The sequence below is a fragment of the Streptomyces sp. KL116D genome, assembly GCF_030766975.1.
Classification (GTDB): Bacteria; Actinomycetota; Actinomycetes; order Streptomycetales; family Streptomycetaceae; genus Streptomyces; species Streptomyces longispororuber_A.
This window is the reverse complement of sequence record NZ_JASERH010000149.1, coordinates 1-115343: the sequence shown is the minus strand read 5'-3', so window position 1 is coordinate 115343 and position 115343 is coordinate 1. Positions and strand designations below refer to the sequence as shown.

The following is a 115343-nucleotide window of genomic DNA, read 5'->3' as shown; positions in this document are numbered from 1 at the left end:
CCTGGTGAACATGGACAGCCGTACGGTCCTGTCGACGCTGCCGCGGCAGCTGCTCGCGGGCCCCGGCGAGGCGTCGCACCCGGCGGACGAGGACGACGCCGTGCACTCGTTCGCCGAGGTCCTCTCCGTGCTGGCCGACGCCCGGTTCCGGTACGAACTGACCCAGGAGCAGCTGCCGTTGCGGGAGATCCTCGCGGGTGGCGCGAGTCCGTGGCGGCGCACCGCTGACGGCATCGGGCGGCGCGACGGCCGGCACTTCACGGTGCTCGGGGTGAGCGTGGAGGCGCAGGCGCGCGAGGTGGCCCGCTGGTCCCAGCCGCTGCTCGCGCCGGTGCCGGGGATCGCCGGGCTGCTCGTGCGACGGCTGGGCGGGGTGCCGCACGTCCTGCTGCGGGCCCGGGTGGAGGCGGGCAGCCTGAACGTGGCCGAGTTCGGGCCGACGGTGCAGTGCTCGACGCGTCATCTGCGCGAACGGGGCGCGGGCCGCCCCGAGTTCCTGGACACGCTGCTCGCGCCGGGCGCCGGCCGGGTGCTGTTCGACACGGAGCAGTCGGAGGAGGGCGGCCGCTTCCACCACGCGGTGACCCGGAACCTGATCGTCGAACTGGACGAGCCTGACCCGGCCGGCGAGGCGGTCCTGCGGGAGCCGCCGCCGGACTACTGCTGGGTGTCGGTGCCGCAGGTGCAGGCGCTGCTGCGGCACGGCGACTGCCTCAACGTGCAGGCGCGTTGTCTGATGACGGCGCTGACGCTCACCGCACGGTAGGGCATGTCCGGCGGGTCAGGTCGCGTCGGGGAGGTCGTCGGCGAGGTGCAGCAGCGCCTGGGCCGCCAGGCGGTAGCCGAAGGAGCCGAGGCCGACGACGACGCCGCTGGCCAGTGGGGCGATCACCGACTCGTGCCGGAACTGTTCGCGGGCCCACACGTTGCTGAGGTGCACCTCGATCCACGGCGGCGCGTAGCTGGCGAGCGCGTCGCGCAGGCTCCAGCCGGCGATCATCAGGGCGCCGGGATTGACGATGGCGCCGACGGTGGTGTCGCTGTGCCGGTGGATCGCGCCGACCAGGTCGCCCTCCGAGTCGTGCTGGACGGACACCACGTCCCAGCCCTTGGCCTTCACTTCCTCGGCGACCGCCGCCTCGATGTCGGCGAGGGTGTCGGTGCCGTAGATCTCGGGCTCGCGGCGCCCCAGGATTCCCAGATTGGGACCGTTCAGGAGAAGCACGACACTCAACGTGGCCACCTCGGTATTCGGCTGCGTCCGCCCGTCTCCGGCCGCGGACCCCGGACGGATCCCATGCTGTCGCCGCCGTCGGCGGTCCGCCACTCTCAGAGCTGATAGTTCGCGCACCGTGCGGACCTGCGCCGATGCGCGGGCCGTGGGGTGCTCCTGGAGGGACGCTCGGGCGCCGGTCGAGTCCGCCCACACGCCTCGTCGGCCCCCGGCAGCGCCGTCCTACTCTGGGCTGCGCACCGACTCTCGCCCGGCCGGCCCGGACCCCACGACAGGAGATGTGATGCTCGATTCTCCGTTCCGCTTGCGGCTGCCCCCGGTTCTCTCCGCCGTCCGCGTCTGCCGGAACAGTGCCTGCGCGACCGCCGGGCTCTGCGAGTCGTCCTTCGCCGCCTGGGCCGACGGCGATCTCGAGGAGGGCATCCGCCTGGCGGCCGCCGCGGGTCACGCGGAAGCCGAATGCGGCGGGAACTGCCGGGAGTTGGCGAAGATCTGGCACGCCACCCTGCTGACCGGTGTCCGTGATCTCGCCACCGCGGCGCGGGTCCTCGCCGACGTCGACGAGCCGACCGCGGCACGGGCCGAGGAGGGCGGCCTCGTGGCGGCGTCACTGCTGTGCGCGGCCGACCTCGCGTTCGCCGAGGGGAACGTGACCCGCGCCGTCGCGCTCGCGGGCCGGGGCGTGGAGCGGGCCCGGCGTGCCGGTCTGCACCGCATCGTGCCCGACGCGCACACGGTGATGGCGCTGGGCGCCCTGCGGCAGGGCAGCATGAGTGTGAGCACGGGGTTCGCCAACCAGCTGCGGGACTGCGCCCTGCTCGGGCAGACCGCGCACCGGCCGAGCCAGTGCGCCTGGGCCGCGGCCCAGCTCCTGGAGGTGCAGGGCGGCGCGGCGAGCGCCGCGCACCTCGTCGTGGGCATCGTCACGGACGACCGGCTGCTCCTGGAACTGCTGGCGTCACAACCCGCCGCTGCCGCCTGGCTGGTGCGGGCCACCCGGCAGCTGGGCGACGAGGGGCTCGCCCGGCGGGTGGCCGCGGCGGCCGCCGAACTCGCCGTGCGCAACCCCGCGCTCCGGTCCGTGACGGCGGCGGCGACGCATGCCGCCGGGCTCGTGGACCGCGATCCGGAGCGGGTCCTCGCGGCGGCCGCCGCGCAACTGGACCCGTGGGCCGCCGCGTCCGCGTTCGAGGACGCCGGGAAGCTGTGCGCGGCACGGCCCGCGGAGCGCCGACGGGCCGTCGAGGCACTGGAGTCGGCGGCGGACGGCTACGGGAACGCCGGGGCGCCGCGCGACGCCCGCCGGGTGGTGAGCCGGCTGCGCTCGCTCGGCGTGCGCCGCGGCTGCTATCCGCAGTACGCGGGACAGGGCGGGGTGACCACGAGCGCGCTCACGCACACCGAGGCGGCGGTGGCCGAGCTGGTGAGCCAGGGGTTCACCAACTCCCAGGTGGGCGACCGGATGTTCATCTCCGGGCACACCGTGGCCTTCCACCTCAAGAAGATCTTCCGCAAGATGAACGTGGCCTCGCGGGTGGAGCTGACGCGGGCGTGGAGCCAGCTGTCGGGCGCGGCCGCCGGGGGTGCGGCGGTCCGCTGACCGTCACAGGATCCGGCGCGGGGTCCCCGGCGGGTCCTGGCCCTGCCGCTTGCGCCACTCGCGGGGGTAGCCCACGGACACCTCTTCGAAGCGGACGCCCTCGTGGTAGGTGGTGCGCGGGATGTGGAGGTGGCCGTACACCATGGCGGCCACCGGGAACCTGCGGTGCCAGTCGGCGGTCAGCCGGGTGCCGCACCACATCGCGAACTCCGGGTACCAGAGCACCTCCGTCGGGTGCCGGTCGAGCGGGTAGTGATTGACGAGGACGACCGGCAGGTCGCCGGGGAGTTCCGCGAGCCTGCGCGCGGTCTGCGTCACCCGGGCCCGGCACCACGCCTCGCGGCTCGGATACGGGTCCGGGTGCAGCAGGTTCTCGTCGTTGCACACGACGCCGGTCTCGTGGGCGTGGGCCAGCCCTTCCTCCTTGGTGGCGCATCCGTCGGGCAGGAACGAGTAGTCGTAGAGCAGGAACAGCGGCGCCACGGCCACCGGCCCGTCCGGCCCCTGCCAGATGGGGTAGGGGTCCTCGGGGGTGGTGACGTCCAGTTCGCGGCAGACCTCGACCAGGTGCTCGTAGCGGTCGACGCCGCGCAGGGTGACCGTGTCGCGCGGATGGGTCCACAGCTCGTGGTTGCCCGGGGCCCAGACGACCTTGCGGAAGCGGCTGGTGAGGGTCTTCAGGCACCAGCGGATGTCGGCGACGGTCTCCGCCACGTCGCCGGCCACCAGCAGCCAGTCCTCGTCCGACTCCGGTGCCATCCGGTCGATCAGCGCCCGGTTGTCGGCGTAGCCGACGTGCAGGTCGCTGATGGCCAGCAGCCGTCCGCCGTCGTGGGCCGTCGCGGTCATCTCCGGCTCCGTCACACCGAGGCGGGCGGCGGCGACGCCAGGTCGGGCGTCCGCTTCTCGGCGAGGGCGATCTCCGCCTCCGCGTGCTCGTCGATGCGGGCCATGGCGATGCGGAGGACGGGCGGTGCCATCAGCGAGGTCACGATCGCGACGAGGATGATGATGGTGTACGTCTCGGCGCTGAGCACCCCGAGTTGCAGACCGACCATGGCGACGACGACCTCGATGACGCCGCGGGAGTTCATCCCGGCGCCCAGGGCGAGGCCCTCCCAGCGGCCGAGGCCGCTCAGCTTCGCGCCGATGTAGGCGCCGACGAACTTGCCGAGGATCGCGATGGCGAGCACCACGCAGGCCGTGGCCAGGACGGTCGGCCGGGTCAGCGCGGTCAGGTCCATCCGGATGCCGGCGGTGGCGAAGAAGACCGGGGCGAGGAAGGAGAGGGTCGTGATCCGCAGCGGGGCCAGCTTCTCCCGGTCCAGCTCGCCGCTGGTGCCGATGAGGACACCGCACACGAACGCGCCGAAGACGGCCTCCAGGTGCATCGCCTGCGTCGCCGCAGCGCCGAACAGCACGATCAGCGCGGCAACCGCGACGGTGGGGGCCGCCGACGCGGAACGGCCCGCGGCCCGCAGCGCCGCCTTCACCAGGGGGCGGCCCACCAGCCAGGCGACCAGCACGACGCCCACCGGGTAGAGCACCGACGTGGCGAACGTGCCCGTGCTCAGCCCGGCCGTCGCCATCGCCGACACGATGGAGAGCAGGAACCAGCCGACGACGTCGTCGATCACCCCTGCGGCCAGGGTCAGTTGGCCGACGTCGCGGTGGAGCAGGTTCATGTCGATGAGGGTCTTGGCGATCACCGGGATCGCTGTGACGCACATGGCCACGCCGAGGAAGAGCGAGAAGACCTTCGGGTCGGTGCCGGCCGGCATGAGGGACGACGGCAGCAGGAAGCCGACGCCGACGCCGAGCCCGAGGGGCAGCAGCAGACCGGCGAGGCTGACCCGGACCGCGGTGGTGCGGCGCCGCTTGACGAGGTCGAACTTCAGCTCCATGCCGGTGATGCCGACGAGCAGCACCACGCCCACCTGGCCGACGGCGTCGAGCAGGTGCATCTGGCCGGGGTCCTTCGGCAGCAGCCAGTCGGCGAAGCCGGGCCACACGTGGCTGAGGATCGAGGGGCCGACGATCACGCCGGCGAGCAGCTCACCGACGATCGCGGGCATCTTGAACCGGGCGGCCAACTGGCCGAGGGCCATGGCCAGCAGGAGCAGTACGGCCAGCTGGAGGAGGAAGACCAGCAGGGAGTGGGAGGGAATCGTGGGGACGGGCGCGGAGCTCAACTCGGTCACCTCAGATCTTGGCTTCGTGGAGCGTGGCGACGTCCGGGCGGGCCAGCCGGTCCGCGAGGAGTCCGGTCACGCGGGTGTTCTGGTCGGAGAGGAAGAAGTGGCCTCCGGGGAACACCTGGAGCTCCGTCGGACCGGTGGTGTGCTCCTCCCACGCCGCCGCCTCGTCGATGGAGACCCGGGGGTCGCTGTCGCCGGTGAGGACGGTCACCGGGCAGGTCAGCTGCCGGCCTGGCGTGCAGCGGTAGCGCTCCACGGCGCGGTAGTCGCTGCGGATCGACGGCATGATCATTTCCCGTACGTCCGGGTCGTCGAGGAGGACGGCGTGCGAGCCGCCCAGCCGGCGCACCTCGGCCAGGAGTTCCTCGTCCGTGCTGACGTGGAGCCGCTCGTCGCGGTCGCGGGACGGGGCCCGCCGGCCGGAGACGAAGAGCCGTACGGGGTCGGGGAGTCCGGCGTCCTGGAGGCGCAGCGCGACCTCGTAGGCGAGGACGGCGCCCATGCTGTGGCCGAACAGGGCCAGCGGCCGGTCGTCGAGGTCGCCGATGACCTCGAAGACCCGGTCGGCCAGCTCGTCGAGGCTGCTGATGTTCGGTTCCTGACGGCGGTCCTGCCGTCCCGGGTACTGGACCGCCAGCACCTCCGCCGTGGGCGCGAGCGCCTTGGACAGCGGGAAGTAGAAACTCGCGGACCCGCCGGCGTGCGGCAGGCACACGAGGCGGACACGGGTGTCCGGCGCCGGGTGGAATTGACGGACCCATGTTCCGAATTGCACCGATGCTTGAGGCACGGCCAGAAATTCCTTCCAGGAATGGTCCATTGGCACGCTGCTGCCCCACCGCGGGTCACCGTCACCGCAGTTCTGCCGCGAGCCTTACGTATGTGACGTTTCTCGACCCATCTTTGAGTCGGGCACTTGAGTTCCGCTGGAGTAACTCCATAGACGACGCGCGGCTCGGGCATCATGGCCGACGTTCCGGAATTCACCCGTGGGAGGCGAGAACCGTGAAAATAGTCGCGGACACCGGCAAGTGCGTCGGCGCGGGCCAGTGCGTGCGCGTCGCGCCGGAACTCTTCGACCAGGGCGAGGAAGACGGCGTGGTCGTGGTGCTCGACGCGGAGCCCGGGGACGAGCTCCTGGCGGTGGCCGGTGAGGCCGTCGACCTGTGTCCGGCCCAGGCCCTGTCCGCCGGCTGATCCGGTTCCTCCGACACCTCGCGAGTAGGGATCACGATGGCCATCACCCGCCCGCACGACACGTACGCGACCCCGACGGACCTGACGGACCTGACGGACCTGACGGACCCGGCCGACCCGACCGACACGGACGTGGCCGTCGTCGGCAACGGGCCGATCGGCGCGGCCCTTTCGGTGCTCCTCGCCCAGCGCGGCCTGCGCGTGACCGTCCTGGAGCGCCGCCCCCGGCCGTACCTGCTGCCGCGGGCGACCAGCTTCGACGGGGAGACGGCCCGGCTGCTGGCGGCCACCGGGATCCGCGCGGGACTGGGCCGGATCACCGAGCCGGCCACCGGCTACCAGTGGCGCACCGCGGCCGGCCGGACGCTCCTCGACATCGCCTTCTCCGCGCAGGGGCGCTACGGCTGGCCGGACGCCAACACCATGCACCAGCCCGCGCTGGAGGAACTCCTCGCGGCGCGGGCGGCGCAGCTGCCCGGCATCACGGTGCTGCGCGGGCACCGCGTCGTCGGCCTGCACGACGACGGCCGGCGGGTGACGCTCACCTCGGAGGCCGCCGACGGCACGGCCGGCACGCTGTCGGCCCGCTGGGTCGTGGGCTGCGACGGCGCGAACAGCTTCGTGCGCGAGCACCTCGACGTCCCGCTGACCGATCTCGGGTTCTCCTACGAGTGGCTGCTGTGCGACGTCGAGTTGCGCGAGCCCCGCGAGTTCACCCCCACCAACGTCCAGATCTGCGACCCGGCGCGGCCCACGACGCTGGTCGGCAGCGGTCCCGGGCACCGGCGCTGGGAGTTCATGCGGCTGCCGGGCGAGAGCAGCGCCGAGCTGAACAAGGAGGAGACCGCCTGGCGGCTCCTCGCCCCGTTCGGCGTCACCCCGGACACCGCCACGCTGCTGCGCAGCACCACCTACATCTTCCGGGCCACCTGGGCGGACGCGTGGCGGTCGGGGCGGGTGCTGCTGGCCGGTGACGCGGCGCACCTGATGCCGCCGTTCGCCGGGCAGGGCATGTGCTCCGGGATCCGGGACGCGGCCAATCTGGCGTGGAAGCTGGACCTGACGCTGCGCGGTCTGGCCGACGACGCCGTCCTCGACAGCTACGCCGAGGAGCGCAGGCAGCACGTGAAGGAGTCGATCCTCTCGTCGGTGCAGCTGGGCCGGATGATCTGCGTGACGGATCCGACGGCCGCCGAGGAGCGCGACGCCACGGTCCTCGCGGGCCGCCGCGGCCGTACGGGGCCGGGGTCGCCGGAGCCGGCGAAGCCGCTGTCGGCCGGGCTGCTGAGCGGGGTGTCCAAGGCGGCCGGTGCGGTGGTGCCGCAGGGCCGGGTCGGCGCGGCCGGCGGTACGGGCCTGTTCGACGAGGCCGTGGGCCGCGGGTTCGTGCTGCTCACCACGGACGAGCCGCGGGCGGCGCTCGGCGAGGACCGGTGGTCGTTCCTGGCGGCACTCGGCACCCATGTGGTGCGCCTGCTGCCGTCCGACGCGGCGGCCGACTCGGGGCCGTGCCGCACCGGTGCGACCGAGGTGACCGAGGTGACCGACGTCGACGGCTGCTACGGGGCGTACCTGGCCGAGCAGGGCGCGACCGCGCTGCTCGTCCGTCCCGACTACCACGTCTTCGGCGCGGCGAACGGCCCGCGGGAGACGGCCGCGCTGGTCGACGAGTTGCGCGACCTGCTGGGCGCGAGCACGCCGGCCGCGGCCGAACTGCGCCCGGCGGGCTGACCGTTCAGGGACCTGCTGTCAGGGCCGGGTCAGCCGGGCGAGCGCGACCGCGCCCCGCAGCGAGGAGAGCGGGCCCAGGGCGGCGGGCCCGACCTCCAGCGGCGGCTGTCCGGGGCGGGCCAGCTCCGCGAGCCGCGCGGACACCAGGCCGTCCAGGCCCGGCATGCCGTTCGCGAAACCGCCGCCGATCAACAGGAGCCGGGGGTGGACGAGTTCCTGGACGCTCACCGCGGCGGCGGCCAGGGCGCGGGCGGTGCGCCGCAGCGCGTCGACCGCCCAGGGCCGTCCGTCGCACCAGCCCTGCCGCAGCGCGTCGAAGGTGACGTCGCTCCCCCGCAGCCGGGCCGCGTGGCGCAGGGTGGCCGGGCCCGAGGCGATCGCCTGGAGGCAGCCGTGGCGCCCGCAGACGCACCGGGGGCCGTCCAGCTCGACGACCGTGTGCCCGATCTCGAAGGATCCGCGGCCGGTGCCAGGGCAGAGTTCGCCGCCCAGGACGAGCCCGCCGCCGACGCCCGTGCCGACCCCGACGTAGAGGAGGTCCGCGCAGTCGGCGGCCTCCGCCTCGGCGAGGGCGCCGAGGTCTCCGTCGTCCGCCCAGGCGACGGCGGCCTCGGGGAACAGGGTGCGCAGGGCAGCGCCCAGGTCCGTGCCGGTCCACTCGGGCCGGCTCGGCCAGGCGGTGATCCGCCCGTCCGGTCCTACCGTCGCCGGCACCGCCAGGCCCACGGCGCGGAAGGGCACGCCGAGACGGTCCCGCAACTCGCCGACGTGCTCGGCCAGTTGGGCGAGGTCGCGGTCGGAGCCGGGGCGCGGCTGCCAGGCGAACACGGTCTCGGCCACGCGCCGCGTCCCGGCCTCGACCCGCAGGGCGACCTTGGTGCCCCCGATGTCGACGCCCAGGTGGTGGGCCGCCCCCGGGCCGCCGGGCCGGTCCTCAGTCACCGGGCACGGACGGGCACAGGGCGAGCAGGTCGGCGGGGCGGGCCAGCACCACGGCGGGCTCGGCGGCGAGCAGTTCGGCGGGGTCGGACAGTGCCCACAGCGCGCCGGCCGAGGTGACCCCGGCGCCGTGGGCGCTGGCGATGTCGGTCGGCGCGTCGCCGACCATGATGGCCTGCTCGGGCGCGAAGCCCATCAGGTCGAGGGCGCGGTTCACGATGTCCGGCGCGGGCTTCGGGCGGTCGACCTCGTCCGAGCCGATCACGTGGTCGAAGAAGGGCAGCAGCCCCAGCGTGTCGAGCAGGGAGCGCGCCCGCGGCCCGCTCTTGCCGGTGGCCACGGCGAGCCGCAGTCCGCGGACCCGCAGGGTGAGGAGCAGTTCCACGATGCCGTCGAAGACCGGCACCTGGGACGCGAGCCGGTAGCTCTCGCGGACGAAGGGCTCCTCCATCTCCAGGGGCAGGCCCATGATCCGCATGATGTCCGGGAAGTAGCGCCCCAGGTGGCGGGTGTACTCGTCGAACGGCGCGGGGCCGTCACCGACGACCTCCTTGTAGGCGACGGCGAACGCCTCGTACATCACCGCGAAGCTGTCGACGATGACCCCGTCGAGGTCGAAGACCACGGCGTGCCTGACCCGCGGGGGCGCTTCGGCGACGGTGGCCGTGCCGCCCGCGCCCGGGGCGTGGATGTCGTCTCGCTGCGTCGAAACCCGTGTGGTCACCGGCTTCTTCACCTCCTGCTGGTGGGCCCGGTGGTGGGCCTAGTGGTGGCCTAGTGGTGGGCGGGTACGGCGGGCCGCTGGTGAGCGGAGCGGGCCGACGCGTAGCAGTCGTGGATGGCGCCGATCGTCGTACGGGCCTCGGCGGCCGCCCTGCCGCGGCGGTCCGGGTCGGCCAGCAGGGCGGCGAGGCCGTCGAGTTGGCGCCCGTACTCGCTGCCGACGGGCTCCTCGGGGACCGGCACGGACGTGGTGGTGCCCGCGCGGGTCAGGGTCAGTTCCGGGCGGGGCAGCCGGTTGGGGCTGAAGCCGAAGGTGCAGCGCAGTTCGGCGGTCCCGGTGGTGCCGACGATCTGGAAGCGGGTCACGTCGACGGCCTCGTGCGAGGCCCAGCAGGCGTGCAGGGAGACCGAGACGCCGTCGGCACGCACGAGGAAGCCGCGGGCGGTGTCCTCGACGTCGCCGGGTCCGCCGGCCGCCTCGTCGTCGTCGCGCCAGGCGGCGGCGCCGGTGCCGGTGGCCACGAAGTCGTTGGACGTCGTGCCGACGGCCTGCGTGAAGGGGGCCGGGCCGAGCAGTGCGGACAGTGTGTCGAAGAGGTGCCAGCCGAGGTCGACGAGCACCCCGCCGCCGGCCGTGCTGCGCCGGGTGAACCAGCCGCCGGCCTGCGGGATGCCGCGGGACCGCACCCAGCCGGCGTCGACGTGGCGGATCCGGCCGAGCTCCGGAAGGAGGCGGGCCAGGGCGGTCACGTCGGCGCGGTGCGGGGCGGCGCTGCCGGACAGCAGCGTGGCGCCGCCGACGCGTTCGGCGGCGGCCAGCAGATCGGCCTCGGCCGTGGTCAGGCAGACCGGCTTCTCCAGGAAGACGTCGACGCCCCGGCCGAGCAGGTCGGCGGCGACCTCGGCGTGCAGGTGGTTGGGGACGGCGACGACGGCGAGGTCGACGGCGTCGGGGGTGAGCGCGTCGACCGTGGGGTGCACGGGGATGCCGGGCGCCACGGCCCCGGCGCCGGGCGCGGGGTCGACGACGGCCACCACGTCGAAGCCGGCGTGCCCGGCCAGCCGGGGCAGCCACAGCTCCCGCCCCGCCCAGCCGAGCCCGACGACGGCCGTCCGCACGCTCATGCGGCGGCCACGGCGTCCGCGACGATCTCCGCCGTCAGGTGGATGGCCTGCTCGTCGGCGAGCAGCGTGCGGTGGTGCAGCCAGACGCTGTCCTGGCTGATGGCCTCGCTGTGGGGGCAGCGCTCGGCGATGGCGTCCGGGGTCTCGTCGGGGGCGCCCATCTCCCAGAAGGCGTCGGTGCGGTAGATCGCGCGGAAGCCCGCGAAGGCCGGCACACCGGCTGCCACGAGCCGGTCGACCAGGGCGTTGCGGCCGTCCTCGCCGATGCCGGGGACGCGGAACATCGCCATGTAGTGCGAGGGGAAGTCGGTGCGCTCGTCGGGGCGCTGCGGGTCGATGCCGTCGATCTTCTCCAGGAGCGGCGCGAGCACGGCCCAGCGCTCCTGGCGGGTCCTGATCTGGCCTTCCAGACGGCCGAGTTGGGCGCGCAGGACGGCGGCGGAGAACTCGTTGAGCCGCAGGTTGGAGCCGGCTATCTCGTGCTTGTAGTGGCGGTCGGTGCGGGGCCGTCCGCAGCTGTGGCGCAGGAACGCCTTCTCGTACAGCTCGGTGTCGGGGAAGAGGACGGCGCCGCCCTCGCCCGCGGTCATCAGCTTGCCGTTCTGGAAGCTGAACGCGGCGACGCTGCCGTGCTCACCGACGCGCTTGCCGCGCCAGCGGGCGGCGTGGGCGTGCGCGGCGTCCTGGAGCAGCGGCACGCCGGTGTCGGCGGACAGCTCGGCCAGGGCGTCCATGTCGGCGAGGAAACCGGCCATGTGCACGGGCATGATCACCCGGGTGCGCTCGGTCACGGCGGCCCTGGCCGCCGCCACGTCGATGTTGTACGTGTGCGGGTCGACGTCGACCGGGACCGCGACGGCCCCGAGGCGCTGGGCCGCCTGCGAGGAGGAGATGAAGGTGAAGGCCGGGACGATGACCTCCGAGCCCGGGCCGACTCCCATGACCTGGAGGGCGAGTTCGAGGGCGTGGGTGCCGTTGGTGACGGCGAGCGCGTGCCGGGCGCCGTGGAACTCGGCGAACTCCCGCTCGAAGGAGTCGACTTCGCTGCCGCCCATTCGCCACCACTGGCCCTGTTCCAGTGCCCGGACGAGTCCGTCCCGCTCCGTCGCGTCGTACTGCGGCCACTGGGGGTATTCCGGCGCCTGTCGCACGTTCATGATTCTCCAAGAAATCGGATGTGATTCGATTCGGCGTTGTTCAGCGCACGTTTTCGGCGCACGTTTTCAGCGCAGGTCTTTCAGCGCAGCTCGAAGAAGGACCGGTAGGAATTCAGCTGGGCTTCGAGCATGTGGATGCCGTGGTGGATCCGGTGGCCGCGCGCGGCTGCCTCGCGCAGCAGGCGGGTCTCGTGGGGCTTCATGACGATGTCGGCCACGACGCAGTCCGGTGGCAGCCGGTGCAGCGGGAACGGCAGCGGGTCGTCGGCCCGCAGTCCGAGCGGTGTGGCGTTGACCGCGAGGTCCACGTCGGCCGGTTCGGGTCCGCTCAGGGCCTGCACCCGGCCCGGCCAGTGCGCCGCCAGGCGGCCGGCCAGCGCGGTGAGCCGGTCCTGGTCCGTGTCGTAGAGGGAGAGGTGGTCGACGCCCGCCGCCAGGAGTGCGGCGGCGACGGCGCTGCCCGCGCCGCCGGTGCCGACCAGCAGCGCACGGGCGCCTTTCGGTTCGTGTCCCGCGCCGGTGAGACCGGCCACGAAGCCGAAGCCGTCGAAGTTCTCGGCGAGCCAGCCGCCGTCGGCCTCGCGGCGCAGCACGTTCGCGGTGCCGACGATGTCGACGGCGGTGCCGCGCCGGTCGGCGAGGCGGGCCACGGCCGCCTTGTGCGGCACGGTGACGAACATGCCGTCGAGGTTCTGGATGCCCTGCAGGCCACGGACGACCTGTTCCAGGTCCTGCGGCCGGGCGTGCACGGGGACGACCACCGCGTCGATGCCGAGCTCCGCGAGGACCGGGTTCATCAGCGTGGGCGCCTTGACCTGGGCGACGGGGTCGCCGAGCACCGCGTACAGGCGGGTCGTGCCCGTGATGGGCGGGGCGGGTGGGTGCGCGGTCATCGCAGCACCGCCTTTCGGGGCACGGCGGCGGCCGCCGACGCGGCGACCGTGCGGGCGAGTTCGCGGGCCTGGTCCCCGTTGAGGCGGGGGTCGCAGGCCGTGCGGTAGCGGGCGGACAGACCGGCTTCGGTGGCTCCGGCGGCGCCGCCGACGCACTCCGTGACGTGGTCGCCGGTGAATTCGAGGTGGAGTCCGCCGGGGTGGGTGCCGAGGCTGCGGTGTACGGCGAGGAATCCGGCGATCTCGTCGGCGATCGTGTCGACGTCGCGGGTCTTGAAGCCGTTGGCCGCCGTGTACGTGTTCCCGTGCATGGGGTCGCACTGCCAGACCACTTCGTGGCCGGACGCGGTGACCTTCTCGACGATCGGCGGCAGCACGTCCCTGATCCGGGTGTGCCCCATGCGGCTGATCAGGGTGAGCCGTCCCGGTTCGCGGTGCGGGTCGAGCCGGTGCGCGTACGCGACGGCTTCCTCCGGGGTGGTGCGCGGGCCCAGTTTGAGGCCGACGGGGTTGGCCAGGAGCTGGGCGAACGCGATGTGCGCGCCGTCGAGCCCGCGGGTGCGCTCGCCGATCCACAGGAAGTGCCCGAGGCCGCTGGACAGGCGGGGTTCGGGCCCGCTGTCGTCGACGTGCAGCGAGGACCGCTCGTAGTCGAGCAGCAGTGCCTCGTGGCTGACGTAGACGTCCTCGGCGCCGGGCAGGGCGCCGTCGCCGAGCCGGTGGAGCAGCGCCGCCGTTGCCGACGCGTCGGCGTGGGCGCGCAGCATGCGGCCGGGGTCGGGGGTGCGGGCGGCCCGGGTGGGTTCGGCGGAGTTGACGATGTCGCCGCGGTAGGAGGGCAGGCCCCGGTCGTCCACGTCGCGGGAGCGGGGCTTGGCGTACTGCCCGGCCATCCGGGCGACCTTGACCACCGGCAGGCCGGTGCCGGCGGCGAGCACGTCGGCCATGTCCAGCAGGGTCCGCAGGTTGGCGGTGCGGTGGGCGTCGGTGTTCTCGGCGAACGATTCGGCGCAGTCGCCGCCCTGGAGGAGGAACGCCTCGCCGCGGGCGACCGCGGCGAGCTCCTCGCGCAGCCGTGCGGTCCGCGCCGCGGAGACGATCGGTGCGGCGCGGCGCAGCGACCGCACGACGTCCGCGGCCCGGCCCGGGTCGGGCCAGTGCGGCTGCTGGGCGGCGGGCCGGGCCAGCGCGTCCGCCAGCCGGGCCGCGAGGAGCGCGGCGGCGGGCGGCGGGGAGCCGTCGGCCGTCGTCGTGGGCGGCTGCCTCATGACGGCACCGCTCCGGCCAGGACGGTACCGGTCGCGTCGGCGGTGGCGATGAGGTCGGCGAGCGGGGCCCGCGGCATCCCCTCCAGGACGGCCGCGACGGCGTCGCGCGGCACGTCGGTGACCAGTTCCGCGCCGTCGGGCCCGTCGAGGGCGAACGCGAGGGAGCCGAACGCCTTCTTGTCGTGCCGCATCAGCTCGATCAGGGTCTCGGTCGCGGTCTCGGCGGGCACCGCGGTGGGCAGCCCGTAGGACCGGACGACGTCCAGGTGCTCCGCCACCCGGGCCTCGCCGATCCGCCCGAGGGCGCCGGCCAGCCGGCCGGCGAAGACGGTGCCGACGGCCACCGCCTCGCCGTGCCGCAGCGCGTAGTCGGTCGCCCGCTCCAGGGCGTGGCCCAGCGTGTGCCCGTAGTTGAGGATGTGCCGCAGCCCGGAGTCCCGCTCGTCGGCCTCCACGACGCGGGCCTTGAGCCGCACACTGGCGGCGATCTGGTCGGCGAGCGGCAGCCCGCGCAGGTCGGGGGCGCCGATGAAGTGGCAGCGGGCGATCTCCCCGTAGCCGTTGAGCAGTTCGCGCGGGGGCAGCGTGGTCAGGTAGTCGGTGTCGCACAGCACCGCGCTGGGCTGCCAGTACGCGCCGACCAGGTTCTTGCCCTGCGGCAGGTTCACCGCCGTCTTGCCGCCCACGGCGGCGTCCACCTGGGCGAGCAGCGTGGTGGGCAGGTGCACGACGCGCACGCCCCGGTGGTAGAGGGCGGCGGCGAGACCGACCACGTCGGTGGTCGTTCCGCCGCCGCAGGACACGACGACGTCGGACCGGCTGAGCCCGAAGCGGACGAAGGCGGCGCACAGTTCCCCGACCGTGCCGAGGGTCTTGTCGCGCTCACCGTCCCGTGCCGGGACCAGCAGCGTCTCCACGCCGGTGTCGGGCACCCATTCCTCCGGGCGGGCCGACACGACGACGGCCCGCTCGGCGCCCAGCCTCCGGACGACCCCGGCGAGCGACGTCCGCACTCCGGGGCCGATCAGCACGTCGTACGCATGGTCTGCGAGCCGTAGCGAAACGGATGCCATGACGGGTTACCGGCCCGCCGTCACCCGGAGGACGCGCGCCTGCGACCGCTCCTTGCGGTCCTGCTCGTCCAGGTGGGGGTAGGAGGGGCAGCCGTAGACCCGCTGGAACGGCTCGAAGGTGTCCCACTCCTTGCGGCGGCGCATCTCGGCGGCCACCGAGTTGTGCTCGCTCCAGAAGTCGCCGCCGATGAGGCGGATGAGGTACCGCTCCAGGGTGTCGCGGTCCGTGGAACGGGCGGCGTCGGCGGCCATGGCGACGAGCTCGCCGTCGTAATAGGCGTGGATGAGCCGGATGTAGGTGTCGTAGCCGGTCTTGAAGTAGTTGGCGTACCGGTCGAGGAGGCGCTCCTCGGCCGACGGGTCGGCCAGCGCCTCGCCCAGGGCCTCCGCCGCGCGGACGGCGGTGGCGGTGGCGACCAGGACGCCGCCGGAGAACATCGGGTCGCCGAAGCAGCCGGCGTCGCCGACCATGAGCCAGCCCGGTCCGGTGACCGTGTCGGAGTGGTAGCAGTAGTCGGTCTCGATCTTGAGGTCCATGGCGGGCTCGGTGCCCGTCAGGCGCGTGGTGATCCGCGGGATGCGGGCCACGTGCTCCTCGAAGAGCTTCTCCGGCGTCGAGCCGCGCAGCACGTCGCGCGGCATGACGGTGCCGACGCTGATGGAGTCCTTGGACAGCGGGATCGCCCAGACCCAGCCGTCGTCGTGGGCGCCGACCTGGATGTCGCCCTCGACGCCCGGGTTGTGGCTCTCGTCGAGGCCGGTGTAGTGGCGGTAGACGGCGACCATGCGGAGCTTCTCGAGGGTCTTGCGCAGGCCGAAGCGGTGCGCGATGCGGCCGCTGCGGCCGCTGGCGTCGATCACGTAGCTCGCGTGCACCTCGTGCTGCTCGCCGTCGTGCTCGTAGCGGACGCCGACCATGCGGTCGCCGTCCATGAGGAGTTCGCCGACGTTCGCGCCGAGCAGCAGCCGCGCGCCGGCGGCCTGGGTCTGCTCGGCCAGCATCCGGTCGAAGCGCTGGCGCTGCACCTGGAACGCGTTGTCGTGGCGGCCCTCGCCCTGCTTGGTGAAGTCCGCGCGGAAGACGCCCTCGAAGAACTTCTTCTCGGTCGGGTCGATGAACTCGCCGCCGAACTTGGGCACGTAGCCCTGGGCGGCCACCACGTCGCGCAGGCCGATCCGCTCGAACAGGCCCATCATGTACGGCAGCAGGGACTCGCCGATGTGGAACCGGGGGTTCGGCTCCTTCTCCAGGAGGAGTACGGAGTGCCCCTGCTTCGCCAGCATGTAGGCGCTGACCGCACCGGCCGGCCCTGCGCCGATCACGACCACATCGGCTGTTTCCTTCGCCATCATGTTCCCTTTCTGGTGCCAATTCGGGTGGAGTCGGGAGAATTCGGGGGAATTCAGGGGGAGTTCAGGGCGTGCGAACTGCTCGGTGTGCCGGTCAGCCGAAGGAGCCGGACAGCAGGTGGGAGACCAGCCGCTCGTGCTCGGTGTCGTCCGTGATGGTGCGGATCTCGTCGCGGCCGTCCCGCACGGTCAGGTGCCTGCGGCCCTTCAGGACGACCTGGCCGTCGTCGAGGGTCCGGCCGCAGAGGATCTTCGTGCCGTCCTGCGGTCCGGTGTCCGCGGCGATCTCCCGGACGAGGAAGTCCTCCATGTCCTTCCAGTCGCTCCACTGCCGGGGCGTGTTCGTGAAGCTGTAGACCACGCTCCACCGGGTGATCCTGCCGCGCCGTTGTAGAGCGATCCTGGATCCGCGCTCGACCAGCCTGAACTGGCTGCCGTACTGGCTCTGCACGGTGTCGCAGAGCCGCAGCGGCTCGACGTAGGAGGGGCCGGGGTAGCCGACGTCGACGAGCCAGTCCTCGCCGGCCAGCCGGACACGGTTGAACATGTGCTCCACGTCGATGCCGGAGGCCTCCCAGCCCTCGGCGGTGCTGGCGGCCAGCAGGGTGACGTCGTAGCCCAGTTCGGTGAGCAGCCGGGCGAACAGCCGGTTCAGCTGGAAGCAGGTGCCGCCCCTGCCCTGGACGACGCTCGTCTCGAACGTGGCGTCCTCGTCGAGGTCGACGAGGCTCAGTCCGCCGCTGAAGTCCTGCGTGGCTCCGTTGTACGGCAGCGCCATCAGGTGCTTCTTGTGCAGGGTGCGCAGCGTCGCGATGTCCACGCCGGTCTCGCCGGCGCAGTCGATCCGACGGAGGTACCCGTCGACGTCGAACACGTCTCTTCACCTTCTTCCCAAAGGAGTTCGGACAGTCGGGCAGGGGGTCACACCGAGACGGCCACGGGGCGCGCCGCCTCCTCGCCGCACAGCAGCTCGTGGAGGTGGGCGGCGAGCATGCCCGCCGTCGGGTGGTCGAAGACGAGGTTGGGCGAGAGCTTGCGCTCGGTGAGGTCGCGCAGCCGGTTGCGGAGTTCGATCGAGGTCAGCGAGTCGAAGCCGACCTCGAACAGCCCCTGGTCCGGGTCGATCCGGTACGAGGTGCCGTGGCCGAGGACCGCGGCGACCTGGGTCCGCACCAGGTCGAGCAGCAGCTCGGCCTGCTCGGCGCGGGAGAGCCCGGCCAGTCGCTCCGCCACGGCGCGGCCCTGCTCGGCGGCGCTCGCCGCGTGGGCCTGCTGGCGGCCGGCGCGGACGAGGCCGCGCAGCAGGTGCGGCACTCCCCCGTCGGCCCCGGCCTGCTGCCGCAGCGACCGCAGGTCCAGTTTGGCGGGCACCAGCTGGGCCCGGCCGGACGCGACGGCGGCGTCGAACAGGGCCATGCCCTCGGCCGGCGTGATCGCCTGGAGGCCACCGCGCCGGTTCATCCGCTCCTTGACGATGGCGTCGGTACCGGCCGCCATGCCGCCGCCGGTCTGCTCCCACAGGCCCCAGTCCAGGGCGAGGCCGGGCAGTCCGGCGGCACGCCGCTGGGCCATCAAGCCGTCGAGGTAGGCGTTGGCCGCCGCGTAACTGCCGCTGCCCGCACCCATGAAGACCGCCGACACGGACGAGTAGACGACGAACGCGTCGAGGTCCAGGCCCCGCGTCAGCTCGTCGAGATGCCGTACGGCGTCGACCTTCGGCGCGAACACCTTCGCCAGGCGCTCCGGGGTCAGCATCCCGATGACCCCGTCGTCGGTGACGCCCGCGGTGTGCACGACGCCGCGCAGCCCGGGTATCGCGGCCAGCAGCTCCTTGACCTGCTCGCGGTCCGCCATGTCGCAGGCCACGACGCTGACCTCGGCGCCCTGCCCGGTCAGCTCGGCGACCAGTTCCGCGGTGCCGTCGGCCGTGGCGCCCCGGCGACTGGCCAGGACGAGGTCGCGTACGCCGTGCTGGGCGACCAGGTGCCGGGCCACGAGACCGCCGAGCGAACCGGCACCGGAGACCAGGACGGTCCCCTGCGGCCCGAACGCCCCTGTAGCTGACGGCTGTTGACCGCCGACGCGGGCCAGACGCGGTACGGAGAGGACCGTGCCGCGCACCGCGACCTGCGGCTCGCCGCCGGAGAGGACGGCGCCCAGCAGCTCCGCGAGCTGCTCGGTACCGGTGGCGTGGTCGGTGGCGTGGTCGGTGCCGGTGTCGGTGACGCTGTCAGGACCGGCGCCGGCGTCCGCGTCGGTGTCGGTGTCGATGAGGACGATCCGGTCCGGGTTCTCGGCCTGTGCCGCGCGGACCAGGCCCCACACCGCCGTGCCGGCCGGGTCGGTCACCGTGCCGTCGCCCGCGGGGACGGCGCCCCGGGTGACCACGGCGAGCCGGCTGTCCTCCAGGCCGGGTCCGTCCAGCCAGCACTGCACGACTTCGAGGACGCGGGTGGCCAGTTCGAGCACGGCGCCCTCGCCGTCCCCGCCGACGGCCCGCAGGACCGCCACGGCCGGGGCCTCGGCGCCGCCGGACTCGACGTCGTCGGCGAGCGTCGCCACGTCCTCCGCGGTGGCCACGAGGACCCACGACGGCACGGGCTCCGGACGGCGGGCCGGGGCCGGCGGGAGTTCGGTCCAGTCGACGCCGAACAGCGAGTCGTTGCGCGGGGCGCCCGCCGCCGTGTCCAGCTGCTCGGCGGAGACCACGCGGGACGTCAGCGAGTCCATCGACACGACCAGGGCGCCGGTCTCGTCGGCCGCGGCCAGCGACAGTGCCGCGGGCTCGGGCTGGGCGAGGCGCACCCGCAGCACGGAGGCGCCCGCGGCGTGCAGCACGAGGCCGTTCCAGGCGAACGGGAGCCTCAACTCCTGTGCCCGCTCCTCGGGTTGACCGTCACCACCACGGTCCGCACCCGCGATCTGGAGCAGCGGCGCGTGCAGAGCGGCGTCGAGCAGCGCGGGATGGATGCCGAACCCGGACGCCTGCTGCCGGTGCTCGTCGGGCAGGGCCACCTCGGCGAACATCTCGTCGCCGCGCCGCCACAGTGCGCGTACGCCCTGGAAGGCGGGGCCGTAGCCGTAGCCCACGCCGGTGAGCAGGTCGTAGCCACCGGCGGTGTCCACCGGTTCCGCACCGGGCGGCGGCCAGGCGGCGAAGTCGAACTCCGGCGCTCCGGAGTCCAGTTGGGGACTGGCGGCGAGCATGCCGCTGGCGTGGCGGGTCCAGGCGTCCGCGCCGCTGTCGGCGTCCTCGCGTCGCGAGAACACCTCCACGGTGCGCGAACCGTTCCCGTTAGGTCCGCCGACGGCGACCTGAACGCGTACGCCGCCCTGCTCCGGCACCACGAGGGGCGCCTCGATCACAAGCTCCTCCAGCACGCTGCACCCGGCCTCGTCACCGGCACGCACGGCCAGTTCGACGAGTCCGGTGCCGGGGACGAGGACGACGCCGCCGACGCGGTGGTCGGCCAGCCACGGGTGCGTCCTCAGGGACAGCCGCGAGGTGGCCACGAGCCCGTCGGACTGCGGCAGTTCCACCACGGCGCCGAGCAGCGGGTGATCGGTCCCGGCGAGCCCGAGGGAGGTGGCGTCGCCGGCCGGTGCGGTGTTCTGGAGCCAGTAGTGCTGGTGGTCGAAGGCGTAGGTGGGGAGGTCGACGACGTGCGGTGCTGTGGTTGCGGTGGGCAGGCCCCCGGTCCAGTCGACGGGGACACCGCGGACGAAGAGTTCGGCGGCGGAGGCGAGCAGTCGGCGCAGGCCGCCGTCGTCGCGGCGCAGCGACCCGGTCACCACCAGGTCGGTGTTGGTGTCGTAGGCGGTCTCGGTGATCGGCTGGACCAGAACCGGGTGGGCGCTGATCTCTACGAAGGCGTCGTGGCCCTGCGCGATGAGGTCGGAGACGGCCGGGCCGAACTTCACCTGACCGCGCAGATTCCCGTACCAGTAGCCGCCGTTGAGAATGCCCGCGTCCTCGACCCAGCCGCCGGTCACGGTCGAGTAGAAGGGGATGGCGGGGGCCTGGGCCTCGATGCCGGACAAGGTCTCGGCGAGAGTGGCCTCGATGTCCTCGACGTGGCGAGTATGCGAGGCGTAGTCCACCGCCACGCGACGCACCCGGACACCATCCTCGGACAGCGCGGCGAGCGCCTCGTCCAGCGCCTCTGCGTCCCCCGCGACGACCACGGACGTCGGACCATTGACCGCCGCGACCTCCACGCGGTCCGCCCAGCGTGCGAGACGGTCGACCGCCTCGCTCTCGCTCAGCGCGACTGACGCCATGCCGCCGCGACCGGCCAGGTCGGCGGCGATCGCCTGACTCCGCAACGCCACCACCCGCGCCGCATCCTCCAGCGACAACGCCCCGGACACACACGCCGCAGCAATCTCACCCTGCGAGTGACCCAGCACCGCATCGGGACGCACCCCGAGCGAAGCCCACACAGCAGCCAGCGCCACATTCACGGCGAAGCTCGCGGGCTGGACCACATCCACGCGCTCCAGCAGCCCGGGGGCAACCTCGCCGCGCAGCACGTCCACCAGCGACCACTCGACATACGGCTCAAGCGCAACCGCACACTCGGCGATCCGCTCCGCGAACACCGGCGACGAATCGAGCAACTCCCGCCCCATACCGGCCCATTGGGACCCCTGCCCCGGGAACACCCACACGACCTTCCCCGGACCACCGGAGACGCCGACCCGCCCGGTGACCACCCCGGAAGGGGCCTCGCCACGCGTCAGGGCCCGCAGTCCCGTGGCCGCCTCCGCCGCGGAGTCGGCGACCAGCACCGCGCGCTCCGCCAGCAGCGCCCGGTTCGCGACCAGGGCTCCGGCGACCGCCGCGAGCGACGTGTCCGCGTCGGCGTTCTCCAGCAGGGCCGCGAGCCGCTCGGCCTGCCCCGTCAGGGACGCCTCGCTGTGCGCCGACACCACCAACGGCACCGGGCCGTCGGCCTCGTGCGACTCGGGCCGGGCCGTCGCCGGCCCGTCGTCGGGGGCCTCTTCCAGGATCAGGTGGGCGTTCGTGCCGCTGATGCCGAACGAGGAGACGCCCGCCCGGCGCGGACGGTACTCGCGCGGCCAGTCGCGTGCCTCGGTCAGCAGTTCCACCGCGCCCGCCGACCAGTCCACCTGGGACGAGGGTGCGTCCACGTGGAGAGTGGGCGGCAGCACTCCGTGGCGCAGTGCCTGCACCATCTTGATGACGCTGGCGACGCCCGCTGCGGCCTGGGTGTGGCCGATGTTCGACTTCAACGAGCCTAGCCACAGCGGCTGTTGGGGGTCGCGGTTCTTGCCGTACGTGGCGAGCAGGGCCTGCGCCTCGATCGGGTCGCCGAGCGCCGTACCGGTGCCGTGTCCTTCGACCACGTCGACGTCGGTCGTGGTGAGCCCGGCGCCGGCCAGGGCCTTGCGGATGACGCGCTGCTGGGACGGGCCGTTGGGGGCCGTCAGGCCGTTGGAGGCGCCGTCCTGGTTCACCGCGCTGCCGCGCAGCACCGCGAGCACCTTGTGGCCGCGTTCGCGGGCCACGGACAGGCGTTCCAGGACGACCAGGCCCACGCCCTCGGCCCAGCCGGTGCCGTCCGCGCCGTCCGCGTACGCCTTGCAGCGGCCGTCGCCCGCCAGGCCGCGCTGGCGCGAGAACTCCACGAAGCTGACGGGGGTCGCCATGACGGTGACTCCACCGGCCAGTGCCATCGAGCACTCGCCCTGCCGCAGCGACTGCGCGGCCAGGTGCATCGCGACCAGCGACGACGAGCACGCCGTGTCGACGGTGACGGCCGGGCCCTCGAAGCCGAAGACGTACGAGATGCGGCCGGACGCCACGCTCGACGCGGTGCCCGTGCTGGCGAAGCCTTCCAGTTCCGGGGCGGTGACCCCGGCCCCGTACCCCTGGTTGGAGACGCCGGAGAACACGCCGACGTCGGTGCCCTTCAGGGAGCCGGGGTCGACTCCCGCGCCCTCCAGGGCCTCCCACGAGGTCTCCAGGAGGAGCCGCTGCTGCGGGTCCATGGCGAGCGCCTCGCGCGGCGAGATCCCGAAGAAGCCGGGGTCGAAGGAGCCCGCGCCGCTGACGAAGCCGCCCTGACGGGCGTACGACGTGCCGACGCTGTCCGGGTCGGCGTCGAACAGGCCGTCCAGGTCCCAGCCGCGGTCGTCGGGGAAGTCCGACATGCCCTCGCGGCCCTCGTGCACCAGGCGCCACAGCGACTCGGGGCCGGTCACGCCGCCGGGCAGCCGGCACGCCATGCCGACGATCGCGATCGGCTCGTCCGGGTCCGCGACCGCCGTCGCCTGCGTCGTCTTCGCCGTCGTGGCGGCGGCGCCGGACGTCGCCGTGTCCGCGAACTCGTCGCGCAGGTAACCGGCGAGGGCCTGGGGGGTCGGGTAGTCGAAGATCAGGGTCGCCGGGAGCTTGAGGCCGGTCGCCTCGCGCAGCCGGTTGCGCAGTTCGACCGAGGTCAGCGAGTCGAACCCGGCCTCGTTGAACGCCGTGTCCGCCCGTACGCTCGCGGCGCCGCTGTGGCCGAGCACGAGCGCGGCCTGGGTGCGCACGAGGTCGAGGAGCAGCGCCTCGCGCTCGGCCTCGGAGAGGCCCGCGAGGCGGCGCGGCAGGTCGGTGTCCTGGCCGGCCGCGGCCCGCGCCTGTTGGCGGCCCACCGGCACGAGGGTGCGCAGCAGGTGCGGGACCGGGGTGCCGGAGGCCGCGCCCGCCCGCGCGCCGCGCAGGTCCATCTTGATCGGGACGAGCAGGGGCGGGCCGGACGCGAGGGAGGTGTCGAGCAGTTCCATGCCCTCGGCCGCCGAGATCGCCAGGACGCCGCCGCGGTCGGCGCGCGCCTGGTCGGCGTCGCCGAGGTGGGCGGTCATGCCGGCGTCCTGCTCCCACAGGCCCCAGGCCAGGGAGACGCCGGGCAGTCCGGCCGCGCGGCGGGTACTCATCAGGCCGTCGAGGAAGGCGTTGGCGGCGGCGTAGTTGCCCTGGCCCGCCGAGCCGAACACGCCCGAGGCGGACGAGAACACGGCGAACGCGTCGAGGTCCAGGCCGCGGGTCAGCGCGTCGAGGTGGCGTACGGCGTCGACCTTCGGCGCGAACACCGTGGCGAGGCGCTCGGGAGTGAGCGCTCCGATCACTCCGTCGTCGAGCACGCCCGCCGTGTGGATGACGCCGCGCAGCGGGTGGGCGGCGGGTATCGAGGCCAGCAGGGCGCTCGCCTGGTCGCGGTCGGAGATGTCGCAGGCCGCGACGGACACGGTCGCGCCGAGGCCGGTCAGTTCGGCGGCCAGTTCCTGGGCATGGGCGGCGGCCGGGCCGCGGCGGCTGGCGAGGAGCAGGTGGCGTACGCCGTGCCGGGTGACCAGGTGGCGGGCCACGAGGGCGCCGAGGGAGCCGGTGCCGCCGGTGACGAGGACCGTGCCGTCCGGAGTGAACCGCGGTGCGTCGGAGGCGGGTCGGGCGGTGGTGCGGGCCCGGGTGAGGCGGGGCGCGGAGAGCGTCCTGCCGCGCACCGCGATCTGCGGCTCGCCGAGGGCGAGGGCGAGGCCGAGCACCGGTACGGCGCCGTCGGCGGCGGCCGGGTCCGTGTCGATCAGGGTGATCCGGTCCGGGTTCTCGGACTGGGCGGCGCGGACCAGGCCCCAGACCGCGGCGCCTGCCGGGTCGGTCACCGAGCCGTCGCCGGCGGGGACCGCGCCCCGGGTGGCCACCACGAGCCGTGCGTCGTCGAGACCGTCGGTTGCGAGCCAGGCCTGCACTACGCCCAGCACCCGTGAGGTGAGGGCGAGTACGGCATCGTCACTGTCACCGCCCACTGCCTCCAGGACCGCCACCGCCGGTACGTCGGCGTCGGCGGCGGCGCCCAGGGCTGTCACGTCCTCGGGTCCGGCCACCGACACCCACGTCGGCGCGTCGGACGCCAAAACCCGCTGATCCAGGGCAAGTTCGGTCCAGTCCACCTGGAACAGGGAGTCGGTCGCCGCCGGGTCCGCCGCCGTCTCCAGCTGTTCGGCGGAGACCGGGCGGGACACCAGGGAGTCCAGGGTGACGACGAGGCCGCCGGTCTCGTCGGCCGCCTCCAGCGCCACGGCGCCGGGCCCCGCGGCGGTGAGCCGGATCCGCAGGGCGGGGGCGCCCGCGGCGTGCAGTTGCAGGCCGTTCCACGCGAACGGCAGGACCGGTGCTCCGGCCGCCCTGTCCTCCTCGGCCGCGTCCGCCTCGGCACCGAACATTCCGGCGTGCAGGGCGGCGTCGAGGAGCGCCGGGTGCAGGCCGAACCGGTCGGCGCCGTCGCGGTGTTCCTCGGGCAGGGCGGCCTCGGCGAAGACCTCGTCGCCGCGCCGCCACACCGCGCGCAGCCCCTGGAAGGCGGGTCCGTAGCCGTAGCCGCGCTCCGAAAGGCCCGGGTAGAAGTCGTCGGTCTCGACGCGCCGGGCGCCGGGCGGCGGCCAGGCGGTGAAGTCGAAGCCCGCGGCGCGGTGGGGCGCGTGGGCGGACAGGGTGCCCGCCGCGTGCCGGGTCCAGGTCTCCTCGTCGCCGGGGGCGTCCTCGCGCAGGGAGTGCACCTCGACGAGGCGGGCGCCGGTGTCGTCCGGGGCGCCCACGGTGACCAGGACGCGTACGCCGCCGCGCTCCGGCACCACCAGCGGCGCCTCGACGACGAGTTCCTCCAGGATCCCGCAGCCGGCCTCGTCACCGGCGCGGACGGCCAGCTCGACGAGTCCCGTGCCGGGGACGAGGACGAGGCCGCCGACGGCGTGGTCGGCCAGCCACGGGTGCGTCTTCAGGGACAGCCTTGAGGTGAACAGCAGGGTGTCGGCCTGCGGGAGCCGGACCACCGCGCCGAGCAGCGGGTGATCGGCCGCCGTCTGCCCGAGGGAGGCCGCGTCGGTGGCCGCGTCCGTCGTCCTGAGCCAGTAGTGCTCGTGGTCGAAGGCGTACGTCGGCAGGTCGAGGCGCGTGGCGGGGGCGGCGCTCGCGGGCAGGAGGCCGTCCCAGTCCACGGGGGTGCCCCGTACGAACAGTTCGGCGAGCGCGGCGAGCAGGCTCTGCTCCTCCGGACGGCCGTCGCGCAGCGCCGCCACGCAGGTCGCGTCGGCGCCCGCGGCGGTGGCCGTCTCCTCGACGAGGCCGGTCAGGGCGGCGCCCGGGCCCAGCTCCACGAACAGGGTGCCGCCGAAGCCGACCGCGGCCGCGATGCCGTCGGCGAACCGCACCGGCCTGCGCACGTGGCCCGCCCAGTACTCCGGCGTCGCCAGTTCGCCGGGCTCGGCGAGGCGGCCGGTCACGTTCGAGACGACCGGGATCTGCGGGTCGTGCCACTCAAGCCCGGCCAGTTCCGCGGTGAAGTCGGCCAGCATCGGTTCCATCCGCAGGGAGTGGAACGCGTGCGACACGGTCAGGCGCTTCGTCTTGCGGCCCTGGCCGCGCAGCTGCTCCGCGGCCGCGACGACGGCGTCCTCGTCGCCGGAGAGGACCACTGACGACGGGCCGTTGACCGCGGCGACCTCGACGCCGTCGCCGAGCAGCCCGGCGACCTCCGCCTCGCTCGCCGCCACCGCGACCATCGCGCCGCCCGGCGGCAGGGCCTGCATCATCCGGCCCCGGGCCGCGACCAGCCGCGCCGCGTCGGCCAGCGACAGGACGCCGGCCGCGTGCGCCGCGGAGATCTCGCCGATCGAGTGCCCGACGACCGCGTCGGGGCGCACGCCCCAGGACTCCACGAGCCGGAACAGGGCGGTCTCGACGGCGAACAGGCCCGCCTGGGTGAAGACCGTCTGGTCCAGGAGCGCCGCGCTGCCGCCCAGCCGGCCGAGGACGACGTCCCGCACGGGGTGGTCGACGCGCCCGGCGAGCGCCGCGTCCAGGTGGGCGCACGCCTCGTCCAGGGCGCGGGCGAACACCGGGTGGCGGTCGTACAGTTCACTGCCCATGCCGACGCGCTGCGAGCCCTGCCCGGGGAACACCCAGACCGTCTTGCCGGGGCCGCCCGAGCCGGCCGCCCGGCCGGTGACGACACCGGCCGGGCTCTCGCCCCTGGCCAGCGCCGCGAGACCGGTGCGGGCCTCCTCGTCGGAACCGGCCAGGACCACCGCGCGCTCGGGCAGCAGGGCGCGCTGGGCGAGCAGGGCCCGGGCCACGCGCGGCAGCGGCAGCGGCGCCCCCGCACCATCCTCGCCGTGGCTCTCGATGTAGGTGGCGAGCCGCTCGGCCTGTCCGGCCAGGGAGCGCTCGCTGCGCGCGGACACCACCAGGGGCACCACGCCCGTGGGCGCCGTCTCCCCGGTGACCGGCTCCGGAGCGGGTGCCGGCTGCTCGGGGGCCTCTTCCAGGATCAGGTGGGCGTTCGTGCCGCTGATGCCGAACGAGGACACGCCCGCGCGGCGCGGACGGCCCTCGCTCGGCCAGTCCTTGGCCTCGGTGAGCAGTTCCACCGCGCCGGCCGTCCAGTCGACCTCGGTCGTCGGGACGGCGGCGTGCAGCGTCGGGGGCAGCACGCGGTGCCGCAGCGCCTCGACCATCTTGATGACGCTGGAGACGCCCGCAGCGGCCTGGGTGTGGCCGATGTTCGACTTCAGCGAGCCGAGGTACAGCGGCTTGTGCGGGTCGCGGCCCCGCCCGTACGTGGCGAGCAGCGCCTGCGCCTCGATGGGGTCGCCGAGCGCGGTGCCGGTGCCGTGGGCCTCGACGACGTCCACGTCGGCCGGGACCAGTCCCGCGCCGGTCAGCGCCTTGCGGATGACGCGCTGCTGGGACGGACCGTTGGGCGCCGTCAGGCCGTTGGAGGCGCCGTCCTGGTTGACCGCGCTGCCGCGCAGCACCGCGAGGATCTCGTGGCCCCGCTCCTGCGCCACGGACAGGCGCTCCAGGACCACCACGCCGGCGCCCTCGGACAGACCCATGCCGTCCGCGCCGTCCGCGAACGCCTTGCAGCGGCCGTCGGACGCCATGCCCTGCTGCCGGGAGAAGACCACGAACGTGCCGGGGGTCGCCATCACCATCGCGCCGCCGGCCAGGGCCATGGAGCAGTCGCCCTGGCGCAGCGCCTGCGCGGCCAGGTGGATGGCGACCAGCGAGGAGGAGCAGGCCGTGTCCACGGAGACGGCCGGGCCCTCGAAGCCGAGGACGTACGAGACCCGGCCCGACGCCACGCTCGACGCCACGCCGGTGCCGGTGAAGCTCTCCAGCTCGGGCGCGACGCCGCCGCTCCCCGACCCGTACCCCTGACTGGACACCCCGGTGAACACGCCCACGTCGGTGCCCTTGAGCGAGACGGGGTCGATGCCCGCGTGCTCCAGGGCCTCCCAGGAGGTCTCCAGGAGGAGCCGCTGCTGCGGGTCGACCGCCAGCGCCTCGCGCGGCGAGATCCCGAAGAAGCCGGGGTCGAACTCGCCCGCGCCGCGCAGGAATCCGCCCTGGTCGGTGTAGGAGGTGCCGGGGTGGTCGGGGTCCGGGTCGAACAGGCCGTCCAGCTCCCAGCCGCGGTCGTCGGGGAACCCGGACACCGCGTCGCCGCCCTCGCGCACCAGCCGCCACAGGTCCGCGGGGCCCGTCACGCCGCCCGGCAGCCGGCACGCCATGCCCACGACGGCGATCGGCTCGCCCGCGTGCGAGGCTCCCTGCTTGCGCAGGTTGTGCAGTTCGGTGGTGACGCGCTTGAGGGTGTTGAGGAGTTGTTCGTCCGTGGCCATGCGTCAGTCCTCACGAGAATGTTGATGGAGCCGGATGCCCTGTACCGGATTCACACGAGCCCGAGTTCCTCATGGATGAAGTCGAGGACTTCGTCGGCCGACGCGGATTCCAGCTTCTCGGCCACGGTGGAGACGCCCGCCTGCTCGACGACCCCATTACAACGGGCCACCAGGCCCTGAAGACGGAGCGCGATAGCGGCGCTCATGGATTCGTCGAGGCTCACGGAAGCAATCAGCGACTCGACGTCTTCTATCTTTCCGGTGACGCGCGCCAGCACGTCGTCGCCGATGCCGAGTTCACCGCGCAGGTAGCGGGTGAGCACGACCGGGGTCGGCTGGTCGAAGACGAGCGTCGCGGGCAGTTTGAGGCCGGTCGCCTCGCGCAGCCGGTTGCGCAGCTCCACCGACGTGAGCGAGTCGAAGCCGACGTCCTTGAACGCGGTGTCCGGGCGGACGCTCTCCGGACCGCTGTGCCCGAGCACGACCGCGGCCTGGGTGCGGACCAGGTCGAGGAGCAGCGCCTCCTGCTCGTCGTCGGCGAGCCCGGACAGCCTGCGCAGCAGACCGCCGTCCTGCGCGCCGGCCGCTCGGGCCTGCTGCCGGCCGGCCGGAACGAGGGTGCGCAGCAGCGGCGGCACCGTGCCGCCGGCCGACGCGTCGGCGCGCACCGCCCGCAGGTCCAGCTTGACCGGCACGAGCAGCGACTCCGCGGACCCGACGGCCGCGTCGAACAGTTCCATGCCCTCGCCGGGTTCGAGGGCGACGACGCCGTCGCGGCTCGTGCGGCGGCTCATGCTCACCTGGTCGTCGGTGCTGAGGTGGCTGGTCATGTTGGTGGCGTACGCCCACGTGCCCCAGGACAGGGACAGGCCGGGCAGTCCGGCGGCGCGGCGCTGGGCCATCAGGCCGTCCAGGAAGGCGTTGGCGGCGCCGTAGCCGCTGCTGCCCGCGCCCAGGAAGACGGACGAGGCGGAGGAGTAGACGATGAACGCGTCCAGGTCGAGGCCGCGCGTCAGCTCGTCGTAGTGGCGTACGGCGTCGACCTTCGGCGCGAAGACCCGGGCCAGCCGCTCCGGGGTGAGGGTGCCGACGAGCCCCGCCTCGAACACTCCGGCCGTGTGCACCAGAGCGGTCAGCGGGTGCGCCTCCGGAACCGAGGCGAGCAGGGACCGCACCTGGTCGCGGTCGGAGACGTCGCAGGCCACGACGGAGACCGTCGCGCCGTGTCCGGTCAGCTCGGCGACCAGGTCCCGCACGCCGTCGGCGTCGGGGCCGCGACGGCTGGCCAGCACGAGGTGGCGCACGCCGTGTCCGACGACGAGGTGCCGGGCGATGAGCTCGCCGAGCGAGCCGCCGCCCGAGACGAGGACGGTGCCGTCCACCTTGAAGGGCTTCTCGAACGCCGCGCCGTCGTCGGTGAGTTGAGGGGTCGGGGCGGGGGTGACCCGGGTGAGCCGGGGCACGGAGAGGGTCGTACCGCGAGCCGCGAGCTGTGGTTCGCCGGTGGCGAGGGCCGCGCCCAGAATCCGGTCGACCCCACCTTCGCCACCCGTGTCGGTGTCGGTGTCGGTGTCGAGGAGGACGATGCGGTCCGGGTTCTCGGCCTGCGCGGCGCGGACGAGACCCCACACCGCCGAACCGGCCGGGTCGGTCACCGTGCCGTCGCCCGCGGGCACCGCGCCCCGGGTCACGACGACGAGCCGCGACTCCGCCGGGCCGTCCGCGTCGAGCCAGGCCTGGACGACGCCCAGCACCCGTGCGGACAGGTCGAGCACGGCGCTCGCGCCGTCCCCGCCGACGGCCTCCACGACGGCGACCGCCGGCACCTCGGCGGCCGACGCCGCGACGTCGCCCGCGGTGGCCACCGGCGTCCACACCGGGGCCTCCAACCCGCCCTGGATCTGCGGCAGTTCGGTCCACTCCACGCGGAACAGCGAGTCGGTGGCAGCCGAGTCCGCCGCGGTCTCCAACTGCTCCGCGGACACGGCCCGCGACACCAGCGAGTCCATCGTGACGACCAGCGAGCCCGTCTCGTCCGCCGCGTCGACGGACAGGGCGTCCTGTCCGCTCGGCGCGACCCGCACCCGCAGCGCGGAGGCGCCCGCTGCGTGCAGGACCAGGCCGTTCCAGGAGAACGCGAGCAGCGGCCGTCCGGCCTCGCCGTCCGCCGCGGCCTCGCTCACGGCCCGGAACGAACCGGTCTGCAGCGCCGCGTCGAGGAGGGCGGGGTGGATGCCGAACCGCTCGGCCTCCTTGCGCTGTTCGTCGGGCAGGACGACCTCGGCGAAGACCTCGTCGCCGCGCCGCCACACCGCGCGTACGCCCTGGAAGGAGGGGCCGTAGCCGACGCCGTGTGCGCGCAGCTCGTCGTAGAAGCCGTCGACCTCGGCCGGCTCGGCGCCGGGCGGCGGCCAGGCGGCGAAGTCGAAGTCGGTGGGCGGGTTGGGGGCCGCGGCGGCGAGCGTGGCGGTGGCGTGCCGGGTCCACGGCTGCTCCTCGCCCGCGTCCTCGCGCTGGGAGAAGACCTCGACGGTGCGCGTCCCGTGCTCGCCGGGGGCGCCGACGGCGACCTGCAGCCGCACGCCGCCCTGCTCCGGCACCACGAGGGGCGCCTCGATCACGAGCTCCTCCAGGACGCTGCACCCGGCCTCGTCACCGGCGCGCACGGCCAGTTCGACCAGGCCGGTGCCCGGCAGGAGCGGCAGGCCGCCGATGGTGTGGTCGGCGAGCCAGGGGTGCGACTTGAGCGACAGGCGCGAGGTGAAGACCAGACCGCCGGACTGCGGCAGCCGGACCAGCGCGCCGAGCAGCGGGTGATCGGTCCCGGCGAGCCCGAGCGAGGCCGCGTCGCCGTCGGTGGCGGTGCCCTGGAGCCAGTAGTGCTGGTGGTCGAAGGCGTACGTGGGGAGGTCGACGCCGACGGTCGTGGTTCCGGTGGGCAGGGTCCCGGTCCAGTCGACGGGGACGCCGCGCACGAACACCTCGGCCATCGAGGCGAGCAGCCGGCGCAGGCCACCGTCGTCGCGGCGCAGCGAGCCGGTCACGATCGTTTCCGTGCCGCTCTCGTCGAGGATCTCGTTGACCGGCTGGACCAGGACGGGGTGGGCGCTGATCTCGATGAAGGTGCGGTGGCCCTGCTCGACCAGGTCGGCGACGGCCGGGCCGAACTTCACCTGACCGCGCAGATTCCCGTACCAGTAGCCGCCGTTGAGGACTCCGGCCTCCTCCACCCAGCCGCCGGTGACGGTGGAGTAGAAGGGGATGGTGGGGGCTTGCGCCTCGATGCCGGACAGGGTCTCGGCGAGAGTGGACTCGATGTCCTCGACGTGGCGTGTGTGGGAGGCGTAGTCCACCGCCACGCGGCGTACGCGAATACCGTCCGCCGTCAGAGAGGCGAGCGCCTCGTCCAGCGCCTCGGCGTCACCGGCGACGACCACGGAGCTCGGGCCGTTGACCGCCGCGACCTCCACCCGGTCCGCCCAGCGCGCGAGACGGCCGACCGCCTCGCCCTCGCTCAGCGCGACCGACGCCATACCCCCGCGACCGGCCAACCGCTCACCGATCGCCTGGCTGCGCAGCGCGACCACACGCGCCGCGTCCTCCAGGGACAGCGCCCCGGACACGCACGCCGCAGCGATCTCACCCTGCGAGTGCCCCAGCACGGCGTCGAACTCGACACCCACGGACGCCCAGACCGCGGCAAGGCCCACCATCACGGCGAAGCTCGCGGGCTGGACGACGTCCACGCGCTCCAGCAGCTCGGGAGCCGCCTCGCCGCGCAGCACGTCCACCAGCGACCAGTCGACGTACGGCTCAAGTGCAGCCGCGCACTCGGCGATCCGCTCGGCGAACACCGGCGACGAATCGAGCAACTCCCTTCCCATGCCCACCCATTGGGACCCCTGCCCCGGGAACACGCCGACGACCTTGCCGGGGCCGGCCGAACCGACGCTTCCGGAGACCAGGTTGGCGCCGCTCTCGCCGCGGGCCAGCGCGCGGAAGGCGGTGAGGGCCTCTTCGTGGGAGTCGGCGACGATCACAGCACGTTCGGCGAGGACCGCGCGGCCCTTCGCCAGGACTCCCGCGACGTCCGGCAGGGACACCCCGTCCGTGCCCTCGGTGAAGGCCGCGAGCCGCTCGGCCTGGCCCGTGAGCGAGGCGGCGTTGTGCGCGGACACCACGAGCGGCACCACGCCGCCCCTGTCCGCGGCGGGCTCCGGCGCCTCTTCGTCCGGTGCCTCCTCCAGGATCAGGTGGGCGTTCGTGCCGCTCACGCCGAACGAGGAGACACCGGCCCGGCGTGGGCGGCCCGCGCGCGGCCAGTCCCGGGCCTCGGTCAGCAGCTCGACGGCGCCCGCCGACCAGTCGACCTCGGTCGTGGGGACGTCCACGTGCAGCGTGGCCGGCATCGTGCCGTGCCGCAGCACCTCGACCATCTTGATGACGCTGCCGACGCCCGCGGCGGCCTGGGTGTGACCGATGTTCGACTTCAACGAGCCGAGCCACAAAGGCTGTTGGGGGTCTCGGTCCTTGCCGTACGTGGCGATGAGCGCCTGCGCCTCGATCGGGTCGCCGAGCGCCGTGCCGGTGCCGTGCGCCTCTACGACGTCGACGTCGGCGGGCGACAGGCCGGCGTTCGCGAGGGCCTTGCGGATGACGCGCTGCTGGGACGGGCCGTTGGGGGCCGTGAGGCCGTTGGAGGCGCCGTCCTGGTTGACCGCGCTGCCGCGCAGCACGGCGAGGATCTTGTGGCCGCGTTCGCGGGCCGCGGACAGCCGTTCCAGGAGGATGACGCCGACGCCTTCGGCGAGGCCCATGCCGTCCGCGCCGTCCGCGAACGCCTTGCAGCGGCCGTCGGCGGCGAGGCCGCGCTGGCGCGAGAACGCCACGAAGTTGCCGGGCGTCGACATCACCATCGCGCCGCCCGCGAGCGCCATGGAGCACTCGCCCTGGCGCAGCGCCTGCGCGGCCAGGTGGATGGCCACCAGGGACGACGAGCACGCCGTGTCCAGGGACACCGCCGGGCCTTCGAGGCCGAGGACGTACGAGACGCGGCCCGAGGCGACGCTCGTCGAGGCGCCGGTGCCCGCGAAGCCCTCGGACTCCGGGGTGACCACCCCGGCGCCGGCGCCGTAGCCCTGGCCGGACAGGCCGGAGAAGACGCCCACGTCGGTGCCCTTGAGCGAGACCGGGTCGATGCCCGCGCGCTCCAGCGCCTCCCAGGAGGTCTCCAGGAGGAGCCGCTGCTGCGGGTCCATGGCCATCGCCTCGCGCGGCGAGATCCCGAAGAACCCGGCGTCGAACTCGCCCGCGCCGCGCAGGAATCCGCCCTGCGTGACGTACGACGTGCCGGCCTGGTCGGGGTCGGCGTCGAAGAGGGCCTCCAGGTCCCAGCCGCGGTCCTCGGGGAAGCCGTCGACGGCGTCGCCGCCGTCGGCGACCAGCCGCCACAGGTCCTCGGGCGAGGCCACGCCGCCCGGGTACCGGCACGCCATCGCGACGACGGCGATCGGCTCGCGCGCCTGGTCCTGGACCTCGCGCAGCCGCCTGCGGGCGGTGCGGGCGTCGGCGATGGCCCTCTTGAGATAGTCGCGGAGTTCTGCCTCGTCGGCCACTGGATTCAACCCCCAGGAGTGGATGCGTGCGATTGCCGTGAGTGGGTGTCCGCACCGTCCGTGCGGGGTCGTGCGGGGTCGTACAGGGGTGGTGCGAAGTCGTGGGTGCGTGGGTCCGTGCGGGTGGGCGAGCCACGGTCGGCCCGCCCACCCGCACGGGAGTGGCTCAGTCGAGCCGCTCGAAGAGCGCGAACAGCTCCTCGTCGCTGGCGTTCTCCAGGTCCCCCTCGTCGGAGGCGTCGGCCCCGGCCGGGCCGTCGGCCGCCTCCTCGGCGGTCCTCAGCAGCTCGCGCAGCCGCGCGGTGATCCGGTCGCGGGCCTCCGCGTCGGGACCCGCGGACTCGATGGCCGCCTCCAGGCCGGCGAGCCCGGCGAGGACCGTGTCGGCGGGCGACGCCTCGTCGACGGCGATCTCGGTCCGCAGGTAGCGGGCGAGCGCCTGCGGCGTCGGGTGGTCGAAGACGAGCGTCGCGGGCAGCTTCAGGCCCGTCGCCTCGCGGAGCCGGTTGCGCAGTTCCACCGAGGTGAGCGAGTCGAACCCGGCCTCGTTGAACGCGGTGTCGGGGCGGACGCTCTCCGGACCGCTGTGCCCGAGCACGACCGCGGCCTGCGCCCGCACCACGTCGAGGAGCAGGGCCTCCTGCTTGGCCGCGGAGAGCCCGGCGAGCCGGTCGGCCAGCTGCCGCCGCTCGCCGCCGGCGCCGCCGGCCGACTGCGCCTGCTGCCGGCCGGCGCGGACCAGGCCGCGCAGCAGGTGGGGCACTCCCCCGCCCGCCGCCGCGTCGGCGCGCACCGCGCGCGCGTCCAGCTTGAGCGGGACGAGGAGCGCGTGCTCGGAGCCCAGTGCGGCGTCGAACAGCTCCATGCCCTCGGCGGACGGGAGCGCCAGGACTCCGCCGCGTCCCTCACGCCGGCCCATCCGGGTCCTGGTGACGTCGTCGATGTTCCCCGCCATGCCGGTGACCTGCTCCCACGGCCCCCAGGACAGCGAGAGTCCGGGCAGTCCGGCCGCGCGGCGGTGGGCCATGAGGCCGTCGAGGAAGGCGTTGGCGGCGGCGTAGTTGCCGCTGCCCGCGCCCATGAAGACGGACGAGGCGGAGGAGTAGACGACGAACGCGTCGAGGTCCAGGTCCCGGGTCAGCGCGTCGAGGTGGCGTACGGCGTCGACCTTCGGCGCGAACACCGTGGCGAGGCGCTCCGGGGTCAGCGCCCCGATCACCCCCGGGTCGAACACGCCGGCCGTGTGCACGACGCCGCGCAGCGGGCGGTCGTGCGCGATCGCGGCCAGCAGCGCCTCGACCTGGGTGCGGTCGGAGACGTCGCAGGCCACGGCGGAGACCGTCGCGCCGAGCCCGGTGAGGTCGGCGACGAGTTCCGGCACGCCTTCCGCGTCGGGGCCGCGGCGGCTGGCGAGGACGAGGTGGCGCACGCCGTTGCGGGCGACGAGTTGCCGGGCGGCCAGGGCGCCGAGCGAGCCGCCGCCCGAGACCAGCACGGTCCCGTCGGTCCTGAACACCTCTGTCGTACGGGCGTCCTCGGCGGCGACCCGGGCGAGCCGGGGCACCGAGAGGACGGTGCCGCGCACCGCGACCTGCGGTTCGCCGCCGGCCAGCACGTCGGCGAGTACGGCGTCGAGCGCCGGTTCGACGCCGCCGTCGGCAGCGGGGTCGGTGTCGAGCAGGACGATCCGGTCCGGGTTCTCGGACTGGGCGGCGCGGACCAGACCCCACACCGCCGAGCCCGCCGGGTCGGTCACCGCGCCGTCACCCGCGGCCACCGCGCCCCGGGTCACGACCACCAGGCGCGACTCCTCGGCGCCGGAGGCGCCCAGCCAGGCCTGGACCACGGCCAACACCCGTGAGGTCAGGGCGAGTACGGCGTCGTCGCTGTCGCCGCCGACGGCCTCCAGGACCACGGCCGCCGGGACGCCGCCGCCCGCGGTCAGGGCCGTCGTGTCGTCGGCCGAGGTCACCGGCACCCACGGCGGCGCGGGCTCCGGGCCCGCTGCCGTGGGCAGTTCGGTCCACTCGACCGCGAACAGGGAGTCCCGGTTCTCCCGGGCCGCCGTGGCACCGAGCTGCTCGATGGACACGGCGCGCATGACCAGGGCGTCCATCGTCAGGACGGGGCGGCCGGTGTCGTCGGCCGCCGCGACCGTGAGCGCGTCCGCGCCGTCCGGTGCGACCCGCACGCGCAGCGCCGAGGCGCCGGCGGCGTGCAGGACGAGACCGTTCCAGGAGAAGGGCATCACCGGTTGCCCGGCCGACTCCTCGTCGGGGGCGTCGGCCGTGGCGAACGTCCCGGCCTGGAGGGCCGCGTCGAGCAGCGCGGGGTGCAGGCCGAAGCCGTCGGCCTGCTTGCGCTCGTCGTCGGGCAGGGCGACCTCGGCGAAGAGTTCGTCGCCGCGCCGCCACACGGCACGTACGCCCTGGAAGACGGGACCGTAGGCGTAACCGCGCTCCAGGAGCCCTTCGTACAACTCGCCTGTGTCCAGCTCCACTTGTTCGGCGCCGGGCGGGGGCCAGGCGGCGAAGTCGAAGTCCGTGGGCGGGTTCGTGGCCGTGGCCGAGAGGAGTCCGGTGGCGTGCCGGGTCCACGTCTCGCCGCTGCCGTCACCCTCACCGTCGGGGGCGTCCTCGCGCTGGGAGTAGATCTCCACGGTGCGCGTGCCGTTCTCGTCCGGTCCGCCCACGGCGACCTGGACGCGTACGCCGCCCTGCTCCGGCACCACCAGCGGCGCCTCGGTCACCAGCTCGTCCAGCACCCCGCACCCGGCCTCGTCACCGGCCCGTACGGCCAGCTCCACCAGCCCGGTCGCCGGGATCAGGACCAGGCCGCCGACGACGTGATCGCCCAGCCACGGGTGCGACTTGAGCGACAGGCGCGAGGTGAAGACCAGTCCGTCGGACTGCGGCAGCCGGACCAGCGCGCCGAGCAGCGGGTGGTCGGTCCCGGCGAGCCCGAGGGACTTCGCGTCGGTCTGGTCGGGGGTCGTGTGCAGCCAGAAGTGCTGGTGGTCGAAGGCGTACGTCGGCAGGTCGAGCCGCGCCTGCCCGGCCGGGAGCACACCGCTCCAGTCCACGGGGACGCCGTGCACGAACAGCTCGGCCATCGAGGCGAGCAGCCTGCGCAGACCGCCCTCCTGGCGGCGCAGCGAGCCGGTCACGACGGTGCCGGCGTCCGCGTCCGTGCCGTCGAGGATCTCGTTGACCGGCTGGACCAGCACCGGGTGGGCGCTGATCTCGACGAACGCGCCGTGCCCCTGCCCGACCAGGTCCGCGATAGCGGGGCCGAACTTCACCTGGCCGCGCAGGTTCCGGTACCAGTAGCCGCCGTCCAGGACGCCGGCCTCGTCCACCCAGCCGCTGGTCACGGTCGAGTAGAAGGGCACGAGCGGTGCCTGGGCGCTGACCGCCGACAGGGTCTCGGCGAGAGTGGTCCGGATGTCTTCGACGTGGCGGGTGTGCGAGGCGTAGTCCACGGCGATGCGTCGGACGCGGACACCGTCCGCCGTCAGGGCGGCGAGGGCCTCGTCCAGGGCCTCGGCGTCACCGGCGACGACCACCGAGGTCGGGCCGTTGACGGCCGCGACCTCCACGCGGTCCGCCCAGCGCACGAGCCGGTCCGCCGCCTCGCCCTCGCTCAGCGCGACCGACGCCATGCCGCCGCGCCCTGCCAGCTCGGCGGCGATGGCCTGGCTGCGCAGCGCGACCACGCGGGCCGCGTCCTCAAGGGACAGCGCACCCGCGACGCAGGCGGCAGCGATCTCGCCCTGCGAGTGACCGACCACGGCGTCCGGCAGGACACCCACCGACGACCACACGGCCGCCAGACCGACCATCACCGCGAAGCTCGCGGGCTGGAGCACGTCCACGCGCTCCAGCAGCTCGGGAGCCGCCTCGCCGCGCAAGACGTCCACCAGCGACCAGTCGATATGAGGGCTTAGCGCGGTCGCGCACTCGGCGATCCGCTCCGCGAACACCGGCGACGAGTCGAGCAACTCCCGCCCCATACCGGCCCATTGGGACCCCTGCCCCGGGAAGACCCACACGACCTTCCCCACCGCACCGGACGCGGAACCGGAACCGGATCCCGACCCGGCCGCCACGACTCCGGCGGCACTCTCGCCACGAGCCAGCGCCCGCAACCCGGCCAGCGCCTCCTCGCCCGACCCGGCCACGACCACGGCCCGCTCCCCCAGCAGGGTGCGCCCGGAGACGAGCGACCCGGCCAGCGACGCGAGGGATGCCTCGCCCGCGGCGGACTCCACGAAGGCGGCGAGGCGCTCGGCCTGGCCCGCCAGCGACGCGGTACTGCGCGCCGACACCACCAGCGGCACCACGTCCGCGGAGACCAGCGGCTGCGAGGTCTCCTCGGTGGGCGTCGCGTCGTCGTCCGGGGCCTCCTCCAGGATGAGGTGGGCGTTCGTGCCGCTGACGCCGAACGACGACACGCCGGCCCGGCGGAGTGTGCCGGTGCGCGGCCAGTCGCGTGCCTCGGTCAGCAGCTCCACCGCGCCCGCGGTCCAGTCGACCTGCGCCGTGCGCCGCTCGGCGTGGAGCGTCGGGGGCAGTACGCCGTGCCGCAGTGCCTGCACCATCTTGATGACGCTGGCGACGCCCGACGCGGCCTGCGCGTGCCCGATGTTCGACTTCAACGAGCCGAGCCACAATGGCTGTTGGGGGTCGCGGTCCTTGCCGTACGTGGCGAGCAGCGCCTGCGCCTCGATCGGGTCGCCGAGCGCCGTACCGGTGCCGTGTCCCTCGACGACGTCGACGTCCGCGGGCGACAGGCCCGCGTTCGCGAGGGCCTTGCGGATCACGCGCTGCTGGGACGGGCCGTTCGGGGCCGTCAGGCCGTTGGAGGCGCCGTCCTGGTTCACCGCGCTGCCGCGCAGCACCGCGAGCACCTTGTGGCCGCGTTCACGGGCCACGGACAGGCGCTCCAGGAGCACGACGCCCACGCCCTCGGACAGGCCCATGCCGTCCGCGCCGTCCGCGAACGCCTTGGACCTGCCGTCACCGGCCAGCCCGCGCTGGCGCGAGAACGCCATGAACGTGGCGGGGGTCGCCATCACCATCGCGCCGCCGGCCAGCGCCATGGAGCACTCGCCCTGGCGCAGCGCCTGCGCGGCCAGGTGCATCGCCACGAGCGAGGACGAGCAGGCCGTGTCGATCGACACGGCCGGGCCCTCGAAGCCGAAGACGTACGAGACGCGGCCCGACGCCACGCTCGACGCGAGGCCCGTGCCCGCGAAGCCCTCCACCTCGGGGGCGATGGTGCCGGTGCCGTAGCCCTGTCCCGAGACGCCGGAGAACACGCCGACGTCCGTGCCCTTGAGCGCGAACGGGTCGATGCCCGCGCCCTCCAGGGCCTCCCACGACGTCTCCAGGAGGAGGCGCTGCTGCGGGTCCATGGCGAGGGCCTCGCGCGGCGAGATCCCGAAGAAGCCGGGGTCGAACAGGCCCGCGCCGCGCAGGAATCCGCCCTGGCTGACGTACGAGGTACCGGCGTGGTCCGGGTCCGGGTCGAACAGGCCGTCCAGGTCCCAGCCGCGGTCCTCGGGGAAGTCGGAGATCGCGTCGACCCCGTCGACGACGAGCTTCCACAGCTCGTCCGGCGAGGTGACGCCGCCCGGCAGCCGGCAGGCCATGCCGACGACGGCCAGCGGCTCGTCCGTGTCGACGGTGCCGGTGACGGCGGGCCGCGCCTCGGGTTCGGGCGCCGCGACCTCGTCGAACTCGCCGCGCAGATAGCGGGCGAGGACCAGCGGGCTCGGGTAGTCGAAGACGAGCGTCGGGGGCAGTTTGAGGCCGGTCGCCTCGCGCAGCCGGTTGCGCAGCTCCACCGAGGTCAGCGAGTCGAACCCGGCCTCGTTGAACGCGGTGTCCGGGCGGACGGCGCCCGCGCCGCTGTGGCCGAGGACGACGGCGGCCTGGGTGCGCACCAGGTCGAGCAGCAGTTCCTCCTGCGCGGCGGCCGTGAGCCCGGCGAGCCGGTCGGACAGCTGCCGCTCCCCCGCACCGCTCGCGGCGCGGGCCTGCTGCCGGCCGGCCTTGACCAGTCCGCGCAGCAGGTGCGGCACCGTGGCGCCGGCCGACGCGTCGGCCCGCACGCCCTTCAGGTCGAGCTTGACCGGGACGAGGAGTGCCTGGTCGGAGGTGAGGGAGAGGTCGAACAGGTCCATGCCCTCGGCCGCGGATATCTCCAGGACACCGCTGCGTCCTGCCCGCGCCTGGTCGACGGCGCTGAGGTGGCCCGCCATGCCGAGGGACTGCTCCCACAGGCCCCAGGCCAGGGACAGTCCGGGCAGTCCCGCGGCGCGGCGGGCGCTCATCAGGCCGTCCAGGAAGGCGTTGGCGCCCGAGTAGTTGCCCTGGCCCGCTCCGCCGGAGAGACCGGCCACGGACGAGTAGACGACGAACGCGTCGAGGTCGAGGCCGCGGGTCAGTTCGTCGAGGTGGCGTACGGCGTCGGCCTTCGGCGCGTACACCTTGGCGAGGCGCTCGGGGGTGAGGTCCGCGATCAGTCCGTCGTCGAAGACGCCGGCCGTGTGCACGACGCCCCGCAGGTCGGGCACGGAGGAGAGCAGTTCGGCGAGCCGGGACCGGTCGGAGACGTCGCAGGCGACGACCGACACGTCCGCACCGGCCTCGACGAGCTCGGCCGTCAACTCGCTTACTCCGTCGGCCTCCTGGCCCCGGCGGCTGGCGAGGACCAGCTGTCGTACGCCGTGCCGGGCGACGAGGTGCCGGGCCACGACGCCGCCGAGCGAACCGCCGCCGGAGATCAGGACGGTGCCGTCGGGGCCGAACGTCGCGGGCCGGTCCGCGGTGCCGCCCGTGGGGCGGGCGAGCCGGGGGATCGACATGGCCGAGTCGCGGATGGCGATCTGGGGCTCGGCGGTGGCCGTCACGGGGCCGAGGACGTAGTCGATGACCGAGTCCACGCCGCCGTCGGCGGTGGGGTCGGTGTCGAGGAGGACGAGCCGGTCGGGGCTCTCGGACTGGGCGGCGCGGACGAGTCCCCACACCGCAGATCCGGCCGGGTCGGTCACCGCGGTCCCGCCCGCTGCCACGGCCCCGCGGGTCGCGATGACGAGCGTCGACTCCTCCAGCGCGTCCGCGGCCAGCCAGGCCTGCACGACGCTCAACACCCGTGCGGACAGGGCGAGTACGGCGTCCGCGGAGCCCTCGGTGTCCCCGCCGACGGCTTCCAGGACGGCGACGGCGGGTGCGGCGCCGCTCGCGGCCACGGCCGCCACGTCCTCGGCCGACGACACGGGCAGCCAGGACGGCGGCAGGTCCGAGTCGGGCGGCGCGGGCAGCTCGGTCCACTCCAGCCGGAAGAGCGCGTTGGCGATCGCCGCGTCGACCGGGGTCTCCAGCTGTTCGGCGGAGACGGCCCGGGACACGAGCGAGTCCAGCGTCACCACCAGGCCGCCGGCCTCGTCGGCCGCCCGGACGGACAGCGCGTCGGGCCCGTTCGGCGCGATGCGCACGCGCAGCGCGGCGGCGCCCGCGGCGTGCAGCACCAGGCCGTTCCACGCGAAGGCCAGGACCGGCGCCGCGGACTCGTCCGCCGTGTTCCCGATCGTGGCGGCCTGCAGAGCGGCGTCGAGCAGGGCGGGGTGGACGCCGAACTTCTGTGCTTCCGCGCGGAGTTCGTCGGGCAGGGCGACCTCGGCGAAGACCTCGTCGCCGCGCCGCCACACCGCGCGCACGCCCTGGAAGGCGGGCCCGTAGCCGTAGCCGCGGTCGACCAGGTCGGCGTAGAAGTCGCCGACCTCGACCTGCTCGGCACCGGCCGGCGGCCAGGCGACGAAGTCGGCGTCGGAGTCGGTGCCGGTGTCCTGTTCGGAGGGCGCGGGCGACAGGGTGCCGGTGGCGTGCCGGGTCCACGTCTCGCCGCTGCCGTCGCCGCCGCCGTCGGGGGCGTCCTCGCGCTGGGAATAGATCTCCACGGTGCGCGAGCCGTTGTCGTCGGGCGCGCCGACGGCGACCTGGACGCGTACGCCGCCCTGCGGGGGCACCACGAGCGGCGCCTCGATCACGAGCTCTTCCAGTGCGCCGCACTCCGCCTCGTCACCGGCGCGCACGGCCAGCTCGACCAGTCCGGAGCCGGGCAGGATGACGACGTCGCCGACGGCGTGATCGCCGAGCCAGGGGTGCGACTTGAGCGACAGGCGCGAGGTGAAGACCAGACCGCCGGACTGCGGCAGCCGCACCACGGCGCCGAGCAGCGGGTGCCCGGCCGTCGCCTGCCCGAGGGACGCGGCGTCGGTCGCCGTCTCCGTCTCGTGCAGCCAGTAGTGCTGGTGGTCGAAGGCGTACGTGGGGAGGTCGACGCGCGCCGCCGTGGCACCGGTGGTTCCTGCGGGCAGGACCCCGGTCCAGTCGACCCGGACGCCGCGCACGAACACCTCGGCCATCGACGTCAGCAGCCGGCGCAGGCCACCGTCGTCGCGGCGCAGCGAACCCGTCACGACGGTGCCCGTGCCGCTCTCGTCGAGGATCTCGGTGACCGGCTGGACCAGGACGGGGTGGGCGCTGATCTCGATGAAGGTGCCGTGGCCCTGGCGGACGAGGTCGGCGACGGCCGGGCCGAACTTCACCTGGCCGCGCAGATTCCCGTACCAGTAGCCGCCGTCGAGGACGCCCGCGTCCTCGACCCAGCCGCCGGTCACGGTGGAGTAGAAGGGGGTGGTGGGGGCCTGGGCGTCGATGCCGGACAAGGTCTCGGCGAGAGTGGTCTCGATGTCCTCGACGTGGCGGGTGTGCGAGGCGTAGTCCACGGCCACCCGGCGGACGCGAACACCGTCCGCGGTGAGGGCGGCGAGGGCCTCGTCCAGGGCTTCTGCGTCACCGGCGACGACCACCGAGGTCGGGCCGTTGACGGCTGCGACCTCGACGCGGTCCGCCCAGCGCTCCAGCCGGGTCACCGCCTCGTCCGCGCTCAACGCGACCGACGCCATGCCGCCGCGACCTGCGAGGTCAGCCGCGATGGCCCGGCTGCGCAGCGCCACCACCCGGGCCGCGTCCTCCAGGGACAGCGCACCGGACACGCACGCCGCGGCGATCTCACCCTGCGAGTGACCGAGCACCGCGTCGGGCCTGACCCCGGCCGAGGACCAGACCGCGGCCAGGCCCACCATCACGGCGAAGCTCGCGGGCTGGACGACGTCCACGCGGTCGAGGAGTTCCGAGGCAGCCTCGCCGCGCAGGACGTCCACCAGTGACCAGTCGACGTACGGAGCGAGTGCGGCAGCGCATTCGGCGATCCGGTCCGCGAAGACGGGCGACGAGTCGAGCAGCTCCCGCCCCATGCCCGCCCATTGTGAGCCCTGACCGGGGAAGACCCACACGACCTTCCCCGCCGTCCCGGTACCGGCGACGACTCCAGGCGCACTCTCGCCGCGAGCCAACGCCCGCAGCCCTGCCAGCGCCTCCTCCCCCGACCCGGCGACCACGACCGCGCGGTCGGTGAGCATGGCCCGCTGGGAGACCAGGGACCCGGCCAGTGCCGCCAGCGAAGCCCCACCGGCACCGGACTCCACGAAGGCGGCGAGGCGCTCGGCCTGGCCCGCCAGTGACGCGGCGCTGCGCGCGGACACCACGAGCGGCACCGCGCCACCCTGGTCCGCGACGGGCTCGGGCGCCTCCTCGGCGGGTGCTTCCTCCAGGATCAGGTGGGCGTTCGTGCCGCTCACGCCGAACGCGGAGACGCCCGCACGGCGCGGGCGGCCGTCGGCCGGCCAGTCGCGTGCCTCGGTCAGCAGTTCCACCGCGCCCGCCGACCAGTCGACCTGGGAGGTCGGGGCGTCGACGTGCAGGGTCGCGGGCATCACGCCGTTCCGCAGCGCCTGCACCATCTTGATGACACCGGCGACACCGGCGGCGCCCTGCGTGTGCCCGATGTTCGACTTCAACGAGCCCAGCCACAGAGGCTGTTGGGGATCACGGTCCTTGCCGTACGTGGCGAGCAGCGCCTGCGCCTCGATCGGGTCGCCGAGGACGGTGCCCGTGCCGTGGCCCTCCACGACGTCCACGTCCGAGGCGGCGAGACCGGCGTTGGCCAGCGCCCCGCGGATGACGCGCTGCTGGGCGGGGCCGTTGGGGGCGGTCAGGCCGTTGGACGCGCCGTCCTGGTTGACGGCGGAGCCGCGCAGCACGGCGAGGATCTTGTGGCCGCGTTCGCGGGCGACGGACAGCCGCTCCAGGACGACGACGCCGACGCCTTCGGCCCAGCCGGTGCCGTCGGCGCCGTCCGCGTACGCCTTGCAGCGGCCGTCGGTGGCGAGGCCGCGCTGGCGCGAGAACTCCACGAAGGCACCGGGGTTGGCCATGACGGTCGCGCCGCCGGCGAGGGCCATCGAGCACTCGCCCTGCCGCAGCGACTGCGCGGCCAGGTGCATCGCGACCAGCGAGGACGAGCACGCCGAGTCGACGGTGACGGCCGGGCCCTCGAAGCCGAAGACGTACGAGACCCGGCCCGACGCCACGCTCGTGGAACCGCCCGTGCCCGCGAAGCCCTCCAGCTCGGGCGTCACCACGCTGGCGCCGGGGGCGACGTAGCCCTGGCCGAAGAGGCCGGTGAACACACCGACGTCGGCGCCCTTCAGCGACACCGGGTCGATGCCCGCGCTCTCCAGCGCCTCCCACGACGATTCGAGGAGGAGCCGCTGCTGCGGGTCCATCGCGAGGGCCTCGCGCGGCGAGATCCCGAAGAAGCCGGCGTCGAACAGGCCCGCCTCGTGGAGGAAGCCGCCCCGGTCGGTGTAGGAGGTGCCCGCGCGCTCGGGGTCGGAGTCGAAGAGTCCTTCCAGGTCCCAGCCGCGGTCCTCCGGGAAGCCGGTGACGGCGTCGCCGCCGTCCCGGACGAGCCGCCACAGGTCCTCGGGACCCGCGACCCCGCCCGGCAGCCGGCAGGCCATGCCCACCACGGCCACCGGCTCGCGGGAAGCGTCGATGAGCCGGCGGTTCTGCTGCTTGAGCGAACCGACCTCCTCGAGCGAAGCCCGTAGCGCCTCGACGACCTTTTCGTACGACGCACTCACTTGAGTTCCCCAATCTTTCCGGTGTCGTGGAGTCAGTTGTCGCCGAGCGCCAGGTGCACGAGGTCGTCGACGTTCAGGTCGGCGATCACCGTCTGCTCCCCGGCGTCGTCCGGCGCGGCGGCCGCCGGTTCGCCGTTGCCGAGGGCGGCGAGTCCGACCAGGGCCTCCATCAGTCCGGCCTCCCGGAAGCGGGCCAGCGGGAGCGAGGCGAGCGCGTGGCGCAGCCGCACCTCGTCCACGTCGGTACCGTCCGTGCCGCCGTCCGGGACGAGTTCGGCGTGCAGGTGGCGGGCCAGGGCCTGCGGGTTCGGGTAGTCGAAGACCAAGGTGGCGGGCAGCTTCAGGCCCGTCGCCTCGCGGAGCCGGTTGCGCAGTTCCACGGCGGTGAGCGAGTCGAATCCGGTGTCCTTGAACGCGATGTCCGCGGGGACCCCGTCCGCTCCCGCGTGGCCGAGCACGACGGCGGCCTGGGTGCGGACCAGGTCGACGAGGACCTCTTCCTGTTCTGCGGCGGCGAGTCCGGAGAGGCGGCGCAGCAGTGCGCCGTCCCGGGCAGTACCGGCCTGCGCCTGCTGCCGTCCCGCGCGGACCAGGCCGCGCAGCATGTGCGGCACTCCGGTGCCGGCCGCGGCGTCGGCGCGCACGGCCCGCAGGTCCAACTTGGCGGGCACCAGCAGGGATCGGCCGGATCCGACGGCGGCGTCGAAGAGCCGCATGCCCTCGGTCAAGCTCATGATCTGGAGGCCGCCGCGCCGTCCCATCCGGGACCGGACGAGGTCATCCGTGTCGGCCGCCATGCCGCCGCCGCTCTGGTCCCACAGGCCCCAGGCCAGGGACAGTCCGGGCAGTCCGGCGGCACGCCGCTGGGCCATCAGCCCGTCGAGGTAGGCGTTGGCCGCCGCGTAACTGCCGCTGCCCGCCCCCATGAAGACCGCCGACACGGACGAGTAGACGACGAACGCGTCAAGGTCCAAGTCCCGCGTCAGCTCGTCGAGATGCCGTACGGCGTCGACCTTGGGACCGAAGACCCTGGCCAGGCGTTCCGGGGTCAGCGTCCCGATCACTCCGGCGTCCAGGACACCGGCCGTGTGCAGCACGCCGCGCAGGTCGGGTATCGAGGCCACCAGGTCCCGGGCCCGGTCGCGGTCCGCGACGTCGCAGGCCACGACGCTGACCTCGGCGCCCTGTCCGGTCAGCTCGGCGACCAGTTCCGCCGCGCCCTCGGCATCCGGTCCCCGGCGGCTGGCGAGGACGAGCTTCCGTACGCCGTACTCGGTGACCAGGTGGCGGGCCGCGAGCGACCCCAGGGAGCCGGTGCCGCCGGTGACGAGAACCGTGCCCTCAGGTCCGAACACCTGTGCTGTTTCGGCGACTTGGGCGCGGGCGATGCGCGGCACGGAGAGGGCCGTGCCGCGGACCGCGATCTGCGGCTCGTCGGCGGCGAGAGCCGATCCGAGGACGCCCGTGATCGCGTCAATGTTTGTATCCGTGTTTGCGACCGTGTTTGCGTCACTGTTTGCGGAGCTGTTTGTGACTGTAGTTGCGGACGGGTTTGTGTCCACGCTTGTGGCGGTGTTCGTGTCCAGGTTTGTGGATGGTGCGGTGTCGAGCAGGACGATCCGGTTCGGGTTCTCGGCCTGTGCGGCGCGTACGAGACCCCACACCGCGGCGCCCGCCGGGTCGGTCACCGTGCCGTCGCCCGCGGGGACGGCGCCCCGGGTCGCCACCACGAGCCGCGAGCCGTCGAGACCGTCGGCCGCAAGCCAGGCCTGTACGACGCCCAACACCCTTGAGGCCAGGGCGAGTTCGGCATCATCGCCGTCGCCGCTCACGACCTCCAGGACCACCGCGACGGGCACGTCGCCGCCGACGGAGGCGGTCAACTCCGTCACGTCCTCGGCCGTGGCCACGGACACCCAAGCCGGTGCCGACGCCGACGTCTTCCCAGTCAACTCCCCTTGCTGCATGGGCAGTTCGGTCCAGTCCACCTGGAACAGAGAGTCCGTCACCGTGGATTCACCGGCGCTCGCCAGCTGCTCGGCGGTCAGCTCCCGCAGGGCCAGCGAGTCCGCCGACACGACCGGGCCACCGGCCTCGTCCGCCGCCTCCAACGCCACCAGGCCGGAGCCGCCGGCCCGCAGGCGGACCCGCAGGGCCGAGGCGCCGACGGCGTGCAGCACCACTCCGTTCCAGTCGAGCGCCTGGCGGACCGTGCCGCCGTCAGCCGCGGCGTCAGTCAGCGTGTGGGCGTGCAGCGCGGCGTCGAGCAGCGCGGGGTGCAGGCCGAAGCCGCCGGCCTGCTTGCGCTCGTCGTCGGGCAGGGCGACCTCGGCGAAGAGTTCGTCGCCGCGCCGCCACAGTGCGCGTACGCCCTGGAAGGCGGGGCCGTACTCGTAGCCCCGCGCGGCCAGATCGGCGTAGCAGCCGTCGGTGTCGACGGTCTCGGCGCCGGGCGGGGGCCAGGCGGCGAAGTCGAAGTCCGTGGGCGGGTTGCCGGTCGTGGCCGAGAGGAGTCCGGTGGCGTGCCGGGTCCACGTCTCGCCACCCTCACCGTCGGGGGCGTCCTCGCGCTGGGAGTAGATCTCCACGGTGCGCGTCCCGTTCTCGTCCGGGCCGCCGACAGCGACCTGGACGCGTACGCCGCCCTGCTCCGGCACCACCAGCGGCGCCTCGGTCACCAGCTCGTCCAGCACCCCGCACCCGGCCTCGTCACCGGCCCGTACGGCCAGCTCCACCAAGCCGGAACCAGGGAGGATGACGACGCCGCCGACGGCGTGATCCGCCAGCCACGGGTGCGACTTGAGCGACAGTCGCGAGGTGAAGACGAGACCGTCGGACTGCGGGAGCCGCACCATCGCGCCGAGCAGCGGGTGATCGACCGCCGCCTGGCCGAGCGAGGCCGCGTCGGTGGCGGCGCGGGCCGTCTGGAGCCAGTAGTGCTGGTGGTCGAAGGCGTAGGTGGGCAGCTCGACGTGGGCTGCCGTGGTTCCGGTGGTTCCAGTGGGCAGGGTGCCCGTCCAGTCGACAGGGACGCCGCGCACGAACAGCTCGGCCATCGAGGCGAGCAGCCGGCGCAGGCCACCGTCGTCACGCCGCAGCGAACCGGTCACGACCGTGTCCGTGCCGCTCTCGTCGAGGATCTCGTTGACCGGCTGGACCAGCACCGGGTGGGCGCTGATCTCGACGAACGCGCCGTGCCCCTGCCCGACCAGGTCCGCGACCGCCGGGCCGAATCCGACCTGACCGCGCAGGTTCCGGTACCAGTAGCCGCCGTCGAGCACGCCCGCGTCCTCGACCCAGCCGCCCGTGACGGTGGAGTAGAAGGGCACGAGCGGCGCCTGGGCGCTGATCCCCGACAGGGTCTCGGCGAGAGTGCTCTCGATGTCTTCGACGTGGCGGGTGTGCGAGGCGTAGTCCACGGCCACGCGACGCACGCGGACGCCGTCGTCGGACAGGGCCACGAGCGCCTCGTCCAGCGCCGCCGCGTCACCGGCGACGACCACCGAGGCCGGGCCGTTGACGGCCGCGACCTCGACGCGGTCCGCCCAGCGCACGAGCCGGTCCACCGCCTCGTCCTCGCTCAGCGCGACCGACGCCATGCCACCGCGCCCGGCCAGCCGCTCACCGATCGCCTGGCTGCGCAGCGCCACTACGCGGGCCGCGTCCTCCAGCGACAGCGCACCTGCAACGCAGGCGGCAGCGATCTCACCCTGCGAGTGACCGACCACGGCGTCCGGCAGGACACCCACGGACGACCACACAGCCGCCAGACCGACCATCACCGCGAAACTCGCGGGCTGGAGCACGTCCACGCGCTCCAGCAACCCGGGGTCGACTTCCCCCCGCAGCACGTCCACCAGCGACCAGTCGACGTACGGAGCAAGTGCAGTCGCACACTCGGCGATCCGCTCCGCGAAGACCGGCGACGAGTCGAGCAACTCCCGCCCCATACCGGCCCATTGGGACCCCTGCCCCGGGAAGACCCACACGACCTTCCCCACCGCACCAGAACCCGAGCCTGAGCCTGAGACGACGCCAGCCGCACTCTCGCCACGAGCCAGCGCCCGCAACCCGGCCAGCGCCTCCTCGCCCGACCCGGCCACGACCACGGCCCGCTCCCCCAGCAGCGCCCGGCTCGACACCAACGCGTCGGCCACGCCCGCCAGGGACACCTCACCGGCACCGGACCCCACGGACCCGGACCCCACGAACGCCGCGAGGCGCTCGGCCTGGCCCGCCAGCGACGCGGTACTGCGCGCCGACACCACGAGCGGCACCACACCGCCCACGTCCGAGCCCTCGTCCGGACCCGCGACGGGCTCGTGGGCCTCCGCAGGCGCCTCCTCCAGAATCAGGTGCGCGTTCGTCCCGCTGATGCCGAACGACGACACGCCCGCCCGGCGCGGACGCGCCTCGCCCGCCCACTCGCGGGCCTCCGTCAGCAACTCGATGGTGCCGTCCGACCAGTCCACCTTGGTGGTCCGCTGCTCGGCGTGGAGCGTCGGGGGCAGGACGCCGTGCCGCAGCGCCTGCACCATCTTGATGACACCGGCGACGCCCGCGGCGGCCTGGGTGTGACCGATGTTCGACTTCAACGAGCCGAGCCACAAAGGCTGTTGGGGGTCACGGTTCTTGCCGTACGTCGCGATGAGCGCCTGTGCCTCGATCGGGTCGCCGAGGACCGTACCGGTGCCGTGCCCCTCGACCACGTCGACGTCGGCGGGCGACAGGCCCGCGTTCGCGAGGGCCTTGCGGATCACGCGCTGCTGGGACGGGCCGTTGGGGGCCGTGAGGCCGTTGGAGGCGCCGTCCTGGTTGACCGCGCTGCCGCGCAGCACCGCGAGCACCTTGTGGCCTCGCTCGCGAGCCACGGACAGGCGCTCCAGGGCGACCAGGGCCACGCCCTCGGAGAGGACGGTGCCGTCCGCGTCGTCCGCGTACGCCTTGCAAGCGCCGTCGCCGGCCAGGCCGCGCTGGCGCGACATGCCGAGGACGCCGATGGGCGAGCCCATCACGGCGACGCCGCCGGCCAGTGCCATCGAGCACTCGCCCTGCCGCAGCGCCTGCGCCGCGAGGTGCATCGCGACCAGGGACGACGAGCAGGCCGTGTCGACGGTGACGGACGGGCCCTCGAAGCCGAAGACGTACGAGACCCGGCCCGACGCCACGCTTCCGGCGGTGGCGGTCGTGGCGAAGCCCTCCAGTTCGGCGGGCAGGTGCGTGAGGGACTCGACGTAGTCGTGGATGGAGACGCCGGAGAACACGCCGATGCTGTCGCCGCGCGCCGCGCTCGGGTCGATGCCCGCGCGCTCCAGGGCCTCCCAGGAGGTCTCCAGGAGGAGCCGCTGCTGCGGGTCCATGGCGAGGGCCTCGCGCGGCGAGATGCCGAAGAAGCCCGCGTCGAAGAGTCCGGCGCCCTCCAGGAAGCCGCCCTTGGTGGAGTACGAGGTGCCCGCCTTGTCGGGGTCGGCGTCGAAGAGGGTGTCCAGGTCCCAGCCGCGGTCGTCCGGGAAGGCGGACATGCCCTCGCGGCCCTCCCGCACCAGGTTCCACAGGGATTCGGGGCCGGTGACCCCGCCCGGCAGGCGGCACGCCATGCCGACGATCGCGATCGGCTCGTCGGGGTCCGCTACGGCGACCGTGGCCGCGGTCGCGGCGGTGCCGGTGGCGGCGTCGGCTGCGCTGTCGCCGAGTTCCTCGCGCAGGCAGCGGGCCAGAGCCTGCGGGGTCGGGTAGTCGAAGATCAGGGTGGCGGGGAGCTTGACGCCGGTCGCCGCGCTGAGCCGGTTGCGCAGCTCCACGGCGGTCAGCGAGTCGAAGCCGATGTCGCTGAACCCCTTGGTGCCCTGCGTCAGTTCGGCGCTGGTGAAGCCGAGCACGGCGCCCGCCTCGGCCTGGACGACGGAGAGCAGGACGCCCTCCTGCTCGTCCTGGGTGAGCCCGGCGAGCCGGCGGACCAGGGCGCTGCTGTCCCCGGCGGCCGCCCGCGCGGTGCGCCGGCCGGCCCGGACGAGGCCGCGCAGCAGGTGCTGCACTCCCCCGCCGGACGCGGCCTGCCCGCGCAGCGTCTTGAGGTCCAGCTTGATCGGGACGAGGAGCGGCTGGCCCATGTGCAGGCCCGTGTCGAAGATGCGCAGGCCCTCGGCCGGGGTCAGCGCGAGGACGCCGCCGCGGCTCATCCGGGCCTGGTCCACGGCGCTGAGGTGGGCGGTCAGGCCGTCGCTCTGCTCCCACAGGCCCCAGGCCAGGGAGAGTCCGGGCAGCCCGGCCGCGCGGCGCTCGGCCATCAGGCCGTCGAGGAAGGCGTTGGCGGCGGCGTAGTTGCCCTGTCCGGCCGAACCCATGAGGGCGGCGGCGGACGAGAACACGACGAACGCGTCGAGGTCCAGGCCCCGGGTCAGCTCGTCGAGGTGGCGTACGGCGTCGGCCTTCGGCGCGAAGACGGCGGCGAGCCGCTCGGGCGTGAGCGTGGCGATCACGCCGTCGTCCAGGACACCGGCGAGGTGGACGACGCCGGTGAGGGGGTGTGCGTCCGGTACGGAGGCGAGGAGGGCCTCGACGTCGGTGCGCCGGGAGACGTCGCAGGCGACGACGGACACCTCCGCGCCCTGTTCGGCGAGTTCGGCGACCAGTTCTCCGACGCCCTCGCTGTCGGGGCCGCGACGGCTGGCGAGCACCAGGTGGCGTACGCCGTGCCGGGTCACGAGGTGGCGGGACACGAGGGCGCCGAGGGAGCCGGTGCCGCCGGTGAGCAGCACGGTGCCGCCGTCCGTGAACACGTCGAGCTCGTCGGGGACCTGTCCGGTGACGCGGGCCAGCCGTGGCGCGGAGAGCGTGCCGCCGCGCACCGCGACCTGCGGCTCGCCGAGCGCGAGGACCGGGCCGAGCACCGGTACGGCGCCGTCGGCGGCGGCCGGGTCGGTGTCGATGAGGACGATGCGGTCCGGGTTCTCGGCCTGCGCGGCGCGGATCAGACCCCAGACCGCGGAGCCGGCCGGGTCGGTCACCACGCCGTCGCCGGCGGGCACCGCGCCCCGGGTCGCCACCACGAGCCGCGCCTCGTCCAGACCGTCGGCCGCGAGCCACGCCTGCACCACGGCCAGCACCCGTGAGGTGAGGGCGAGTACGGCATCGTCACCGTCACCGCCCACTGCCTCCAGGACCGCCACCGCAGGAACACCGGCACCGACAGCGCCCAGCGCCGTCACGTCGCCGGCGGTGTCCACCGACACCCACGTCGGGGCCGACGTCCCCTGCTCCAGGGGCAGTTCGGCCCACTCCACGCCGAACAGCGAGTCGCGGCTGTCGTCGGCCGCCGCGGCGTCGAGCTGGTCGGCGGAGACCGGCAGGGACACCAGCGAGTCCATGGTCAGGACCAGGCCGCCGGTCTCGTCGGCGGCCTGGAACGACAGCGCGTCCGGGCCGCACGGAGCCACCCGCACCCGCAGCGCGGAGGCACCCGCGGCGTGCAGTACGAGGCCGTTCCAGGCGAACGGCAGCACCTTGCGGTCGTCGTCCGGGTTGGCGAAGGCGTTGGTGTGCAGGGCGGCGTCGAGGAGCGCCGGGTGGATGCCGTACTTGCCGGCCTCTTCGCGCTGTTCGTCGGGCAGGGCGACCTCGGCGAACACCTCGTCGCCGCGCCGCCACACCGCGCGCATGCCCTGGAAGTCGGGGCCGTAGGCGTAGCCGCGCTCGGTGAGGTCGCCGTAGAAGTTGTCGATGTCGACCGGCTCGGCGCCCGGCGGCGGCCAGGCCGTGAAGTCGGCGTCGGCCTGCGGTGACCTGGCGTCGGCCGACAGGAGTCCGGTGGCGTGCCGGGTCCACGGGTCGGTGCCGCCCTCCCCCGCGGCGTCCTCGCGCAGGGAGTACACGTCGACGGTGCGGCGGCCGGTCGCGTCCGGGCCGCTCACCGCGACCTGGACGCGCACGCCGCCGCGCTCCGGCAGGGCCAGCGGCGCCTCGATGACGAGCTCTTCCAGGACGCCGTGGCCGAACTCGTCGCCGGCCCGGACGGCGAGGTCCACGTACGCCGTGCCCGGGACGATGACGACGCCGCCGATCGCGTGCCCGGCGAGCCAGGGGTGCGACTGGAGGGACAGCCGTGAGGTGAACACCAGGCCGTCGGACTGCGGGAGCTGGACCACCGCGCCGAGCAGCGGGTGGTCGGTGGCGGCCAGGCCGAGCGACGCCGAGTCGGTGGCCGAGCCGCCCATCCGGATCCAGAAGTGCTGCTGGTCGAAGGCGTACGTCGGCAGGTCGACGCGGGCCGTGCCGGCGCCGGTGGGAAGGATCCTGGCCCAGTCCACGGGCACGCCGCGCACGAACAGCTCCGCCATCGAGGCGAACAGCCGCCGCAGTCCGCCTTCCTGGCGGCGCAGCGAGCCGGTCGCCAGGACGTCGGCGTCGCCGCCGGTCTCGTACACGATCTCCGTGATGGGCTGGACGAGGACCGGGTGGGCGCTGATCTCGACGAAGACGCCGTGGCCCTGGCCGATGAGTTCGGTGACGGCCGGGCCGAACTTCACCTGGCCGCGCAGGTTCCGGTACCAGTAGCCGCCGTCGAGGACGCCCGCGTCCTCGATCCAGTCGCCCGTGACGGTGGAGTAGAACGGGATCGTCGGCGCCTGGGCGGCGATGCCGGCCAGCGACTCGGCGAGGGCGTCGCGGATCCGCTCGACGTGGCGGGAGTGCGAGGCGTAGTCGACGGCGATGCGCCGGACGCGGACGCCCTGGTCCTCCAGGGTGTCCAGGGCTTCGTCCAGGGCCTCGGCGTCACCGGCGACGACCACGGAGTTCGGGCCGTTGACGGCGGCGACGTCGACGCGGTCCGCCCAGCGCTCCAGGCGGGCGGCCGCCTCGTCCTCGCTGAGGGCCACGGACGCCATGCCGCCGCGCCCGGCCAGCTCGGAGGCGATCAGCCGGCTGCGCAGCGCGACCACGCGGACCGCGTCCTCCAGGGACAGTGCGCCGGAGACGCAGGCGGCCGCGATCTCGCCCTGCGAGTGGCCGAGCACCGCGTCGGGCTCGACGCCCACGGACGACCAGAGGGCGGCCAGCGCGACGACGACGGCGAAGCTCGCGGGCTGCACCACGTCCACGCGGTCGAGGAGCTCGGGGTCGGCCTCGCCGCGCAGCACGTCGGTCAGCGACCAGTCGACCCACCGCTCCAGTTCGGCGGCGCACTGCGCGATCCGCTCGGCGAAGACCGGGGAGGTGTCCAGCAACTCCCGTCCCATGCCCACCCATTGGGAGCCCTGGCCGGGGAACACCCACACGACCTTGCCGGGCGTGCCGGAGCCGGTGACCACGCCGGACGCGCTCTCGCCGCGGGCGAGTGCGCGCAGTCCGGCCAGTGCCTCGTCGTGGGAGTCGGCGACGACGACGGCGCGCTCGCCGAGGACCGCGCGGCCCGTCACGAGGGTGCCGGCGATGTCCGTCAGCGACACCGCGCCGGCGTCCTCGACGAACGCGGCGAGGCGTTCGGCCTGGGCGGCCAGGGACGTGGCGGTGCCCGCCGAGACGACGAGCGGCACCGCGCCGCCCTGGTCCGCGACCGGCTCGGCGGCCTCCTCCGCGGGCGCCTCCTCCAGGATCAGGTGGGCGTTCGTGCCGCTCGCGCCGAAGGACGAGACACCGGCCCTGCGCGGCCGGTCCACGCGCGGCCACTCCCGGGACTCGGTCAGCAGCTCCACGGCGCCCGCCGACCAGTCCACCTGGGTCGTCGGTGCGTCCACGTGCAGGGTCTTGGGCAGCACGCCGTGGCGCAGCGACTGCACGGTCTTGATGACGCCGGCCACGCCGGACGCCGCCTGGGTGTGCCCGATGACCGACTTCACCGAGCCGAGGTACAGCGGCTGCCGCGGGTCGCGGCCCTGCCCGTACGTGGCGAGCAGCGCCTGCGTCTCGATCGGGTCGCCGAGGACGGTGCCGGTGCCGTGGCCCTCCACCGTGTCGACGTCGGCCGGGGTGAGTCCGGCGCCGGCCAGCGCCTTGCGGATGACGCGCTGCTGGGCGGGGCCGTTGGGCGCGGTCAGGCCGTTGGACGCGCCGTCCTGGTTGACGGCGGAGCCGCGGATCACGGCGAGGACCTGGTGGCCGCGTTCCTGGGCCACCGAGAGCCGCTCGACGAGGAGGACGCCCACGCCCTCGGCCCAGCCGGAGCCGTCGGCGCCCGCCGCGTACGACTTGCAGCGCCCGTCGGTGGCGAGGGCCCGCTGCCGGGCGAAGCCGACGAAGCCGCCGGGTGTCGCCATCACCGTCGCGCCGCCCACGAGCGCCATCGAGCACTCGCCGCGGCGCAGCGCCTGCGCGGCGAGGTGCAGCGCGACCAGCGAGGAGGAGCACATGGTGTCGACGGTGACCGCGGGCCCTTCGAGGCCCAGGGTGTAGGCGACGCGTCCGGAGGCGACGCCGCCCGCGGTGCCGAGGGCACGCTCCAGGCTGAGGAAGTCCTCGTAGCCACTGAGGTCGGGGGCGTAGTCCTGGTGCACGAGGCCCGCGAACACGCCGACGTCGCTGCCGCGCAGCGAGTGCGGGTCGATGCCGGCCCGTTCGACGGCCTCCCAGGACACTTCGAGGAGCTGCCGCTGCTGGGGGTCCATCGCCATGGCCTCGCGCGGCGACACCCCGAAGAAGGCGGCGTCGAAGCGGCCCGCCTCGTGCAGGAAGGCGCCCTCGCGCACATAGGTCGTGCCGGGGTTGTCGGGGTCCGGGTGGTAGAGGCCCTCGACGTCCCAGCCGCGGTCCTCGGGGAAGCCGGTGTAGACGTCGGCGCCCTCGGACACCACCCGCCACAGGTCCTCGGGGCTACGGATTCCGCCCGCGTACCGGCAGGCCATCGAGACGATCGCGATGGGTTCCGTGGCCGCGGCCGCGAGTTCGCTGTTCTCCTGCTGAAGCCGGGCGTTCTCCTTCAGCGAGGCCCGCAGGGCCTCGACGACCTGCTTGTCCGGCGCGGACATAACCATCCTCCACGGTTCGTTCACCATCACGGTCAGCTCGTCTTGCCCAAAGCCCGTTGCACCAGACCGGCAACGTCCAGTTCGTCGATCAGGTCCTCGTCACCGGCCGCCCCGTCGGCACCCTCGCCGGTGCCGTCGGCGCCGGCCGGCCCGTCGCCTTCGCCGTCGGTGTCGGCGAGTCCGAGGAGGGCGTCCAGGACACCGGCGTCCTTGAACCGGGCGAACGGGACGGACGCCAGGACCCGCCTGAGGTCGTCCTCGCGCGCGTCCGGCCCGTCCTCCGCGTCCTCCCGGAGGAGTTCGGCGCGCAGATGGCCGACCAGCGCCTCCGGGGTGGGGTAGTCGAAGATCAGCGTCGCGGGCAGCCGCAGCCCGGTCGCCTTGTGCAGGCTGTTGCGCAGGTTCACGGCGGCCAGCGAGTCGAAGCCGACCTCCTGGAACGCCTGTCGCGGGCCGATGCCCTCGGCGCCGCCGTGGCCGAGGACCGTCGAGGCGTGGCTGCGCACCAGGCGCAGCAGGATGCGGTTCTGCTCGGTGTCCGAGACGGCCCGCAGCGAGTCCGCGAGGGTCGCGGCGGCGTCACTGCTGTTCTCGCTGTCGGCCTGCGCCGCCTGCAGCACCGCCTTCGCCTCGGGCAGATCGGCCAGCAGCGGGCTGCTGCGGACCGAGGTGAACGCCGGGACGAAGGCGGCCCAGTCCATGTCGGCCACGGCCACGAACTTCTCGTTGCCGCGCACCGCCTGGACCATCGCGGTCACCGCGGGACGCGGCGCCATGGGGAGCACTCCGCGGCGGCGCAGCTGGGCCAGCGCCGCCTCGTCCATGCCGACGCCGATCTGGTCGAGCGCGCCCCAGGCGAGCGACGTCGCCCGCAGGCCGCGGGCCCGGCGCCACTCGACGAGGGCGTCCAGGACGGCGTTGGCCGCACCGGACGGCCCCTGGCCGCCACCGCCCCACACGCCGGCGATCGAGGAGAACACCACGAACGCGTCGAGCGGCGTGTCCTCGAACTGCCCGTCGAGCCACAGGGCGTTGTCGACCTTCGCCGCGAACACCTCGGCGAGGTCGGCCGGTCCCGTGTCGTCGACGGAGCCGGTCCGGGTGATGTCGGCGGCGTGCACCACGGCGGTGAGCGGGTGGTCCGGGTGGGCGACCAGGCGGGCGATCGTCTCCCGGTCGGTGTCCGGGCAGGCTTCGACGGTCGGCAGGGGGCCGGGTCCCGTCGCCGGGGCCGACTCGGCGAGCTCGGCGCGGAGTGCGGCGACGGCGTCGTCGGGTGCGTGCGTGGTCGTGGTGATCACGAGCCGGTCGGCGCCGGCCTGCGCGAGCCACAGCGACACGTGCCGGCCGAGCCCCTCGGCGCCGCCGGTGACGAGGACGGTGCCACGGGGCTGCCATCCGTCGGTGGAGGTCGCCTCCGGCAGCGGCTTGCGGACCAGGCGGCGGCCGTAGACGCCCGACCGCCGGACCGCGAGCTGGTCCTCGCCGTCGGCGCCGTTGAGCACGCCGAGCAGGTGCCGGGCCGTCCGCGCGTCGGTGCTCGCCGGCAGGTCCACCAACCCGCCCCACCGGTCGAGGCGTTCGAGGGCGACCGCCCGGCCCAGGCCCCACAGCGCCGCCTGGGCGGGCGAGGTGAGGGTGTCGTTGATGCCGGTGTTCACGGCGCCGCGGGTGAGGCACCACAGCGGCTGGGTGACATTGGTGTCGGCCAGTGCCTGCACCAGGGCCAGCGTCGAGGCGGTCACGGCGAGCGGGTTCTGCGGGCCGCCCGCCGTCCGCTCGTCCAGGGCGAGCAGCGACAGCACCCCCGTCACGTCGTGCTCGGCGAGCACCCCGCCGAGCCGCTCGACGAGCCGCTCCCGCGTACGGTCCTCTTCGGCGACCTCGACACGGACCATGCCGAACCCCTGAGCGGCCAGCTCGTCGAGGAGCGCGTCGATCCCGGTGCCGGTGTCCGCCGGGCGCTCGGACGGCACGACGACCAGCCAGCGCCCGCCGGGCACCCCGCCGCTCTCGCGGGGCAGTGGCTGCCAGGTGACGTGGTAGCGCAGCTTCTCGACGGACGACTGCTCGCGCCGCCTGCCGCGCCACTGCGCGAGGACGGGGACGAGCGCGCCGAGCGCGGTGCGCTCGTCGTCCGACGCCGTCTCCAGGAGCGCGGACAGGGAGTCCACGTCGGCCTGCTCGACCGCCTGCCAGAAGTCACCGTCCGCGCTCTCGGCCGCCGTCTCGGCGGGATCGCCGGTGGCCTGGGCCTCCTGGAGCCAGTAGCGCCGGCGGTCGAAGGCGTAGGTGGGGAGGTCGACGGCGCGCGGTGTTGTCGGCCCGGCTGGGGTTGCGGCGGGCAGGGTCGCGGTCCAGTCGACGGGGACGCCGCGTACGAAGAGTTCGGCGGCGGAGGCGAGGACCCGGCGCAGGCCGCCGTCGTCGCGGCGCAGCGATCCGGTGACGACCAGGTCCGCCTCGGCTTCGAAGGCGGTCTCGGTGATGGGCTGTACGAGGACGGGATGGGCGCTGATCTCGATGAAGGCACCGTGGCCTTGGCCGATGAGGTCGGCGACGGCCGGGCCGAACTTCACCTGGCCGCGCAGATTCCCGTACCAGTAGCCGCCGTTGAGGACTCCGGCCTCCTCCACCCAGCCGCTGGTGACGGTGGAGTAGAAGGGGATGGTGGGGGCTTGCGCCTCGATGCCGGACAGGGTCTCGGCGAGAGTGGACTCGATGTCTTCGACGTGGCGTGTGTGGGAGGCGTAGTCCACCGCCACGCGGCGTACGCGAATACCGTCCGCCGTCAGAGAGGCGAGCGCCTCGTCCAGCGCCTCGGCGTCACCGGCGACGACCACGGAGCTCGGGCCGTTGACCGCCGCGACCTCCACCCGGTCCGCCCAGCGCGCGAGACGGCCGACCGCCTCGCCCTCGCTCAGCGCGACCGACGCCATACCCCCGCGACCGGCCAACCGCTCACCGATCGCCTGGCTGCGCAGCGCGACCACCCGGGCCGCGTCCTCCAGGGACAGCGCCCCGGACACGCACGCCGCAGCGATCTCACCCTGCGAATGACCCAGCACCGCATCGGGACGCACCCCGAGCGAGCCCCAGACCGCGGCCAGGGCGACATTGACGGAGAAGCTCGCGGGCTGGACGACGTCCACGCGGTCGAGAAGTTCCGGGGCCGCCTCGCCGCGCAGGACGTCCACCAGCGACCAGTCGACGTACGGAGCGAGTGCGGTCGCGCACTCGGCGATCCGGTCCGCGAAGACGGGCGACGAGTCGAGCAACTCCCGCCCCATACCGACCCATTGGGAGCCCTGCCCCGGGAACACCCACACGACCTTGCCCGGCGAGCCCGAACCGGCGCTGCCGATCACCACGTCGGAACCGCTCTCGCCACGGGCCAGCGCCTGGAGCCCGGTGAGGGCGTCCTCGGGGCGGGCGGCGACGACCACGGCGCGTTCGCCGAGCAGGGCCCGGCTCGACAGCAGCGCGGCGGCGGTGCGGGGCAGCGCCGCCGGGCCGGCCTCCTCGACGTACGCAGCGAGCCGGGCGGCCTGTCCGGCCAGCGAGGCGGTGCTGCGGGCCGAGATCACGAGCGGCACCACGCCGCCCACATCCGGACCCCGACCCGCGACGGGCTCGGGGGTCTGCGCGGCGGGCGCCTCCTCCAGGATCAGGTGGGCGTTCGTGCCGCTCGCACCGAAGGACGAGACACCGGCCCTGCGCGGCCGGTCGACGCGCGGCCAGTCCCGGGACTCGGTGAGCAGTTCCACGGCGCCCGCCGACCAGTCCACCTGGGTCGTCGGCTCGTCCACGTGCAAGGTGGCCGGAAGGGTCGCGTGGCGCAGCGCCTGCACCATCTTGATGACACCGGCGACACCGGCGGCGGCCTGCGCGTGCCCGATGTTCGACTTCAACGAGCCCAGCAGCAGCGGCTGTTGGGGATCGCGGTCCTTGCCGTACGTGGCGATGAGCGCCTGCGCCTCGATCGGGTCGCCGAGCGCCGTGCCGGTGCCGTGCGCCTCGACGACGTCGACGTCCGCCGGGCCCAGTCCGGCACTGGCCAGCGCGCGCCTGATGACGCGCTGCTGCGAAGGCCCGTTCGGCGCGGTCAGACCGTTCGACGCGCCGTCCTGGTTGACCGCGCTGCCGCGCAGGACCGCAAGGACCTCGTGGCCCCGCTCGCGCGCCACCGACAGGCGTTCCAGGACGACGACGCCGACGCCCTCGGCCCAGCCGGTGCCGTCGGCCGTCGACGAGAACGCCTTGCAGCGGCCGTCGGCGGACAGGCCCCGCTGACGCGAGAATTCGAGGAAGGCGTCGGGGCTCGCCATCACGGTCGCGCCGCCGGCGAGCGCCATCGAGCACTCGCCCTGACGCAGCGACTGCGCGGCGAGGTGGATGGCCACCAGGGACGACGAGCACGCCGTGTCCACGGTGACGGCCGGGCCCTCGAAGCCGAAGACGTACGAGACGCGGCCCGACGCGACGCTGGCCGCCGTGCCCGTCATCAGATAACCCTGGACGTCCTCGGGCACCTGGCGGAGCCGGGACACGTAGTCGTGGTGGACGATGCCGGTGAAGACGCCGATGTCGCTGCCCCGGGTGGACTGGGGGTCGACGCCGGCCCGCTCCAGGGCCTCCCACGAGGTCTCCAGGAGGAGCCGCTGCTGCGGATCCATCGCGAGGGCCTCGCGCGGCGAGATCCCGAACAGGGTGGCGTCGAACTGCGCGGCCTCGTGCAGGAACCCGCCCTGGCGCGTGTACGAGGTACCCGCGTGATCCGGGTCCGGGTCGTAGAGGGCGTCCAGGTCCCAGTCGCGGTCGACCGGGAAGCCGGAGATCGCGTCCCGCCCCTCCATGACGAGGTTCCACAGTTCCTCGGGGCTGTCGGCGCCGCCCGGCAGCCGGGTGCTCATGGCGACGATCGCGATCGGCTCGTCCGAGGCCGTCACCGCCGGGTCCGCGCCCGGCACGTCCGGTTCCACGCCCAGGAGTTCGGCCCACAGGTGGTGGGCGAGGCCGTCCGGGGTGGGGTAGTCGAAGACGAGGGTAGCGGGCAGGTCGACGCCGGTGAAGTCGTGCAGGCGGTTGCGGAGCTTGACCCCGCCGAGCGAGTCGAAGCCGAAGCTCTTGAAGGGCTGGGCTGCATCGAACTCGAAGCCGTCGCCCTCACGGTGACCGAGCACGGCCGCGACGCTCTCCCGGACGAGGTCCATGACCACGGCGAGCTGCTCGGCGACCGGGCGGCCGGTCAGCCGTGCGGCGAAGGCCCCGCCCGCGCCGTCGCCTCGGGTGACGACGCGCCGGGTGGGGGCGGGCGCGGGGGCCGTGGTCCGGTGCGGGGTGCCGGTGGTCTCTCCCCGTACGCCGCCCAGGCTCAGCGGGCCCAGTACGGCGACGGGCTCACCGGCGTGGTCGGCCAGCTCGACGAGATGACGACGCCCGCCGTCCACCGGGGTGACCCGGACGCGCAGTGCGGCGGCGCCCTGCGCGTACACCGTCAGGGCGGCGCACTCGGACAGGTCGCGCGGCTCGGCGCCGCCGGATGCGGTGGTCAGTGCGCGCAGGGCGCTGTCGAGGAGGACGGGGTGCAGGGTGAACTCCCCCGCCTCGTCGGCCAGTTCCTCGGGCAGCGCGATCTCGGCGAGAGTCCGGCCGTCGGCATCGAGGGTGGGGGCGGTGGTGGGGCCGGTGACAGGGTCGGTGGCAGGGCCGGTGGTCGGTGGCCAGGTGCGCAGGTCGAAGGCCGGCTGCGGCATCCCGGGGACGAGGAGGGCGCGGGCGTGGCACGTCCAGGGGCGGTCGGTCCCGGGCTCCTCGTCGGAGACGCGGCCGTGGACAGTGGCGCGGCGGCGCCCGTCCGGGCCCGGCGCGTCGACCGCGACCCGGATCTCGGTCCGGCCGCGGGCCGGGACCGTCAACGGCGCCTCGACGGCGACCTGTTCGACGCCTCCGCAGCCCACCTCGTCGCCCGCCCTGACCAGCATCTCCAGCAGCGCGGCGGCCGGCACCCGGCCGGTGGCGGTGAACAGACCACGGCTGCGCGGCGTCAGCCGTCCGGTGAGGACGACGCCGCCGTCGCCGGGGACCTCGACGACGGTGCCCAGCAGCGGATGCCCGGCGCTCACGGCGCCCAGGGCCTCGGCGCCGCCCGCCGCCGCGGTGTCGGTCTCGACCCAGTACCGCTGGTGCTGGAACGCGTACGTGGGCAGCTCGGTCGCGGTCACCGTCGCGGTCGCGGTGGTGGTGGTCGCGGTGGTGGTGGTCGCGGTGGTGGTGGTCGCGGTGGTGGTCCGGTGGCCGAGGACGGCGGGCCAGTCCACGGCCGTGCCGCGCACGTGCAGCTGGGCGAGGGCCGTCATGACGTCGGCCGGTTCGGTGCCGTCCTTGCGGAGGGTGGCGACGCAGTCCTGCTCCCGGACGCCGGGCGCGGCGAGGGCGAGGGCGGCCAGGACGCCGCCGGGGCCCAGTTCGAGGTAGGTGGTGGCGCCCTGGTCGCCGAGCGCGGCGACGGCGTCGCCGAACCGGACCGCGTGCCGCACCTGGTCGACCCAGTAGCCGGGCGTGGACAGGTGCCCGTCCCCGGCCGGCTCACCGGTCAGGGTGGAGACGACCGGGATCCGGCCCGGCCGGTACGTCAGGCGCTCCGCGACCGTGCGGAACTCGTCGAGCATCGGCTCCATCAGCGACGAGTGGAAGGCGTGGCTGACGGTGAGCCTCCGCGTCTTGTGACCGCGGCCGGCCAGTTCGGCGGCGACGGCGAGCACGGCGTCCTCGGTGCCGGACAGGACCAGCGCGTCGGGGCCGTTGACCGCCGCGACGCACACCTCTCCCCCCGCTCCCCCCTCTCCCCCGGACCGGCCGAGCAGCGCCGCCACGTCGGCCTCGGTGGCCTGCACGGCGACCATCGCGCCGCCCTCGGGCAGCGCCTGCATCAACCGGCCGCGCGCGGCGACGAGCCGTGCGGCCTGGTCGAGGTCGAGGACCCCGGACACGTGCGCGGCGGTGAGCTCGCCGATCGAGTGCCCGGCGAGCAGGTCGGGTCGTACGCCCCAGGACTCGAAGAGCCGGAACAGCGCGGTCTCCAGGGCGAACAGGCCGGTCTGGGTGTAGAGCGTCCGGTCGAGCAGCGCGGCCTCGGGCGTGCCGGGCGCGGCGAACACGACGTCGCGCAGCGGGTGTTCCGCGTGCCCGGCCAGTTCGGCGTCCAGGGCGGCGCAGGCCGCGTCGAAGGCGTCCGCGAAGACCGGGAAGGCGTCGGCGAGCCCGCGTCCCATGCCGGCCCACTGACTGCCCTGCCCGGTGAAGAGGACGGCCAGCTTGCCGTCGGCCGGGGTTCCGTGGGCCAGGGTGCCGGTGACGACGGCGGGGTTCGCGGTGCCCGCCGCGAGGTCGGTGAGGCCGGTGCGCAGCCGTGCGGCGTCGGTCGCCACCACGACGGCCCGGTGGTCGAGTCGGGCGCGGGCGGTGGCCAGCGCGTGGGCGACGTCGTCGAGGCGGGCCCCGGGACGCTCGTCGAGGAAGCCGGACAGCCGCTCGGCCTGACCGCGCAGCGCGGCCGCCGTCCTCGCCGAAAGCGGTACGAGGACGGGGGCGCCGGTCGTCGGGTGCGGTGCGGCGGGAGCCGAGGCGTCGGAGACTTCGGGGACTTCGGGGACTTCGGGGGCCTCTTCGAGGATGACGTGCGCGTTGGTGCCGCCGATACCGAAGGAGGAGACGGCGGCCCGGCGCGGCTGGGTGCCCCGCGGCCAGCCGCGGGCCTCGGTGAGCAGTTCCACGGCGCCCGACGACCAGTCGATGCTGGTCGACGGCCGGTCCACGTGCAGCGTCCGGGGCAGGACGCCGTGCCGCATCGCCATGACCATCTTGATCACGCCGGCGACGCCGGCCGCGCCCTGGGTGTGCCCGATGTTCGACTTCACCGAGCCCAGCCACAACGGCTCGCGCGGGTCCCGGCCCTGCCCGTACGTGGCGAGCAGCGCCTCCGCCTCGATCGGGTCGCCGAGGACGGTGCCGGTGCCGTGCGCCTCGACCGCGTCGACGTCCGCCGTCGACAGTCCGGCGTGCGACAGGGCCTTGCGGATGACGCGCTGCTGCGAGGGGCCGTTGGGGGCGGTCAGGCCGTTCGACGCGCCGTCCTGGTTGACGGCGGAGCCGCGTACCACCGCGAGGACCTGGTGGCCGCGGCGGCGGGCGTCGGAGAGCTTCTCCACCAGGAGGAGTCCCGCGCCCTCGGACCAGCCGGTGCCGTCCGCGCCGTCCGCGAACGCCTTGCACCGCCCGTCGGGGGCGAGGCCGCGCTGCCGGGAGAACTCGACGAACGTCTCGACGCTGCCCATCACCATCACACCGCCGGCCAGCGCCATGGTGCACTCGCCGCGGTTGAGCGCCTGCGCCGCCAGGTGCAGGGCCACCAGCGAGGAGGAGCAGGCCGTGTCCACGGTGAGGGCGGGGCCCTCAAGGCCGAGGTGGTAGGCGATGCGGCCCGAGGTGACGCTGCCCGAACTGCCGGTGAGCCGGAAGCCCTCGACGCCGGACGCCTGGTGCAGGCGCACGCTGTAGTCGTGGCTGTTGACGCCGGCGAACACGCCGATGTCCTGTCCCGCCAGAGAAGTCGGGTCGATCCCGGCCCGCTCGAAGGCCTCCCACGACGTCTCCAGGAGGAGGCGCTGCTGCGGGTCCATGGCGAGGGCCTCGTTCGGCGAGATCCCGAAGAAGGCGGCGTCGAATCCGGCGGCGTCGTCGAGGAACGCGCCGTGGCGAACGTAGGTGGTGCCCGCGTGGTCGGGGTCCGGGTCGAAGAGCCGGTCGGTGTCCCAGCCCCGGTCGTCGGGGAACTCGGTGACGGCGTCGACGCCGTCGGCCACCACCCGCCACAGGTCCTCCGGGCTGTGCACCCCGGCGGGGAAGCGGCAGGCCATCGCCACGATCGCGATCGGTTCGTCCTCTGTGCCGGCAACACCTGCGGCATCGGCGTCCGGCGCGGCGGCCTCCGTACGGGGTGCCGTACTCAGCGACGTATCACCGAAGAGCTTGGTCCGCAGATGTCCGGCGAGCAGCACCGGCTTCGGATAGTCGAAGACCACGGCAGGCGAGAGCGTGAGCCCGGTCGCGGCGACCAGCCGGTTGCGCAGTTCCACCGCGGTCAGCGAGTCGAATCCGGCGTCCTTGAACGTGCGATCCGCGCGGACGGCGGTCGCGGATCCGTGCCCGAGGACCTCGGCGACGTGCGTCCGCACCAGGTCGACCAGCGCCTCGGTCTGCTCGTCACCGCTCAGCGCGGCGAGCCGCTCCCCCACTCCGGCGGGCCCGGACGAGGTGACGGCCCTCGCCACCGGCCGTGCCGTCGGGGCGAGACCGCGCAGCAGCGCCGGTACCGTTCCCTCGGCCGCGGTGGCGCGCAGGGCCGTGACGTCGAGCTTCGCAGCGACCAGCGTGCCGTCCACGCCCTGATGGGTGCTCAGGGCGGCGTCCAGGAGCGCCATGCCCTCGGCGGCGGTGAGGCCGCTCATGCCGATGCGCTGGTTGCGGCGCAGGTCGGCGGCGCCCAGGTGCTCGGTCATGGCGCTGACCGTCGACCAGTAGCCCCAGGCGAGGGACACGGCCGGCAGGCCGAGCCGGTGCCGCTGCCGGGCCAGCGCGTCCAAGGAGGCGTTGGCCGCCGCGTAGTTGGCCTGCCCGGGGTTGCCGAGGACGCCCGCCGCCGAGGAGAACAGCACGAACGCGGCGAGGTCCAGGTCCCGGGTCAGTTCGTGCAGGTGCAGCGCGGCGTCCGTCTTGGGCCGCAGCACCGTGTCGACCCGTTCCGCGGTGAGCTCGGTCAGCACCCCGTCGTCCAGAACGCCCGCGGTGTGCACGACTGCGGTCAGCGGATGCTCGGCGGGTATCGCGCGCAGCAGGGCTGCCAGCTGGTCGCGGTCCGCCGCGTCGCAGGCGGCGACGGTGACGGACGCGCCGAGCGAGGTCAGCTCGTCGCGCAACTCCTCGGCGCCGCCCCGCCGTCCGGCCAGGACCAGGTGACGGACGCCGTGTGCCGTGACCAGGTGGCGGGCGGTGAGCGCGCCGAGGGTTCCGGTGCCGCCGGTGATCAGTACGGTGCCTTCGGTGTCGAGCGGGCGCGCGGGAGCCGTACCGGCAGTGCTGGCCGTGCCGGCCGTGCCTGGTGCGGGAGACGTGCCGCGCACCCGCACGAGGCGCGGCACCTCCGCGACGCCGGCGCGCACCCTCAGCTGCGGCTCCTCGCTCTGGAGCACGGCCGGCAGGGCGGACCGGGAGTCGTCGTCGAGGTCCACCAGGACGATCCGGCCCGGATGCTCCGACTGTGCCGACCGTACGAGTCCCCACACCGCGGCCGCGTCGAGCCCGTCGCGGTCATGGGTGACCACGGCCAGCCGGGTCGACTCCAGGCCGGGTGCGGCGAGCCAGGCCTGCATGACGGCGAGGGCGGCACCGACCACCGCACGGGTGTCGCCCGCGCCCGGCCCGGTCGGCGCCTCGTAGAGCAGAACACTCGGAGCGCCCTCTTCCGCGGCGGCGGCCGCGGCGGCCACGTCCTCGCCGTTCGCGACGGACACCACGCCGAGCGCGTCGAGAGAACCGGCACCGTCCACGGCGGGAAGCGGCACCTCCGTCCAGTCGACCCGGAACAGCGAGTCGTGCGGCAACGCGCCGACGATCCCGGCCTGTTCGGGCACGAACGGCGTTCCGCGCACCCCCTCGACGGTCATGACGGGTCGCCCGGTGGCATCGGCCAGCAGAAGCGCCTCCGTGCCGTCGTCCGACGGCTCCCCCCGGTGTACGCGCACGGTGTCGGCGCCCGACGCGAGCAGGGACACGCCGTGCCACACGGACGGGAGCATGCCGCCCGGGACGACCGTGCGGACGGCGGCGTCGAGCAGGGACGGGTGCATGCCGTAGCGGTCGGCGTCGCGCAGCGCGGCTCCGTCCAGCGCGACGTCGGTGCCACTGTCAGAACCCGGCTCCGGGTCCACGGGTGTCCCCCGGTCGGCGGCCGGCGCCAGCACGCCGTGCGCGTGCCGGGTCCACTCCGCGTCCAACGGGGCGTCCGCGGCCCGCGAGTACACCTCGACCGTGCGCCTGCCCCTGTCGTCCGGCCCGCCCACGGCGACCTGAACGGCACGGCTCCCCCGCAGCGTCAGCACCACGGGCGTCTCAACGGTCAGCTCGTCCAGGCGGGGCGCGGCGGTCAGGTCGCCGAGCCGAATGGCGAGCTCGACGAGTGCGGCGTTCGGCACGACGACGGCATCGGCCACGACGTGGTCGGCGAGCCAAGGATGCGACCTGAGCGACCACCTCGACGTGGCCATGACGCCACCCGAGTCCGGCATGCCGACCACGGCGCCGAGCAGCGGGTGATCGGTCCCGGCAAGCCCGAGGGAGGTGGCGTCGCCGGCGGGGGCGGTGTTCTGGAGCCAGTAGTGCTGGTGGTCGAAGGCGTAGGTGGGGAGGTCGACGCGCGCCGCTGTGGCTCCGGTGGTTGCGGCGGGCAGGGTGCCCGTCCAGTCGACCGGGATGCCGCGGACGAAGAGTTCGGCGGCGGAGGCCAGCAGCCGGCGCAGGCCGCCATCCTCGCGGCGCAGGGAGCCGGTCACGACCAGGTCCGCCTCGGCTTCGAAGGCGGTCTCGGTGATCGGTTGTACGAGGACGGGGTGGGCGCTGATCTCGACGAAGGTGCCGTGGCCCTGCGCGATGAGGTCGGTGACGGCCGGGCCGAACTTCACCTGACCGCGCAGATTCCCGTACCAGTAGCCGCCGTTGAGAACACCCGCGTCCTCCACCCAGCCGCTGGTCACGGTCGAGTAGAAGGGGATGGCGGGGGCCTGGGCCTCGATGCCGGACAAGGTCTCGGCCAGAGTGGCCTCGATGTCCTCGACGTGGCGGCTGTGGGACGCGTAGTCCACCGCAACCCGGCGCACCCGGACACCATCGGCCGTCAGGGCGACAAGCGCCTCGTCGAGCGCTTCGGCGTCACCCGCGACGACCACGGAGCTCGGGCCGTTGACCGCCGCGACCTCCACCCGGTCCGCCCAGCGTGCGAGACGGTCGACCGCCTCGCTCTCGCTCAGCGCGACCGAGGCCATGCCACCGCGACCGGCGAGGTCGGCGGCGATCGCCTGACTCCGCAACGCCACCACCCGCGCCGCATCCTCCAGCGACAACGCCCCGGACACACACGCCGCAGCGATCTCACCCTGCGAGTGACCCAGCACCGCATCGGGACGCACCCCGAGCGAGCCCCAGACCGCGGCCAGGGCCACATTCACGGCGAAACTCGCGGGCTGGACCACATCCACGCGCTCCAGCAGCTCGGAAGCCGCCTCCCCGCGCAGCACGTCCACCAGTGACCAGTCGACATACGGCTCAAGCGCAACCGCACACTCGGCGATCCGCTCCGCGAACACCGGCGACGAGTCGATCAACTCCCGCCCCATGCCCACCCATTGGGACCCCTGACCGGGGAACACCCACACGACCTTGCCCGGCGCACCAGAACCAGACCCAGTCCCAGGCCCGGAGACGACCCCAGCCGCGCTCTCGCCGCGAGCCAACGCCCGCAGCCCGGCCAGCGCCTCCTCCCCCGACCCGGCCACCACGACCGCACGATCGGCAAGCAGGGCCCGACGGGAGACCAGGGACCCGGCCAGCGCCGCCAACGGCACCGCGCCCACCCCACCCGCACCGGACTCCACGAAGGCGGCGAGGCGCTCGGCCTGCCCCGCCAGGGAAGCGGTGCTCCGCGCAGACACCACCAACGGCACCACGCCACCCGCATCCGGACCCGGACCCGGACCCGGACCCGGACCCGCGACAGGCTCGGGCTCCTCCTCGGCAGGCGCCTCCTCCAGGATCAGGTGGGCGTTCGTCCCGCTCACACCGAACGAGGACACCCCGGCCCGGCGGGGCCGGTCCGTGCGCGGCCACTCGCGCGCCTCGGTCAGCAACTCCACCGCGCCCGCGGACCAGTCCACCTCCGCCGTCGGCGCGTCCACGTGCAAGGTCGCCGGCAGTGTCTCGCGCCGCAGTGCCTGCACCATCTTGATCACACCGGCGACACCGGCGGCGGCCTGCGCGTGCCCGATGTTCGACTTCAACGAGCCCAGCCACAAAGGCCGTTCGGCAGGACGCCCCTGGCCGTACGTGGCGATGAGCGCCTGCGCCTCGATCGGGTCGCCGAGCGCCGTGCCCGTACCGTGCGCCTCGACCACGTCGACGTCAGCCGTCGAGAGCCCCGCGCCGGCCAGCGCGCGCCTGATGACCCGCTGCTGCGAAGGCCCGTTCGGCGCGGTCAGACCATTGGACGCGCCGTCCTGGTTGACGGCGGAGCCGCGCAGCACCGCAAGGACCTGGTGGCCGCGCTCGCGCGCCACCGACAGGCGTTCCAGGACGACGACGCCCACGCCCTCGGCCCAGCCCGTGCCGTCGGCCGCCGCGGCGAACGCCTTGCACCGCCCGTCGGCGGACAACGCCCGCTGCCGGGAGAACTCCACGAAGTCGTCCGGCGTCGCCATCACCGTCGCACCGCCGGCGAGCGCCATCGAGCACTCGCCCTGCCGCAGCGCCTGCGCGGCCAGGTGCATCGCGACCAGCGACGACGAGCACGCCGTGTCCACCGACACGGCCGGACCCTCGAGGCCGAGGACGTACGAGACCCGGCCCGACGCCACGCTCGACGCCAGCCCGGTGGTCGCGAACCCTTCCGTCTCCGACGTGCCCGCACCCGTGCCGTACCCGTGGGCGAAGAGTCCGGTGAACACGCCGACGTCGGCGCCCTTCAGCGAGACCGGGTCGACTCCCGCGCCTTCCAGGGCCTCCCACGAGGTCTCCAGGAGGAGCCGCTGCTGCGGGTCCATGGCGAGCGCCTCGCGCGGGGAGATCCCGAAGAAGCCCGGGTCGAAGAGTCCGGCGCCCTCCAGGAAGCCGCCCTGGTTCGTGTACGAGGTGCCCGCGTGGTCCGGATCCGGGTGGTAGAGGGCCTCCAGGTCCCAGCCGCGGTCGTCGGGGAAGTCCGTGACGGCGTCGACGCCGTCACGGACCAGGCGCCACAGGTCCTCGGGGCCCGTGACGCCGCCCGGCAGGCGGCAGGCCATGCCCACGATGGCGAGGGGTTCGTCGGGGTCGGGGTCGGCGGCGGTCCTGACCGTGACCGGCTCGGTGGCCGGTGCCGCGTCGGGGTCCCGGAGGATCTCGGACCGCAGGAACGCGGCCAGGGCGGCCGGCGTGGGGTGGTCGAAGGCGGCCGTGGTGGGCAGCCGCAGTCCGGTCCGTTCCAGGAGCCGGTTGCGCAGCAGCACGATGGTCACCGACGTGAAACCCAGGTCGCGGAAGGCCCGATCGGCGGGGACGAGTTCGGGTCCCGCCTGGCCGAGCACGTCGGCGGCCAGGGTACGGATCAGGTCTTCCAGGAGCGCCAGTTGCGCACGCTCGTCCAGGGCGGAGAGCCCCTCCCGCAGCTCTGCCGTGACGGCCTCGTCCGGCTCGCCCTGCCGGGCGGGCGGCCCGGCCAAGTCGCGGAGGAGGGCGGGCACGTGGGCGTCCGGTGCCGCGGTGCCGCCCAACAGCAGGGCGGGCGACGCGGCCAGCAGCGCCGGGACATCGGCGGTCAGTGCGACGTCGAACGCGGCGAGCAGGTCCTGATGCGTCGCAGCGCCGGCGTTCCCCGGCTGTCCGTCCCAGGCCAGGAAGGTGCCGGGCAGGTGCCGCCGCCGACGGTTGCCCGTCACCGCGTCGCAGAGCGTCGCGTCGGCGGCCGCGGCCGGGTCGTCGTGGGAACCCAGCAGGCCGGCGGCCCCGGACGACACCACGACGAAGACCGCCGGGTCGTCCCCGGCGGTCAAGTGGTCGAGCAGCAGCGCAAGTTCGGGTTCGTCGGCGGCGTGCACGACCGCGGACACGGGGTGCCGCAGGTCGGCCAGGGCTTCGCGCAGGAGCTCCGGGCGTGCCCCGTCGGCCGCGACCCGGATGACACTCGTATCGGCGAAGGCCAGGGCATCGCCCGCCACTCCCCCACCGCCCGTACCGCTGACGAGCAGCAGCGTCGTCGCCCGGTGTGCCGTGGCCAGGTGGTGTGCGAGCGCGGCGCCGTGCGCGGTGTCCGCACCGGTGACCACGACAGTGCCGGAGAAGCCGGCCGCACCCGTTCCGGAACCGGACGACGGCTGCGGCCGGTCGACCACGGGCAGCCGCGTCAGCCGGGGAACCAGCAGGGCGCCCGAACGCACGGCGATCTGCGGCTCGTCGGACGCGAGCACGGCGGCCAGGACGTCCAGGGACAGATCCGCGTCGGCGTCCAGAACGTCGAGGACGGTCGTCCCCGCTTGCCCGACGACTCGGAAGGAGCGCGCGACGCCCCAGAGCGAAGCCTCCGCAAGATCCTGCCCGCCGTCCCGACCACGGTCCCGATCGTCGTCCCGGTCGTCGTCCCGGTCGTCGACCGCGACGCCCCGCCGGGTGACGACCACCAGCCGGGAGGCCGCCAGTTCCGGCCGGGCCGACCAGGCCGCCACGTCCTCCGCCAGCGCCAGAGCCCTGGCCCGCCCCACGGCGACCGCGTCACCCGCCCCGGAACCGACGGGCGGCAGCACAACGGTCACGTCCGGCACGGTCTCGCCGCCGGCCACTGCCGTACGTACGGCTGCCAGGTCCGCGTAGCGACGCACCGAGCCGTCCGCCGCTGCCACGGCACGGACGAACCCCTCCGCCCCCGACCCGACGACAGCCACGACCGGCAACGGGGCCGGGGCCGCAACCGAGTCCGGTGCCGGGACCCACTCGACGTGCAGCAGCGCGTCGTGGTGCCCGCTCGCCGCGTACCGCAGACGGTTCGGCTGCCCGGCGAGCAGCCGCCGCTTGGTCTTGCCCGACGCGGTCCGGGGAATGGCCGTGACCTCGTGGATCCGCTCCGGCACCTTGTACGCGGACAGCCGCTCGCGGCAGCGGTCGACGAGTTCGGCGGGGTCGAACCCGTCGGGACCGGCGATCACGTACGCGACGGGGACCTCGCCGAGCGTGTCGTGCGGTGCTCCGGCGACCGCGGCGTCCGCGACCCCGTCGACGGTGCGCAGGACCGCCTCGACCTCTTCGGGGTGGATGTTCTCGCCGCCCCGGATGACGAGTTCCTTGATCCGTCCGCAGATGGTGAAGTACCCGGCGTCGTCGCGCCGGGCCAGGTCGCCGGTCCTGAACCAGCCGTCCCGCATCGCCTCGGCGGTCGCCTCGGGGCTGCCGTGGTAACCGACCATGACGTTCGGCCCGCTGACCCAGACCTCCCCCTCCTCCCCCGCCGGGACGTCGGTCCCCGTGGCCGGGTCGACGACGCGGACGCCGACACCCGGCACGGGCAGGCCGCAGGACCCGTCCACGCGGGCGCCGTCCGGCGGGTTGATCGTGATGGCACCGCAGGTCTCGGTGCTGCCGTAGGCGTCGACCAGCGGGACCCCGAAGGTCTCCTCGACGTCGCGGTGCAGGCCGGAGCCGGTGACGGCGCCGCCGACCAGGCCGACGCGCAGGTCCGGCGCCCGGAAGCCGTGCTGCCGGGCGGCGCTCACCAGGTGGTGGTACGTGGTGGGGACCCCGGCCAGGAAGGTCGTGCCGTCCTCGCCGAGCACCCGCATGACGTCCTCGGCGGAACTGCCGTCCATGAGCCGGGCGGTGGCACCGGTGACGGTGACGGACAGCACGCACGCGATGTGCGACAGGCTGTGGAAGAGCGGCAGCGGCCACAGCACCCGGTCCTGCTCCGTGAGGCCGGGAACCGGTACGTAGCAGGAGGCGACGGACCACAGGCAGTTGCGCTGCGTCGACAGGACGCCCTTGGGCCGCCCGGTCGTCCCCGACGTGTAGAACATCCAGGCCACGTCGTCGAGGCCGAGGTCGTCCCTGGCGGGCACGGCCGGCTCGGTGCCGGCCAGCACGTCGTACGCGTGCACCCCCGCCCCGCCGCTCCCCCCGTCGGACGTCCCGTCCGTCCCTGCGCCGAGCAGCAGGTCCGCCGGTACGTCACCGGTCACGAGCAGCACGGTCCCGGGCGCCACCCCGGGCGCGGCCCGCAGTCGCCGCGCCCGTGCGGCGTCGGTGATGACGAGCACGGCGCCGCTGTCGGCGAGGAGGTACTCCAGTTCGGCCGTGGCCGACGCGGGGTTGAGCGGCACCCCGATGGCACCGGCCCGCACGATCGCCAGGTAACTCTCCACGGTGGCCACGGTGTTGCCGAGGCAGATGGCGACGCGGTCACCGCGCTCGACGCCGAGGTGGGCCAGGTGTCCGGCCAGATTGCGGGTCCGTGCCGCCAGGTCCCCGTAGGTGACCGCCCGCCGGTCGTCCGCGAAGGCGACCTTGTCGGGGAAACGCGCCGCGTTCTCCAGGAGGGTGACGGGAAGTGGCTTGATGAGGTCGCTGCGCACTGGACCGCAAGTCCTTTCGGAAGGAAAGTTCACCAGGAGACGGGCAGGCACTTCACCGCGAAGACGGACCCCTTGAGCCGCAGCGGCACTTCCTCGAAGCCGACGGCGAGGCGCAGGTCGGGGAACGCGTTCAGGAGGGCGGAGAAGCCGGCGCGCAGCTCGACACGGGCCAGGTTCTGGCCGAGGCACTGGTGGATGCCGAAGCCGAACGCCACGTGGCCGGAGGTCTCGCGGCCGATGTCCAGGTCGGCGGGGCACCCGAACTTCGCCGGGTCACGGTTGGCGGCGGGCAGCGACACCGTGACGCTGTCGCCCTTCTTGACGGTCTCGCCGTTCAGCTCGATGTCCTCGAGCGCCGTGCGGTACGTGTCGTACTGGTTGACGGTGAGGTAGCGCAGGAGCTCCTCGATCGCGGCGTCGAGCTTCGACGGGTCGGCGCGGAGCGCCGCCAGCTGCTCGGTGTGGTGCAGGAGCGCGAACACGCCGACGGCCAGGGCGCTCTCGGTGGTCTCGTAGCCCGCGAAGAGGAGCAGCGTGACGATGTTGCAGAGCTCTTCCGTGGTCAGCTGCCCGCCGGCGATGAGCCGGCTGATGAGGTCGTCCTCGGGCTCCTTGCGGCGCAGCTCGATGACCTCGGCGAAGAAGGCGGCCGCCTGCCCCATCGCGGCGCCGACCTCCTGCGGGTCCGCGTCCGTGTCGTGCAGCAGCGTCGGCGCGTGACCGTAGCGGTCGACCTCGCTGTAGGGCAGGCCGACGAGTTCGGACAGGATGCGCAGCGACAGCGGCTTGGCGAAGTCCTTCACCAGGTCGGCGGGGGCACCGTGTTCGCGCATGACGGCGATCTGCTCCGCGGCCACGGCCTCCGCGCGCGGCCTCAGCTGGCTCGCCCGGCGGGCGGTGAACTCGCCGGTGAGCAGCCGCCGGTAGCGGGTGTGGTCGGGCGGGTCCATGTGGATGAACATGCCGGGGATGCGCGGGTGGTTGGGCATCACCTGGCCGCGGTGCGTCACCGGGAAGTGCCCGATCTCCGTGCTGTGGCTGAACCGCGGGTCGCTGAGGACCGAGCGCGCCAGCTCGTAGCTGGACACGATCCAGCCGACGTGCCCGTCGGGGTACGTCATCCGCGCCAGCGGCCGCTCCTTGCGCAGCGCGTCGAAGATCGCAGGAGGGTCGAACTGATGAGTGCGGGCCCAGGGCTCCTCGAAGGAGATTGCGTCGCTCATGAATTCCTCCCCAACCGATTGGACCCACAATTCACACACGATGGAATTCGCGTTCAATTCACAGAATTCAAGTGCACGGAATGTGCGAGCCAATGCAGTCAATGCGACCGATGCGGCCGATGCGGCCAATACCGTCTTTCCGGTGTCCCCAGCGTCAGATTAGACGAGCCCGGACGGCACGGCATCCTCAACTCTGGTAGGTGGCCGCTTCCTTGAGCCGATCCCGAGGGGCGCTGCGCGCGCTTCCGAGCAGCCGGTAATTCCGTCGCGGCGGCCGCTCGAATTCCGGTCCAGATCTGCTCGGAATTCCCTTTCCCCGCGTGCCGGCGGGAGCGCACAGCACGACAGGCGGGCCGCACCCTCCGTCCGAGGATGCGGCCCGCCTGTGGTGAGAGCGGTGGGGCAGGTGTCTCAGGTAGTCGCCTCAGTCAGCTGTCTCAGGCGGCTGCCTGGCGCTGCGGGGCGAGCGCCTTGGTGAGGGTGACCACCTCGGTGAGCATCTGCTGGAGCATCACCTCGTGGCCCGCGGCCGGAGCGAAGGTCGTGAACTGCTCGAAGTCGGTCCTGAGCGACAGGTTGACCTGGGTGTGCACGGCGGCCAGCTGGACGCCCGCGGCGATGTGCCGCAGGTGGTCGACGGCGCGGGAGCCGCTGACGTTGCTGCCGTACCCGACGAAGCCGGCGGCCTTGTTGTTCCACTCGTTGTAGACGAAGTCGATGGCGTTCTTCAGGGCGGCCGGGATCGAGCGGTTGTACTCGGGCGTCACGAAGACGAAGCCGTCCAGCGCGTCGATCTTGGCGGCCCAGGCGCGGGTGTGGTCGTGCTCGTAGTCGCCCATGCGCGGCGAGCGCGGCTCGTCGAACAGCGGGAGGTGGTAGTCGGCGATGTCGACGAGCTCGAAGTCCGCGTCCTCACGCGCACGGGCCGTCTTCTCGACCCACTCCGCGATCTGCGGTCCGACACGGCCGGGGCGGGTGGTGCCGAGGATGATGCCGATGGTGGTCATGCGTGTCTCCAGGTTCAACAGGACTCAGGGGCAAGGTCAGCAAGGTCTGCGGGATCAGCAGGGTCCGCGGGATCAGCGCGGTCGCGGGGTCGCAGGGTCGCAGGGGCAACAAGGTCAACAGAGTGCCGGAGCGCTCCGGGACAGGCGGCGGGAACCGGCCAGCCGGCGGCGACCGCTACGACCGGGCGGCCTGCGGCACGGCCAGCTCGACGGGCTGACCGGTGCGCAGCGACGCACGGGCGGCCCGGACGATCCGCAGCGTCCGCACTCCCGCCGCCCCGTCGGGCCCCGCACCACTCCCCCGGCCGGCCGCGGCGACGAACTCGCCGATCATCACCGCGCACGGATCGTCCCCGCGCGTCTCCCACCGCTCGCGGGACGTGGCCGAGTCGAATCCGCCGACCAGCCGCGGCGACGCGGTGAACTCCACGCTCCCCCGGTCCCCGACGAAGGTCATGGTCGGCCCGCCCGCGGCCGACGCGTCGTCCGCCGGGCCCCAGCTGCAGTCGATCGACACGACGGTGCCGTCCGCGTACCGCACGGTGACCAGGGCCGCGCTCTCGACGTCCGGGTCCCCGCTGAGGACGCTGTTCGCCTGCGCGTAGACCTGCTGCGCCGGTGTTCCGCCGAGCACCGCGTCCACCATGTCGAGCAGCGGCGGCGCACCCGCGTCGAGCGCACCGCTCTCCGCCGCCCGCGCACGGGCCGGACGCGGCCGGTTGTAGGCGCCGAGCACGGTCGTGAGGTCGCCGAGGACCTCCTCCTTGGCGAGTTCCTGGCGTACGGCGGCGAACGCCGGTCCGAAACAGACCGGCGAGGCGAGGCTGAGGCGTACGCCCGCCTCCTCGCAGACCCGGACCATGGCCCGGGCGTCGGCCTCGTCGGCGGCCAGCGGGTGCTCGCACAGCACGTGTGCCCCCGCTCCGGCGGCCCGCTCGACGAGGTCGCGACGGCGGTCGGTCTCGCTGGTGACGACCACGGCGTCGGGACGCAGCGCGAACACCTCGTCCCAGCTGCCCGCGTACGCCGCGCCGAGCCGCCGGGCCGTCTCCCTCCCCCGCGCCGGATCGTCGGGAGAGCCGTCGGGGTCCGCGATGACCAGTTCGACGTCCGGCAGGTCGCCGAGCAGACGGGCGTACGTGGCGGCGCGCTCATGGGCGAACGACAACACGGCGACCTTCATGCCGCGGCCTCCTTCACGGGCTTCACGGGCAGTTCCACGGCGCGGCCGGTCCACGCGGAGCGTGCCGCGGCCTGGGTGATGCGGACGGCGGCGAGTGCGTCGTGGGACACCAGGCGCGGCGGGGGTCCGCCCCGCAGTGCCTGGGCGAACTCGCGGATCTCGGCGGCGAACGGGGACTCCCCGTAGTAGCCGAGGACGCCGGCGGGACCGCCGGACACCTGGATCTCCTGGGGCCACTCGGAGTCGTGCACGATCGTGCCGCCGGTGCCCGCGACGTGGTAGGTGACGCGGATGGGCGGCTGCGGCGTGGGGGTCCACCGGCTGACGACCTGGCTGAGCGCGCCACTGGCGTGGGTGAGCACCGCGGTGCCGGTCGCGCTGGTCCCCTGCGGGGCCGGTGCGGCGATCTCGCCCTGGTAGTGGGCGTGGACGCGGACGACGTCCCCGAAGAGCCAGTAGGCGATGTCCACGCCGTGCAGCATCTGGTCCGTCAGGATGCCGCCGGATTCGGCGGAGGCGTGGCCGTCCCAGGCCCGCGGGTGGTAGCCGGCCACGGTGAACCGGGCAACTGTGCCCGCGCCCAGGCGCCCGTCGGCCGCCAGTTCGTGGAGCCGGGCGAAGGCGGGGGCGAAGCGGATGTCGTGCGCCGGGTAGAGCGGGACGCCCGCCCGGTCCGCGGCGCCGACGATCTCCTCGGCCTCGGCGACGTCGGCCGCCAGCGGCTTCTCGCAGACCACCGCCACGCCCTCGGCGATGGCGGCCAGCGCGATGTCGCGGTGGGTGCCGGTCGGCGAGCAGATGTCCACGGCGTCGGCGCCGTCCAGCGCTTCGGCCAGGGAGTCGACGGCCTTGGCGCCGAACTCGGCGGCCAGCTCCGCGGCCCTGCCGTCCTGGGAGTGGATGCGCACGGCCGCCCCGGCGCCGGTCCACGCCTCCAGATGCAGCCGCGCTATCAACCCTGCGCCGATCAGTGCTACCTCGAGCTGCCGCATGGCACCCCCCAGCCCTTCTTCCCTGTCGAACGTCTGCGCAGGGGAGCCCGAGCACCCGGAGAGGCCGCCGACGCCCCACACGTCTGAGGTCCGGTCAGTCTCGCCCCGCACCGCTCACCAGGACCATCACCAACGTGAGTAGTCCTGGCGCGACGACGGCGGGGAAGAGCGGCGGGGCGTCAGGCGTCCCGGCGCCCGGGGAGGTACTGGTCGAGCACGACGGCCAGGAACTTCGTGTGATCCGGCAGCCCCGCATCGGCCACGAGCCCGTCGATGACCCCACGCTGCGCCCGAGTCGGCTTGTACTGCAGCTGTACCGGGCCAAGACCGCGCAGATCCGTGTTGTCCGGCGCCACGGCGAACAGCTTGGACTGGAACTTGGGCGCGCGGCGAGCGTCCTCGACGACCTGGGCGAGCCCCTTCTCTACGGCCGCTTCCACGGCGAGGAACACGATCTGGGTGTGCGTCAGATCGCTCTGCTTGCGCAGCTTCCGGAAGCGGTTGGCGACGTTCGTCGACACGTAGAAGCCGACCGGCTTGGCGGTGTCCGCGTCGTTGACGGCGGGCGGCGCCTCGTCGACGGGCTCACGCGCCGGCGACGGCACGACGGCCACCGGCGCGACCGGAGCGGCCTGCACGGGGGCGGGCCGCAGCGGGGCGGCGGCGGGCGCGGAGGTCTGCGGGGTGGCCCAGCCGGCGAGCGCGTTCGACGACGCCGCTCCCCCACCACTGAACAGGTTGCCGACGCCCTCGTCGGACATCGTCTGCTCGTCGTCCTCGTCGGCGCGCGTCTTCTTGTTCTTCGGCGGTGTCATGCCGTGGCTTCCTTCCTCAGTTCGAGCGCCCTGGCGAACATCTCTTCGGTGAATCCTTCGTAGTCTGCGGCAAGCCCCTCGGCGGTCTCGGGAATCGACCGGTCGCCGTTCGCGCGCCGTTCCACGAGTTCCTGCACCAGGAGCCCCCGCTTGCGCACGAGCCGGGCCACCGACTCCGTGTGCCCGATCAGGTGCTTGAACATGTGGGCCTCCTCGCCCAGCACCTTCTGCACCTGGCGCCGCACGTCGGCGTGGATCCCCGTGTACGTGCGCCCGGTGTCGAAGAGCAGCACTCCGAGCAGCGCGATGTGCGGGTTGATCTGGCTGACGAACTTGACGTACGAGAACTCCATGCCGATCTGCGCGAGCCCGTCCTCCGCGCCCCCGTCGCTCTTGACGGGGATGACCAGCCAGCGCGACGCGGACAGCGCGAGGCGCTGCAGCGACGGGTTCTCCGGCGGGGTGTCGAGGATGATGATCTGGTACTCGTGCGCGATCGGGAGCAGGCACATCAGCAGCCGCAGGTAGGCGTGCGGGCCTTCCTTCGCGAGCAGCGTGTGGAAGAAGATCCCGAACTCGTCGCCGAGCGCAGGGCCGCCCATGACGACGTCGAGGTTCTCCCGGACGTTCCTGCGCGGCGTGAGCGGTGCGCCGGTCCGCAGCGCTTCGAGCAGCCCCGCTCCCCCGTCGTTCCACTCGGCCCGCTTGTACCCGAGCTCACGCGCGATGTTGCCCTGCGCGTTGCAGTCGATGATGAGCGTCCGCAGACCGCTGCGGGCCGCCTTTCCGGCGGCGTTCGCGGAGACGGAGGACTTGCCGACGCCGCCCTTGCCGTTGCCGAACATGAAGATGTGCGACAGCGCTTCCCAGGGGATGCCGGGCTGCTGCGCATACGCGTCAGGTGCTTCGAAGGGGCTGGCCATGGGTCCTCACTCTGGTTCAGGCCGGGACAAGATTTGCCCTATTTGAGCTGGTTTGAAGGGTCAAAAGTTCGCTCAGAACGATCCTGCGCTCCGCAGGGTGTCTCCAAGGGGTCTGGGAAGGGTCCAAAGCCGTTGGCCGAGCCCCGAAACCGGTCCCCACTCCCCCGTTCCGCAGGTCAACCGCGTACTTCGGGATGGTCGACCAGCACGTCGGACAGCGATGGCGAACGTTGTGACCCAGACCGCTCAGCACGCGTGAACCTCTGTAACCGTCCAGGCGAACCGACAAGCAAAGACACCACCTGACGCCTCCACAAGAACAGTCACCTCCAGAGCAGTTGTGTCACAAGGCCATCGGCACACTACCAGGAAGATCACCAGTCACATACACCGACACACCGTCATCCGGGCATCGGGTCAGGGAGTTGCACCAGCCGGGCAGCAGATCGCCGGTCCCCTCAGCACCCACACAGCACTGCCCGCACCCACACCAGGCGGCAGGTCACCCGCCGGTCGCGCAGCGAGTCCTACGACCGCTCCAACCGCCCCGCAACGATCCACGCACCTTCACCCACACACGACCGTTCCCACCAGTCCCCCGGCAGCCACGCACGTCAACACCCCCACAACGCACCCCGCCCACCCGCACACACCCATCCAAACGACCTACCTGGCTGTCCGCCCACCACCCACGCAAACCAGGCACCAAACCCCCGAGCACTCCCCCACGCAACTCAGCACTCCGGCTACGTGGTTGGCATCCACGCCAACTCCCGCGCCATGACACACGCCCACGAGAACCCATGCGGCCGGACCAACACCCACCCCGACACCGGCACCCGCTCACCGTCAAGCCGTACACCTGGCAGAGCGTCCCACCACCCTCCAGGCACACCACCCACTGACCGAACCAACCAGGCGTCCAACGGAGGAGCCGCCCTTCGGTTCCACTACAAGTCCAGCAGGCGGGTTTACGACTCTCCTTGCCGCTGCACTGACTTACGTTCGCGCGTGCCGTCAAGCGGCTCACGGTGCAGGCTGACAGGGGGAGAGGCAGGCGCACACTCCTACCCGACATCGAGCGGTTGCGCTGGCACGCGTACAGGTCTCCATGCAGGCAACGAGGCAGGCGGACAGCCGAGCGCGGCACCGCACCGTGAGGCGGACCAGGAGGCAAATGGCCACCCTGGCGAACGACTCCGCCGACGAGCCTGCCTACGCGCCACCCCAGACGCCCGCCTACTGCCTGACCGACAAGGCAGCCTGCAAACAGACATACATGCGGGCCTTGGTGAGGGTGTTGACGAAGGCGGTCACCCAGGCATGCACCCAGCCCTTGCCCCAAGCACCACTCCACCCCTGACACACCACCAGAGCAAACCCCTTGCAGCAAGCCGGAGTCAGGGCGGAAAGGAAGGTACATGACCACGCCTTCCCTCCTAGTTGCGCGCAAGCTTGCAGCGATGTTTGCAGTGATGTTTATTTTGCCTGGTCAGAGGCTGTTTTCTAGCTAAAGAAGCAAGGCATGAGCATAGTTGATGCGTGGTCACTCTGTCGCTCTCTTGGGGACGTGATTCCCAGGAAACGCAGCTAACCTGTCCTGATACTGCGCCACGGCTGACATCTCAGGAGACGCTTCTGATCCTCCTCCCATCGACTGTGATGGCCCGGCACGCAACGCTTGACCAGGAGGCCATCCGCCCAACAAGACACCCCGCCACCACGACAGGTCTCGCCGCCCCCGATCATCGAGTACATGCTCCGCTCCGAGACCTGCACTAGTACCCGTCACATCACTCGCGTCCGATACGGGTCCCGCCACCGAACGGAGACGGCTAACCAAGGCAGCATCGACGGACCGAACCTGGGCCACACTTCCCAGCGATCCATCAGGTACGAGCCAGGAGCCCGCAGCTCACCATCGGAACTCTTGAGTCGCTGCGTGGCTCGGCCATCAGACGGCGCTCGCGAGATCCGCTGCCAGGTGATCCGCGCCGGCGTCCAACCGGATAGCGCTCACGAACGACCCTCGCGCGACGATGCGCGTGGGGGAGTGGTGCCCCAGGAAACAACCCCCGCCTCACCACCCAAGCTGCCGTACAGAGGATTCCGTTCGAGACGCTTCTGCGGCGATTCAATCGCTGCGCCCACGCACAAAACCCGTCCCCCTCGCTTCCCCTCACTCACCATCACCCGGGCCCCCGTCACACGAGAAGCAGCCATGCCCCACATCTGCGCTCCTCCACGAACCGGCGACCGAAACAAGCTCCCTCACCCGTACGACCAGCCCGTCCTGCCAGCCATCGCCAGACGGCCCGAAGCCACCCAAGCGACACGCGTCGACGCAGAAACGGGTCCGGCCCAGCCGAGAAGTCGACACAGAGGATCAACCACGGGGCAGTCGCGGGGAACCCACATGGCGCGCGCTCGCATTCCACAGCCAACGCGCCACCAATCGCCCTCGCACCGGCCGGGGCCCGGCCAGATCTTCCGGCCATGTCACGGGGGAGAGGCAAGCAGCATCAGCGCCGATCGATGGCCCAGCACCCCGTGCTGCTCCTCACGCACCCTGCCGAGACGAGCCGACGAACCACCACGCCAACGGCCCGCCCAACCGCCGCGTCGAGTTGCCCGCCGGGCTCGCTTCATCGGGACGTCCTCGACCGGGCCTTCCTCTTCCTCATGATCACCAGTGCTCGACGCGCGACGCCCATGCGCGATTGCCTCGACCGCTCCGACCCGACACGGCAGAACTCCGTGGGTCGCTGCGCCCGCCCGTCACTCGCCGCCGTGAGGTTCTTCGTCACGAGGACAGCGACTCACCACTCAGAAGAACCGTGAACCCGGCGCAAGCAGCCGCGCCGGTACGGCTCCGCAGCACCCCACCGCGGCCCGGCAGCTCCACCCCTCGGGAGCCTGGCCGAGTCCCACACCCCGCCACCCATGCCTCAAGGACGCCGATTTCGGACCCTTGGAGCAGGAGGGCGGGGGAGTGGCCCCAGCGGAAGGGCAGCCGACGGACCACCGACCGTCTCGCACCGCACGTTCGACGACAGCGCCGGAGGAGGGTCAGAATCCCGGTTTTCGCTGCGTGCGGCGTGAGCTCTCGATCGCGCTGACAGAATTCGTTGAACTTTGCAGTACTTCGGTCCGGTGCCGGGCCATGGGCACGAGCGGGGCCAGCGTGGTGGGCTGCACCGCGCCCGCTGCGGCAGAGCCTCGCAGGAGTTCGGCGAGGTCGTGGGGGAGTGCCTGCTCGGCGGTCGGAGTCGCTGTTCTGATGCGGTCCAGCCGGAAGCCCCGGCCGGCCCGTCGGGTGCGGCACCAGGCGATGAGGTACCACCGGCCGTCGGCGGTGAGCAGTCCGGCCGGTTCCACCAGCCGGTCGCTCTCGCGGCCTTCTGCGTCGGCGTAGGAGAGTCGCAGGACCGTGTTGGTGGTGAGGGCGTGTTCCACCGCGGCGCGGACGATCGAGTCGGACGGCCTGGGCAGCGCGACGATGCGGTCGGCCAGTTCCTGGGCTGCCGAGGAGGCGGGGCCGGTCATCGAGGCCGCGACCTTCTGCGCTGCCGCGCGGGCGGCCCCGGCGTACGGGGCGGAGGAGTCGGTCGCTGCGAGAGCGACGACCAGGGCGGAGGCTTCCTCGGCGGTGAAGTGGATGGGGGGCAGGTTCATGGCCGGGTCGATCGACCAGCCCCCGCCGGGCCCCGGTGTGGTGCGCACCGGGACGCCGGTCTCCATGAGCACCTGGAGGTCACGCTGCACCGTGCGCGTGCTCACCTCGAAGCGTGCGGCGAGCGCTGCGACCGTCAGCGGCCGGGGCGCCACCACGCGCAGCTCTTCCACCAGCGCGTACAGCCGGGCCGTCCGGTTCATGCCGGCGACGCTAGCGGCCCGTGGCGGCCAGGAAGTCCCGTTCGCGGCGCTGTTCCCGTTCGGTGACGGTCAGCGGGAAGAGGGTGAAGCCGTGCATGGCGCCTGCCACGACGCCCAGTTCCACGGGAGCACCCGCGGCTTGCCACCGGGCGGCCAGGAAGAGCGAGTCGTCCAGCAGCGGGTCCCTGCTGCCGACCACGATCCGGGCCGCCGGCAGACCGGTGAGGTCGGCGAACAATGGTGAGACCTCGGGATCACGGCGCTGTTCCGCGTCCATGCCGGGGGTGGCCAGTTCATAGGTCCGTCGCAGGGTGTCCGTGTTGCTCAGCAGCTGCTCGGTGCCGAACGATCGCTGGCTGGGCGTCATCGACAGGTCGTAGGGCCCGAAGAGCAGCTGGGCGGCCCGGAAGGCGCCGGTGAGGCCTTGCCGGTCGCGCAGGCGCAGCAGCGTCACGACGCTGAGGTGGGCTCCGGCCGACTCACCGCCGATCAGCAGCCGCTCGGTGCCGAACTCGGTCGCGGCGTGCTCCACCAGCCAACGGGCGGCCGCCTCGCAGTCGTCGGGGCCGGCGGGGAAGGGGTGTTCCGGTGCGAGACGGTAGTAGACGCTGACGACGGCGAGCCTGGTCTGCTCGGCCAGGCGCCACAGCTTTACGTCCTGCCCGTCCGCGGAGCCGAACGTCCAGCCGCCTCCATGGAAGTGCAGGTACACGCCGTCCACCTGCTCCGGCACGAAGACACGTACCTTCAGCCCGCCTTCGAGGGCCCTGTCCTGGCCCTGCGACAGCCGCACAGGCGGCGTGGAGCCGCCCAGCCGTTTGCGCCGCAGAGAAGCCAGCAGAACGGCATCCAGCGGGTTCGCACGGGGCCGGTTCGCGGCCTCGGTCGCGAATTGCGTGTTGAACGCCAGGGTTTCGGCGAGGCAGTCCTCATCGGTGATCGTCATGAGTGGACCGTCGCAGCCCTCCGCGACACCCTCCTGTCACCGTTTCCACAGCCAGTGACCCACGTCACATCGCACCCAGAGCGTCCGTCACGTCCAATGTGTCCAAGGGCAGAAAGAAAAAGCAGCCTGCAGCGGAAGCGGTCCGGGGGCGCGAGGCCGTGGCCGTCGGACGGTCGCTTCAGTCGCTTCAGTAGCTGAGCTTGAGTCGCTGGGCTTCAGTCGCTGCGGAGCGGCTTGAGTCGCTGTCTTGAGTCGCTCCTCAGGGGACAGCGACTGAAGCCCAGCGACTGAGCGACGTTTCGGTCGCTGTTCAGTAGCTGGAAGAAAGCCCAGGTCAGAGGCTATGTTGGGGCTGATCAGCGACTAAAGCGACTCAACTTCCCTATATATGAAGCCATCTAGGGTTTCTCGTGTGCGTCATAGATAGAGACCTTCAGTCGCTTCAGTCGCTGTTTTGCTCTGGGCGCGCCCCTGACCTGCTCTTTCTTCAGGCTCGTTTTTCAGCTACTGAAGGTCGCTCAGTCGCTGCCCGTTTCCCCTCAGTCGCTGGCTGTGCATCAGGCTCGTTTGTCGACACGGCCAACACAGCTCTTGGGCCGTGCATCCCAGCACCGCCGGACACCTTCGCTAGGCTGTGTCTGTCGTTGAGTCGCTTCGGTCGCTGAGTAGGAGAGTTCATGTCCCCTGAACTGCGTTTTCCCCGCAGTGACTCGCGACGTCCTGCCCTCGATCCCTCAGTCGCTGCCTCACCGTTGGCCACGGCCCTGTGGTGCGCCCGCCGAGGCTGGCCCGTGCACCCGCTGTCACCGGGCCGCAAGACGCCGGCCCGCAACTGCGAGCACTGCCGCAACACCTCTCACACGCCGAGCGATTGCCCCTGCCTGCCCGCCGGTCGCTGGTGCCACGGCTTTCACGCCGCCACCCTCGATCAGCGCCGTATCCAGCGCTGGTGGGCCGCACAGCCGGATTTCGGCGTAGGGGTGGCCTGTGGGCCCGCGGGACTGGTCGTCGTCGACGTGGACGCCCACAGCGCGCCTCCTCCGGGCCGCCACCGGATCCTGCCGGGCATCCCCATCGCCGACCACATCGACCTCACCGGTCTGGCAACGGGCTACCACTCGCTGGCAGTTCTCGCCGCGCTGCGCGACCAGCCCAGCCCCGCCGAGGACGCCTCCACCCTGCGCGTCCGCACGCCCTCGGGCGGGCTGCACGTTTGGTACCGGGCCGAGGACTACCGCCGCTGGCAGTGTTCCACCGGTTCCGGTCAGGGCCGCGCCCTCGCCTGGCAGGTCGACATCCGGGCCCACGGCGGCTACATCATCGCCCCCGGCACCACGACGGCCGCGGGCACCTACACCGCCGTCGGAGAGGTCAGGGAACCGGCCGCGCTGCCCCAGTGGCTGGCCCAGGAGCTCGAGCGCACCGGACACCTCCCGGCACCGAACATCCCCGCACCCCGCCCCGTACCGCCCCGCGCCCAGCAGGCCGTCGTGGCCGCCGGAGGCGGACGCTCCCGCACCGGGAACAGCCTCGCCGCGATCCTGGCCCCGGTCGAGGAGTGCGGCCGGGTCGCCGAGGGCGCGGGCTTCTCCGACGCGCTCAACCGGGCCGCCTACACGCTGGGCGGCCTGGTCGCCGCCGACCGGCTGTCCCGCGAGTCGGCCGAGGAAGCCCTCCGTACGGCCGCGGCCGCCGCGCGCCCCGGGCAGGAACGCCGGGCGGAGCAGATCATTGCCAGCGGACTGACCGCAGGACTCAAAAGGCCCCTCCACTCCGACGGAGGATGCCCGTGACGTCGCCCACCCCAGGCAACGAGACACTCTTCGACTTCGACCCCGCCGCCGTGGCCGCCCAGATCCGCGGAGCCGGTGCCGTCCCGCTGCCCTCCCAGGCCGACGCCCCGTCATCGGACGCGCCCGCGACGGCACACGGGCTGCTCCCGGACACCCTCACGGACCGCGGCAACGCCAAACTGTTCGTGAAGCTCTACTCGAACGACTACCGGCACGTCCCCGGCATCGGCTGGTACCGCTGGGACACCACGCGCTGGCAGATCGACGAGGACGACACCGTCCTGTGGGCGGCAGGGGACCTCGCGGAGAACATCGCCCCGCACGACGCCCGCGGCCTGTTCACCACGACCGCGCTCCAACAGCACCGCCGCCGTGCCCTGTCGACGACGGGCATCAACGCGATGCTGACGCAGGCGAAGTCCGCCCCCGGCATGGTGCTGAACGCGGCCCGCCTGGACGCCGACCCGTATGCCCTGTGCACCCCGCAGGGCATCGTCGACCTGCGCACCAGCCTGATCAAGACACCGGACCCGAACAAGGACTTCCACTCCCGCTCCACCACCGTCGGCCCCCAGCACGTCAACACCCCGCGCTGGAACCGCTTCCTGGCGGACACCTTCGGCGACGACGCCGAGGGCCGGGAAATGGTCGACTTCCTGCAGCTGCTCCTCGGCTACTCCGTCACCGGAGACGTCGGCGGGCAGGTCCTGCCGTTCCTCTTCGGCTCCGGCAAGAACGGCAAATCGGTCCTCCTGGACGTCCTGATGAAGCTCCTCGGCGACTACGCCGACGCCGCCCCACCGGGCTTCCTCATGTCGCGCCCCTACGAAGGACACCCCACTGACCTCGCCGAACTGCACGGCCGGCGCGTGATCGTGTGCAGCGAGGTCAAGCACGGGGACAAGTTCGACGAGGCCCGCGTCAAGCTCCTCACCGGTGGCGACCGGATCAAAGCCCGCCGGATGCGGCAGGACTTCTTCAGTTTCCAGCCGACCCACAAACTCTGGCTCCTGGGCAACCACCGCCCCGAAGTCGGCACCGGAGGCTTCGCCTTCTGGCGCCGCATGCGGCTCATCCCCTTCGAACGCGTCGTCTCCGACGAACGAAAAATCGACAACCTCGCAGACATCCTCGTCACGGAGGAAGGTTCTGGGATCCTGGGATGGCTCATCGACGGCGCCCGCCGTTATCTGGGGGGAGAGCGGGACCTCATCGGTCCCGAGCGTGTGCGGATCGCCACGACCGCGTACGCCGAGACCGAGGACCACACCGGACGCTTCTTCGAGGAGTGCTGCACTCTGGCCCCCGACCATCGTGCCGAGCAGACAGGCCTCTACGCCGCCTACAAGGCCTGGTGCCACAATGAGGGTGCGCCCCCCATGTCCTCACGCGCTTTCGCAGCACGAGCCCGTGAGCTGGCCGGACTTGCTTCGCCCAAGGAGATGATCCTGTCCAACCAGCGCAAGTACTACCCGGGCATCGGACTGCTCACCGACGAGGAAAGGGAAGCAAGGGCATGAGCTCCCTGATCACCGAGGATGAGATCAGCCACGAGGTCGAACTCGTCTGGCTGGAAGACATCACCACTCTCGACTACGTACGCCAGAGCCTCGACCGGCTCCCGACCCGCCGCGGCCGGCCCGCCTACCACCGTGACGGACGGATGGTCGGCTACGCGCTGCTCGGCCCCAAGGCCAAGGCGTCCCGGTCCTCCGGCACGTTCCGCCGCCGCGTCTTCTGGCTGCTGCCCCACGACCGCGACAGCGCCCCCGACGGGCTCTACGCCACCGGTGCGCCCGCGGAGGCCGTGGACCCGCGCACCCTGGCCGCACGGGTCAAGGGGTACAAGACGGAGCGGTCCGAAGGCGGACCACCGTCGCAGGCCATGCAGGAACTGGACATAACGCTGCCCTCGCAGGCCTGAGGAGCGGCCGGGCACCCACCCCGCGCCGCCCGCGGTGGGAGCTCAGGCAGCGAGCTCCTCGGCGAGCAGCCCGATGCCCGGGTAGTACTTGCGCTGGTTGGACAGGACCATCCCTCTGGGCGAGGCGAGCCCCACGGTCTCCCGGATCCTCGCGGCCAGCGCCCGCGACGCGATCGGGGGGACGTCCTCGATCCGGCACCACGACCGGTACGCGGCGTGGAGCCGGGTCTGCTCGGCCCGCAGCCCGGGCCCCAGGGCGCAGCACTCCGCGAGGAAGCGCCCGGTGTGGTCCTCGGTCTCCACGTACGCGGTCGTGGCGACCCGGACCCGCTCCGGGCCGGTGAGGTCCTTCTCGCCGGACAGATAGCGACGGGCCCCCCGGACCAGCCAGTCGAGGATCCCGGGCCCCTCTTCCGTGACGAGGATGTCGGCGAGGTTGTCGATCTTCCGTTCGTCCGACACGACGCGTTCGAAGGGGATCAGCCGCATCCGGCGCCAGAACGCGAAGCCTCCCGTGCCCACCTCCGGGCGGTGGTTGCCCAGGAGCCAGAGCTTGTGGGTCGGCTGGAAACTGAAGAAGTCCTGCCGCATCCGCCGCGCCTTGATCCGGTCGCCGCCCGTCAGCGACTTCACCCGCGCCTCGTCGAACCTGTCGCCGTGCTTGACCTCGCTGCACACGATCACGCGGCGGCCGTGCAGCTCCGCCAGATCCGTCGGATGCCCCTCGCCCGGACGGGACATGAGGAAGCCCGGCGGGGCGGCGTCCGCGTAGTCGCCGAGGAGCTTCATCAGGACGTCCAGGAGGACCGATTTGCCGTTCTTGCCCGAGCCGAACAGGAACGGCAGCACCTGGCCGCCGGCATCGCCCGTGACGGAGTAGCCGAGGAGCAGCTGCAGGAAGCCGACCATCTCCCGGCCTTCGGCGTCCTCGCCGAAGGTGTCCGCCAGGAACCTTTCCCAGCGAGGTGCCGCGAGCGGCTCGGGCCCCACCGTGGTGGAGCGCGAGTGGAAGTCCTCGTTGGGGTCGGGTGTTTTGATGCGGCCGGTCCGCAGGTCGACGATCCCGCGCGGCGTGCACAGGGCGTACGGGTCCGCGTCCAGGCGCGCGGCGTTCAGCACCATGCCAGGAGCCGACTTCGCCTGCGCCAGCATCGCGTGGATGCCCGTCGTGCTCAGCGCCCGGCAACGGTGCTGCCACAGCGCGGCATCGGAGTACAGGCCGCGAGGGTCGGAGGCGGCCATCGCCTCCGCGAGGTCCCCGGCCGCCCACAACACCGCGTCGTCCTCGTCGATCTGCCAGCGCGTCGAGTCCCAGCGGTACCAGCCGAGCCCGGGGACGTGCCGGTAGTCGTTCGAGTAGAGCTGCACGAACAGCTTCGCGCTGCCGCGGTCCGTGAGGCTCTCCGGAAGGATGGTGTGCGCCGAGCCCGGCACGATCGTCTCGTTGCGGCGTGAGGTCATGCGCGGCCCGCACCCCGGGTCGCTGGTCCGACCGATTCGCGCAGAGTCGTTTCGGCATGCGGGGGAGCGACCCAGGCGTGTCCTGAGTCGCTGGGTCTTCCTCGCAGCTCAGAAGCCATGTGCATCCCCCAGCCAGCGATCCGAGCGACTCAAGCGACTCAGTACTCGGCTCACACTAGCGATACGGATGTGGCGGCATGGGCGGTTCGGGCAAGGTTCTGGTGTGATCGTTATATGGTGCATATCGGCCATGTGTGATCAGAGTTGAGCGACCGGACCACGGTGGGCAGCGACTGAAGCGACTCAGTTTCCTGTACGAGGTGACGAGCGCGGGGCAGGATGGTGCCGCCTGTTCGAGTCCAGCGTCGCTTCAGTCGCTGATCCCTCCTGGTGAGCCTCAGCATCAGCAAGCTTCAGCCCCACAAGATACCTACCACCCGGTTTGGTTTTCAAGGGTGTTGCGCCGGAGGATCAGGGTGGCGGATGCGGCGGCTGACGCGATTCCAGGGAGGATCATAGGCCGTCCACAGGGTCCGCTGTCGGCCGGGCGCGAGCGCTCCTCAAGCGGATGGGCTGCGATTTTCCGTGCAGGATAGGGGAATTGGCCATTCCGCACGGCGAGGGTGGCTGATTGTCGGCGCGCGGGGAGCCGATCCGATCCTCAGGAGGTTGAGGCGGAGCGGCCGTTGCGAAGAACCGTCCAACCGGTATATTTTTCCGGTCTGCAGCGGCGTGGTCACACACGGCAAGTGACCCGCCTGCCCGGGCATAGGGGGAAAATGTGACGGGGAACGACAAAGAGCCGCAGGTCGTCATCGTGGGGGGCGGGCCCGTGGGTCTGGTTCTGGCCGCGGAGCTGGCGGGGTTCGGAATACGCACCGTAGTCCTGGAGGCCAGGACGGAGGTGTCCCGGAGGCCCAAGGCCACCACCCTGCACGCCCGGACGGTGCAGTGCCTCCAGCGGCGCGGGCATCTGCCCGCACGCGTCGGGCCCCCGGCCGCCACGCACCGGTCGAGCCCGTTCCACTTCGCCGGGATGTCCGGGCTCACCATCACGGCGCCCGCCACCGAGCCCGAGCCGCTGCTGAAGTGCCCGCAGGAGGACCTCGAACGGCACTTCGAGGAGCGGGCCCTGGCCGCCGGTGCGCGCATCCTGCGGGACCACCGCGTGACCGCGGTCCAGCCGTCACGGGACGCGGTGCACATCGAGGCGGAGGGGCCGTCGGGGCGGCTGTCCTGCACGGCCGACTACGTGGTGGGCGCGGACGGCGCACGCAGCACGGTCCGCGAGCACGCGGGCATCGGCTCCCAGTCGTTCCCGGCCACGATCTCCGCGCTGGCCGGCGACGTCCGGCTGGCCGACGAGGGCGCGCTGCGGCCGGGCTGGCACCGCACGCCGCGCGGCTGGGTCATCGTGAAGGACGCGGGCGGGGGAGTCGTGCGGCTGCGCACCCTGAACTGCTCGGGACCGCACCCCGCGCGCCATCTGCCGGTCACCCTGGCCGAGTTCCGGCACGAGGTCTCCTGGCTCGTCGACCGGGACGTCGCGATGGCGGAGCCCGAGTGGCTGAGCCGGTTCAGCGACTTCTCCCGGCTGGCCTCCGCCTATCGCGCGGGGCGGATCCTGCTGGCCGGCGACGCGGCGCACGTGCACTTCCCGATCGGCGGCCAGGGGCTGAGCACCGGTCTGCTGGACGGCCTCAACCTGGGCTGGAAGCTCGCGCTCGCGGTCCGCGGCGACGCGAGCGACGGGCTGCTCGACACCTACGAGCAGGAGCGCCGTCCCGCCGCCCGGCGGATCATCGACAACGCACGGGCCCAACTCGCCCTGATGCGCCCGGGAACCGAGTTCGACCCCCTGCGCGACATGTTCGCCGGGATGCTGACGGAGGGGCCCTTCGGGGACGCCCTCGCGTCGATGGTCAGTGCGCAGGACACCGTCCTGCCGTCACTCACCCCGCGCCCGTCCCGCTGGGAGGGCACGTTCCTCAGCAACGCCGTCGTCGAGACCGCCGGCGGGCGCACCGACGTGATCGGCCTGCTGCGCGACGGGCGTCCGCTGCTGCTGCTCTCCGGCACCGACCGCGAGGGCCACCGGCGGCAGGCCGGGCCGTGGCAGGACCAGCTCCACGTGGTCCAGGTGGAGGCGACGCCCGCACTGCCGTGCGACGCGCTGCTGGTCAGGCCCGACGGGTACATCGCCTGGTCGTCAGGCGGGGATGCGCTGCCGAGCGCTCTGGCCGTCTACTTCGGCGAGAGGGGGAGGGCCAGGCGTCCCGCTCCGCACGGTGCGGCGGGACGCGATCTGGCCGACGCCCTCAGCTGACGTGAGCCGGCTCCTGGGGTTCGACCGCCTCCACCATGCGGGCGACGAACTCGCCCCGGTCCGCGCCGAGTTCGACACTCGTCAGCACGGACGGATGCGCCACGCTGGGCAGCAGGTGGCGCAGCATCGCGGAGACCCGGATCAGCAGGTCGTTGTGGTCGCACATGGCCTGCGACATGGCCTGCACACCGGCGAAGGCACCCACGGTGACGTCCGCTGTCTCCGTGATCACCACCTGGGGGAGCAGCTCGCCCTGCTCCTGGGCCTCGGTGAGCAGGGTCCTGACTATCTGGGACCAGCGCACGAACGGCCCGCTCCGGTCGAGGCCGTGGGCCTGCTGATCGAGCGACAGCCGGACACCCGCCCGCACCATCGGGTCGGTCTGCAGCCGGTAGGCGTGCAGCATCACGGTGTCGATGAGCTGCTGGACCTTGCAGGCCTGGTCCTGGACCGCCGCCTGCTGATCCTGCTCGTAGAGCACCCCCTGGGCCAGGTGCTCCTTGGAGGGGAAGTGGAAGTACAGGGCCCCCTTGGTGACGCCGGCCGTCTTGAGGATCTCGCTGATCGTCGCTGCCTGGAAGCCACGCTCCTCGAAGACCTTGGCCGCAGCGGAAAGAATCACCCTCCGTGTGCGGATGGCTCGGTCTTGCTTTGCCATGAAGGTCTCTTTCAGTCGATGGATCTACCGTCAATAAAAACCGTCCAGTGGGTATCTTACTGCTTGATGGCCGGATGCGGCCCATGTGTCCGAGGGAAGAGACGCCTGACCGGCGTCCGTGGTCGGGGGAGGGGACCTGATGATTCTGGTGACGGGAGCGACGGGGACGGTGGGGCGGGAGGTGGCCCGGCGGTTGCCCGACGGGCTGCGGGTCCGTCTGATGACCAGGAACCCCGCCAAGGTGACGGTGAAGGGGGAGACCACGGAGGCCGTGGCCGCCGACTACGGCGACCCGCGGTCGCTGGAGCGGGCGCTGCACGGGGTGAGCGCGGCGCTCGTCATCACCAACCGGGTGGGCGGCGACGACGACCGGGAGTTCGTCCGTGCCGCGCGGGAGGCCGGCGTACGGCGGCTGGTGAAGGTGTCGGCCGCGGCCGTGCTCGACCCGGACGCCGTCGACCTCATCACCCGGTGGCAGCGCACGACCGAGGAGCTGGTGCGCACCTCCGGTCTGGAGTGGACGCTGCTGCGGCCGCGCGCCTTCATGAGCAACACGCTCTCCTGGGCGGCGTCCATCCGGTCCGAAGGGGTCGTCAGGGCGCTGTACGGGACGTCGGCGAGCGCCTGCGTCGACCCGCGGGACATCGCCGAGGTCGCGGTGCGGGCGCTGACCGAGGACGGGCACGCGGGCCAGGCGTACACGGTGACCGGCCCCGAGCCGATCACCCCCGCCGAGCAGACCGAGCAGCTCGCCCAGGTGCTCGGTCTGCCGCTGCGGTTCGAGGAGTTGACGCCCGAGCAGGCCCGCGCGGGTCTCGCCGAGCGGTACCCGGCGCCGATCGTCGAGGCGCTGCTCGGCAGTGCGCGGCGGCAGCTGGCCGGGGCGAAGTCGGCCGTTGACGGCACCGTGGGTTCACTGACCGGCCGTCCCGCGATCACTTTCCGGAAGTGGGCCGAGGACTATCGCAACGCCTTTTCCATCGAGCCCGGTTTGTGACCGTGAACGCAAAGGGGGAACGGGGATATTCGTCGACCGCGGTGACTCCGGCACATGACAAGGACCCCGGAATCGGACTTCGCGATTCCGGGGTCCTTGTCATTCCGTTCTCAGACGGGAAGAGCCTCCATCGTCACCACGGAAGTGAAGGCGAGTTCGTCGTTCTGCCGGGCGGTTACCAGGACCCGCGCACCATCGCCGGGAATGATCTCCGCCTCGATGAAACAGGGCTCGTCCAACTCGATGTAGCGCGAGAACTCGCTTGCGAAAGCGACAGGCCGAAAGGGGGCGCCCATGAGGGAGATCGAGGCCTGCCTGGCGGCTTCGAGGAGCGTCATTCCCGGAACGTGATCGACGGGGTGCTCGAAGAGAATCGGATGCCGGGTGTCCACCCGCAGCTGCCACCGGTCGTCGCGCGGGGTGGCGGACAGGACGACGTCCATGGGGGACACCCGGCCGACGCCCTGCGGTGCCGTCGGAGCGGTGAGGGGCAGCGGGCGGACGGTGTCCGTCACCCGGCCGCCGCGCACCCGGCGGTAGACCCTGGGGGGCATGCAGGTGAAGCTGGCGCCGCCGGTCGCGGCCACCTGGCCGTCGCGGCGGACCACGACCTCGTACCGGAAGCCGGCCAGCGCGTTGTTGCGCCGCTTGACGTCGTGGCAGGTGACGTCCATGTCGAGGGACGCGGGAGCGCCGCCGACCGTCATGTGCGCCGGGTGCGTCTCGAGCTTGAGGTCCCACATGACGAACTGGAAGTCGAGCGGAACGTCGAACTCCGCGTGGGCGAGCAGCGACCCGACCTGGCGGATCGTCTCTGCGCTGATCAACGGGTCGTGGCAGCCGGCCGAGGGCGTGAAGAAGGCGTGCCCTCTCGGCCACTGGGCCGCGACGGAGAAGTGCAGGTCATCCTTGCGAATCCAGTCCGTCAGCATCACCTCGGCCACGCCCGCACGGTGGACGAATTCCTTGGGGACCGTGGTGGTCAGCTTGGAATAACGCGGCAGATCGACGGAACTGGTGGAGATCGTCAGGCCGTTCGCACTGTGCGCCGTACCGGGTATCGCGCGGGTCATACGGAAGGTCTCAGTGGACACGGATTCCCCCTGGCTTCGCGGTTTTTGGGGCCCGAAGTGGAGCCCGCCGTAAAGATACATACCATCCGGTTTAATTTCCAGACGTTCCGCGGTGATCGTGTGGACGAGGTTCCGCCTTGCCCGGCGACACTCTCCGTGACCAGGGAGTTGGCCGGAGTTGATGTTGATAGGACCTTATGCGATTCCCGGAGACCTCAAGCGACTTCATAGCGACTCTCGAGCGCGCGGGCGCACCGTCGGTTCAAAGCGGACCGAAGGGAGCGTGGGACGGATGCGTGACGAGGAGTGCGTGCTGCGGGTGGAGCGCGGCCAAGCGGAGCCTGACGAACTGGCCGCCATCGCCGCGGTGTTGATCGCCCGCAGCAGGGCGCTGCGGAGCCGGGCGGAGACGGCCGCCGCACGGCGCCCGCGGGTGCGCAGATCGGCACCGGCCTACTCGGCCCCGGGGAGCTGGCGCTGACCGGCTGACCAGGTGATAAGACAGAAAGATGTCGCAGCCACCTATAAACCGCATGGGCGGTTTGTTAAAGTCATCCTGCGACCCTGGGTGCGACCTCCTCGGGCTGGTCGCAGGAAGGGACTGGAGTGATATGGCGATGGTGACTGCCCCGCCACCGAAACCGCAGCCCAGTGGGGCTCGTGGGCGTACGGCAGAGCTGCACGCGATCCGTGCCCAGGCGCTGGCCGGGCCCAGTGAGAAGGCGACCGAGGCCCAGCACGCGAAGGGCAAGCTGACGGCGCGCGAGCGCATCGAGCTGCTCCTGGACGAGGGGTCGTTCAACGAGGTCGAGCAGTTGCGCCGGCACCGGGCGGTCGGCTTCGGCCTGGAGGCCAAGAAGCCGTACACGGACGGTGTGATCACCGGCTGGGGCACGGTCGAGGGCCGTACGGTCTTCGTGTACGCGCACGACTTCCGGATCTTCGGCGGTGCGCTGGGCGAGGCCCACGCGACGAAGATCCACAAGATCATGGACATGGCCATCGCGGCCGGTGCCCCGCTGGTGTCGCTGAACGACGGTGCGGGTGCGCGGATCCAGGAGGGCGTCTCGGCGCTCGCCGGGTACGGCGGGATCTTCCAGCGCAACACCAAGGCGTCGGGTGTCATCCCGCAGATCAGCGTGATGCTGGGCCCGTGCGCGGGCGGCGCCGCCTACAGCCCGGCGCTCACCGACTTCGTGTTCATGGTCCGTGAGACGTCGCAGATGTTCATCACCGGTCCTGACGTGGTCAAGGCGGTCACCGGCGAGGAGATCACCCAGAACGGGCTCGGCGGCGCCGACGTCCACGCGGAGACCTCCGGCGTGTGTCACTTCGCCTACGACGACGAAGAGACCTGCATCGCCGAAGTCCGGTATCTCCTCTCCCTGCTCCCGCAGAACAACCTCGACACCCCGCCCGTGGTCCGCGGCGACGACGCGGCCGACCGGCGCACCGAGGTGCTGCTCGACCTGGTCCCGGTCGAGGGGAACAGGCCCTACGACATGACCGAGGTCATCGCCGAACTCGTCGACGACGGCGACTACCTCGAAGTGCACGAGCGCTGGGCGCGCAACATCATCTGCGCCCTGGCCCGCCTCGACGGCCAGGTCGTCGGCATCGTCGCCAACCAACCCCATGTCCTGGCAGGGGTGCTGGACATCGAGGCGAGCGAGAAGGCCGCCCGCTTCGTCCAGATGTGCGACTCCTTCAACATCCCCCTCGTCACCTTGCTGGACGTGCCCGGCTTCCTGCCGGGTGTGGACCAGGAGCACGGCGGGATCATCCGGCACGGTGCGAAGCTGCTGTACGCCTACTGCAACGCCACGGTGCCGCGGATCTCGCTGATCCTGCGCAAGGCGTACGGAGGTGCGTACATCGTCATGGACTCGCAGTCCATCGGCGCCGACCTCACCTACGCCTGGCCGACGAACGAGATCGCCGTGATGGGCGCCGAGGGCGCCGCCAACGTGATCTTCCGCCGGCAGATCGCCGGGGCCGAGGACCCCGAGGCCATGCGCGCCCGCATGGTCAAGGAGTACAAGTCCGAACTCATGCACCCGTACTACGCGGCCGAGCGCGGCCTCGTCGACGACGTCATCGACCCCGCCGAGACCCGAGAGGTGCTCATCAAGTCCCTGGCGATGTTACGGACCAAACACGCGGATCTGCCGTCCCGGAAGCACGGCAACCCCCCTCAGTAGCCCCCCTCACCCCCCGCACCCCCACGCACCCCCCGCATCACCACGGCGGTCGTAGACACGTTGCCCGCCGACGGCCACAGGAGAAGTTGAATGGTCAAGCAGGAACGTGCGGTGCGCACGAGGAAGTCGCTGATCGACGCCGCGGCCGCGGTGTTCGCGGAGGAGGGCTACGTGCCCTCCTCGCTCGCGACGATCAGCAAGCGGGCAGGTGTCAGCAGCGGAGCGCTGCACTTCCACTTCGAGAACAAGAAGGCGCTCGCCCAGGCGGTCGAGGAAGCGGCCACCGACGTGATCCACGAGCTCGTGCGGCTCTCGGGGAGCGCGTCGACGAGTGCCCTGCAGGCACTCGTCGACGCGACGCACCGGCTGGTGGCCTGTCTCTCCGACGACATCGTCGTCCGGGCCGGGTTCGACCTCAGCGCCGAACGCGCGCTGGGGGCCGACGCCGGACTGGTGCAGACCTGGCAGGCCTGGGTGGAGGAGACGCTCCACCGCGCCGAGGCGGAGGGACACCTGGCTCCCGGCGTGTCACCGGACGTCGCCGCCGCCGCGGTCGTGGCGGTGACCGTCGGCATCGAGGTGCTGGCCGGGGGAGACCCGCAGTGGCTCGCCGAGCGGCGGATCGCCGGGTTCTGGGAGCTGCTGCTGCCCGGCCTCGCACCCGAGCACGTCCTGGTGTCCGCCCTGCCCCGCAGCGGGTGAGGGCGGCACCGTTCAACGCGCCCGCGACGGCAGCCGGTTGTCCAGCGTGAGGGCGGTGCAGCGCACCCCGCCACCCCCCTTGCGCAGCTCGGTGGTGTCGAGCTCGACCACGTCGAGGCCGCGCTCGCGCAGCGTGTCGCGAAGGCGCGGCGCGCCCGTGGTCATGGTCACCGTCGAGCCGTCGCTGATCATGTTCAGGGCGAACGTGCTCGCCTCCTCGACGCTCACCTCGACCAGATCGAGGCCCAGGTCGCGCAGGCGCTGACCGCTCGGGGCGTCCAGCGCCTGCGGGCAGTACGCGACCGTGCGCGCGTCGATCACCGCGAGCGCGAGGTCCAGGTCGTACCACTGCTCACTGGTCGTGCGCAGCGGCACCACCTCGTACCCGAGCACATCGGCCAGCACCCCGTGCATCCGGCGGTCGGTGCGCTGCCCGTACCCCGCGAACAGCAGCGATCCGCACGGCAGTGCGTCGCCCTGGCCGCTGAAGTCGTACGGCGCGTCCAGCACGTCGAAGCCACGGCCCCTGAGCCAGGCCCGGAAGTGCGGGATCTCGGGGCGGCGGGCGGCCGGCGGCGCGCCGAGGACCGCGCGGCGGTCGCTCACGAAGGCCCCGTTGGCCGTGTACACCATGTCCGGGCACTCCCGCGCGGACTCCATGCGCGTGACGATCCGGCCGGCCGCGACGTGCGCCTTCTCGATGGCCTCGTGCTCGGCGAGGACGGCCAGGCTGTCCGGCTGGATGCCGGTGTCCATGTACGGGTTGATGACGTAGTCGATGCGGAAATGCGTGGCATCGCACATCAGCAGTTCCGAGTTCAAAGAGGCCTCCAGAAGGCTTGCGGCGCACGGGGCCGGGAGTCGGCCGTCAATTTCCTTGCCTGCCACGGGAGTTCGCGCTCGTGACGGACGGCGAGTATCGCCAGACCGCGGAGCGCCCTTCAACGGACCCGATCACCCGGTGCCGTCCCGCCGGCGGGACAGCCCACGCGGCCGCGCCGCGCGTGATGAACTGGCGGCGGGGGAGGCGTCGCCCGCTGTACCGGGACTCAGGCACCCTTCGAGAGCGCGGGCGCACAGTAGTGCTCGGCGGCGAACCCGCCTCGCGGCCCGTCCTCCTCATTCCCCCGTCAGGAGGGCGGGCCACGCCCACCTCGTTCCGTCCGCATTCGGTGCGTGTTCAGCCCGTATTCACCCGTGGATCTCCGTGCCCGCGCGGTCCTTCGGCTGAGGCCCGATCGGGGAGCGCTCCAGCGGCGCTGGAGGAATCGGGCGCGCCGCGCCACCGCCGCTACCTTGCTGAGCAGGGCGAAAGCGTTTCGCTGCGTGAGCGTGAGAGGGGGTAGGGGCCCCGCCCCGGATGCCGATGAGCCACGGCCGTGCCACCGCCGAGCGCTGCACCGATGTGTCGATGACCGTGGTCGTCGACCCGGGCCAGCAGTCCCAGCACGACACCCCGGTCCTCGAGGTCCGGGGACCACTGGCCGAGGGCCGGGTCTCCGCCGCCCTCGACCACGCCGCCACGCGCACCGCGGGCGGCGGCACCTGGCGCCACAGCCTGCAACGGCTGGGACCCGACCACCACCTGCTGCACGTCGAGCCGCGGCCCACCGCCGGGCCGGACGCGGCGGCACAGCACCCCGACGTCTTCCCGGCCGGCCTCGTCGCCGACCTGCTCACCGCCCGCGGCGGACCCGCCGTCCCGCTCGCCCCGGCCCAGCTCGACCTGGTCCGGCGCGCCGAGGACCCGCCGGGACCGCACCTCGTACGGGCCCTGAACGCGGCCGAGCCGTTCGACCCGGCCGCCGTGGACGGCGCCCTGCGCGCCCTGGCCAGGGCCCACCCGCTGCTCGGCGCCCGGATCGACACGCGGGAGGGCGGCGGCATCCACGCCGTGCCGCTCGTGCCCGCGCCCGAGTGCACCGACCTCGTCGACGTCCCGCGGGCCCGCGAGCACGAGGCCGTCGCCGCCGCCGCCCGCCGGCTCGACCCCGCCACCGGCCGCACCCTGTGCGCCCTGCTGCTGCGCAAGCGGCGCCGGCTCGTGGTGGTGGCCCACGAACTCGTCGTCGACCAGCTCTCGTTGGACATCCTGACGGCCGACCTGCGGGCGGCGCTCGACCGGCCCGACGAGGACCCCACCGCCGAGGACGTGCGGTACACGGACTGGAGCGCCGCGCTGCCCGTCCTGGCCACCGACCCCCGCGAGACCGACCGCTGGCACGCCGTCGCCGAGGGCCGCGCCGCCACCCGCGCGCTGCGCCCCCGCGTCCCGCTGCCCCCCGGCGAACCGCGCCGCCACCCCGGCTTCGCGCTGGGCCGGGCGGCCACCCGGCGGCTGACCGGCGCCGTGCCCCGGCGCTTCGGCCTCACCCCCGCCCAACTCCTCACCGGCGCCATGGGGTTGGCGCTCATCCGGTGGCGCGGCACCGAGCGGGCCTCCTTCGACGTGTGCGTCGACGGACGGCAGGGCGGCCCGGCGCTCGCCCGGACCGTCGGCCCGCTCGTCGAGACCGAGCCCGTCCTGCTGGACGGCAGGCACGACGACAACGCGCGCCAGTTCATCTCCCGCGTCGCCGCGGGCCTCGGCGACCTGGGGCGCGGCTCGTTCGGCGCGTGCCGCGAGTACGCCCCCGACCCGATGCTCCGGCTCGCGCTGCGCGAACCCGTGCCGGTCCTGGTCCGGTTCACCCCGGACGCGCGCGTCCGCGCGGCCCGCCAGCCGCGGCGCGGCGCCGTCCCGTACGCGCTGGACGTCGACGCCCGTATCAGGGGCGGCCGGCTGTGCGTCGGGCTCGACCGGCTGCCCGCCGCCCGCGACGACGTCGGCGAGGACTCCGCCGAGCGGCTGCTCGCCGCGCTGCGCGAGGTGCTGGACGAACTGGCGGGCGGCCGGGGCACCCCGCCGGCCGCGACGAGCACCGTCTCCGCGAGCCCGGTGCAGCACGAACTGCTCGCCGACGCCGACGCGCACCCCGGCACCGGACGGCAGATCGAACAGCTCAGCTGGGTCTGGCACGGGCCGCTCGACCTCGTCAGGTTCCGGGCGGCCTGGCAGTCCGTCTTCGACCGGGAGGCAGCGCTGCGGGCCGCCTTCGACCACGGCCCCGACCCCATGATCACCATCCACGACCGGATCGTGCCGGAGGTCGTGCGGGTGACCCGCGCGGGCGCCCGGCCCGACGCCTTCGTGGACGACCGGCGGCGCGGGCTCGACCCGCGGTCCCCAGGCCCCCTGCGGATCACGCTGCTCGACGGTCCCCGGGACGACGGCACGGACGTACCGGCCACCCGGGTCCTGCTCACCTACCACCTGGCGCTGATCGACACCTGGAGCGTGCGCCTGCTCGTCGCAGAGTTCTGCCGCGCCTACCTGGCGGACGGCCCGCTGCCCGGCGGCGACCGGCGCCCGGACGTCCGCGACTACGCGCGCTGGCTGGAGGCCCAGGACCTCGCCGCGGCCCGGGACTTCTGGCTGCGCTCCGAACTGCGCCCGGCGGCCTCCGTGTCGGCGCACGTCACCGCGTCACCGGTCGCCTGGCAGACCGGTTCGGGACGGGCCCGGGTACGGCTCACCTCCGCCGAGGCCGCCCGGCTCGACGCCTGGGCCGCCCGCTGGGGCGCGACGGAGAGCGGTGCGCTGCAGGCCGCCTGGGCGCTGCTGCTCTACCGGGCGGCCGGCGCGGACGGCTCGATGCCGGTGCGGTTCAGCGTGGCGGTGTCCGGGCGCGGCATCCCGCTGGAGGGCGTGGAACTGCTGCCTGGCGCACTGCGCAACTCGCTGCCGGTCTCGGTCGACGTCGACCCCACCGCGACGGTGCCCGACCTGCTGGCCGCCCTGCGGGACCAGGCCATCGACCTGTCGTCGTACGAGTGGGTGTCGGCCGGTCAGATCCACGACTGGACCGGCACGGTGTCCGACGGGCCGTCCGGGCCCGACCCGACCACCGAGAGCCTGCTCGTCTTCGAGAGCGGCCTCGACCCGCTGCGCCGGCTGGAACCCTCGTTCGCCGCGCACGGCATCCGCATGGAGTTCCCGGAGACCACGGGCGCTGCGAACGCCTTCCCGGTCACGCTGGTCTCGCGCCGCGACGGGGCCGGCGGCCTGGTCCTGTCCGTGATCCACGACCGGGCCCGGCTGGCCGACGGCACCGGTCTGCTGACCGACTGCGCCGACCTGCTGCGCGAACTGCCGCACGAGGCCGACGAGTCGACGCCCATCGGCGAACTGCTCGACGAGCTGTCGGTCACGGCGGCCGCCCGGCCCTCCTTCGTGACGCTGCGGCAGGGGGAGAGCGGGAGCGGGGTCATCTGTCTGGTGCCGTCCCCCGGCGTGCCCAGGGCCTGGTACGCGCGGCTGTCCCGGCAGTACGCGGGGCCGCAGACGGTGATCCTGCTGCGTCTCTCCCCGGAGGGGCCGAGGGCCTGGCACGGGGCGCTGGGCGCGCTGGCCGAGGCGGGACGGCCGCTGCTGCTCGTCGCCTTCTCCGGCGGCGGCGCGGGTGCCTACGAGACGGCCCGCCGGCTCGCGGCGGACGGGTGCAGCATCCGGACCGTCGTGCTGACGGCGGACACCGGCACCGACGAGGCGGTCGGCGATCTGGCGCGCCTGCTGGCCGAGGCGGCCCGGCGGCCCGAGGAGGTCTGACCGACCCGCCGTGGCGGTCCGCCGAGGGCGGGACCCCGGACCACCGCCCGGCCGGTCAGGCGGACGCGGCGGCGGGGGAGGGGCGGTCGACCACGGGGTGGTCGCTGCCCAGCGGCCCCGACGCGGAGGCCCCGCCCGGGGAGCCGGCCTCGCCGAACACCTCGACGGCGGCGGGCCCGAACGCGGCCCACTGCTGCGGCAGATCGTCCTCGTAGAAGATCGCCTCGACGGGACAGACCGGTTCGCAGGCACCGCAGTCGACGCACTCGTCGGGGTGCACGTACAGCATCCGCGGGCCTTCGTAGATGCAGTCCACGGGGCACTCCTCGATGCAGGCCTTGTCCTTGACGTCGACACAGGGCTGCGCGATCACGTACGTCATGGGGCGACTCCTCGGCAGTCGGACGGGCGTGGTCATTCGACCGGCCCGGACTCGTGAGGAGCTAGAGCGCCGATCGTCCCGTGGGGCAGGGGAGTTGGGTTATCGACCCGTAAAGTTCCCCAAGAACAGACCAAGAGGTCTCTTTATCTGCGCTTTCGGGTTGCCTCTGTGGCAGCTTCCGCTGTTCTTCTCGGCCTTGTATGTCCGGTTTTCGAGGCTTACGTGAGCATTCTATGCGCCTGAGGGATCCTCGAGGGCTCATGAGGAACTATTAAAACAGCACGGTCGGTTTGATATTGACAAACCGTCCGTCCTGTTTTTAACTCAACGTACCGAGACATGGATCTGGACGCGGCCTCGGGCGACTGATGACTCATGCACGAAGAGGGGAAACGGCGTGGACATCGAAGTACTGGGCACGTTGGCCGTGAGGGAGAACGGGGTCTCCGTGACCCCGCGGGCGCCGAAGCCGCGACAGGTACTGGCCCTGCTGGCGTTGCACGCCGACCAGGTGGTGCCCGTCGCCTCGCTCATCGAGGAACTCTGGGGGGACTGCCCGCCGCGCAGTGCGCGGACCACCCTGCAGACCTACGTCCTGCAACTGCGGGAGATGATCGCGACCGCGCTGGAGAAGGACCCGGAGGGCACGCCGGCGCGTTCGCCCAAGGACGTGCTCGCCACCGCTCCGGGCGGCTACGTGCTGCACACCTCCGGCGGCTCCAGCGACGTCCGCGAGTTCGACCGGCTCGCCGGGCTCGGCTACCGGGCCATGGACGGCGGCGACTTCCCGCGCGCGGCCCGCGAGCTGGGCGACGCCCTCGCGCTGTGGACCGGCTCCGCGCTCGCCGACGTACAGGCGGGACCGCAGCTGGAGATGCAGACCCGGCGCCTGGAGGAGACCCGGCTGTGCGCGCTCGACCAGCGCATCGAGGCCGACCTGCGGCTCGGCCGGCACCGCGAGCTCCTCGGCGAACTGACCGTCCTGGTCAGCCGCTACCGCACGCACGAGAACCTGCACGCCCAGTTCATGCTCGCCCTGCACCGCTCGGGGCGCCGCAGCGAGGCACTGGACGTGTACCAGCGGCTGCGGGCAACTCTCGTACGGGAGCTGGGACTCGAGCCCTCGGCCGGCCTGCGCCGACTGCAGCGCTCGATCCTGATGGCCAATCCGGAGCACACCACCGAGACGCTCGGCGCCGACCGCGAGCGACTGACCCGGGTCGGCTGAGGCCGGCACCCGGGGTTCTGGGCCCTTGAGAATCGGGAGAAATGAGCCGCGATGCAGGCCAGGTCGGAACGGACACGGGACAACCTGATCCAGGCGGGCGCGCGCATGTTCGCCGAGCACGGCTACGCCAGCGCCACGCTCGGCCGGATCGTCGCGGTCACCGGCGTGACGAAGGGGGCGCTGTACTTCCACTTCGCCTCCAAGGACGAGCTCGCCGACGCGGTGCAACAGGAGGGCGGCGCACGGCTGGTCGGCTTCCTGCGGAGTCAGGAGGACGCCGGCACCCCGCCCGTACAAGTACTCATCGACATGACGCACTGGCTGGCCCGCGCCCTGCGCGAGGACCCGCTGGTCGGTGCCGGACTGCGGATCACCCACGAATGCGTCGACCGGGTCCCCCCGGTCACCGACTTCTACCGGGTGTGGAACCGCGAGGTGCTGCGCCTGCTCCGGCGGGCCGGCGAGGCGGGCGACCTGCGGGCCGCCGGCCGCAGCGAGGGAGCGGCGACGCTGCTGTGGGCGACGGTGTGCTGGCTGGCCGCCGTGGCCAAGACGCTGTCCGCCGACGAACTCGCCAGGCGGCTCGCCGCGTCGTGGGACCTCCTCCTCACCCTGCTCGTACCGCCGGACGAAGCCGTCTGGTACCGCACGCAAGCGCCCGGCCACGTCCCCGCCCCGGCGGACGTCACGTGACCCGCGCACCACACATCCAGGACCCAGGACCCAGGACCATTGGAGCCCCCCATGCCCCGTGAACGACAGATCGCCCTCACGGCGGCGCCCGCCGCCCACGAGGCCGACACGCTGGCCCAGATCGTGCGCATGCTCGCCGACGTCCTGCGCATCAAGCCGGAGAAGATCGACCCCGAGCAGACCTTCCGCACCTGCGGCGTCGACTCGCTGCTCTCCGTCGAGTACGTGGCCACCCTGAACCTGCACTACGGCACCGCGATCAAGCCCGCCACGCTGATCGACCACCCGACACCGCTGGACTTCGCCCGGTACCTGGCCCGCGAGACGGCACCGTCCTCCGCGCTGCCCGCGTCGTCGCCCGCGGTCCCGGCACCGCTGCCGCCCGCCGCTCCCGCGCCCGAGACGCCCGCGCCACCGGTCTCCGTACCCGCGCCGCCCGTCCTCGACGTGCTGCGCGAGGAGGTCGCCCGCATCCTGTGCTGCGACCCGTGGGACATCGACACCGCCGAGTCCTTCACCGGTCTCGGCGTCGACACCGGGCTGGCCGCCGAGTTCGTCTCCGTCATCAACCTCGTCTACGGGCTGCGTGAGCGCGACGGCGTCCTGTACGACCACCCGAACCTCACCGCGCTGGCCGCCCACATCGCCGCGCAGCTGCCGGTCGGCCCCGACCCGGTCGCCGTGGCGCAGGCCAGGGCCGCCGCGCCGATGCCGCTGGAGGAACTGCTCGACGCGGTGCGCGACGGGCGGATGACCGTCGACGAGGCGCTCACCCTGATGCCCCGACAGGACTGAGGCGGCGCACGGACATGGACCACGACCACATACCCGCCCGACGGGGGAGAGAGCCGGACGCATGACGTCTCCCGCACTGGTGGACCGGCCCGAGCGGACGGCGCGGCCCGCGGCACCCGTCCAGCTCTGGTTCTGCCCCAACGAGGCGCTCGCCCCGGCCATCGCCGCCACGCTCGCGACGAACTGGCTGGACGAGCAGGAACAGGAGACCGCCGGACGGTTCCTGTTCGACCGCGACCGGCGCCAGTACCTGGTGGCGCACGCGCTCGTCCGCCGCGTCCTGGCCCTGGAGAGCGGCGTTCCCGAGGCGGAGGCCGTGCTGTGGCGCTCCTCGCGGGGCCGGCCGTTCCTGCGCAAGCCCGTGGAGGGACTGCCGCGCGGCGGCCGCGAACTGGACTTCAACCTGTCGCACGCGGGCGGGTACAACCTGCTCGGCGTGGTGCGCAGACACCGCATCGGCGTCGACGTGGAACGCCTCGACCGGGACCGGAGCATCGACGCCATCGTCGAGAGCTTCGCGCCCGAGGAGGCGGCCTGGGTCGCGCGGGCCGCCCCCGGCCGGGACCGCGACCGCAGGATCCTGCGGCTGTGGACGCTGAAGGAGGCCTACGCCAAGGCGCGCGGGCTCGGGCTCGGACTCGCCTTCGACTCCTTCGCGTTCACGCTCGCCGACGACGAGGGCGTGCTCGCCTTCCGGCCGCCCGACGACGAACCGCCGGGACAGTGGCGCTTCGCCGAACTGGAGCCGGAACCCGGTGTGCTCGTCGCCGTCACCGTCATGACGAGCCCCGACGAGGAGCCCGTCCTCGACCTGCACCACGGCTTCCCGTGGAGCCGCAGCGCACCGCGGCGCGTCGTGCTGCCGCCGCCCGTGGGAGCGCCCGGCCAGGACGCCGACCGGGCGCCGTGGAGCCGGACTTGAACCGCAGTGGAGATACGAAGAGTGGCCGGGACATCACGGCTACCGTGCGACGCGCCGGTGGTATCGAACCACCGCGGACTCGATCGGGTATGGGAGGAAGCCGTGCAGATTCAGGTTCTGGGCCCGTTGAGCGCCGACGTCAACGGAGTGTCCATCGTGCCGACCGCGGGCAAGCCGAGGCAGATCCTCGCGCTCTTGTCGTTCTATCCGGGCCGGGTCGTCCCCGTGTCCACGCTCATGGAGGAGATCTGGGGCAGCAACATGCCCCAGAGCGCGATGACCACGCTGCAGACGTACATCCTGCAGCTGCGCCGGCGCCTCGGCACCGCGATGGGGCCCGGCGCACCCGGCAGCGCCAAGGAAGTGCTCGCCACGCGACACGGCGGCTACCTGCTGCAGGTGTCCCCGGAGTGCGTCGACGTGCACCGCTACGAGCAGCTGGTCACCGAAGGACAGGCGTCGTTCGAAGCCGGTGACGACGAGCAGGCCGCCGCGCGGTTCCGCGACGCGCTCGGCATGTGGGAGGGCACCGCCCTGGTGGACGTGAGCACCGGGCCGATCCTGGAGATCGAGGTCATGCGCCTGGAGGAGAGCCGCCTCGTCACCGTCGAGCGCCGCATCGACGCCGACCTGCGGCTCGGCCGGCACTCCGAGGTCATCGCCGAGCTCGCCGACCTGATCGCCCGCCACCCCCAGCACGAGGGACTGCACTCGCAGGCGATGGTGGCCCTCTACCGCTCGGGACGCCAGGCCACCGCCCTCGACGTCTACCGCAAGCTCCGGCTGCGGCTCGTCGAGGACCTCGGCGTCGAGCCCTCGCCCCAACTGCAGCGCCTGCACCAGGCGATGCTCGCCGTCGACCCGGCCCTCGACGTCCTGTGCGGACCGCGCCGCGGCTCCACCTTCAACCTCTACGCGGCCTGAGCCGGGGCGCCCGACGAGACGCGCCCGGCACTTCACCCCCACCTCAGTCCGGTCCGACGCCGAGGAGTACGCCGCATGTCCGACGAACAGCCGCTCCGGGTCCACTGCTTCGCCCACGCCGGGGCGGGCGTCTCCTCCTTCGCGGGCTGGCGCCGCGACCTCGGTCCCGCCGCGCGGACCGTGCCGCACCTGCTGCCCGGCCGCGACACCCGGCGCCGCGAGCCGCGCGTCACCGGACCCGACGCCCTGCTGGCCGACCTGCTGCCCCACTTCACCGGGGCCGACGACATCACCGGCACCGCCGACCCGTCCGCCCCGTACCTGATCTACGGGCACAGCCTCGGCGCCCTGGTCGCCCTCACGCTCACCCGGGCCCTGCGCGAGATGGCGCTGCCCGCCCCCGCCCTGCTCGTCGTCGGCGCCTGCCCGCCGCCCGACACCCGCCTCGCCCTGGCCAAGGCCGGCCGGGCCCCCGACGAGGAACTGCTCGGTCTGCTCGGCGACTTCCCGGCGTTCCCCGGAGGAGCGGCACCCGGCAGCCTGTGGCACCGGATGGTGCTGCCCGTGCTCCGGGACGACCTCCTGCTCGCCGACGCCCTGCGCACCGCGGCCCGCAGGCCGTCGCCCGCCGGACCGCTCGACGTGCCGGTGGTGGCCGTCGCGGGCCGGGACGACCCGCTCGCCCCGGCCGCCACGATGGCCGGCTGGCGGCGCTGGACCACTGGCCCGTTCGCCCTGCGCACCGTGCCGGGCGACCACTTCTTCGTACGGGGTCGCGAACTGCCCCGCCTGCTCGGCCGCGCGAGCCGCGCCGTGACGCGCCTCGCGCCCGTCCCGGCCGGCCGCTGACCGGCGCGGGACCAGCACCGCAACCGGAACCGATCGACATGAGGGGGCAACCGATGAGACGAGTCGTCATCACCGGAATCGGGGTGGTCGCGCCCGGCGGCACGGGCACCCGGGAGTTCTGGTCGCTGCTGTCCGAGGGACGCACCGCGACCCGCCGCATCACCCTGTTCGACGCCGCGACGTTCCGCTCGCAGATCGCCGCGGAGGCCGACTTCGACCCGGCCGACCACGGCTTCGCCCCCGCCGAGGCGCACCGTCTGGACCGCGTCACGCAGTTCGCCCTCGTCGCGGCCAGGGAAGCGGTCGCCGACAGCGGACTCGCCCTCGCCGCCGACGGCGAGCGCACCGGCGTGTCCCTGGGCACGGCCGTCGGCTGCAGCAGCGGCCTCGACGAGGTGTACGCGCACGTCAGCGAGTCGGGCAGCCGGTGGCTCCTGGACCACACCCGGGCCGAGGCCCGGCTCGGCGACTACCTCGCACCGAGCTCCGTCGCCGCCGAAGTGGCGCGCGACACCGGCGCGTTGGGACCGGTCGGCGTCGTCTCCACCGGCTGCACCTCCGGGCTCGACGCGCTCGGCCACGCCGTCGAGCTGATCCGCGAGGGCAGCGCCGACCTCATGGTGGCGGGCGCCGCCGAGGCCCCCATCACGCCCATCACCCTCGCCTCGTTCGACGCGATCCGCGCCACCTCCGTGCACAACGACGAGCCGGCCACCGCCTCCCGGCCCTTCGACCGGACCCGCAACGGGTTCGTGCTCGGCGAGGGCAGCGCCGTGCTCGTCCTGGAGGAGCACGACCGCGCGGTCCGCCGCGGCGCCCGCATCTACGCGGAGATCGCCGGGTTCGCGACCCGCTCCAACGCGTACCACATGACCGGACTGCGGCTGGACGGCGGCGAGATGGCCGAGGCCATCCGGCTCGCCCTCGACGAGGCCCGGCTGGCCGCGACGGCCGTCGACTACGTCAACGCCCACGGCTCGGGCACCAAACAGAACGACATGCACGAGACCGCCGCGTTCAAGACGAGCCTGGGGCAGCACGCGCACCGGGTGCCGATCAGCTCCATCAAGTCGATGATCGGCCACTCGCTCGGCGCGATCGGCGCCCTGGAGATCGCCGCCAGCGCCCTGGCCATCGCCCACGACACGGTGCCGCCCACGGCCAACCTGCACGAACCCGACCCGGCCTGCGACCTCGACTACACCCCGCTGACCGCACGCGAGCAGCGCACCGACACCGTGCTCAGCGTCGGCAGCGGCTTCGGCGGCTTCCAGAGCGCGATGGTGCTCACCACCCGCCACCTGGGGGTGGCCGCATGACCGCCGTGGCCACCGAGCACACCGGCCTGATCGAGTGGCACGGCATGACCGCCGCCGTCACCGGACTCGGCGTCGTCGCCCCCGGCGGCATCGGCGCCCGGGCCTGGTGGGACGCGACGCTGCGCGGCGAACTCGCCATCGCGCCGGTCACCCGCTTCGACGCCTCCGGATACCCGGCAAGGCTCGCCGGCGAGGTCACGGGCTTCGTCGACGAGGACCACGTACCGGCGAAACTGCTGCCGCAGACGGACCGCGTGACGCGGCTCTCGCTGGCGGCGGGCACCGAGGCACTGCACGACGCGGGCCTGGACCCGCACGGACTGCCCGACTACGCGATGGGCGTCGTCACCGCCAACGCCATGGGCGGCTTCGAGTTCGGCCAGCGCGAACTCCAGGCCCTGTGGAGCAAGGGCCGCCGGCACGTCGGCGCCTACCAGTCCTTCGCCTGGTTCTACGCCGCCAACTCCGGCCAGCTGTCCATCCAGCACGGCCTGCGCGGGCCCAGCGGCGTCGTCGTCAGCGAGCAGGCGGGCGGCCTCGACGCCGTGGCGCAGGCCCGCCGCCGGCTCCGCGGCGGCGTACGCGCCGTGCTCACCGGCGGCTTCGACTCCGCCCTGTGCCCCTGGGGCTGGACCGCGCAGCTCGCCGCGGGCGGCATGAGCGAGCGCGCCGACGCCCACCGCGCCTATCTGCCGTTCGACGCCGACGCGTCGGGGCACGTGGCCGGCGAGGGCGGCGCCCTGCTCGTCCTGGAGGACGCCGACGCGGCCCGCGCCCGCGGCGCCGCCGTGCTCGGCACCGTCGAGGGCTGCGCCGCCACCTTCGACCCGGCGCCCGGCACCGGCGCGCCACGCCTGCTCGCCGCGGCCCGGCTGGCCCTCGCCGACGCCCGGATCGAACCCGCCGACGTGGACGTGGTGTTCGCCGACGCGGCGGGCGACCGGGACGCCGACCGGGCCGAGGCCACGGCGCTCGCCGAGCTGTTCGGCCCGTACGGGGTCGCGGTCACCGCCCCCAAGTCACTCACCGGACGGCTGGGTTCGGGCGGATCCGCGCTCGACCTGGCGGCCGCCCTGTGCGCCCTGCGCGACCAGGTGGTCCCGCCGACGACCGGCGCCGTGCGGGTCGCCGACGACTGCCCCGTGGACCTGGTCACCGGCGCCCCGCGCCCGGCCCGGCTGCGCCACGCCCTGGTCCTGGCCAGGGGGCGCGGCGGCTTCAACGCGGCGACGGTCGTACGCGCCGCACACTGACGGCCCCGACCACCCGACCCCCTATGACCTCCTATGACCCCCGAAGATCCGGCAACCGAGGAATGAGGAACACCATGGAGCGGCTGGAGCTGACCGAACTCGCCGTCCTGCTGCGCGAGGCCGCGGGCGGCGACGAGGGGACCGTCCTGGACGAGAACACCCTGGACGTCTCGTTCCTCGACCTGGGCTACGACTCCCTGGCCCTGCTGCAGGTCACCGGGGTCGTCGAGCGCGACCACGACGTGATGCTCGACGAGGAGGCGCTGGCCGACGCGCAGACGCCGCGCCAGTACCTCGACCTCGTCAACGGCGCGCTGGCCGCGCGCGCCGCGGCCTGAACGGGGCCGCGGTGCGTTCGGCCCCCGCGCCCGCCAAGGGCCGGTTCCACGAGGTCGCCGACGGCGTCCACGCCTACGTGCAGCCCGACGGCGGCTGGTGCCTGAGCAACGCCGGGCTCCTCGTCTCGGACGGCGCATGCCTCCTGATCGACACGGTGGCCACCGAGGCGCGGGCCCGCCGGCTCAGGGAGCACGTCCTGCTCGTGGCCGGACGGCCCCCGCGGTTCCTCGTCAACACGCACTTCCACGGCGACCACACCTTCGGCAACTTCGTCTTCCCCGAGGCCACCGTCGTCGGCCACGAGCGGGCCCGCGAGGAGGCCACCGCCGCCGGGACGCACCTGACGGGACTCTGGCCCGACGTGTGCTGGGGCGATCTGGAGATCGTCGTGCCCGCGGTCACCTACCACGAACGGATGGACCTCCACGTGGGCGCGCGACAGGCCCGGCTGCTGCACCCGGGGCCCGCGCACACCACCGGCGACACCGTCGTCTGGCTGCCCGACCAGCGGGTGCTGTTCACCGGTGACCTGGTGATGGCGGGCGCCACCCCGTTCTGCCCGATGGGCTCCGTGACGGGGTCCCTGGACGCCCTCGCCCGGCTGCGCGCCCTGGACGCCGTCACCGTCGTGCCCGGCCACGGCCCGGTCGGCGGCCCCGAACTGTTCGACGTCAACGAGGGCTATCTGCGCCGCCTCCAGCGCCTCGCGGCCGACGGCATCGCGGCCGGCCTCACCCCGCTCGAGACCGCCCGGGAGGCCGGCCCCGGACCGTACGCCGACCTGCTCGACGCCGAGCGGCTCGTCCCGAACCTGCACCGCGCCTACGCCGAGGAGCTCGGGGCGGCGCCCGGCGATCCGCTGGACATCCCCGCGCTGTTCCGCGAGATGGCCGAGCACCACGGCGGCCTGCCGGTCTGCCGGGCCTAGCAGCAGTCAGGCCGCCGCACCCGCGGCGAGAGCCAGGTCGTCGCGGGTCACCAGGCGGGAGCGGGCCCGCCACTTGCCGCGCGAGCGGACCAGCTCGTCCTCCAGCACGCACACCCGCGACACCTTCGACTCGCCGCCGCGCGGCGTCGCGTACACCAGGGCGTAGGCCCGCGTGCGCAGCGACCCGTCGAGCTGCTGCCGCACGTCGAGCATCCCGATCCAGTGCCGCAACTGCTCACCGCTGCGCTCCTGCTGGTCCTTGTTGCGGCGCACGTTCGCCGCGAGCGAGGCACGGCCGCGCACCGGCTGGTCGAGCGTGGGCACGACGAAGACGGCGTCCTCGGTGAACGTACCCGCCCAGCGCTCGGCGTCGTGGTCGTCGAAGAGCTGCATCTGGTGCGCGTAGAACTGCTGGATCGTCGCGTACAGCGCGCCGAACGCCTCCTGCGAGGAGGCGGGTTCGGCAGGTACGAGTACCTCGATGGTCATGGCTCGCCCCTGTCCCTTCGTCACCGTTCCGTTGGATTGGATGCCGACACTGTCTGTGGCGCCGATCGAGCGCTCTTCGAAGATTCCTCAAGCGGCCCGGCGGACGGTGAGTGCGTCCAGTGGCGCACGCCGCCCAGCCGGAGCCGGAGGAGAACGAGCGTTGTCGAACTTCGCCCACCCAGACTTCCCCGTCGACGGACTGCTGCGGCGCGCCGCCCGGCGCGACCCGCACGGGATCGCGATCCGCACCGCGACCCGGTCGGTCTCCTTCGCCGAACTCGACGCGTGGGCCGACCGGATCGCCGCCTACCTGGACCAGGAACTCGGCGGCGCGGCCGGCGCCCGCGTCGGCGTGGCCGGCGTCCTCGACCCGGTCTTCGCCGCCGCCTACTACGGCACCGCCCGCAGCGGCGCCACCGTCGTCCTGGTCAACCCGCTGGTCGGCGAGGGCGGGCTGCGCCACGTCCTCGGCACCGCCCGGGTGGAGGTCGCCCTCGTGCCCGCCGCCACCGCGGGGCTGCTCGCCAAGCTGCGCGCCGAGCTGCCCGCACTGCGCGCCGTCGTCGTCACCGACGCCGCCGACGGCGTGGTCCCCGCCGGCACCGTGCCGCTCCACGAGGCGCTGGCCGGCGCGCCCGCCCGCCCCACCGGAACACCGCCGGCCGACCCCGGCGCCGTCGCCTGCGTGCAGTTCACCACCGGGACCACCGGCCGCCCCAAGGGCGTGCTCCTGACCCACCGCAACATCGTCGCCAACGCCAAGCAGATCGCCCTCGCCCACCGCCTGGACACCGGCTCGGTCACCCTGAACCACCTGCCGCTGTACCACGTGATGCACCTCAACTCCGGCCTGTACGCCGGTGCCTGCCAGGTGCTGTGCCAGGACCCCGACCCCGTCGCGTCGCTCGCCGTCGCCGCCGAGGCGGGCGCCACCCACTACTACGGCCTGCCCGCCCGGCTGCACGCCCTGGCCCACGACGGGCGGCTGGCCGGAGCGGTCCACCCCGGACCGCAGCTCACCGCCGTCCTGTCCGGCGGTTCGGCGCTCGCCCCGCAGACGGCGACCACGCTGCGCGAACGGCTCGGCGTGCCCGTCATCCAGGGCTACGGCATGGCCGAACTCTCCCCGCTCACCCACTGCCAGCAGCCCGACCGCTACCGCCCCGGCATGGTCGGCGGCGTGGTGCCCGGTACCGAGTGCCGGCTCGTCGACCTGACCACGCGCCGCCCCGTCGACGTCTGGTCGACCGGAGAGGTCCAGGTCAGGGGGCCGCAGGTGATGGCCGGATACCTCGACGGCGGGCACGAGACGCGGATCGACGCGGACGGCTGGTTCTCCACCGGCGACGTCGGCTACCTGGACGACGACGGCGCCCTGCGCCTGGTGGACCGGCTCGCAGACGTCTTCAAGCACGACAACGAGATCGTCGCGCCGAGCCGCGTCGAGCAGATCATCCGCGAGGACCCGCGCGTCGCCGACTGCATCGTGGCCGACTGGCCCGACGCCGAGCACGGCGCGCTGGTCTGGGCGGGCATCATCCTCGCCGACGGCGCCGCGGCCGGATCGGGCTTCCCCGACGACGCCCCGCCGGGCCTAGGCATCCTCGACGTCCTCGACTCGATCACCAACCGGGCCAACGAGCACCTCGCCGCCTTCGAGCAGATCCGGTTCGCCGAGGCCATCGACGCGGTGCCGCGTACCCCCACCGGCAAACCCGAACGACGCTCCGTCCGCACCCAGCTGAGACACCGGGCCGCCGCATGACCTGCCGCGCGCGACGCCCCTCGTGACCGTCCGCGCGCGCCCCACCCCACGCCCCGCCCACGCCCCGCCCCGTCACCGACCCTGGAGCAGACCATGGTGAACCCCGCCGGACGGCCGGCCGAGCCCGCCCCCGCGACCCAGGCGCTGGTCGTCGGCGCGGGCCCCGTCGGACTGACCGCCGCCCATGAACTCGCCCGCCGCGGACTGCGGGTGCGGCTGATCGACGCCGCACCGGGACCGGCCGCCACCAGCCGCGCCGTCGCCACGCATCCGCGCACCCTGGAGACCTACGACCAGATGGGCGTCGTCGACGACGTGCTGCCCCGCGGACGCCGCAACCGGGCGTTCACCATGTATGCGGGGGGCCGGCGCCGGGTGCGGCTGCGGGCCGACTACGCGACGATGCCCACCCGCTACCCCTTCACGCTGATCATCGAGCAGACCGAGACCGAGGCGGCGCTGCGCGCGGCCGTGGCCCGGCTCGGCGTGCGGGTCGAATGGGGCGTGCGCCTGGCGGACCTCACCCAGGACGCCGACGCGGTGCGCGCGAGCCTGGTGCACGCCGACGGCCGCGAGGAGGTCTGTACGGCGTCCTGGCTGGTCGGCTGCGACGGCGGCCACAGCACCGTACGCAAACGCCTCGGCCTCGAACTCGTCGGCGAGAGCAGCGAGACGTGGATGCTCGCGGACGTGCCCGTCGACACCGAGGTGGAACCCGACAGCATCTACTGGACGCACACCGGCGGACAGGCCCTGATGATGGTGCCCTTCGCCCGCGCGGGACAGTGGCGGATCCTGGACACCGTGCCCACCACGGCGGCGGCCGGGCCCGGCCGCACCGAGGAACTGCTCGCCGCCAAGCTCAGCGCGGGCTTCGGCCACCGGATCGGGGTCGGCCCGGCCACCTGGACGTCCGTCTTCACCTTCCAGCAGCGGATGGTGGAGCGCATGCAGGACGGCCGGGTCCTGGTGGCCGGCGACGCCGCGCACGTGCACAGTCCCGCCTCCGGGCAGGGCATGAACACTGGCATCCAGGAGGCGTACAACCTCGCCTGGAAGCTGGCCATGGTCGAACAGGGCCACGCCGGACGGGAGCTGCTGGAGACCTACAGCGAGGAACGCGTCCCGATCGGCGCCGCGCTCCTCGGCTCCACCCGCACCGCCACCACCCTGGTGCAGTTCAAGAACGCGCTCGCGGGCGTGGTCCTGCCGATCGCCCTGCGCGTCGTGAACACCGTGCGGCCGCTGCGCCGGGCCGTGCAGCGCAAGGTGCTGGGCGGCATGTCGGGCCTGAAGATCGACTACGGCACGTCGTCGCTGACCACCCCCGAGTCCGACGCGCTCACCCACCTCGCGGACACCGGCTCCGTCCTGATGAGCGCGCGGGAACCGGCCCGCGCCCCCGGCCCCGGCGCCCGCGCCGCCGCGGCGTCGAGCGGCTGAACGGCCGGCAGATCCCGGTGCCGGGCGGCCTCGACATC

At 73.3% G+C, this 115343-nt stretch carries 55 protein-coding genes and 2 pseudogenes (1 of these 57 running past the window's edge); 25 read left to right on the top strand and 32 right to left on the bottom strand.

Annotation, left to right across the window (positions count from 1 at the left end; genetic code table 11):
- Positions 1–766, top strand: partial view of an NDP-hexose 2,3-dehydratase family protein gene (locus tag RBJ77_RS58790; protein WP_372352439.1) — the 3' portion only. Its footprint begins 629 nt before the window's first position; the window shows 766 of its 1395 coding nt (coding positions 630–1395); the start codon falls outside the window, past its left edge; its stop codon occupies positions 764–766.
- Between the two features lie 15 nt (positions 767–781).
- Here the strand turns inward: RBJ77_RS58790 and RBJ77_RS58785 are convergent, their stop codons facing one another.
- Entirely contained in the window at positions 782–1234 is a 453-nt protein-coding gene (locus tag RBJ77_RS58785; RefSeq protein ID WP_372352438.1) for a type II 3-dehydroquinate dehydratase, read from the bottom strand.
- A gap of 283 nt (positions 1235–1517) precedes the next feature.
- Here RBJ77_RS58785 and RBJ77_RS58780 point away from each other — a divergent pair, with 283 nt between their 5' ends.
- Positions 1518–2834 (top strand): LuxR C-terminal-related transcriptional regulator, encoded by a 1317-nt coding sequence (locus RBJ77_RS58780; RefSeq protein WP_372352437.1) that lies wholly within the window; start codon positions 1518–1520, stop codon positions 2832–2834.
- A 3-nt stretch (positions 2835–2837) separates the two neighbouring features.
- Here the strand turns inward: RBJ77_RS58780 and RBJ77_RS58775 are convergent, their stop codons facing one another.
- Genes RBJ77_RS58775 through RBJ77_RS58765 form a run of 3 tightly spaced genes read right to left on the bottom strand, consistent with a single transcriptional unit; the run spans position 2838 to position 5747 of the window.
- A complete protein-coding gene (locus RBJ77_RS58775; RefSeq protein ID WP_372352436.1) occupies positions 2838–3683 on the bottom strand; it encodes a metallophosphoesterase in 846 nt (281 codons plus the stop codon).
- An 11-nt stretch (positions 3684–3694) separates the two neighbouring features.
- The gene (locus tag RBJ77_RS58770; RefSeq protein WP_372352435.1) at positions 3695–5026 is read right to left on the bottom strand and encodes a cation:proton antiporter; all 1332 of its coding nucleotides are present in this window, start codon (positions 5024–5026) and stop codon (positions 3695–3697) included.
- Between the two features lie 10 nt (positions 5027–5036).
- Entirely contained in the window at positions 5037–5747 is a 711-nt protein-coding gene (locus RBJ77_RS58765; protein WP_372352434.1) for a thioesterase II family protein, read from the bottom strand.
- A gap of 290 nt (positions 5748–6037) precedes the next feature.
- Here RBJ77_RS58765 and RBJ77_RS58760 point away from each other — a divergent pair, with 290 nt between their 5' ends.
- Together RBJ77_RS58760 and RBJ77_RS58755 are read left to right on the top strand one after the other, a co-directional pair.
- Positions 6038–6229 (top strand): ferredoxin, encoded by a 192-nt coding sequence (locus tag RBJ77_RS58760; protein WP_372352433.1) that lies wholly within the window; start codon positions 6038–6040, stop codon positions 6227–6229.
- Positions 6230–6265: 36 nt separating this feature from the next.
- Positions 6266–7960: a bifunctional 3-(3-hydroxy-phenyl)propionate/3-hydroxycinnamic acid hydroxylase gene (locus RBJ77_RS58755; protein ID WP_372352432.1), complete on the top strand. Its 1695-nt coding sequence runs from the start codon at positions 6266–6268 to the stop codon at positions 7958–7960.
- Positions 7961–7978: 18 nt separating this feature from the next.
- Here the strand turns inward: RBJ77_RS58755 and RBJ77_RS58750 are convergent, their stop codons facing one another.
- The 22 genes and pseudogenes from RBJ77_RS58750 to RBJ77_RS58645 form a co-directional block, all read right to left on the bottom strand.
- On the bottom strand, positions 7979–8902 hold the full coding sequence (locus RBJ77_RS58750; RefSeq protein ID WP_372352431.1) for an ROK family protein: 924 nt from the start codon (positions 8900–8902) through the stop codon (positions 7979–7981).
- The gene (locus RBJ77_RS58745) at positions 8895–9623 is read right to left on the bottom strand and encodes an HAD-IA family hydrolase (RefSeq protein WP_372352430.1); all 729 of its coding nucleotides are present in this window, start codon (positions 9621–9623) and stop codon (positions 8895–8897) included. Before RBJ77_RS58745 ends, RBJ77_RS58750 begins: the two co-directional genes overlap by 8 nt.
- Before the next feature lie 50 nt (positions 9624–9673).
- Positions 9674–10747 (bottom strand): Gfo/Idh/MocA family protein, encoded by a 1074-nt coding sequence (locus tag RBJ77_RS58740; RefSeq protein ID WP_372352429.1) that lies wholly within the window; start codon positions 10745–10747, stop codon positions 9674–9676.
- A complete protein-coding gene (locus RBJ77_RS58735; RefSeq protein WP_372352428.1) occupies positions 10744–11904 on the bottom strand; it encodes an aminotransferase class I/II-fold pyridoxal phosphate-dependent enzyme in 1161 nt (386 codons plus the stop codon). The genes RBJ77_RS58740 and RBJ77_RS58735 overlap by 4 nt, the downstream gene beginning before the upstream one ends.
- 80 nt (positions 11905–11984) lie before the next feature.
- Positions 11985–12797, bottom strand: coding sequence for a shikimate dehydrogenase (locus tag RBJ77_RS58730; protein WP_372352427.1), 813 nt, complete (start codon positions 12795–12797; stop codon positions 11985–11987).
- Positions 12794–14065 carry a 3-deoxy-7-phosphoheptulonate synthase gene (locus RBJ77_RS58725; RefSeq protein ID WP_372352426.1) on the bottom strand — a complete coding sequence of 424 codons (1272 nt, stop codon included), beginning with the start codon at positions 14063–14065 and terminating at the stop codon, positions 12794–12796. Before RBJ77_RS58725 ends, RBJ77_RS58730 begins: the two co-directional genes overlap by 4 nt.
- Entirely contained in the window at positions 14062–15138 is a 1077-nt protein-coding gene (locus RBJ77_RS58720) for a 3-dehydroquinate synthase (protein ID WP_372352425.1), read from the bottom strand. Before RBJ77_RS58720 ends, RBJ77_RS58725 begins: the two co-directional genes overlap by 4 nt.
- Before the next feature lie 6 nt (positions 15139–15144).
- Positions 15145–16488, bottom strand: a complete 1344-nt coding sequence (locus RBJ77_RS58715; protein WP_372352424.1) for an NAD(P)/FAD-dependent oxidoreductase — start codon at positions 16486–16488, stop codon at positions 15145–15147.
- 94 nt (positions 16489–16582) lie between these two features.
- Positions 16583–17362 (bottom strand): arylamine N-acetyltransferase, encoded by a 780-nt coding sequence (locus tag RBJ77_RS58710; RefSeq protein ID WP_372352423.1) that lies wholly within the window; start codon positions 17360–17362, stop codon positions 16583–16585.
- Positions 17363–17409: 47 nt separating this feature from the next.
- Positions 17410–28179, bottom strand: a complete 10770-nt coding sequence (locus RBJ77_RS58705; RefSeq protein WP_372352422.1) for a type I polyketide synthase — start codon at positions 28177–28179, stop codon at positions 17410–17412.
- A 50-nt stretch (positions 28180–28229) separates the two neighbouring features.
- Positions 28230–33755 (bottom strand): annotated as a pseudogene (locus RBJ77_RS58700) (SDR family NAD(P)-dependent oxidoreductase); the annotation flags it as partial.
- Between the two features lie 205 nt (positions 33756–33960).
- Positions 33961–45531, bottom strand: a complete 11571-nt coding sequence (locus tag RBJ77_RS58695) for a type I polyketide synthase (protein WP_372352479.1) — start codon at positions 45529–45531, stop codon at positions 33961–33963.
- Between the two features lie 143 nt (positions 45532–45674).
- Positions 45675–55811: pseudogene (locus RBJ77_RS58690) on the bottom strand (SDR family NAD(P)-dependent oxidoreductase); the annotation flags it as partial.
- A 32-nt stretch (positions 55812–55843) separates the two neighbouring features.
- Positions 55844–73228: a type I polyketide synthase gene (locus RBJ77_RS58685; protein ID WP_372352421.1), complete on the bottom strand. Its 17385-nt coding sequence runs from the start codon at positions 73226–73228 to the stop codon at positions 55844–55846.
- A 29-nt stretch (positions 73229–73257) separates the two neighbouring features.
- A complete protein-coding gene (locus RBJ77_RS58680; protein ID WP_372352420.1) occupies positions 73258–74451 on the bottom strand; it encodes a cytochrome P450 in 1194 nt (397 codons plus the stop codon).
- A gap of 437 nt (positions 74452–74888) precedes the next feature.
- Entirely contained in the window at positions 74889–75458 is a 570-nt protein-coding gene (locus RBJ77_RS58675; protein ID WP_372352419.1) for an NADPH-dependent FMN reductase, read from the bottom strand.
- Positions 75459–75633: 175 nt separating this feature from the next.
- Entirely contained in the window at positions 75634–76641 is a 1008-nt protein-coding gene (locus RBJ77_RS58670) for a Gfo/Idh/MocA family protein (protein WP_372352418.1), read from the bottom strand.
- A complete protein-coding gene (locus tag RBJ77_RS58665) occupies positions 76638–77633 on the bottom strand; it encodes a Gfo/Idh/MocA family protein (protein ID WP_372352417.1) in 996 nt (331 codons plus the stop codon). The genes RBJ77_RS58670 and RBJ77_RS58665 overlap by 4 nt, the downstream gene beginning before the upstream one ends.
- A 179-nt stretch (positions 77634–77812) precedes the next feature.
- On the bottom strand, positions 77813–78448 hold the full coding sequence (locus RBJ77_RS58660; protein ID WP_255981783.1) for a hypothetical protein: 636 nt from the start codon (positions 78446–78448) through the stop codon (positions 77813–77815).
- The gene (locus RBJ77_RS58655) at positions 78445–79371 is read right to left on the bottom strand and encodes a ParA family protein (protein WP_372352416.1); all 927 of its coding nucleotides are present in this window, start codon (positions 79369–79371) and stop codon (positions 78445–78447) included. Before RBJ77_RS58655 ends, RBJ77_RS58660 begins: the two co-directional genes overlap by 4 nt.
- 3069 nt (positions 79372–82440) lie before the next feature.
- Complete coding sequence (locus tag RBJ77_RS58650; protein WP_372352415.1) at positions 82441–83247, bottom strand: helix-turn-helix transcriptional regulator; 807 nt, start codon at positions 83245–83247, stop codon at positions 82441–82443.
- A 10-nt stretch (positions 83248–83257) separates the two neighbouring features.
- Complete coding sequence (locus RBJ77_RS58645) at positions 83258–84193, bottom strand: alpha/beta hydrolase (protein ID WP_372352414.1); 936 nt, start codon at positions 84191–84193, stop codon at positions 83258–83260.
- A 791-nt stretch (positions 84194–84984) separates the two neighbouring features.
- Here RBJ77_RS58645 and RBJ77_RS58640 point away from each other — a divergent pair.
- From RBJ77_RS58640 to RBJ77_RS58630, 3 genes are read left to right on the top strand one after another with little or no spacing between them, the layout of a single operon-like run.
- Entirely contained in the window at positions 84985–85986 is a 1002-nt protein-coding gene (locus tag RBJ77_RS58640) for a bifunctional DNA primase/polymerase (RefSeq protein ID WP_372352413.1), read from the top strand.
- Positions 85983–87506 (top strand): phage/plasmid primase, P4 family, encoded by a 1524-nt coding sequence (locus RBJ77_RS58635; RefSeq protein WP_372352412.1) that lies wholly within the window; start codon positions 85983–85985, stop codon positions 87504–87506. The genes RBJ77_RS58640 and RBJ77_RS58635 overlap by 4 nt, the downstream gene beginning before the upstream one ends.
- A complete protein-coding gene (locus tag RBJ77_RS58630) occupies positions 87503–87910 on the top strand; it encodes a DUF6009 family protein (RefSeq protein ID WP_372352411.1) in 408 nt (135 codons plus the stop codon). The genes RBJ77_RS58635 and RBJ77_RS58630 overlap by 4 nt, the downstream gene beginning before the upstream one ends.
- Positions 87911–87952: 42 nt before the next feature.
- On the opposite strand, the gene RBJ77_RS58625 is transcribed toward RBJ77_RS58630, so the two are convergent.
- A complete protein-coding gene (locus RBJ77_RS58625) occupies positions 87953–89371 on the bottom strand; it encodes a phage/plasmid primase, P4 family (protein ID WP_372352410.1) in 1419 nt (472 codons plus the stop codon).
- A gap of 781 nt (positions 89372–90152) precedes the next feature.
- Between RBJ77_RS58625 and RBJ77_RS58620 the strand changes: the two genes are divergently transcribed.
- Entirely contained in the window at positions 90153–91697 is a 1545-nt protein-coding gene (locus RBJ77_RS58620; RefSeq protein WP_372352409.1) for an FAD-dependent monooxygenase, read from the top strand.
- Here the strand turns inward: RBJ77_RS58620 and RBJ77_RS58615 are convergent.
- Positions 91690–92355: a ScbR family autoregulator-binding transcription factor gene (locus RBJ77_RS58615; protein ID WP_372352408.1), complete on the bottom strand. Its 666-nt coding sequence runs from the start codon at positions 92353–92355 to the stop codon at positions 91690–91692. The genes RBJ77_RS58620 and RBJ77_RS58615 overlap by 8 nt on opposite strands.
- A gap of 139 nt (positions 92356–92494) precedes the next feature.
- Here RBJ77_RS58615 and RBJ77_RS58610 point away from each other — a divergent pair, with 139 nt between their 5' ends.
- Complete coding sequence (locus tag RBJ77_RS58610; protein WP_372352407.1) at positions 92495–93352, top strand: SDR family oxidoreductase; 858 nt, start codon at positions 92495–92497, stop codon at positions 93350–93352.
- 110 nt (positions 93353–93462) lie between these two features.
- On the opposite strand, the gene RBJ77_RS58605 is transcribed toward RBJ77_RS58610, so the two are convergent.
- The gene (locus tag RBJ77_RS58605; protein ID WP_372352406.1) at positions 93463–94446 is read right to left on the bottom strand and encodes a ScbA/BarX family gamma-butyrolactone biosynthesis protein; all 984 of its coding nucleotides are present in this window, start codon (positions 94444–94446) and stop codon (positions 93463–93465) included.
- A gap of 271 nt (positions 94447–94717) precedes the next feature.
- On the opposite strand from RBJ77_RS58605, the gene RBJ77_RS58600 reads away from it, so the two are divergent.
- The 3 genes from RBJ77_RS58600 to RBJ77_RS58590 all read left to right on the top strand — a co-directional run bounded on the left by RBJ77_RS58600 (position 94718) and on the right by RBJ77_RS58590 (position 97328).
- Complete coding sequence (locus tag RBJ77_RS58600) at positions 94718–94906, top strand: acyl-CoA carboxylase epsilon subunit (RefSeq protein ID WP_372352405.1); 189 nt, start codon at positions 94718–94720, stop codon at positions 94904–94906.
- Positions 94907–95042: 136 nt separating this feature from the next.
- Complete coding sequence (locus tag RBJ77_RS58595) at positions 95043–96626, top strand: acyl-CoA carboxylase subunit beta (protein WP_372352478.1); 1584 nt, start codon at positions 95043–95045, stop codon at positions 96624–96626.
- Between the two features lie 90 nt (positions 96627–96716).
- Positions 96717–97328 carry a ScbR family autoregulator-binding transcription factor gene (locus RBJ77_RS58590; protein ID WP_372352404.1) on the top strand — a complete coding sequence of 204 codons (612 nt, stop codon included), beginning with the start codon at positions 96717–96719 and terminating at the stop codon, positions 97326–97328.
- A gap of 12 nt (positions 97329–97340) precedes the next feature.
- Here RBJ77_RS58590 and RBJ77_RS58585 read toward each other — a convergent pair whose 3' ends face one another.
- A complete protein-coding gene (locus RBJ77_RS58585; RefSeq protein WP_372352403.1) occupies positions 97341–98150 on the bottom strand; it encodes a dimethylarginine dimethylaminohydrolase family protein in 810 nt (269 codons plus the stop codon).
- Positions 98151–98694: 544 nt separating this feature from the next.
- Between RBJ77_RS58585 and RBJ77_RS58580 the strand changes: the two genes are divergently transcribed.
- Positions 98695–101976 (top strand): condensation domain-containing protein, encoded by a 3282-nt coding sequence (locus RBJ77_RS58580; RefSeq protein WP_372352402.1) that lies wholly within the window; start codon positions 98695–98697, stop codon positions 101974–101976.
- A 55-nt stretch (positions 101977–102031) separates the two neighbouring features.
- Here the strand turns inward: RBJ77_RS58580 and fdxA are convergent, their stop codons facing one another.
- Complete coding sequence (gene fdxA, locus RBJ77_RS58575) at positions 102032–102358, bottom strand: ferredoxin (protein ID WP_255972872.1); 327 nt, start codon at positions 102356–102358, stop codon at positions 102032–102034.
- A 397-nt stretch (positions 102359–102755) separates the two neighbouring features.
- Between fdxA and RBJ77_RS58570 the strand changes: the two genes are divergently transcribed.
- The 10 genes from RBJ77_RS58570 (at position 102756) to RBJ77_RS58525 (ending at position 111608) form a co-directional block, all read left to right on the top strand.
- Positions 102756–103586, top strand: coding sequence for a BTAD domain-containing putative transcriptional regulator (locus tag RBJ77_RS58570; protein WP_372352401.1), 831 nt, complete (start codon positions 102756–102758; stop codon positions 103584–103586).
- Positions 103587–103637: 51 nt separating this feature from the next.
- Positions 103638–104279, top strand: a complete 642-nt coding sequence (locus RBJ77_RS58565) for a ScbR family autoregulator-binding transcription factor (protein ID WP_372352400.1) — start codon at positions 103638–103640, stop codon at positions 104277–104279.
- A 51-nt stretch (positions 104280–104330) separates the two neighbouring features.
- Positions 104331–105074, top strand: coding sequence for an acyl carrier protein (locus RBJ77_RS58560; RefSeq protein ID WP_255972868.1), 744 nt, complete (start codon positions 104331–104333; stop codon positions 105072–105074).
- 61 nt (positions 105075–105135) lie between these two features.
- Positions 105136–105996 (top strand): 4'-phosphopantetheinyl transferase superfamily protein, encoded by an 861-nt coding sequence (locus RBJ77_RS58555; RefSeq protein WP_372352399.1) that lies wholly within the window; start codon positions 105136–105138, stop codon positions 105994–105996.
- A gap of 102 nt (positions 105997–106098) precedes the next feature.
- On the top strand, positions 106099–106920 hold the full coding sequence (locus RBJ77_RS58550) for a BTAD domain-containing putative transcriptional regulator (protein ID WP_372352398.1): 822 nt from the start codon (positions 106099–106101) through the stop codon (positions 106918–106920).
- 75 nt (positions 106921–106995) lie between these two features.
- A complete protein-coding gene (locus RBJ77_RS58545; protein WP_372352397.1) occupies positions 106996–107769 on the top strand; it encodes a thioesterase II family protein in 774 nt (257 codons plus the stop codon).
- Positions 107770–107822: 53 nt separating this feature from the next.
- Positions 107823–109088 carry a beta-ketoacyl synthase gene (locus RBJ77_RS58540; RefSeq protein WP_372352396.1) on the top strand — a complete coding sequence of 422 codons (1266 nt, stop codon included), beginning with the start codon at positions 107823–107825 and terminating at the stop codon, positions 109086–109088.
- Positions 109085–110341, top strand: coding sequence for a beta-ketoacyl synthase N-terminal-like domain-containing protein (locus tag RBJ77_RS58535; protein ID WP_372352395.1), 1257 nt, complete (start codon positions 109085–109087; stop codon positions 110339–110341). The genes RBJ77_RS58540 and RBJ77_RS58535 overlap by 4 nt, the downstream gene beginning before the upstream one ends.
- Before the next feature lie 74 nt (positions 110342–110415).
- The gene (locus tag RBJ77_RS58530; protein WP_255972860.1) at positions 110416–110679 is read left to right on the top strand and encodes an acyl carrier protein; all 264 of its coding nucleotides are present in this window, start codon (positions 110416–110418) and stop codon (positions 110677–110679) included.
- Positions 110680–110690: 11 nt separating this feature from the next.
- On the top strand, positions 110691–111608 hold the full coding sequence (locus RBJ77_RS58525) for an MBL fold metallo-hydrolase (protein ID WP_372352394.1): 918 nt from the start codon (positions 110691–110693) through the stop codon (positions 111606–111608).
- Positions 111609–111614: 6 nt separating this feature from the next.
- On the opposite strand, the gene RBJ77_RS58520 is transcribed toward RBJ77_RS58525, so the two are convergent.
- On the bottom strand, positions 111615–112097 hold the full coding sequence (locus tag RBJ77_RS58520) for a nuclear transport factor 2 family protein (protein ID WP_372352393.1): 483 nt from the start codon (positions 112095–112097) through the stop codon (positions 111615–111617).
- 160 nt (positions 112098–112257) lie between these two features.
- Here RBJ77_RS58520 and RBJ77_RS58515 point away from each other — a divergent pair, with 160 nt between their 5' ends.
- Together RBJ77_RS58515 and RBJ77_RS58510 are read left to right on the top strand one after the other, a co-directional pair.
- Complete coding sequence (locus RBJ77_RS58515) at positions 112258–113862, top strand: class I adenylate-forming enzyme family protein (protein ID WP_372352392.1); 1605 nt, start codon at positions 112258–112260, stop codon at positions 113860–113862.
- 93 nt (positions 113863–113955) lie between these two features.
- Positions 113956–115305, top strand: a complete 1350-nt coding sequence (locus RBJ77_RS58510; RefSeq protein WP_372352391.1) for an FAD-dependent oxidoreductase — start codon at positions 113956–113958, stop codon at positions 115303–115305.
- Positions 115306–115343: the final 38 nt, after the last annotated feature.

What these genes read in the sequence shown, in the direction of transcription:
- RBJ77_RS58720 (WP_372352425.1), bottom strand. Translation starts at nt 15,138, where the DNA reads ATGGCATCCGTTTCGCTACGGCTCGCAGACCATGCGTACGACGTGCTG.
- RBJ77_RS58560 (WP_255972868.1), top strand. Translation starts at nt 104,331, where the DNA reads ATGCCCCGTGAACGACAGATCGCCCTCACGGCGGCGCCCGCCGCCCAC.
- RBJ77_RS58600 (WP_372352405.1), top strand. Translation starts at nt 94,718, where the DNA reads ATGCGTGACGAGGAGTGCGTGCTGCGGGTGGAGCGCGGCCAAGCGGAG.
- RBJ77_RS58715 (WP_372352424.1), bottom strand. Translation starts at nt 16,488, where the DNA reads ATGGCGAAGGAAACAGCCGATGTGGTCGTGATCGGCGCAGGGCCGGCC.
- RBJ77_RS58670 (WP_372352418.1), bottom strand. Translation starts at nt 76,641, where the DNA reads ATGAAGGTCGCCGTGTTGTCGTTCGCCCATGAGCGCGCCGCCACGTAC.
- RBJ77_RS58645 (WP_372352414.1), bottom strand. Translation starts at nt 84,193, where the DNA reads ATGACGATCACCGATGAGGACTGCCTCGCCGAAACCCTGGCGTTCAAC.
- RBJ77_RS58680 (WP_372352420.1), bottom strand. Translation starts at nt 74,451, where the DNA reads ATGAGCGACGCAATCTCCTTCGAGGAGCCCTGGGCCCGCACTCATCAG.
- RBJ77_RS58730 (WP_372352427.1), bottom strand. Translation starts at nt 12,797, where the DNA reads ATGACCGCGCACCCACCCGCCCCGCCCATCACGGGCACGACCCGCCTG.
- RBJ77_RS58580 (WP_372352402.1), top strand. Translation starts at nt 98,695, where the DNA reads ATGAGCCACGGCCGTGCCACCGCCGAGCGCTGCACCGATGTGTCGATG.
- RBJ77_RS58540 (WP_372352396.1), top strand. Translation starts at nt 107,823, where the DNA reads ATGAGACGAGTCGTCATCACCGGAATCGGGGTGGTCGCGCCCGGCGGC.
- RBJ77_RS58625 (WP_372352410.1), bottom strand. Translation starts at nt 89,371, where the DNA reads ATGACCTCACGCCGCAACGAGACGATCGTGCCGGGCTCGGCGCACACC.
- RBJ77_RS58545 (WP_372352397.1), top strand. Translation starts at nt 106,996, where the DNA reads ATGTCCGACGAACAGCCGCTCCGGGTCCACTGCTTCGCCCACGCCGGG.
- fdxA (WP_255972872.1), bottom strand. Translation starts at nt 102,358, where the DNA reads ATGACGTACGTGATCGCGCAGCCCTGTGTCGACGTCAAGGACAAGGCC.
- RBJ77_RS58705 (WP_372352422.1), bottom strand. Translation starts at nt 28,179, where the DNA reads ATGGCCACGGACGAACAACTCCTCAACACCCTCAAGCGCGTCACCACC.
- RBJ77_RS58630 (WP_372352411.1), top strand. Translation starts at nt 87,503, where the DNA reads ATGAGCTCCCTGATCACCGAGGATGAGATCAGCCACGAGGTCGAACTC.
- RBJ77_RS58675 (WP_372352419.1), bottom strand. Translation starts at nt 75,458, where the DNA reads ATGACCACCATCGGCATCATCCTCGGCACCACCCGCCCCGGCCGTGTC.
- RBJ77_RS58595 (WP_372352478.1), top strand. Translation starts at nt 95,043, where the DNA reads ATGGTGACTGCCCCGCCACCGAAACCGCAGCCCAGTGGGGCTCGTGGG.
- RBJ77_RS58565 (WP_372352400.1), top strand. Translation starts at nt 103,638, where the DNA reads ATGCAGGCCAGGTCGGAACGGACACGGGACAACCTGATCCAGGCGGGC.
- RBJ77_RS58650 (WP_372352415.1), bottom strand. Translation starts at nt 83,247, where the DNA reads ATGAACCGGACGGCCCGGCTGTACGCGCTGGTGGAAGAGCTGCGCGTG.
- RBJ77_RS58555 (WP_372352399.1), top strand. Translation starts at nt 105,136, where the DNA reads ATGACGTCTCCCGCACTGGTGGACCGGCCCGAGCGGACGGCGCGGCCC.
- RBJ77_RS58590 (WP_372352404.1), top strand. Translation starts at nt 96,717, where the DNA reads ATGGTCAAGCAGGAACGTGCGGTGCGCACGAGGAAGTCGCTGATCGAC.
- RBJ77_RS58735 (WP_372352428.1), bottom strand. Translation starts at nt 11,904, where the DNA reads ATGAACGTGCGACAGGCGCCGGAATACCCCCAGTGGCCGCAGTACGAC.
- RBJ77_RS58775 (WP_372352436.1), bottom strand. Translation starts at nt 3,683, where the DNA reads ATGACCGCGACGGCCCACGACGGCGGACGGCTGCTGGCCATCAGCGAC.
- RBJ77_RS58535 (WP_372352395.1), top strand. Translation starts at nt 109,085, where the DNA reads ATGACCGCCGTGGCCACCGAGCACACCGGCCTGATCGAGTGGCACGGC.
- RBJ77_RS58655 (WP_372352416.1), bottom strand. Translation starts at nt 79,371, where the DNA reads ATGGCCAGCCCCTTCGAAGCACCTGACGCGTATGCGCAGCAGCCCGGC.
- RBJ77_RS58780 (WP_372352437.1), top strand. Translation starts at nt 1,518, where the DNA reads ATGCTCGATTCTCCGTTCCGCTTGCGGCTGCCCCCGGTTCTCTCCGCC.
- RBJ77_RS58660 (WP_255981783.1), bottom strand. Translation starts at nt 78,448, where the DNA reads ATGACACCGCCGAAGAACAAGAAGACGCGCGCCGACGAGGACGACGAG.
- RBJ77_RS58665 (WP_372352417.1), bottom strand. Translation starts at nt 77,633, where the DNA reads ATGCGGCAGCTCGAGGTAGCACTGATCGGCGCAGGGTTGATAGCGCGG.
- RBJ77_RS58530 (WP_255972860.1), top strand. Translation starts at nt 110,416, where the DNA reads ATGGAGCGGCTGGAGCTGACCGAACTCGCCGTCCTGCTGCGCGAGGCC.
- RBJ77_RS58610 (WP_372352407.1), top strand. Translation starts at nt 92,495, where the DNA reads ATGATTCTGGTGACGGGAGCGACGGGGACGGTGGGGCGGGAGGTGGCC.
- RBJ77_RS58615 (WP_372352408.1), bottom strand. Translation starts at nt 92,355, where the DNA reads ATGGCAAAGCAAGACCGAGCCATCCGCACACGGAGGGTGATTCTTTCC.
- RBJ77_RS58755 (WP_372352432.1), top strand. Translation starts at nt 6,266, where the DNA reads ATGGCCATCACCCGCCCGCACGACACGTACGCGACCCCGACGGACCTG.
- RBJ77_RS58510 (WP_372352391.1), top strand. Translation starts at nt 113,956, where the DNA reads ATGGTGAACCCCGCCGGACGGCCGGCCGAGCCCGCCCCCGCGACCCAG.
- RBJ77_RS58740 (WP_372352429.1), bottom strand. Translation starts at nt 10,747, where the DNA reads ATGAGCGTGCGGACGGCCGTCGTCGGGCTCGGCTGGGCGGGGCGGGAG.
- RBJ77_RS58725 (WP_372352426.1), bottom strand. Translation starts at nt 14,065, where the DNA reads ATGAGGCAGCCGCCCACGACGACGGCCGACGGCTCCCCGCCGCCCGCC.
- RBJ77_RS58520 (WP_372352393.1), bottom strand. Translation starts at nt 112,097, where the DNA reads ATGACCATCGAGGTACTCGTACCTGCCGAACCCGCCTCCTCGCAGGAG.